The sequence below is a fragment of the Mesorhizobium monacense genome, from assembly GCF_056781675.1.
On record NZ_CM165567.1, the window covers coordinates 5,243,061 to 5,355,530 of the forward strand.

103 protein-coding genes, 1 tRNA gene and 3 pseudogenes (1 of these 107 cut by a window edge) are annotated in these 112,470 nt (G+C 63.8%); 52 read left to right on the forward strand and 55 right to left on the reverse strand.

Going from position 1 to position 112,470, the window contains the following annotated elements; all coding sequences use genetic code 11:
* Nucleotides 1–184: the 5' portion of a CopM family metallochaperone gene (gene copM, locus AC1RUK_RS25100; protein ID WP_481838499.1), read on the reverse strand. The gene continues 209 nt to the left of window position 1, outside the view; 184 of the gene's 393 nt are visible here — the first part of the coding sequence; its start codon is at nt 182–184; its stop codon lies beyond the left edge, outside the window.
* 44 nt (nt 185–228) lie between these two features.
* On the reverse strand, nt 229–2,736 hold the full coding sequence (locus AC1RUK_RS25105; protein ID WP_481838498.1) for a heavy metal translocating P-type ATPase: 2,508 nt from the start codon (nt 2,734–2,736) through the stop codon (nt 229–231).
* Between the two features lie 186 nt (nt 2,737–2,922).
* On the opposite strand from AC1RUK_RS25105, the gene AC1RUK_RS25110 reads away from it, so the two are divergent.
* The 6 genes from AC1RUK_RS25110 (at nt 2,923) to AC1RUK_RS25135 (ending at nt 11,020) form a co-directional block, all read left to right on the forward strand.
* On the forward strand, nt 2,923–3,774 hold the full coding sequence (locus AC1RUK_RS25110) for a glycosyltransferase family 25 protein (protein ID WP_481838497.1): 852 nt from the start codon (nt 2,923–2,925) through the stop codon (nt 3,772–3,774).
* A 34-nt stretch (nt 3,775–3,808) separates the two neighbouring features.
* Nucleotides 3,809–6,610, forward strand: coding sequence for a [protein-PII] uridylyltransferase (locus tag AC1RUK_RS25115; protein ID WP_481838496.1), 2,802 nt, complete (start codon nt 3,809–3,811; stop codon nt 6,608–6,610).
* Between the two features lie 46 nt (nt 6,611–6,656).
* Nucleotides 6,657–8,261 (forward strand): murein biosynthesis integral membrane protein MurJ, encoded by a 1,605-nt coding sequence (gene murJ / locus AC1RUK_RS25120; RefSeq protein WP_481838495.1) that lies wholly within the window; start codon nt 6,657–6,659, stop codon nt 8,259–8,261.
* A gap of 357 nt (nt 8,262–8,618) precedes the next feature.
* Complete coding sequence (gene trpS / locus AC1RUK_RS25125) at nt 8,619–9,686, forward strand: tryptophan--tRNA ligase (protein ID WP_481838494.1); 1,068 nt, start codon at nt 8,619–8,621, stop codon at nt 9,684–9,686.
* A gap of 85 nt (nt 9,687–9,771) precedes the next feature.
* The gene (locus AC1RUK_RS25130) at nt 9,772–10,263 is read left to right on the forward strand and encodes a universal stress protein (RefSeq protein WP_481838493.1); all 492 of its coding nucleotides are present in this window, start codon (nt 9,772–9,774) and stop codon (nt 10,261–10,263) included.
* A 187-nt stretch (nt 10,264–10,450) separates the two neighbouring features.
* Complete coding sequence (locus AC1RUK_RS25135) at nt 10,451–11,020, forward strand: NifU family protein (RefSeq protein WP_481838492.1); 570 nt, start codon at nt 10,451–10,453, stop codon at nt 11,018–11,020.
* A gap of 160 nt (nt 11,021–11,180) precedes the next feature.
* Here the strand turns inward: AC1RUK_RS25135 and AC1RUK_RS25140 are convergent, their stop codons facing one another.
* Entirely contained in the window at nt 11,181–11,798 is a 618-nt protein-coding gene (locus AC1RUK_RS25140) for a L,D-transpeptidase (RefSeq protein WP_481838491.1), read from the reverse strand.
* Nucleotides 11,799–12,024: 226 nt separating this feature from the next.
* Between AC1RUK_RS25140 and cueR the strand changes: the two genes are divergently transcribed.
* Entirely contained in the window at nt 12,025–12,438 is a 414-nt protein-coding gene (gene cueR / locus AC1RUK_RS25145) for a Cu(I)-responsive transcriptional regulator (RefSeq protein WP_481838490.1), read from the forward strand.
* 51 nt (nt 12,439–12,489) lie between these two features.
* On the opposite strand, the gene AC1RUK_RS25150 is transcribed toward cueR, so the two are convergent.
* Entirely contained in the window at nt 12,490–12,684 is a 195-nt protein-coding gene (locus AC1RUK_RS25150) for a hypothetical protein (protein WP_481838489.1), read from the reverse strand.
* Nucleotides 12,685–13,456: 772 nt separating this feature from the next.
* Here AC1RUK_RS25150 and AC1RUK_RS25155 point away from each other — a divergent pair.
* Nucleotides 13,457–13,579, forward strand: a pseudogene (locus tag AC1RUK_RS25155).
* Nucleotides 13,580–14,675: 1,096 nt separating this feature from the next.
* On the opposite strand, the gene AC1RUK_RS25160 reads toward AC1RUK_RS25155, so the two are convergent.
* Both AC1RUK_RS25160 and AC1RUK_RS25165 read right to left on the reverse strand, forming a co-directional pair.
* Nucleotides 14,676–14,852: a hypothetical protein gene (locus AC1RUK_RS25160; protein WP_481838488.1), complete on the reverse strand. Its 177-nt coding sequence runs from the start codon at nt 14,850–14,852 to the stop codon at nt 14,676–14,678.
* Between the two features lie 268 nt (nt 14,853–15,120).
* A complete protein-coding gene (locus tag AC1RUK_RS25165; RefSeq protein WP_481838487.1) occupies nt 15,121–15,834 on the reverse strand; it encodes a hypothetical protein in 714 nt (237 codons plus the stop codon).
* Nucleotides 15,835–15,977: 143 nt separating this feature from the next.
* Here AC1RUK_RS25165 and AC1RUK_RS25170 point away from each other — a divergent pair, with 143 nt between their 5' ends.
* Entirely contained in the window at nt 15,978–16,238 is a 261-nt protein-coding gene (locus AC1RUK_RS25170) for a hypothetical protein (RefSeq protein WP_481838486.1), read from the forward strand.
* Between the two features lie 93 nt (nt 16,239–16,331).
* On the opposite strand, the gene AC1RUK_RS25175 is transcribed toward AC1RUK_RS25170, so the two are convergent.
* Nucleotides 16,332–17,285 carry an IS1595 family transposase gene (locus AC1RUK_RS25175; protein WP_481838485.1) on the reverse strand — a complete coding sequence of 318 codons (954 nt, stop codon included), beginning with the start codon at nt 17,283–17,285 and terminating at the stop codon, nt 16,332–16,334.
* Nucleotides 17,286–17,396: 111 nt separating this feature from the next.
* Between AC1RUK_RS25175 and AC1RUK_RS25180 the strand changes: the two genes are divergently transcribed.
* The 3 genes from AC1RUK_RS25180 (at nt 17,397) to AC1RUK_RS25190 (ending at nt 19,906) form a co-directional block, all read left to right on the forward strand.
* Nucleotides 17,397–17,897, forward strand: coding sequence for an MmcB family DNA repair protein (locus AC1RUK_RS25180; protein WP_481838484.1), 501 nt, complete (start codon nt 17,397–17,399; stop codon nt 17,895–17,897).
* Nucleotides 17,898–18,082: 185 nt separating this feature from the next.
* Entirely contained in the window at nt 18,083–18,829 is a 747-nt protein-coding gene (locus AC1RUK_RS25185; protein ID WP_481838483.1) for an SDR family NAD(P)-dependent oxidoreductase, read from the forward strand.
* Nucleotides 18,830–18,955: 126 nt separating this feature from the next.
* On the forward strand, nt 18,956–19,906 hold the full coding sequence (locus AC1RUK_RS25190; RefSeq protein ID WP_481840130.1) for an RNA polymerase subunit sigma-70: 951 nt from the start codon (nt 18,956–18,958) through the stop codon (nt 19,904–19,906).
* On the opposite strand, the gene nhaA is transcribed toward AC1RUK_RS25190, so the two are convergent.
* The 5 genes from nhaA to AC1RUK_RS25215 all read right to left on the reverse strand — a co-directional run bounded on the left by nhaA (nt 19,903) and on the right by AC1RUK_RS25215 (nt 26,659).
* Nucleotides 19,903–21,096 (reverse strand): Na+/H+ antiporter NhaA, encoded by a 1,194-nt coding sequence (nhaA, locus tag AC1RUK_RS25195; RefSeq protein ID WP_481838481.1) that lies wholly within the window; start codon nt 21,094–21,096, stop codon nt 19,903–19,905. The two genes, AC1RUK_RS25190 and nhaA, sit on opposite strands and share 4 nt — an antisense overlap.
* 97 nt (nt 21,097–21,193) lie before the next feature.
* A complete protein-coding gene (locus AC1RUK_RS25200) occupies nt 21,194–21,757 on the reverse strand; it encodes an ActR/PrrA/RegA family redox response regulator transcription factor (protein WP_436170523.1) in 564 nt (187 codons plus the stop codon).
* Between the two features lie 108 nt (nt 21,758–21,865).
* Nucleotides 21,866–23,188, reverse strand: coding sequence for an ActS/PrrB/RegB family redox-sensitive histidine kinase (locus AC1RUK_RS25205; protein WP_481839400.1), 1,323 nt, complete (start codon nt 23,186–23,188; stop codon nt 21,866–21,868).
* Nucleotides 23,189–23,250: 62 nt separating this feature from the next.
* The gene (gene hrpB, locus AC1RUK_RS25210) at nt 23,251–25,713 is read right to left on the reverse strand and encodes an ATP-dependent helicase HrpB (RefSeq protein ID WP_481838480.1); all 2,463 of its coding nucleotides are present in this window, start codon (nt 25,711–25,713) and stop codon (nt 23,251–23,253) included.
* A 55-nt stretch (nt 25,714–25,768) separates the two neighbouring features.
* A complete protein-coding gene (locus tag AC1RUK_RS25215; protein WP_481838479.1) occupies nt 25,769–26,659 on the reverse strand; it encodes a DMT family transporter in 891 nt (296 codons plus the stop codon).
* 26 nt (nt 26,660–26,685) lie between these two features.
* Here AC1RUK_RS25215 and AC1RUK_RS25220 point away from each other — a divergent pair.
* The 14 genes and pseudogenes from AC1RUK_RS25220 (at nt 26,686) to dhaK (ending at nt 39,442) form a co-directional block, all read left to right on the forward strand.
* Nucleotides 26,686–27,374: pseudogene (locus AC1RUK_RS25220) on the forward strand (PIG-L deacetylase family protein).
* Nucleotides 27,375–27,625: 251 nt separating this feature from the next.
* A complete protein-coding gene (locus AC1RUK_RS25225; RefSeq protein WP_481838478.1) occupies nt 27,626–28,957 on the forward strand; it encodes an ABC transporter substrate-binding protein in 1,332 nt (443 codons plus the stop codon).
* A 108-nt stretch (nt 28,958–29,065) separates the two neighbouring features.
* A complete protein-coding gene (locus AC1RUK_RS25230; RefSeq protein ID WP_481839399.1) occupies nt 29,066–30,013 on the forward strand; it encodes a carbohydrate ABC transporter permease in 948 nt (315 codons plus the stop codon).
* Nucleotides 30,010–30,960, forward strand: a complete 951-nt coding sequence (locus AC1RUK_RS25235) for a carbohydrate ABC transporter permease (RefSeq protein WP_120012003.1) — start codon at nt 30,010–30,012, stop codon at nt 30,958–30,960. Before AC1RUK_RS25230 ends, AC1RUK_RS25235 begins: the two co-directional genes overlap by 4 nt.
* On the forward strand, nt 30,957–31,163 hold the full coding sequence (locus AC1RUK_RS25240) for a hypothetical protein (protein ID WP_436170518.1): 207 nt from the start codon (nt 30,957–30,959) through the stop codon (nt 31,161–31,163). Before AC1RUK_RS25235 ends, AC1RUK_RS25240 begins: the two co-directional genes overlap by 4 nt.
* Before the next feature lie 3 nt (nt 31,164–31,166).
* Nucleotides 31,167–32,279, forward strand: a complete 1,113-nt coding sequence (locus AC1RUK_RS25245) for an ABC transporter ATP-binding protein (RefSeq protein ID WP_481838477.1) — start codon at nt 31,167–31,169, stop codon at nt 32,277–32,279.
* Nucleotides 32,272–33,285: an ABC transporter ATP-binding protein gene (locus tag AC1RUK_RS25250; RefSeq protein ID WP_481838476.1), complete on the forward strand. Its 1,014-nt coding sequence runs from the start codon at nt 32,272–32,274 to the stop codon at nt 33,283–33,285. Before AC1RUK_RS25245 ends, AC1RUK_RS25250 begins: the two co-directional genes overlap by 8 nt.
* A gap of 81 nt (nt 33,286–33,366) precedes the next feature.
* Nucleotides 33,367–35,010, forward strand: coding sequence for a dihydroxyacetone kinase subunit DhaK (locus AC1RUK_RS25255; RefSeq protein WP_481838475.1), 1,644 nt, complete (start codon nt 33,367–33,369; stop codon nt 35,008–35,010).
* 70 nt (nt 35,011–35,080) lie between these two features.
* Entirely contained in the window at nt 35,081–35,692 is a 612-nt protein-coding gene (gene dhaL, locus AC1RUK_RS25260; RefSeq protein WP_481838474.1) for a dihydroxyacetone kinase subunit DhaL, read from the forward strand.
* Nucleotides 35,689–36,078, forward strand: coding sequence for a dihydroxyacetone kinase phosphoryl donor subunit DhaM (dhaM, locus tag AC1RUK_RS25265; protein WP_481838473.1), 390 nt, complete (start codon nt 35,689–35,691; stop codon nt 36,076–36,078). Before dhaL ends, dhaM begins: the two co-directional genes overlap by 4 nt.
* Before the next feature lie 22 nt (nt 36,079–36,100).
* Nucleotides 36,101–36,403 carry an HPr family phosphocarrier protein gene (locus tag AC1RUK_RS25270; RefSeq protein WP_481838472.1) on the forward strand — a complete coding sequence of 101 codons (303 nt, stop codon included), beginning with the start codon at nt 36,101–36,103 and terminating at the stop codon, nt 36,401–36,403.
* A complete protein-coding gene (gene ptsP, locus AC1RUK_RS25275) occupies nt 36,387–37,988 on the forward strand; it encodes a phosphoenolpyruvate--protein phosphotransferase (RefSeq protein ID WP_481838471.1) in 1,602 nt (533 codons plus the stop codon). Before AC1RUK_RS25270 ends, ptsP begins: the two co-directional genes overlap by 17 nt.
* An 8-nt stretch (nt 37,989–37,996) precedes the next feature.
* Nucleotides 37,997–38,422 (forward strand): hypothetical protein, encoded by a 426-nt coding sequence (locus AC1RUK_RS25280; protein WP_436170510.1) that lies wholly within the window; start codon nt 37,997–37,999, stop codon nt 38,420–38,422.
* Between the two features lie 33 nt (nt 38,423–38,455).
* Nucleotides 38,456–39,442 carry a dihydroxyacetone kinase subunit DhaK gene (gene dhaK / locus AC1RUK_RS25285; protein ID WP_481838470.1) on the forward strand — a complete coding sequence of 329 codons (987 nt, stop codon included), beginning with the start codon at nt 38,456–38,458 and terminating at the stop codon, nt 39,440–39,442.
* Between the two features lie 44 nt (nt 39,443–39,486).
* Here the strand turns inward: dhaK and AC1RUK_RS25290 are convergent, their stop codons facing one another.
* Nucleotides 39,487–39,582 (reverse strand): putative RiPP precursor, encoded by a 96-nt coding sequence (locus tag AC1RUK_RS25290; RefSeq protein WP_481838469.1) that lies wholly within the window; start codon nt 39,580–39,582, stop codon nt 39,487–39,489.
* A gap of 157 nt (nt 39,583–39,739) precedes the next feature.
* On the opposite strand from AC1RUK_RS25290, the gene AC1RUK_RS25295 reads away from it, so the two are divergent.
* Complete coding sequence (locus AC1RUK_RS25295; RefSeq protein ID WP_481838468.1) at nt 39,740–40,759, forward strand: nucleotidyltransferase family protein; 1,020 nt, start codon at nt 39,740–39,742, stop codon at nt 40,757–40,759.
* Between the two features lie 31 nt (nt 40,760–40,790).
* On the opposite strand, the gene AC1RUK_RS25300 is transcribed toward AC1RUK_RS25295, so the two are convergent.
* From AC1RUK_RS25300 to AC1RUK_RS25315, 4 genes are all read right to left on the reverse strand, one after another.
* Nucleotides 40,791–41,777 carry a phosphoenolpyruvate carboxykinase (ATP) gene (locus AC1RUK_RS25300; RefSeq protein ID WP_481838467.1) on the reverse strand — a complete coding sequence of 329 codons (987 nt, stop codon included), beginning with the start codon at nt 41,775–41,777 and terminating at the stop codon, nt 40,791–40,793.
* Nucleotides 41,774–42,199, reverse strand: coding sequence for a lasso peptide biosynthesis B2 protein (locus tag AC1RUK_RS25305; protein ID WP_481838466.1), 426 nt, complete (start codon nt 42,197–42,199; stop codon nt 41,774–41,776). Before AC1RUK_RS25305 ends, AC1RUK_RS25300 begins: the two co-directional genes overlap by 4 nt.
* A complete protein-coding gene (locus AC1RUK_RS25310) occupies nt 42,199–42,486 on the reverse strand; it encodes a PqqD family protein (RefSeq protein WP_436170504.1) in 288 nt (95 codons plus the stop codon). The genes AC1RUK_RS25305 and AC1RUK_RS25310 overlap by 1 nt, the downstream gene beginning before the upstream one ends.
* Nucleotides 42,487–43,004: 518 nt before the next feature.
* A complete protein-coding gene (locus AC1RUK_RS25315; protein ID WP_481838465.1) occupies nt 43,005–43,811 on the reverse strand; it encodes a DUF2259 domain-containing protein in 807 nt (268 codons plus the stop codon).
* 197 nt (nt 43,812–44,008) lie between these two features.
* Between AC1RUK_RS25315 and AC1RUK_RS25320 the strand changes: the two genes are divergently transcribed.
* From AC1RUK_RS25320 to AC1RUK_RS25330, 3 genes are all read left to right on the forward strand, one after another.
* A complete protein-coding gene (locus AC1RUK_RS25320) occupies nt 44,009–45,916 on the forward strand; it encodes a propionyl-CoA synthetase (RefSeq protein WP_481838464.1) in 1,908 nt (635 codons plus the stop codon).
* A gap of 130 nt (nt 45,917–46,046) precedes the next feature.
* Entirely contained in the window at nt 46,047–47,126 is a 1,080-nt protein-coding gene (locus AC1RUK_RS25325; protein WP_481838463.1) for an acyltransferase family protein, read from the forward strand.
* 152 nt (nt 47,127–47,278) lie between these two features.
* Nucleotides 47,279–48,043 carry a metallophosphoesterase family protein gene (locus tag AC1RUK_RS25330; protein ID WP_481838462.1) on the forward strand — a complete coding sequence of 255 codons (765 nt, stop codon included), beginning with the start codon at nt 47,279–47,281 and terminating at the stop codon, nt 48,041–48,043.
* A gap of 98 nt (nt 48,044–48,141) precedes the next feature.
* Here the strand turns inward: AC1RUK_RS25330 and AC1RUK_RS25335 are convergent, their stop codons facing one another.
* The 6 genes from AC1RUK_RS25335 to AC1RUK_RS25360 all read right to left on the reverse strand — a co-directional run bounded on the left by AC1RUK_RS25335 (nt 48,142) and on the right by AC1RUK_RS25360 (nt 55,792).
* Nucleotides 48,142–50,526 (reverse strand): polysaccharide biosynthesis tyrosine autokinase, encoded by a 2,385-nt coding sequence (locus AC1RUK_RS25335; RefSeq protein ID WP_481838461.1) that lies wholly within the window; start codon nt 50,524–50,526, stop codon nt 48,142–48,144.
* A 165-nt stretch (nt 50,527–50,691) separates the two neighbouring features.
* A complete protein-coding gene (locus tag AC1RUK_RS25340; protein ID WP_436170498.1) occupies nt 50,692–51,588 on the reverse strand; it encodes a UTP--glucose-1-phosphate uridylyltransferase in 897 nt (298 codons plus the stop codon).
* Between the two features lie 72 nt (nt 51,589–51,660).
* Complete coding sequence (locus AC1RUK_RS25345) at nt 51,661–52,611, reverse strand: glycosyltransferase family 2 protein (RefSeq protein ID WP_481838460.1); 951 nt, start codon at nt 52,609–52,611, stop codon at nt 51,661–51,663.
* The gene (locus tag AC1RUK_RS25350) at nt 52,601–53,551 is read right to left on the reverse strand and encodes a glycosyltransferase family 2 protein (protein ID WP_481838459.1); all 951 of its coding nucleotides are present in this window, start codon (nt 53,549–53,551) and stop codon (nt 52,601–52,603) included. The genes AC1RUK_RS25345 and AC1RUK_RS25350 overlap by 11 nt, the downstream gene beginning before the upstream one ends.
* Nucleotides 53,551–54,582 carry a glycosyltransferase family 2 protein gene (locus AC1RUK_RS25355; protein WP_481838458.1) on the reverse strand — a complete coding sequence of 344 codons (1,032 nt, stop codon included), beginning with the start codon at nt 54,580–54,582 and terminating at the stop codon, nt 53,551–53,553. Before AC1RUK_RS25355 ends, AC1RUK_RS25350 begins: the two co-directional genes overlap by 1 nt.
* Before the next feature lie 37 nt (nt 54,583–54,619).
* Nucleotides 54,620–55,792 (reverse strand): glycosyltransferase, encoded by a 1,173-nt coding sequence (locus AC1RUK_RS25360; RefSeq protein ID WP_481839398.1) that lies wholly within the window; start codon nt 55,790–55,792, stop codon nt 54,620–54,622.
* A gap of 190 nt (nt 55,793–55,982) precedes the next feature.
* Here AC1RUK_RS25360 and AC1RUK_RS25365 point away from each other — a divergent pair, with 190 nt between their 5' ends.
* Both AC1RUK_RS25365 and AC1RUK_RS25370 read left to right on the forward strand, forming a co-directional pair.
* Nucleotides 55,983–57,479 carry a lipopolysaccharide biosynthesis protein gene (locus AC1RUK_RS25365; protein ID WP_481838457.1) on the forward strand — a complete coding sequence of 499 codons (1,497 nt, stop codon included), beginning with the start codon at nt 55,983–55,985 and terminating at the stop codon, nt 57,477–57,479.
* A gap of 31 nt (nt 57,480–57,510) precedes the next feature.
* Entirely contained in the window at nt 57,511–58,533 is a 1,023-nt protein-coding gene (locus tag AC1RUK_RS25370; RefSeq protein ID WP_481839397.1) for a phosphoribosyltransferase, read from the forward strand.
* A 60-nt stretch (nt 58,534–58,593) separates the two neighbouring features.
* Here AC1RUK_RS25370 and AC1RUK_RS25375 read toward each other — a convergent pair whose 3' ends face one another.
* The 8 genes from AC1RUK_RS25375 to AC1RUK_RS25410 form a co-directional block, all read right to left on the reverse strand.
* Nucleotides 58,594–59,676, reverse strand: a complete 1,083-nt coding sequence (locus tag AC1RUK_RS25375; RefSeq protein ID WP_481838456.1) for a glycosyltransferase — start codon at nt 59,674–59,676, stop codon at nt 58,594–58,596.
* A 71-nt stretch (nt 59,677–59,747) separates the two neighbouring features.
* Nucleotides 59,748–60,197 carry a hypothetical protein gene (locus AC1RUK_RS25380; RefSeq protein WP_436170491.1) on the reverse strand — a complete coding sequence of 150 codons (450 nt, stop codon included), beginning with the start codon at nt 60,195–60,197 and terminating at the stop codon, nt 59,748–59,750.
* A 13-nt stretch (nt 60,198–60,210) separates the two neighbouring features.
* Nucleotides 60,211–61,653 (reverse strand): GMC oxidoreductase, encoded by a 1,443-nt coding sequence (locus AC1RUK_RS25385; RefSeq protein WP_481838455.1) that lies wholly within the window; start codon nt 61,651–61,653, stop codon nt 60,211–60,213.
* Nucleotides 61,654–61,734: 81 nt separating this feature from the next.
* Nucleotides 61,735–63,066 carry a UDP-glucose dehydrogenase family protein gene (locus AC1RUK_RS25390; protein WP_481838454.1) on the reverse strand — a complete coding sequence of 444 codons (1,332 nt, stop codon included), beginning with the start codon at nt 63,064–63,066 and terminating at the stop codon, nt 61,735–61,737.
* Between the two features lie 133 nt (nt 63,067–63,199).
* Entirely contained in the window at nt 63,200–64,066 is an 867-nt protein-coding gene (gene exoK / locus AC1RUK_RS25395) for an endo-1,3-1,4-beta-glycanase ExoK (RefSeq protein ID WP_481838453.1), read from the reverse strand.
* 146 nt (nt 64,067–64,212) lie between these two features.
* Nucleotides 64,213–64,605, reverse strand: a complete 393-nt coding sequence (locus AC1RUK_RS25400; RefSeq protein ID WP_481839396.1) for a hypothetical protein — start codon at nt 64,603–64,605, stop codon at nt 64,213–64,215.
* A gap of 249 nt (nt 64,606–64,854) precedes the next feature.
* Nucleotides 64,855–65,874, reverse strand: a complete 1,020-nt coding sequence (locus tag AC1RUK_RS25405; RefSeq protein ID WP_481838452.1) for a glycosyltransferase family 2 protein — start codon at nt 65,872–65,874, stop codon at nt 64,855–64,857.
* Nucleotides 65,875–65,938: 64 nt separating this feature from the next.
* Nucleotides 65,939–67,084 carry a nucleotidyltransferase family protein gene (locus tag AC1RUK_RS25410; protein ID WP_481838451.1) on the reverse strand — a complete coding sequence of 382 codons (1,146 nt, stop codon included), beginning with the start codon at nt 67,082–67,084 and terminating at the stop codon, nt 65,939–65,941.
* A 510-nt stretch (nt 67,085–67,594) separates the two neighbouring features.
* On the opposite strand from AC1RUK_RS25410, the gene AC1RUK_RS25415 reads away from it, so the two are divergent.
* The 6 genes from AC1RUK_RS25415 (at nt 67,595) to AC1RUK_RS25440 (ending at nt 73,393) form a co-directional block, all read left to right on the forward strand.
* Complete coding sequence (locus AC1RUK_RS25415) at nt 67,595–67,747, forward strand: lasso peptide (RefSeq protein ID WP_006205257.1); 153 nt, start codon at nt 67,595–67,597, stop codon at nt 67,745–67,747.
* 137 nt (nt 67,748–67,884) lie between these two features.
* Nucleotides 67,885–68,184, forward strand: a complete 300-nt coding sequence (locus tag AC1RUK_RS25420; RefSeq protein ID WP_120011969.1) for a PqqD family protein — start codon at nt 67,885–67,887, stop codon at nt 68,182–68,184.
* Between the two features lie 10 nt (nt 68,185–68,194).
* The gene (locus tag AC1RUK_RS25425; protein WP_436170485.1) at nt 68,195–68,584 is read left to right on the forward strand and encodes a lasso peptide biosynthesis B2 protein; all 390 of its coding nucleotides are present in this window, start codon (nt 68,195–68,197) and stop codon (nt 68,582–68,584) included.
* 3 nt (nt 68,585–68,587) lie between these two features.
* Nucleotides 68,588–70,507 (forward strand): lasso peptide isopeptide bond-forming cyclase, encoded by a 1,920-nt coding sequence (locus tag AC1RUK_RS25430; RefSeq protein ID WP_481838450.1) that lies wholly within the window; start codon nt 68,588–68,590, stop codon nt 70,505–70,507.
* Complete coding sequence (locus AC1RUK_RS25435; protein ID WP_481838449.1) at nt 70,504–71,496, forward strand: phosphoenolpyruvate carboxykinase (ATP); 993 nt, start codon at nt 70,504–70,506, stop codon at nt 71,494–71,496. Before AC1RUK_RS25430 ends, AC1RUK_RS25435 begins: the two co-directional genes overlap by 4 nt.
* A gap of 7 nt (nt 71,497–71,503) precedes the next feature.
* Nucleotides 71,504–73,393 carry an ABC transporter ATP-binding protein gene (locus AC1RUK_RS25440; RefSeq protein ID WP_481838448.1) on the forward strand — a complete coding sequence of 630 codons (1,890 nt, stop codon included), beginning with the start codon at nt 71,504–71,506 and terminating at the stop codon, nt 73,391–73,393.
* A 33-nt stretch (nt 73,394–73,426) separates the two neighbouring features.
* On the opposite strand, the gene AC1RUK_RS25445 is transcribed toward AC1RUK_RS25440, so the two are convergent.
* Complete coding sequence (locus tag AC1RUK_RS25445; RefSeq protein WP_481838447.1) at nt 73,427–73,699, reverse strand: exopolysaccharide production repressor protein; 273 nt, start codon at nt 73,697–73,699, stop codon at nt 73,427–73,429.
* 610 nt (nt 73,700–74,309) lie between these two features.
* On the opposite strand from AC1RUK_RS25445, the gene AC1RUK_RS25450 reads away from it, so the two are divergent.
* From AC1RUK_RS25450 to AC1RUK_RS25460, 3 genes are all read left to right on the forward strand, one after another.
* The gene (locus tag AC1RUK_RS25450; protein WP_404275008.1) at nt 74,310–74,987 is read left to right on the forward strand and encodes a sugar transferase; all 678 of its coding nucleotides are present in this window, start codon (nt 74,310–74,312) and stop codon (nt 74,985–74,987) included.
* A gap of 194 nt (nt 74,988–75,181) precedes the next feature.
* Nucleotides 75,182–76,345 (forward strand): polysaccharide biosynthesis/export family protein, encoded by a 1,164-nt coding sequence (locus AC1RUK_RS25455; RefSeq protein ID WP_481839395.1) that lies wholly within the window; start codon nt 75,182–75,184, stop codon nt 76,343–76,345.
* Between the two features lie 179 nt (nt 76,346–76,524).
* On the forward strand, nt 76,525–77,628 hold the full coding sequence (locus AC1RUK_RS25460) for an acyltransferase family protein (RefSeq protein ID WP_481838446.1): 1,104 nt from the start codon (nt 76,525–76,527) through the stop codon (nt 77,626–77,628).
* A 17-nt stretch (nt 77,629–77,645) separates the two neighbouring features.
* Here AC1RUK_RS25460 and AC1RUK_RS25465 read toward each other — a convergent pair whose 3' ends face one another.
* The 5 genes from AC1RUK_RS25465 to AC1RUK_RS25485 all read right to left on the reverse strand — a co-directional run bounded on the left by AC1RUK_RS25465 (nt 77,646) and on the right by AC1RUK_RS25485 (nt 84,896).
* A complete protein-coding gene (locus AC1RUK_RS25465; RefSeq protein ID WP_481838445.1) occupies nt 77,646–78,929 on the reverse strand; it encodes an O-antigen ligase family protein in 1,284 nt (427 codons plus the stop codon).
* A gap of 242 nt (nt 78,930–79,171) precedes the next feature.
* Nucleotides 79,172–79,999, reverse strand: a complete 828-nt coding sequence (locus tag AC1RUK_RS25470) for an SDR family NAD(P)-dependent oxidoreductase (protein WP_481838444.1) — start codon at nt 79,997–79,999, stop codon at nt 79,172–79,174.
* Between the two features lie 103 nt (nt 80,000–80,102).
* Nucleotides 80,103–80,594 carry an acetone carboxylase subunit gamma gene (locus tag AC1RUK_RS25475; RefSeq protein ID WP_481838443.1) on the reverse strand — a complete coding sequence of 164 codons (492 nt, stop codon included), beginning with the start codon at nt 80,592–80,594 and terminating at the stop codon, nt 80,103–80,105.
* On the reverse strand, nt 80,591–82,795 hold the full coding sequence (locus AC1RUK_RS25480; RefSeq protein ID WP_481838442.1) for a hydantoinase B/oxoprolinase family protein: 2,205 nt from the start codon (nt 82,793–82,795) through the stop codon (nt 80,591–80,593). The genes AC1RUK_RS25475 and AC1RUK_RS25480 overlap by 4 nt, the downstream gene beginning before the upstream one ends.
* Before the next feature lie 13 nt (nt 82,796–82,808).
* Nucleotides 82,809–84,896, reverse strand: coding sequence for a hydantoinase/oxoprolinase family protein (locus AC1RUK_RS25485; RefSeq protein WP_481839394.1), 2,088 nt, complete (start codon nt 84,894–84,896; stop codon nt 82,809–82,811).
* Nucleotides 84,897–85,099: 203 nt separating this feature from the next.
* Between AC1RUK_RS25485 and AC1RUK_RS25490 the strand changes: the two genes are divergently transcribed.
* The 6 genes and pseudogenes from AC1RUK_RS25490 (at nt 85,100) to AC1RUK_RS25515 (ending at nt 90,933) form a co-directional block, all read left to right on the forward strand.
* The gene (locus tag AC1RUK_RS25490) at nt 85,100–85,882 is read left to right on the forward strand and encodes a helix-turn-helix transcriptional regulator (RefSeq protein ID WP_481838441.1); all 783 of its coding nucleotides are present in this window, start codon (nt 85,100–85,102) and stop codon (nt 85,880–85,882) included.
* A 121-nt stretch (nt 85,883–86,003) separates the two neighbouring features.
* Nucleotides 86,004–86,933, forward strand: a complete 930-nt coding sequence (locus tag AC1RUK_RS25495) for a TIR domain-containing protein (RefSeq protein WP_436170474.1) — start codon at nt 86,004–86,006, stop codon at nt 86,931–86,933.
* A 107-nt stretch (nt 86,934–87,040) separates the two neighbouring features.
* Nucleotides 87,041–87,793, forward strand: coding sequence for an SDR family NAD(P)-dependent oxidoreductase (locus AC1RUK_RS25500; protein ID WP_481838440.1), 753 nt, complete (start codon nt 87,041–87,043; stop codon nt 87,791–87,793).
* 189 nt (nt 87,794–87,982) lie between these two features.
* Nucleotides 87,983–89,224 (forward strand): glycosyltransferase, encoded by a 1,242-nt coding sequence (locus AC1RUK_RS25505; RefSeq protein WP_481838439.1) that lies wholly within the window; start codon nt 87,983–87,985, stop codon nt 89,222–89,224.
* A gap of 246 nt (nt 89,225–89,470) precedes the next feature.
* A pseudogene (locus AC1RUK_RS25510) lies at nt 89,471–89,611 on the forward strand (glycosyltransferase); the annotation flags it as partial.
* Between the two features lie 734 nt (nt 89,612–90,345).
* Nucleotides 90,346–90,933 (forward strand): glycosyltransferase family protein, encoded by a 588-nt coding sequence (locus tag AC1RUK_RS25515; RefSeq protein WP_481838438.1) that lies wholly within the window; start codon nt 90,346–90,348, stop codon nt 90,931–90,933.
* 86 nt (nt 90,934–91,019) lie between these two features.
* Here the strand turns inward: AC1RUK_RS25515 and AC1RUK_RS25520 are convergent, their stop codons facing one another.
* The 5 genes from AC1RUK_RS25520 to AC1RUK_RS25540 form a co-directional block, all read right to left on the reverse strand.
* The gene (locus AC1RUK_RS25520) at nt 91,020–91,601 is read right to left on the reverse strand and encodes a DUF1349 domain-containing protein (protein WP_481838437.1); all 582 of its coding nucleotides are present in this window, start codon (nt 91,599–91,601) and stop codon (nt 91,020–91,022) included.
* 15 nt (nt 91,602–91,616) lie between these two features.
* Complete coding sequence (locus AC1RUK_RS25525) at nt 91,617–93,056, reverse strand: aldehyde dehydrogenase family protein (protein WP_481838436.1); 1,440 nt, start codon at nt 93,054–93,056, stop codon at nt 91,617–91,619.
* A 198-nt stretch (nt 93,057–93,254) separates the two neighbouring features.
* Entirely contained in the window at nt 93,255–93,740 is a 486-nt protein-coding gene (locus tag AC1RUK_RS25530; RefSeq protein WP_481838435.1) for a hypothetical protein, read from the reverse strand.
* Nucleotides 93,741–93,821: 81 nt separating this feature from the next.
* Nucleotides 93,822–95,162 carry an FGGY-family carbohydrate kinase gene (locus tag AC1RUK_RS25535; RefSeq protein WP_481838434.1) on the reverse strand — a complete coding sequence of 447 codons (1,341 nt, stop codon included), beginning with the start codon at nt 95,160–95,162 and terminating at the stop codon, nt 93,822–93,824.
* Nucleotides 95,159–95,941: a DeoR/GlpR family DNA-binding transcription regulator gene (locus AC1RUK_RS25540; RefSeq protein ID WP_481838433.1), complete on the reverse strand. Its 783-nt coding sequence runs from the start codon at nt 95,939–95,941 to the stop codon at nt 95,159–95,161. The genes AC1RUK_RS25535 and AC1RUK_RS25540 overlap by 4 nt, the downstream gene beginning before the upstream one ends.
* A 226-nt stretch (nt 95,942–96,167) precedes the next feature.
* Between AC1RUK_RS25540 and AC1RUK_RS25545 the strand changes: the two genes are divergently transcribed.
* Nucleotides 96,168–97,442, forward strand: a complete 1,275-nt coding sequence (locus tag AC1RUK_RS25545) for an FGGY-family carbohydrate kinase (protein WP_481838432.1) — start codon at nt 96,168–96,170, stop codon at nt 97,440–97,442.
* Entirely contained in the window at nt 97,439–98,290 is an 852-nt protein-coding gene (locus tag AC1RUK_RS25550; protein WP_481838431.1) for a TIGR01459 family HAD-type hydrolase, read from the forward strand. The genes AC1RUK_RS25545 and AC1RUK_RS25550 overlap by 4 nt, the downstream gene beginning before the upstream one ends.
* A gap of 1 nt (nt 98,291) precedes the next feature.
* On the opposite strand, the gene AC1RUK_RS25555 is transcribed toward AC1RUK_RS25550, so the two are convergent.
* From AC1RUK_RS25555 to AC1RUK_RS25585, 7 genes are all read right to left on the reverse strand, one after another.
* Nucleotides 98,292–99,359 carry an ABC transporter ATP-binding protein gene (locus AC1RUK_RS25555; protein WP_481838430.1) on the reverse strand — a complete coding sequence of 356 codons (1,068 nt, stop codon included), beginning with the start codon at nt 99,357–99,359 and terminating at the stop codon, nt 98,292–98,294.
* A gap of 3 nt (nt 99,360–99,362) precedes the next feature.
* Complete coding sequence (locus AC1RUK_RS25560; protein ID WP_481838429.1) at nt 99,363–100,211, reverse strand: carbohydrate ABC transporter permease; 849 nt, start codon at nt 100,209–100,211, stop codon at nt 99,363–99,365.
* Nucleotides 100,211–101,134 carry a carbohydrate ABC transporter permease gene (locus tag AC1RUK_RS25565; protein ID WP_481838428.1) on the reverse strand — a complete coding sequence of 308 codons (924 nt, stop codon included), beginning with the start codon at nt 101,132–101,134 and terminating at the stop codon, nt 100,211–100,213. Before AC1RUK_RS25565 ends, AC1RUK_RS25560 begins: the two co-directional genes overlap by 1 nt.
* A 180-nt stretch (nt 101,135–101,314) precedes the next feature.
* A complete protein-coding gene (locus AC1RUK_RS25570; protein WP_481838427.1) occupies nt 101,315–102,592 on the reverse strand; it encodes an ABC transporter substrate-binding protein in 1,278 nt (425 codons plus the stop codon).
* A 29-nt stretch (nt 102,593–102,621) separates the two neighbouring features.
* The gene (locus AC1RUK_RS25575) at nt 102,622–103,824 is read right to left on the reverse strand and encodes a PLP-dependent transferase (protein WP_481838426.1); all 1,203 of its coding nucleotides are present in this window, start codon (nt 103,822–103,824) and stop codon (nt 102,622–102,624) included.
* The gene (locus AC1RUK_RS25580) at nt 103,821–104,552 is read right to left on the reverse strand and encodes a FadR/GntR family transcriptional regulator (protein WP_481838425.1); all 732 of its coding nucleotides are present in this window, start codon (nt 104,550–104,552) and stop codon (nt 103,821–103,823) included. The genes AC1RUK_RS25575 and AC1RUK_RS25580 overlap by 4 nt, the downstream gene beginning before the upstream one ends.
* 122 nt (nt 104,553–104,674) lie before the next feature.
* Nucleotides 104,675–105,382, reverse strand: coding sequence for a DJ-1/PfpI family protein (locus AC1RUK_RS25585; protein WP_481838424.1), 708 nt, complete (start codon nt 105,380–105,382; stop codon nt 104,675–104,677).
* An 88-nt stretch (nt 105,383–105,470) separates the two neighbouring features.
* On the opposite strand from AC1RUK_RS25585, the gene AC1RUK_RS25590 reads away from it, so the two are divergent.
* Nucleotides 105,471–106,418 (forward strand): GlxA family transcriptional regulator, encoded by a 948-nt coding sequence (locus AC1RUK_RS25590; RefSeq protein ID WP_481838423.1) that lies wholly within the window; start codon nt 105,471–105,473, stop codon nt 106,416–106,418.
* A gap of 60 nt (nt 106,419–106,478) precedes the next feature.
* On the opposite strand, the gene AC1RUK_RS25595 is transcribed toward AC1RUK_RS25590, so the two are convergent.
* The 6 genes from AC1RUK_RS25595 to AC1RUK_RS25620 all read right to left on the reverse strand — a co-directional run bounded on the left by AC1RUK_RS25595 (nt 106,479) and on the right by AC1RUK_RS25620 (nt 109,878).
* On the reverse strand, nt 106,479–107,129 hold the full coding sequence (locus AC1RUK_RS25595) for a DUF2161 family putative PD-(D/E)XK-type phosphodiesterase (protein ID WP_481838422.1): 651 nt from the start codon (nt 107,127–107,129) through the stop codon (nt 106,479–106,481).
* Nucleotides 107,130–107,218: 89 nt separating this feature from the next.
* Nucleotides 107,219–107,593 carry a hypothetical protein gene (locus AC1RUK_RS25600; RefSeq protein WP_481838421.1) on the reverse strand — a complete coding sequence of 125 codons (375 nt, stop codon included), beginning with the start codon at nt 107,591–107,593 and terminating at the stop codon, nt 107,219–107,221.
* A gap of 10 nt (nt 107,594–107,603) precedes the next feature.
* The gene (locus AC1RUK_RS25605) at nt 107,604–108,623 is read right to left on the reverse strand and encodes an LLM class flavin-dependent oxidoreductase (protein ID WP_481838420.1); all 1,020 of its coding nucleotides are present in this window, start codon (nt 108,621–108,623) and stop codon (nt 107,604–107,606) included.
* A 133-nt stretch (nt 108,624–108,756) separates the two neighbouring features.
* Nucleotides 108,757–109,200: a hypothetical protein gene (locus tag AC1RUK_RS25610; protein ID WP_481838419.1), complete on the reverse strand. Its 444-nt coding sequence runs from the start codon at nt 109,198–109,200 to the stop codon at nt 108,757–108,759.
* A 36-nt stretch (nt 109,201–109,236) separates the two neighbouring features.
* Nucleotides 109,237–109,312: transfer RNA gene (locus AC1RUK_RS25615), tRNA-Ala, on the reverse strand.
* A gap of 173 nt (nt 109,313–109,485) precedes the next feature.
* Nucleotides 109,486–109,878: a TIGR02300 family protein gene (locus tag AC1RUK_RS25620; protein WP_436170452.1), complete on the reverse strand. Its 393-nt coding sequence runs from the start codon at nt 109,876–109,878 to the stop codon at nt 109,486–109,488.
* 193 nt (nt 109,879–110,071) lie between these two features.
* On the opposite strand from AC1RUK_RS25620, the gene aroA reads away from it, so the two are divergent.
* Both aroA and cmk read left to right on the forward strand, forming a co-directional pair.
* The gene (gene aroA, locus AC1RUK_RS25625) at nt 110,072–111,430 is read left to right on the forward strand and encodes a 3-phosphoshikimate 1-carboxyvinyltransferase (RefSeq protein ID WP_481838418.1); all 1,359 of its coding nucleotides are present in this window, start codon (nt 110,072–110,074) and stop codon (nt 111,428–111,430) included.
* A gap of 272 nt (nt 111,431–111,702) precedes the next feature.
* The gene (cmk, locus tag AC1RUK_RS25630; RefSeq protein WP_481839393.1) at nt 111,703–112,353 is read left to right on the forward strand and encodes a (d)CMP kinase; all 651 of its coding nucleotides are present in this window, start codon (nt 111,703–111,705) and stop codon (nt 112,351–112,353) included.
* The last annotated feature ends 117 nt before the right edge of the window (nt 112,354–112,470 follow it).

Below are 112,470 nucleotides of genomic sequence, written 5' to 3' on the forward strand. Positions count from 1 at the left end.
TGTCGGCGTGCATCTTGTCCATCGCCGCCTTGTAGCCAGCGGCCGAAGGGCTGTCGGCGCCCATCGCCATGCCGGACATGTCGTGCTTCATCTCCTCCGATTGTGCAGGAACGCTTTCGAGGAACACTGCGAGCAGCATTCCCGCCGCCATCAGCAAAAGCACAGTCTTCTTGGCCAAATTCATCCGTGATCTCCTGTTGAATGGAATTCCGTATTTGGGAGCTTTGCTCAGAGTTTCAACGTTCTCAGCCGCAACGCGTTGCCGATGACCGAGACCGAGGACAGGCTCATCGCCGCCGCCGCCAGCATCGGCGACAAAAGCGTGCCGGTGAGCGGATAGAACACGCCGGCGGCGACCGGTACGCCGAGCACGTTGTAGAGGAAGGCGAAGAAAAGGTTCTGGCGGATGTTGCGGATCGTCGCCTGGGCAAGCGTGCGCGCCCTGACGATGCCGTTGAGGTCGCCCTTGACCAGGGTGATCCCGGCGCTTTCGACCGCGACATCGGCGCCGGTGCCCATGGCGATGCCGACATCGGCGGCAGCAAGTGCCGGCGCATCATTGACGCCGTCGCCGGCCATGGCGACCCCTGCGCCTTTCGAGCGCAATTCCTCGACAAGGGCCGCCTTCTGTTCCGGCAGCATGCCGGCGCGAACCTCGTCGATGCCGAGCTTGCCGGCTATGGCCTTGGCCGTGCGCTCATTGTCGCCGGTCGCCATGATGATCCTCAAGCCCCTGTCATGCAGCGCCTTGATCGCCTCCGCTGTCGTCGCCTTGACCGGATCGGCGACGGCGACGATGCCCGCCAGACTTTTCCCCACGGCAACGAACATCACCGTCTTGCCGTCCGTTTGCAGCGCCGTTGCCTGTCCACCGAGCGGCGCGGTGTCGATGCCGAAATCGGCCATCATCGCTGCGTTGCCGAGCGCAACCTTGCTGCCCGACACCGTGCCGGAGACGCCCTTGCCGGTGACCGCCTCGAAATCGCTGGCGCCGGCGACCTTCAGGCCCCGTTCGCCGGCGCCATCGACGATGGCCTCGGCCAGCGGATGCTCCGAACCCTTTTCGAGGGCGGCAGCGAGTGCCAGCAATTCATTCTCCGCCATGCCTTCGGCGGCGACGACATCGGTCAATCGCGGCCGGCCCTCGGTCAAGGTGCCGGTCTTGTCGACGATCAGCGTATCGACCGAAGCAAAGCGTTCGAGCGCCGCGGCCTCCTTGATCAGCACGCCGGCATGGGCGCCGCGCCCGGTCGCGGTCATGATCGACATCGGCGTCGCCAGGCCGAGCGCGCAGGGACAGGCAATGATCAGAACCGACACCGCCGAAACGATGGCGAAGATCAGGCTGGGCTGGGGACCGAGGATTGCCCAGGCCGCGAAGGCGATGATCGCGACCAGCACGACGGCAGGGACGAAATAGAAGGAGACGCGATCGGCCAGTCCCTGGATCGGCGCGCGCGAACGCTGCGCCTTGGCGACGAGCTCGACGATGCGGGCCAGCGTCGTCTCGGCGCCGATCCGCTCGGCGCGCATGACCAGCGAGCCGTTCTTGTTGAGCGTGCCACCGGTCAGGGCATCGCCTTCGGTCTTTTCGACCGGCAGGGGCTCGCCAGATATCATCGATTCGTCGACCGAGGAGCGGCCTTCGAGCACGGTGCCGTCGACCGGCACGGCATCGCCGGGGCGGATGCGCAGTCGGTCACCGGCCTTGACCGTGTCGAGCGGCACGTCCGTCTCGGAACCGTCCGCGCCGATCAGCCTGGCCGTCTTCGGCGCCAGGTCTAGCAAGGCGCGGATCGCCGAGCCGGTCTTTTCACGGGCGCGCAGTTCGAGAACCTGGCCGAGGAACACCAGCGCGACGATGACGGCGGCGGCCTCGAAATAGACCGGGACAGTGCCGCCGTGGCCGCGGAACTGATGCGGAAATATATCCGGAAACAGCGTGGCGATGACGCTGTAGAGGTAAGCGGCGCCGACGCCCAGCGAAATCAGCGTCCACATGTTGGGGCTGCGGTTGAGGACCGACTGCCAGCCGCGATGGAAGAAGGGGAATGCCGCCCACAGCACCACCGGGCTCGCCAGCGCCAGTTCAAGCCAGGTCTTCGACCGATCGTCGATGAGGCTTTCGAAGCTCAGGCCGAGCATCGGCGCCATGGCGCCGATCAGCAAGGGCAAGGACAGCACCGCGCTGACCCAGAAGCGCCTTGTGAAATCGACCAGTTCCGGGTTCGGACCCTCGTCGCCGGTCGGCACGCCCATCGGCTCCAGCGCCATGCCGCAGATCGGGCAGGCGCCAGGCTTGTCGCGAATGATTTCGGGATGCATCGGGCAGGTGTATTGCGTGCCTTTCGGCATCGCCTGCGACTCAGGCCTATCGCCGAGATATTTTGCGGGTTCCGCCTCGAACTTCGACCTGCACCCGGCGGAACAGAAATAGAGGCCCTGACCCTCGTGACGCAAAAAGTACTTTGCGGTGGCGCGGTCGACGCTCATGCCGCACACGGGATCGGTGGCCGTCAGGTATTTTTCCGGCTCGGCGACGAATTTCGCGCGGCAGCGCTCGCTGCAGAAATGGTGAACCTGACCGCCATGCTCGGCCATCGGCTTGCCGGCGGCCGGATCGACGGTCATACCGCAGACCGGATCGCGGACGACGGCCGCCGCGCTTGGCGCGGCACCTTTCGCGGAGCAGCAGCCTCCGGCGTGCGCGTGGTGATCATGGTCGGAATGGGCCATCCGGAATGCCTCTGATGTCTCGATCTGGTGCGGAGGTAGGGCTTCCAGTAACTGGAAGGTCAAGGGCGAGTTTCAACTTTTCGTGCCGTGGCGCAGTCGAAATCGCATTGGCAAAGAAATACCGCGCGCGGTTGCGCCCATATGCTATGGACGCCCACTTCCCGCAATCGCATCGATCCCGCTCAAATGAAGTGTCTGGTCATCAACCTCGATCGGTCCGCCGACAGACTTGCCCATATCAAGGGCGAGTTCTCGCGCATCGGCGTGGGATTCGAGCGGGTCGCCGCGATCGACGCGCAGGAACGGCCGGATCTGGCCTCGATGCCGCTCAAGGTCAGGCGCATATCGCCATGGCGCCTCGCTGACGCCGAGATCGCCTGCCTGCTCAGCCACAGGGCTTGCTGGACGATCATCGCGGCAGGCGAGGATAGCTGCGGCGCCATCTTCGAGGACGATGTCATCTTTTCCGGGAGAGCCGGCGCATTGCTCGCCGATCCCAGCTGGATTCCCGCCGACGCCGACATCGTCAAGCTTGAGACGTTCCTCAACAGGACCACGATCGCGCGCAAACGCATTGCCGCCGGCCACGGGTTTTCAGTCAGCAGGCTGCACGCAACCCATATCGGTTCGGCCGGCTACATCCTCTCACGACAGGCGGCGAGCGATCTCATCAAGGCTACCGAAGATATCGGCATCCCGGTCGATCAGCTCCTCTTCAATCCGAAATTCGAGACATCGTCGAGCAAGACGATCTACCAGATGGTTCCGGCGCTGTGTGTGCAGGGCCAGTTCCTGGCAGGCGCTGCTGTCCGGCTGCCGAGCCTGCTAAGGCAGGATCGCGACGATCAGCGCGCCACGAGCGGCACGGACAGAAAACGCAAGAAGTCCACCATCACCAGGGTAAGGCTCGAGATCAGGCGCCTGGCACGGCAGTTTGTCGATTTCTGCCGGCTGCGTCAGTGGAAGACCATCCCATTCGAACACCAGGGCAAGCGTGTTCGACCGCCCCATACCCAGCACCGCGAAAACGCGCTATAGACGCCGCCAAAAAGGCGAGACCCAACCTCCGCATATGGCAAAAATATCCCTGAAACTCGACGAGCTGATCGACGGCGACGCCTTGCGCCGCGAGATGACGGCACTGACCGCGGCAACGGCCGGCGACGGCTCCGGCCAGGCCACGCGGGGCCGCGTCCTCCAACTGCTCAAAGGCCGGCTCGCCGACGGCCGCAAGGTCGCCGAGACCATGCTGAAGGACGACGGCGGCGGCACCGCCTGCGCCGCCCGGCTGTCGCATCTCATGGACGAGATCATCCGCGCGCTCTACGATTTCGCGGCGACCCATGTCTACCGCGTCAAGAACCCGTCTTCGGCCGAACGCATGGCCGTGGTCGCGGTCGGCGGCTATGGCCGCGGCACGCTGGCGCCGGGCTCCGACATCGACCTGCTGTTCCTGCTGCCCTACAAGCAGACGCCGTGGGGCGAGCAGATCGTCGAATACATGCTCTACATGCTGTGGGATCTCGGCCTGAAGGTCGGCCACGCCACCCGCAACATCGACGAGTGTCTGAGGCTGTCGCGCACCGACATCACCATCCGCACCTCGATCCTGGAAGCGCGTTTCCTTTGGGGCGAGCTGAAACTCTATGACGAGCTCCTGCTGCGCTTCGACCACGAGGTGGTGCGCACGACAGGGCCCGAATATGTGCAGGCGAAGCTTGCCGAGCGCGATGAGCGCCATGCCAAGGCCGGCGAAAGCCGCTATCTCGTCGAACCCAATGTCAAGGACGGCAAGGGCGGCCTGCGCGACCTGCAGACCCTGTTCTGGATCGCCAAGTATTTCTACCGGGTGCGCACCGGCGGGGAGCTGGTCGACAAGGGCGTTTTCACGGAAGCCGAATACCGCGAGTTCCAGAAAGCCGAGGATTTTCTCTGGGCGGTGCGCTGCCACATGCATTTCCTCACCGGCAAGCCCGAGGAGCGGCTGCATTTCGACATCCAGCGCGAGATCGCCGAGCGGCTGGGCTACACCACCCATCCCGGCCTGTCGGCGGTCGAGCGCTTCATGAAGCACTACTTCCTCGTCGCCAAGGATGTGGGCGACCTGACCCGCATCTTCTGCGCGGCGCTGGAGGAGGAACAGGCCAAGCACGTGCCGGGCTTCAACCGCATCTTCCTCACCTTCTCGCGCCGCAAGCGCAAGCTCGCCGGCACGTCCGATTTCATCGTCGACAACCACCGCATCAACGTCGCCGACGACCTGGTGTTCGAGCGCGATCCGGTCAATCTCTTGCGGCTGTTCTGGTTCGCCGACAAGCACGGGCTGGAGTTCCATCCCGACGCGCTGAAGCTCCTGACCCGTTCGCTCGGCCTGGTCGGCAAGGCGCTCAGGCGCGACGAGGAAGCCAACCGGCTGTTCCTCGACATCTTGACCTCGGATCGCAACGCCGAGCTCAATCTCAGGCGCATGAACGAGGCGGGGCTGCTCGGCAGATTGATCCCCGATTTCGGCAAGATCGTCGCCATGATGCAGTTCTCGATGTACCACCACTATACGGTGGACGAGCACCTGATCCGCTGCATCGGCGTGCTGGCCGAGATCGAGCGCGGCGACGGCGAGAAGGTGCATCCGCTGTCCCACACGCTGATGCCGGGACTGAAGAAGAGCCGCGAGGCGCTCTATGTGGTGGTGCTGCTGCACGATATCGCCAAGGGGCGTCTGGAGGACCATTCGGAGGCCGGCGCGCGCATCGCACGGCGCATCTGCCCGCATATGGGGCTGTCGGCGGCCGACACCGAAACCGTCGCCTGGCTGGTCGAGAACCACTTGGTCATGTCGATGACGGCGCAGACGCGCGACCTCAACGACCGCAAGACGATCGAGGATTTCGCCTCGATCGTGCAGTCGGTCGAGCGGCTGAAGCTGTTGCTGATCCTGACCGTCTGCGACATCAGAGGCGTCGGGCCTGGCGTGTGGAACGGCTGGAAGGGACAGTTGCTGCGCACGCTCTACTACGAGACCGAACTGCTTCTCACCGGCGGCTTCTCGGAAGTGTCGCGCGCCGAGCGCACTGCCGCCGCGCGCGAGCGGCTGGCCGAGGCGCTGGCCGAATGGCCGGCCAAGGACCGCAAGCGCTATGTCGCCCAGCATTACGAGAACTACCTGCTGACCGTGGACCTAGCCGACCAGCTGCGCCACGCCGAATTCATCCGCGAGGCGGACGCGGCAGGCAAGAAGCTCGCCACCATGGTCAAGACCCATCAGTTCGAGGCGGTGACCGAGATCACCGTTCTAGCGCAGGACCATCCGCGCCTGCTGTCGGTGATCGCCGGCGCCTGCGCCGGGGCCGGCGGCAACATCGTCGACGCGCAGATCTTCACCACCTCCGACGGCCGCGCGCTGGACACCATCCTGATCAGCCGGGAATTCGACCTCGACGAAGATGAGCGTCGCCGCGCCGAGCGCGTCGGCCGATTGATCGAGGACGTGCTGTCGGGCAAGAGCTGGCTGCCCGAAATGATTGAGAAGCGCACCAAGCCCCGGCGCGGCGCCAAGGTCTTCCGCATTCAGCCGCGCGCCGAAATCCGGAACTCGCTGTCGAATCGCTTCTCGGTGATCGAGATCGAGGGGCTGGACCGGCCGGGCCTGCTGTCGGAGATCACCGGCGCGCTGTCGGACCTGTCGCTCGACATCGCCTCGGCGCACATCACCACCTTCGGCGAAAAGGTGATCGACACCTTCTATGTCACCGACCTGACGGGGCAGAAGATCGACAGCCCGACTCGCATGGCCACCATTCACAAAAGGCTGATCGAGACCCTCGAAGGCACCGCGCCGGAGCGCAACGGCAAGGCCAAGGCGGCCGCCGAGTGAGGATCACCATCACTTTGTCCCATTCCCACGGTCAGTCTCCCCGCGCATGAGCCTTGTCAAGAAATTCGCCACCGTCGCGTCCGGCACGCTGATGAGCCGCGCCCTCGGCTTCGGCCGCGAGATGCTGATGGCGGCCGCACTCGGCACCGGGCCGGTCGCCGACGCCTTCAACGCCGCCTTCCAGTTTCCCAACACCTTCCGCCGGCTGTTCGCCGAAGGTGCCTTCAACGCCGCCTTCGTGCCGCTGTTCGCCAAGGAGATCGAGACCCACGGCACCGAGGGCGCCAAGCGCTTTTCCGAAGAGGTGTTCGGCGTGCTGTTCACGGCGCTGCTGGCGCTGACCATCGTCATGGAACTGGCGATGCCGCTGATCGTGCGCTACCTGGTGGCGCCGGGCTTTGCCGACACGCCGGGCAAGTTCGAGACGACGGTTCGGCTTGCGACCATCATGTTTCCCTACCTGATCTGCATGTCGCTCGGCGCCATGATGGCCGGCATGCTGAATTCGCTGCGCCGCTATTTCGCCGCCGCGGTGGCGCCGGTGTTCCTCAACATCATCCTGATCGGGGTGCTGGCCTATGCCTGGTACAATGGACTGGACGCCCATGCCGTCGGCTTCGGCCTGTCCTGGGGCGTGCTAGCGGCGGGGCTGGTGCAGCTGGCCATCGTCTGGGTGGCGGTCCGCCATGCCGGCATCTCGATCGGTTTTCGCCGGCCGAAGATGACGCCCAGTGTCAAGCGGCTGTTGATCCTGGCGCTGCCGGCGGCGATCACCGGCGGCATCACCCAGATCAACCAGCTGATCGGCACTGCGATCGCCTCGGCGCAGGACAGCGCCGTCTCCTCGCTCGCCTATGCCGACCGCATCTACCAGCTGCCGCTCGGCGTCGTCGGCGTCGCCGTGGCGATCGTGCTGTTGCCGGAACTGTCGCGGGCGCTGAAGTCGGGCAACCTGATCGAGGCCGCCAACCTCCAGAACCGCTCGGTCGAGTTCACGCTGTTCATGACCTTGCCGGCGGCAGCCGCCCTCTGGGTCATGTCCGAGCCGATCGTGCGGCTGGTCTATGAGCGCGGCGCCTTTGCCGCCAACCACTCGACGCCGACGGTGGCGGCGATCTTGGCGATCTTCGGCCTCGGCCTGCCGGCCTTCGTGCTGATCAAGGCGTTTACCCCCGGCTATTTCGCCCGCGAGGACACGCGCACGCCAATGATGTTTGCCGCTATCTCGGTGGCGGTGAACGTCGCGACCGCACTGACCCTGTTTCCGAAGATGGGCGCGCCGGGCATTGCGGTGGCGTCGGCCGTCGCCGGCTGGGTCAATGCGCTGATGCTGCTTGCCGTGCTGATCCGGCGCGGCCATTGGGGCCGCGACGTGCCGCTGCTGAAACGCATTCCACGGCTGGTGCTGTCGGCGGCGGTGATGGCAGCGGCGCTCTATTTCGCCGAACACTGGTTGGCCGTCAGGCTTGGCCCCGGCTCGCCACTGGTGGTCAAGGCGACAACGCTGCTCAGTCTCGTCGCCGGCGGTGCACTGCTCTATTTCATCACCGCCTTCGCCACCGGCGGCGCCGATTTCGGCATGATCCGGCGCAATGTCAAACGCGGCTCGCCAAAGGCACCGCCGCAGGCAAAAGCCGATTTGGACGAGTAGGTCGTCCTTCGGGGTGTTGGCGCTGCCCCTCATCCGCCTGCCGGCACCTTCTCCCCGTATAATGACGGGGAGAAGATGGCTGGCGGTGACCGCGGCGCTGTTTCTGCAACGCTGGAGATTGGCGAAATCGCCGATGAGAGCGTCCCTCTCCCCGTCACTATACGGGGAGAGGATGCCGGCAGGCAGGTGAGGGGCGGCGCCATCGCCTCGAAACGAGACGGCACATTCAGGCCTGAAGTGATTGTCTTGCCCCGAGACAGCGTCGGTCTTGATCAGAGCGCAAGTCTCGTCCATAAGCGCGCCGTCGCAAGACTTTCGCCGCGCGCGAAACGGCCCTCCACAAGCCATGAGGACATCATGACCGCCTTCAAACCGCTCGTCTTTTCAGGCGTCCAGCCGACCGGCAATCTGCATCTCGGCAACTATCTCGGCGCCATCAAGAAATTCGTCGCCCTGCAGGACACGTCCGACTGCATCTATTGCGTCGTCGACCTGCATTCGCTGACCGCGCAACTCGTTTATGAGGACCTTGCCGACCAGACGCGCTCGATCACCGCGGCCTTCCTCGCCTCGGGCATCGACCCGAAGAAGCACATCGTCTTCAACCAGTCGCGGGTTATGCAGCATGCCGAGCTTGCCTGGATCTTCAACTGCGTGGCGCGCATCGGCTGGATGAACCGCATGACGCAGTTCAAGGACAAGGCCGGCAAGGACCGCGAGAACGCCTCGCTCGGCCTGCTTGCCTATCCGAGCCTGATGGCTGCCGACATCCTGCTCTATCGTGCCACGCACGTGCCAGTGGGCGAGGACCAGAAGCAGCATCTGGAGCTGACCCGCGACATCGCGCAAAAATTCAACAACGACTTTTCGGACCGCATCGCGGCGCTTGGCGTCGGCGTCGAGATGCAGGTCGGCGAGGAGACGGTGAATGGCTATTTCCCGCTGACCGAACCGGTCATCGGCGGGCCGGCGGCGCGCATCATGAGCTTGCGCGACGGCTCCAAGAAGATGTCGAAGTCGGACCCGTCGGATCTGTCGCGCATCAATTTGACCGACGATGCCGACACCATCTCGAAGAAGATCCGCAAGGCCAAGACCGACCCGGAAGCCTTGCCGAGCGAGCTCGACGGCCTTGCCGGCCGGCCCGAGGCGGAAAACCTGGTCGGCATCTATGCCGGCCTCGCCGAACTCTCGAAGTCGGATGTGCTGAAGGAGTTCGGCGGCCAACAGTTTTCGGTGTTCAAGCCGGCGCTGGCCGACCTTGCCGTCGACAGGCTGGCACCGATCGCCGGCGAGATGCGCCGCATCGAAGGCGACCGTGCCTATGTCGACGCGGTGCTGAGGGACGGCGGCGAACGCGCCGGCACTTTGGCGGAATCCACGATGAAGACGGTGCGCGACATCATCGGCCTGCTGCAGAGCTGACCCGTCCAACACCGCGATAGTGGCCGCCCGCTTGCGGCCGGTCTGCGGCGGTGGCAGATTGCGGCCGAACACCGAGTAGATAGACATGGTCTCCAAACGCCTCAGCCGCGAAGTCGGCCACCGCCGCAAGTTCCTGGCGATCATCGACGACACGCCGGAATGCGAGCGTGCCGTCGCCTACGCCTCGAAGCGGGCGCAGAGCACCAGCGGCGTGCTGGTGCTGCTCTATGTCATCGAGCCGGACGATTTCCAGCACTGGCTGGGGGTCGAGAAGATCATGCGCGAGGAGGCCAACGCCACGGCGCGCACCGCGCTCGACAGCTATGCCAATAAGGTGCGCCAGAAGCTCGGCATCGAGCCGGAGCTGGTGGTGCGCGAAGGCAAGCCGACCGAAGAAATCCACAGACTGATCGAGGATGACCAGGATATCGCCATCCTGGTGCTGGCGGCCGGCGCCGGCAAGGAAGGCCCCGGGCCGCTGGTCGGCGCGGTGGCCGGCAAGGGCGCCGCCTTCCCCATTCCCGTCACCGTGGTGCCGCAGAATCTTTCCGACGAGGAGATCGACAGCCTGGCGTGAGGTATGCTGATAATGAGGTGATGCCGGCCTTACCTGCATTTCGACACACCTCAAGGCGCTCGGCAGGAGCTGCAAAAACATTCCGCCAGCCAGCCGTTCAGGCGACGCGTTTCGCTTGAATGTCCAGCCGATAGGGCCTATTTAGAATTATTCCAAACTATTGCCCGATACGGGCATGGAGACAGCTATGTTCATCCAGACCGAATCGACGCCGAACCCGGCGACGCTGAAGTTCCTGCCCGGCAAGGAAGTGCTGCGCGAAGGCACCGCCGATTTCCGCGACGCCGACAGCGCGGCAGGAGCTTCGCCGCTGGCCGGCCGGCTGTTCGAGATCCCGGGCGTCACCGGCGTCTTCTTCGGCTATGATTTTGTCACCGTGACCAAGGACGGTCCCGACTGGCAGCATTTGAAGCCGGCGATCCTCGGCGCCATCATGGAGCACTTCATGTCGGGGGCGCCCGTCATGGTCAGGGCCGGCCCCGCCGCCGAGACCAGCCAGACCGGCGAATTCTACGACAAGGCCGACGAAGAGCTTGTCATCACCATCAAGGAACTGCTCGACACCAGGGTGCGCCCGGCGGTTGCCCAGGATGGCGGCGACATCACCTTCCGCGGCTTCGAGAACGGCACCGTGTTCCTGCACATGAAGGGCGCCTGCGCCGGCTGCCCGTCGTCGACGGCGACGCTGAAGCACGGCATCCAGAACCTGCTCCGGCATTTCGTGCCCGAGGTGCAGCAGGTCGAACAGGTCTCCTGATAATTCTACTCCGCCGGCCGCCTGACGCGGCGGAGCGAATTCTCAGCGGTTTGCCTGAGATCATGTCCCAGTTCAGACAACAAAAAACCGGGCCGAATTGCCCGGTTTTCTGTTTTTGGACGTCCATTTGTTGCCTAGACGGTCCGCGTAATAAGAGGTGTCACAGCACGATGACCTTGGCGCCGACCGAGGCGCGGTCGTAGAGGTCGATAATGTCCTGGTTCATCAGACGGATGCAGCCCGACGACATCGCCGTGCCGATCGAGTTCCATTCCGGGCTGCCATGCAGGCGGTAGCCCATGTCGCCGCCCTTGTTGAACAGATACATGGCGCGCGCGCCGAGCGGGTTTTTCAGGCCGGGGTCCATGCCACCGGCGAACTTGGCCAGCTCGGGCTGGCGCTTGATCATCTGCGAGGGCGGCGTCCAGGTCGGCCATTCGCGCTTGATCGCGATGCGGGCGGTGCCGTGCCACTCGAAGCCTTCACGGCCGACGCCGATGCCGTAGCGTATCGCGCGGCCGTCGCCCTCAACGAAGTAGAGGAACTTGTTCTGGGTATCGACGATGATGGTGCCCGGCTTTTCCTTGGTGTCGTAATCCACCTCTTGCCGGTGATACTTCGCCGGCACCTTCTCGATCGGGATGCGCGGCAATTGATAGCCCGCATCGGTGACCGCGCCGTAGTTGTTGGTGAACAGCCGCGAGCCTATGGTGCTGCAACCGCTAATGGTGGTCGACAGCGCGAGGGCAGCGACAATTGCAAACGACTTCATGCGCATGAATAGGTCCGATGCCCTGCCCAGTTGATCGCGGCACGAGTCGGCCGCTTTTTCCTTAACCATTCATGCTGGCATTTGCGTTGCTTGCCAAGCGCGCGATGCCTATATGCAGGACCTTACGTGCCGGTAAGCTCGCGACTGCGGCATTTCGGCAACAGCCGTCACAGGATTGTGAAGCAATTTCAATGGGGCAGTTCCGAGAGCTGCCGAAACCAGGGAAGACGCCATGAATGTCGGAGATGCCGCGGAGCGTTCCGGCCTGCCGGCCAAGACCATCCGCTACTATGAGGAAATCGGCCTGATCGCGCCGGCGCGCGCCGGCAATGGCTACCGCGACTATTCGGGCGACGACATCCACCGGCTGGCCTTCCTGCGCCGCGCGCGCAACCTCGGCTTTTCCATCGACGACTGCCGCCAGCTGATGGCGCTCTACCAGGACCGCAGCCGCGCCAGCCACGACGTGCGCGAGATCGCCGCCGCCCATGTCAGCGCCATCGAGGAGAAGGTGCGCGAGCTGCAGTCGATGCGCTCGACACTGCAAAAGCTGATCCACGCCTGCCACGGCGACGACCGGCCGGACTGCCCGATTTTGGACGATATGGCTGGGGCGGCTGAAGGCAATCGAGTGCCCGCGGCATAAAGCAACGGTTGCGGCATCAACGGCCGCTACCGGGCCGATGAACCAGACCGCCTAAACGACGCGGTTGATAATCTCTTTGCCAGCTTCGCGCTTGGTTGTCCGCTTGAGGAACAATTTGGCGTGTTCCGCCCAATCGGCTGCTGAGACATCATGCTCACGAACCGACTTGCTGAACACCTCGCGGAGAGCATCGAGATCGAAGGCCGAGAGCCTCTCGCCTTTTGATGCTGCCCTGTCCACCGCCATGCCTACCCCTGAAGCAATCGGAAAAGTATATATTCTTATATGATCCGCGCTCGTGGGCCTTCAAGGCTGAAAAGCGGCCTGGCCTGACTTCTTTTGGGTGTAATTGCCCGTTTGCGTGACCGCCATCCAATCTTGGCCGGGTCCGTCAATACGATCTCCGCCTGCACAAGAGCATCGTCGGCCCGCCGATATCGCCTGGCTGCGATCACCCGCTCCAGGTTTTGCATGAGGCGCTGTTGAAGACGGCGAAGCACATCACGGGGCGCGATGCAGCCTTCATTCGATGGCACGGGACAGGGCCGGTGCAGCAACGTCTTGAACAAAAATAAGCCCCGCCTTCTTTGGATGAAGCTGGCGGGGCGGAGGAAAAGTAGGCTACGCCCTATCAAGTACCCACGAATTGTTACGCTGATGTGACAGGTGGACCGCGGCTCATTCAACGGTCCGGGACACGGCCGGCGAGGCCGCCTGCGGCAAGGTAGCGCCTAGCGCTTCGATGGCCCCTTGTAGAGATACCAGAGCGGCAACGCCACGAGAGAGAGCAGAATTGGAGACGCTAGTCGAAAATCATAGCCTCACGATTCGAAAGGGTCGTGGGGCTTTGTTTTTACCAGGTCCTGTAGCGGCCATGCCCCTACGGCTGGGTAGCGCTGGCTCGCCTTACGTCTTTGTGCCTAGCGACCTTAAGCCTTCGGTCTCATTTTAGAGATTGCTAATCCGCTATAAAATGCGTTTCAGAGCTGGGCTACTAGTCTCGCAGGGCCGGTGCAGTTGGGGTCTTGGCTAGGGCGCTGCACCGGTCTTTTCACACTTGCAAGGACGACTGAAAATCACCACCTAAAGCTTGATAGCGAACAAGTTGGAAACGTCGGTTCAAGTCCGACGGCCCCGACCAATCGGGGTTTCGTCTAGGGATTAGGACGCCACACTTGATAAACGCCGCTCCCTTCCGGTCGAGCGGCGTTTTCGTATTCTTCTATAAGCGAACGAACGCTACCCGCCATTGTTCCTGCGGTCGGCTGGCCTGCCTCTGCGGTCCGATCCTGGCAAGATATTGTCGCCTAGGAGACGGTCTTCGGACGATAGTTTGGGCGGTATGAAAGGACCGGTAGCGCCGATCTCGCCTAGCCAATCCTCGTAGCCAGTGTTCATTTTGGACGTCAGTTCATCGGGCTGATGTATCCCGGACTGGAATAGGCTCATGAGGCGCCGGCCGAAATGTTCCCATGCCGGATGGCCTTCGGGAAATTCCTGCCTCTGTACAATAGTCGTTAAGAACCTTTGCCAGCGTTGCGAGTTGCTCGGAGTCGAGATGATCGTCGAATGACATCGCTTTATCCCTTGTGGGGCGAAAGCGTGATCGACTCTTCCAAGCGCCAGGCGCCCGTTCAAATTGGCCAGCGACGATCCTTTCTGTACGCTTTAGTCAGGGATTAGCGAGTCAAATCGGTCCCGGCCTGCCCTGATTATATTCCTAGTCACTTTGGGTCTGTCAACCGAATAATCGCCCCAAGAGGGCGATTGTATGGTTGACAAACCCAATGTAAAATAGGAATATAATCAGGACAGGCCGGCAGGAAACAAAATGGCCGACGCAGCCGCCGGAGAGACAATCTAAGCCGCGTCGGCCACGTCTAGCGGCCAGACGGTCGGGGGTTTGGGGTGCTTTGGGTTAACCGCCGGACCTAACCGGCAAGGCAAGCCGGCTGGCGAGGTTATAGGGCCGTCAATCAGCGCTGCCACTTGGCAAAACGTGGGTGCTCTTCAGTCATCAAATCGGATGACACTAACGATACCCAAGCCGTAGGCAACGACCGGTGCAGTGGGGGGGTATCACTTCGGGGGTACCGCACCGGCCATTGCGGGTGGTGGCAACCATTCTCCCGCACCGCCTAAGCTATAGGCATATTAGAAATCGCTCAATTGAGACGGAGGGCCTAAATCCATCGGGGCTAAAGACGGCATGACGCTACCCAGCCGTAGGGGAATGGCTAACGCTTGGTCTCCTCGCGCTTCCGGCGCACCAGTTCTTTTATCTGTTCCTGGGTCAGCTTCGGCGCGTGGGCGATCTTGTTGACAACAGCTTCAAAGGCGGCGTCGGACTGATCGGTTTTCAGTTCTCGCGCGGCTTCGCGGAATTTTTCAATCTGAGGCTTCTTGTCGGGCATGGTCGTAACCCTAGACGGAATCGAGCAAAATTGCTATGTAAGGGCACGAGGGCGCCGGTGCTATGGACACACCGTCGCCCTCGCTATCTACCCCTTGTGGAAGGGGGCAGGGTGAACCGCCGCTAGGCGGCTACCGGTATTCTCCGGGTCATGAACCACATGACGCATCCTCCTTTCTCTCCGTTGGGCGCATTGCGCGGTCCCCTGCGAAAGTTCGCGCGCTTTGCATTGAAGCTCTTGAAAGCCGTCTGGCGAGTGTCAGACGGCTTCATTGTTTCTTGGCCATCGCCATGAATTGCTCGAACCCCTTGAACCAATCGGCCTTGATGTTGTCGGGCCATGTCGGGTCGAAGGATGGGAACTTACTCAATAGCTGCTGGCGAAAATCGTCATGCACGACTGGCGGGTCGTTTTGCTCGCGCGTCTTCCCATTCAGATCTGACTTTTCATCGACCTTGGCCGATGCCGGCTTCGCAGTCTTTGGCCTTTTGAGGCCATTACCCGAGCGCGGCTTTTTGTTTTTCATGATGAACATGCTGACGGGGATTTGCGCCTCACGCGCCGCGTTCAAAAAGAACGTCAGGGCCTTTCGCAGCGTATCGCCCTCGCATGGGTATGCCCCACGGAACGTCTCTGTGAACTGATTTGGAGATGCCGTTTGTAGGTTCAACGAAAACACAGGCCCATAGGCCCGCTTGAGTTGTGCTGTCAGTTCGGGAACCCATTCCTCGGTTCCGATGGCGTTGACAGCACGCTCTAGATATTCGGTCGGCTTCCCGGCCGGGTCGATCTGCCCCAGGAATTTCAACGTCGCCAGAAGCTGGGTGCCGACAATACCGGAGAAATTGCCCAACACACTACGGTCAATGCGGCTCGGCAAAACGTGCTCTTTGAAGCCGCTCAACATACCGCGATAGCTCGGCCAACCCACGTAGGGTGGGGTCTGTGGCTTGGTGGTATTCTCGTTTGCCTGCGCTTCCATATCAAAACTCCGTAAACGGAATGCGGGCATAGGTATACTTTTAGACATGCCAAATAGCAAGGCGGGCAAAAATCGCCTCGCCAAGAAAGCTATTTACAGTCCGGCCATCAAGCTGAAACCCTCGCGCAGAAAGGAGTTCAGCCATGGAAAAGAGCCTTGTTATCGTGCGGGATTTTCGAGGCGAACCGCTGCGCCGGGTAGCGTGGCGAACCGAATCGGGACTGATTCTTGTGTCGTCCGAGCGCGCCTTGGCGGCAACCGAATCGAGTGAATTACCCGCAATCGGTTGCCCTGACACCGACGTTTTCGTTTATGAGGCCAAAACTTTTGACCAGATGGAAAAGGAATGGAAGCAGAACAACCGGGTATGCGATGACTTGTGGGCCAGGGTGACGCCCTACTGATGGCGCCGCCGCTTCGCCCTTGTCTGTCCGCGAGCATACCGCCAGAGCGGCAACTCTAGCTGCACCGGCTTTCGGAAGTGCGTCCGCTTCTCGTCAAGCAGGTCTTTGATAGCGAAGGCGCTTGCCGGCTGCACCCTTGAGCGCGATGAAAGCGCGGGTGCCGTCATCGACACCAAGGGCGATGCGGTTGCTGTAACGGAAGTCGAATTCGGCGAGATACCGGTGCAGATGGTGTTCGGCGCAATGCTGATAGACGCCCTTCATGCCACGCTTGAAGATGCTGTAGAAGCCTTCGACGGTGTTGGTGTGGATGGTCTTTTCGCCTTCGTAGCGAACATACTCGTCCTTGGAATGCGTCACGACATCGTGCGAGGCGAATTCCTGGCCCGCGCGGCGATACATGCCAGCCTCGTCCGTCATCAAGGCGCTTTCCTTGGCGATGTTGGCGCGAACGATCGGCATGACGGTGCCAATGCGGGCGGTATCGACATGGAAGGAACGGGCGATGCCGCCGCGCTCGACAAGCGTTACCACGGTGTTCTTGTGCGCGCCGCCGCCCGGCTTAACCGGAGTGCCAGCCAGACGGCCAATATACGTCTCGTCCACTTCGACGGTCTTGCCATTGCCGCCCATCGGGGCAAGCGAGCCAGAGGCCATTGCAAGGCGAATACGATGGCATAGGAACCAAGCGGCCTCATAGGTGCATTCGAGTATGCGGTGCATCTGGTGAGCGCTGATGCCCTTCTTAGGGGCGCACATAAGATGGATGGCCTGTAGCCACTTGGCCAGCGGCAAATGGCTTTCCTCAAAAATGGATCCCATACGGACGGTGAACTGCGAACGGCAGGCGCTGCACTTGTACAGGCCGTGACGCTCGACGCCGTTGGGGTTCTTTTTCGACGGCTTGGTGCGAACGCCCTTCAACGCATAGTGGCGATCAACGGAACCGCACTTCGGGCAAACGGGACCGTTCGGCCACAGGATGGACTCGACATGCTCGAAAGCCTTGGCTTCGTCATGGAATTCGGGGCGGGACAGAACGGACATAGCGATAACTCCTTGGAATCGTTATCGGCTATCCACTTGGGTTTGTCAACCGGATAATCACCCCCAAGAAGCGGGTTCAAACCGTGAACAAAATCTGGCATGGTGCTCGTCATGCCCATCATTTCACCGATTCCCCTCAACCCCCTGATAGACGGTCGCCAGTCGGAGCGCGCCATGCTGGTGCGGCGTGGGGTGCAGCGGTTGTTGATGGACATGGGCGCGCATGTGCTGCCTGAACTGTCCTTGGCCACCGGCCGCCGCGCCGATCTCGTCGCGCTGACCCGCCAGGGCGATATCTGGATCATCGAGATCAAATCCTCGATCGAGGATTTCCGGGTCGACCGCAAATGGCCCGACTACCGGCTGCATTCCGACCGCTTCTTCTTCGCCACCCATCCCGGTGTGCCCCAGGAGATCTTCCCCGAGGAATGCGGGTTCATCCTTTCCGACGGCTACGGCGCCGAGATCCTGCGCGATGCGCCGGAGCACCGTATGGCGGCGGCGACGCGCAAGGCGCTGATGCTTCGGATCGCCCGCGCCGGCGCCTCGCGGCTGCTGGCGGCGGAACTCGCCGGTGTCTCGGTGCCGGCGCTCGAGGGCGAGAGCGAATAGGTTCGCCGCAGGCGCGACAGGTCCAGCGCGCCGCCGTCTGTCGCCCGCGCCCGACCACGGCTTTGCCCGAGCTTACCGATCCCCAAGAAGATCTTTGACCTCGCACCGATGATTTCCGCCTGCCTGCGCTGTCCTGATCAACAGGCACGCTCGGATGGTCCGGCGGCCGGAAAGAGAGGTGATCCATGGGATCGTTGGAAGGTCAGAATGTCGTCGTCATCGGAGGCAGCCGAGGTGTCGGCCGCTCGATCGTGGAAGCAGCACTTGGCGAAGGGGCGATCGTACTTGCCGTTGCCCGCAGCGCGGCCGACCTGAAAGAACTCTCCTGGGAGGCATCAGGCGTGAAGACGCTTGCGGTCGACGCGACGGAGGAGACCGCGCCCGACGCGGTTTTCGGCGCGCTGGCGCCGGATGTGCTGGTGATCTCAGCCGGCGCTCTCGCGCCGTCCGTCCCCATCCAGGAGCAGAGCTGGGAGGTCTTCTCTGCCAACTGGGACATGGACGTCAAGGCGTCGTTCCTGTTCTGCAAGGCAGCGCTCCAGGGCCGGCTCAAGCCGGGGAGCCGGGTGGTGCTGATCTCCAGTGGTGCTGCCTTCAGCGGCGGGCCGCCGAACTCAGGCGGCTATTCCGGCGCAAAACGCATGCAGATGTTCCTGGCCGGTCACAGCCAGAAGGAAGCGGACCGGCTCGGCCTCGGCCTGCGCTTCATGGCACTTGCGCCGGCGCGCATCATGCCGGGCACCGGCGTTGGTGACCGCGGTATCGCCAGCATTTCGGCCTATATGGGCATCCGCCCGGCGGACTTCCTCGCCAGCTTGACCGACATGCAGACGCCGGCCGACGTCGCTCGCGCGGTGGTCGCGCTCGCCACCGGCAAACCGCAAGGCAGCTCCTTCACGGTGAGCGGCAGCGGACTTGCGGCGGCGGCATGAGGCGAGCAGGATGCCGGCCAACTTCAGCACCGCAGGCTCCGTATGACAGACGCTTCTGGCCCTGTTGAGCCCTTGGGCCGACCAGGCCAGCCGATCCTCGATCGGCTGGCCTTCGAGCGCCTGACAGTGGTCCACCGCCGCGAGCTCAAGCTCCACTGCTACCGGATGATGGGCTCACTGCATGAGGCCGATGACCTTGTCCAGGACACCTTCCTCAAGGCTTGGCGCGCACGGTCGCAATTCGACGGCCGAGGCTCGGTTCGCGGCTGGCTCTACACGATCGCCACCAACAGCTGCCTCAACGCCATCAAGGCGAGGTCGAGTGTGCATCGCATTCTGCTTGAACCCGAACGGCCGCCCTCCGATGGGCGGGCAACCGGCGGGCCCGCCGCCGAGCTCACCTGGCTGGAGCCTTATCCGGACGCGGAGCTTCCGGATCTGGTCGACGACAAACCGGGTCCGGACGCGCGCTACGAGGCCCGTGAAGCGGTGCAACTCGCTTTCGTCGCGGCGATCCAGCTTCTGCCGCCCAGGCAGCGGGCCGCCCTTTTGCTTTGCGACGTGCTTGGCTGGTCAGCGGTCGAGACGGCGCACTTGCTGGGCGGTTCGACTGCTTCTATCAACAGCGCCCTGCAGCGGGCCCGCGCAACGCTTGGCCAGCGCTATCCTCGGGGGCGTCCCCTGCAGCGATCGCAACCCAACCCGCAAGAGGGGCTGCTGCTCGAACGCTACATGCAGGCCTGGCAAGCGGACAACCTCGACGGCCTCATCGACTTGCTGCGCGAGGACGCCACCTACCACATGCCGCCATGGCGGGAGTGGTACCGAGGGCGAGAGGCGATCCGGGCTTTTTTGGGGACCGTCTGGGGCAATTTTGCCGGCTATCGCGCGGTGGCCACCGGGGCCAATGGCCAGCCCGCGGTCGCGGTCTACGCGCGCAGCCATCAAGACCTTGCGTGGCTGCCCCATTCTCTGCATGTCATCGAGCCCGCCGACGGGAAGATCGCCTCGTTGACGATCTATGTGCCGCCGCTCGGTCCCTCATTGTTTGCGGGCTTCCGTCTACCGCCAACCTAGTCCTCGTCCGCCCCATCGGCTTCGCCAGCAGGTGCCATCATCAGCACCGCCGCGCCAAGCAGCGCGGCGATCAGCGAGCCGGCGAGGATGCCAACCTTGACCGCATCCTGCAGCGCCACGTCGCTGGCGAAGGCGAGCAGGCCGATGAACAGGCTCATGGTGAAACCGATGCCGCAAAGCAGCGAGATGCCGACCAGGTGCAGCCAGCCGGCATTTACCGGCAGGTCGGCGAAGCCCAGCCGGATGGCCAGCGCCGAGGAGCCGAAGACGCCGACCAGCTTGCCGGCGACGAGGCCGGCGGCCACGCCCAGCGTCAGCGGTTCGACCAACGCGGCGAGGCTGACGCCGGCGAGCGACACGCCGGCATTGGCAAAGCCGAAGATCGGGATGACGAAGAAGGGCACTATTCTGTGCAGGCCGTGCTCAAGCCGGTGCAGCGGCGAATGCTCGAGGTCGTGGCTGATCCCGGGAGAGCGCTCGAGAGGAATGGTCAGCGCCAGCGCCACACCGGCAAGCGTGGCGTGCACCCCCGACTTCAATACCAGCACCCACAAGACGATGCCGAGCACGAGGTAGGGCAGGAGCGTCAGCACCCGCATGCGGTTGAGCACGACGAGCACGGCGATGACCGCGAAGGCAGCACCCAGATAGGCGAATGACAGGCCGCTTGTGTAGAACAGCGCGATGATGATGACGGCGCCGAGATCGTCGATGATGGCCAAAGCTGTGAGGAATATCTTCAGCGAGGCCGGCACGCGGTTGCCGAGCAGCGAGAGCACGCCGAGCGCAAAGGCGATGTCGGTGGCGGTCGGGATGGCCCAGCCCGACAAGGCCGCCGTGTTGTCGCGGTTGATGGCGACATAGACCAGCGCCGGCACCACCATGCCGCCGGCCGCGGCAATGCCGGGCAGCACGCGGCGCGGCCAGGTCGAGAGCTGGCCGTCCAGCATCTCGCGCTTGATCTCCAGGCCGACGAGCAGGAAGAACACCGCCATCAGCCCGTCATTGATCCAGTGCGAGACGCTGAGCGGCCCGAGATAGGCGTGGAGGGTGGAGAAATAGGTTTCGGCCAAGGGCGAGTTGGCGACGATGAGGGCAAGTGCCGCGGCGGCCATCAGGATGATGCCGCCGGCCGCCTCGCCATCGAGGAATTCGCGAAAGATGGAAACCGGCCGCTCGTCGTCCCGCATGTCGCCTCCGTCACGCTGCCTGTCGGCCGGAATCATTTTGGCAGGATGATGCGCAAGCCCCGACCAGGAGGCAAGCAGCCCGCAAGTCAGCCTGTGGTCAGCGCGGGGCGCGCTTGGCCAGGATGCGCTGCAGCGTGCGGCGATGCATGTTGAGCCGGCGCGCGGTCTCCGAAACATTGCGGTCGCACATTTCGTAGACGCGCTGGATGTGCTCCCAGCGCACGCGGTCGGCCGACATCGGATTTTCCGGCGGTGCGGCGCGTTCGCCCGAGGTGCGGGTCAGCGCGGCAAAGATGTCGTCGGCGTCGGCCGGCTTCGACAGATAGTCGATGGCGCCGAGCTTCACCGCCGTCACCGCGGTGGCGATGTTGCCGTAACCGGTGAGGATGACGGCGCGGGCGTCGTCGCGCTTCTCGCGGATGGCGGCGACGACGTCGAGGCCATTGCCGTCGCCGAGCCGCATGTCGACCACCGCATAGGCCGGCGGATGGGCGCGCGCCCTGGCGACAGCCTCCTCGACGCTGTCGGCCGTCTCGACCACGAAGCCCCGGGTTTCCATGGCGCGGGCAAGCCGCGTCAGGAACGGCTTGTCGTCATCGACGATCAGCAGCGAGGTGTCCTCGCCTTCAACCATTGCGCCAGTCGTTTCGTCTCCGCTCATCGCTTCCAGAAATCCTGCTGCCTTGGTTTTACGCAGATACAGTTCCGCAGCACTATTGTCCAATTTTTAGCGCCTGCACCGGGCTTGATAGGGGCCACGATGCAGGTTTCAGGCGGTGTCGAACATGCTCGACGACGATTCGGGATTGAGGAAGACGCTGCGCGGCCATGAAATCTGCACCACGGCGCCCTCGCCCAGCCCGCTCGAATTGCGGAAATCGAGCGTGGCGCCCGAGCGTTCGAGCAAGGTCTTGGCGATGAACAGGCCAAGGCCCAGGCCGCCGCCGGCCTCGGTGCCCTGGCGCGTCGACATGTAGGGCTCGCCGATGCGGTCGATGATCTCAGGCGGGAAGCCCGGCCCGTCGTCGATGATCGAGAAGGAGACATGGTCGTCGTCCCAGTTCCAGCGCACGGTCACCGTCTTGCGGGCGAAGTCGACGGCGTTCTCGACCAGATTGCCGAGGCCGTAGATGACGCCCGGGTTGCGCCGCCCGACCGGTTCGGCGCCGATGCGCTCGCCTGGGCGGAGCTTGATCGAGATGCCGAAATCGCGGTGCGGCGCCGTCACCTCCTCGACCAGCGAGGTCAGCGGCAGGCGCGACAGATGCGCCTCGCCTTCGGAGGACAGGCTGGTGAGCCGTTTCAGGATCTCGCGGCAGCGCTCGCTCTGCGAGCGCAGCAGCGTCACGTCCTCGCGGTATTTCGGGTCGTCGCCAAGCACCTTCTCCATCTCCTTGGCGACAAGCGCGATGGTGGCGAGCGGCGTGCCCAGTTCATGCGCGGCGGCGGCGGCAAGGCCATCCAGGGCGGAAAGGTGCTGCTCGCGCTGCAGCACCAGTTCGGTGGCGGCGAGCGCGTTGGCGAGCAGGCGCGCTTCCTCGGCGACGCGGAAGGCGTAGATGGCGGTGAAGGCGATGGACGAGAACACCGCCATCCAGATGCCGGCGACATAGATGAAAGGCATCTCCAGCGGCGCGTCTTCATGCCAGGGCAGAGGCTGGTGGAAGAAGACCAGCAAGGTGGCCGCCGCCATGACCAGCACGCCGAGCACCGCGGTGAGGCGCAGCGGCAGCGACGCCGCCGAGATGACGACGGGCACGGTCATCAGCACCGAGAACGGGTTGGTGAGGCCGCCGGTCATGTAGAGCAGGCCGGCAAGCTGCAGGCTGTCGAAGGTCAGGATGACAAAGGCCGACAGCGGGGTGAGCCGGTGCGCCGCCGGATACCGGAAGGTCAGCCACAAATTCATCCAGGCCGAGCAGGCAATCAGCGCGAAGCACATGCTGACGGGCAGCGGGAATTTCAGCCCGTAGGCGACGAGAAGCACCGTCAGGCTCTGGCCGACGATGGCCAGCCAGCGCAGCCTGATCAGCGTGTTGAGGCGCAGCCGCTGGCTCTGCTGGAAATCGGGCGCGTTGAGGATCTTTATCATGGCCAAGGATTATAGCCGGGAAAGCAGAAACGGTAGACTGCGACGTCGCAATTTCCAGACCATCACGTCCCGCGCGGCTTGGCGCGGTTGGTGGCGGCGGCGAGCAGCGGGTTCTCCGGCCAGACATGGCGGGGGTAGCGGCCGCGCATGTCGGTGCGCACATCGGCCCAGGAGCCGCGCCAGAAACCGGGCAGGTCGCGCGTCGTCTGGATCGGTCGGTGCGCCGGCGACAGCAGTTCGAGCGTCAGCGGCACGCTGCCGTTGGCGATCGCCGGATGCCGGTCGAGGCCGAACAATTCCTGCACACGGATCGCCAGCACCGGCCATTCGCCGTCATAGCGGATCGGCACGTGGCTGCCCGAGGGCGCATCGAAATGGGTCGGCGCCAGCGCGTCGATCCGGCGCTGCAGATCATGCGGCACCAGCGCCATCAGGCCGGCCGAAAGCGTGCCTGGATCGATCGCGGCGAAGGACGCCTTGCCGCCGAGGAACGGCAGAAGCCAGTCGTCGAGGCGGTCGATCAATGCTGCGTCGGACATGTCGGGCCAGGGCGCGCCGAGGCCGCGATGCAGCCAGCCGAGCCGCTGGCGCAGGGTCTCGGCCTCCTTGCCCCAGTCCAGCAGCGACAGGCCAAGCTCGCGCAAGGCATCGAGGATCGCCTGATCCGCGTCGGCGCCCGATGGCGCCGGCAGCATGCGCTCGGAAAGCGTGATGGCGCCGAGCCTGGCGGTCTCGCGCACGCGCACGGCGCGCCGGTCGCGGTCGAAGCTCGTCTCCCGGCGGGTCTCGATCCCGTCGGCGAGTGCCGCACGGAGATCGGCCTCGTCGACTGGAGCCGCGGCGCTGATGCGGGCGTTCTGCGCCTTGCCCTGCAGATCGGCAACGATCAGCCAGGTCTCGCCCGCCAGCGGGTCAGCGGTGTCGAGCATGGCGCCCGAGCCGTTGGCCAGCACGAAACGGCCGCGCTCGCCGCGTGCCTTGGCGACACGATCCGGCCAGGCGTGGATGAGGAGCGCGCCGGCGGAGGCCAGCTCATTGCTTCTCCTGCCGCCGGCCTGTCTCGCCAGCCGCTCGGCAAGCTGCCGCGCCGCGACGGCGCGCGGCGACTTCTCTGTGCGAAACCGCATCAGCCGGCGCTCGAGGTCGGCGCCGTCGCCGCCAAGGCCGCGCTCGGTGAGCAGCACGGCGAGCATCGCCGCTTCGAAGGCGTGACCGCTCCCTGCCGCTTCGGCGACCATGTGGGCGAGCCGCACCGGCAGTGCCAGCTTGCGCATCGCGACGCCCGCTTCCGTCAGCCGCCCGGCCCCGTCGATGGCGTGCAGCGCGCTGAGCAGCGCCCTCGCCTCGTTGAGCGCCGGCGCCGGCGGCATATCGAGGAAGGAGAGGCTCGTGGGATCGGCGACACCGAAGGCGGCGCAATCGAGCAACAGGCCGGACAGATCCGCCTCGAGGATTTCCGGCGGCGTGAAGGCGGGAAGGGCCGCCGTCTGCTCGGCCCGCCACAGCCGGACGGCGACGCCGGCTTGCGTGCGCCCGGCGCGGCCGGCGCGCTGTTCGGCCGAGGCGCGGCTGACCCGCACCGTCTCCAGCCGCGTCAGGCCGCTGGCCGGTTCGTAGCGCGGCAAGCGCGACAGGCCGGAGTCGATGACGACGCGCACGCCGTCGATGGTAATCGAGGTTTCGGCGATCGATGTCGCCAGCACCACCTTGCGGCGACCCGAGGGCGACGGCTTGATGGCGGCATCCTGCGCCCTGTTGTCGAGCATGCCATAGAGCGGCACGATATCGGTGTCGGCGCCGATCCGGTCGTGCAGCCGCTCGGCGGTCCGCTCGATCTCGCGCTGGCCGGGCAGAAAGGCGAGCACGCTGCCGCTCTCCTCGGCGAGTGCGGCGCGGATCGCCTTGGCCATCGCGTCCTCGATCGGGACACCGGCCGGCCGCTCGTCGTAACGGATGTCGATGGGAAAGGCGCGGCCCTCGCTTTCGATCACCGGAGCTTCGGACAGCAATCTGGCGACGCGCGCGCCGTCGAGCGTCGCCGACATCACCAGCAGGCGCAGGTCCGGCCGCAGCGCGCCCTGCACGTCGAGCGCCAGCGCCAGGCCGAAATCGCCGTCGAGCGAGCGCTCGTGGAACTCGTCGAAGAGAACCGCCGCGACGCCGGGCAATTCCGGATCGTCGAGGATCATGCGCGACAACACGCCTTCAGTGACGACGAGGATTTTCGTCCGGGCCGATGTCCGGTTCTCCATGCGCATGGCGTAGCCGACCGTGCCGCCGGGCTCCTCGCCGATCAGCTCGGCCATGCGGCGGGCGGCGGCGCGGGCGGCGAGCCGGCGCGGCTCGAGCAGGACGATCTTGCCTGCGCCAAGCCATGGCGCGTCGAGCAGCGCCAGGGGCACCAGCGTCGTCTTGCCGGCGCCGGGCGGCGCCACCAGCACGGCGCAGTTGCGCTTTTCGAGCGCCTCGCCGAGCGCCGGCAGCACGGCGGAGACGGGGAGCTCCGGCAGGGGTTTGATGTTCATCGCGCCCGCATATCAGCGGCTGTGGTCAGCGTGCAACCGGGTCATTCCGGCCGGCTCAAAGCCGAGTCCGAGAAAACGGGTTCCAGCGCACCGTCCCCAGCCGCACCTCCTCGCGCACCATGGTCAGCAGGCCGGAGCCACCGACGACGGCGAGGCCGACCAGCGACAGGGCATCCGGGTATTCCCGGAAGAACAATGCGCCGAGGATCACCGCCCAGACGATCTGCGAATAATGCGTCGGCGCGATGCGGTTGGCGGGAGCGTATTTGACCGCGAGCAGCTGCAGCAGCTGTCCGCAGGAGGTGAAGGCACCCGATATGACAAACCATACAAGCTGCCTGGCGTCGGGCAGCGTGAACGAGGTGGCGGCAGCACCCATGCCGTTGAAGACCAGGCCGTAGCCGATCAGCACGCCGAGCATGGTCGTGCGCTTTTCCTGCTGCGCCAGCGAGCGCATCAGGATGACGCTGGCGGCGGCGAGGAAAGCGACGCCAAAGGCAGCAAGGTGGCCGAGATGCAGCTCGCGAAAACCCGGCCGCACGACCAGCATGACGCCGGCAAAACCGGCGACCACGGCAAGCCAGCGCCAGGGGCCGACCTTCTCCTTGAGGATGACGGTGGAAAGGATGGTGACGCAGAGCGGCGCCAGGAAGATCAGCGCATAGGCTTCGGCCAGCGGGATGGTGGTGAAGGCATAGACGCTGAGCACGCCCGACGCGATGCCGGCCCAGGCGCGGGCCTGCACCGCCCAGGGCCGCCTGGTGCGCCAGAAGTCACGCCAGCGTTCGCCGTTCGGCCGGGTGAAGAGCAGGAAACAGCCGGAAAACAGCGTCGAGAAAAAGCCGATCTCGAAGACGGTGAACTGCCCGCCCAGGCTTTTGACAACGGCGTCGTTGCACGAATAGCTTGCATAGGCGATCAGGGCGAGCAGGATACCGTTCGGCACGTTGTTCCATTTCCGGGGAGAGTAGAGTGAGGGTACTGGCGCTCGGCGCGCATCCGGACGACATCGAGATATTCATGTTCGGTACGATGGCCGCCTATGCCACGCAAGGCGCAGAACTGACTTTCGCCATAGCCACGGACGGCGCCAAGGGCGGCCGCGGCGATCCGGCATCGCTTGCCCGCGTGCGCCGGGAGGAGGCGACTGCGGCGGCGGGGTTGCTCGGCGTTGCGCCGCGCTTCCTCGACTTTCCCGACGGGGCGCTCGTCGCCGACGCCGCCCTGATCACGGCGCTTAAGGCGCTGATCGGCGAGGTGAAGCCCGATCTAATCATCACCCATGCGCCGAACGACTATCACGGCGAACACCGCGCGCTTTCGGACGGGGTACGAATCGCCGCGTCTTTCACCGTGCCGGTGCTGCATGCCGACACGCTTGGCGGCACCGGCTTTTCGCCGACGCATTATGTCGACATTTCCGCGCACACCGACATCAAGGCCCAGGCGATCCGGGCGCATCGCTCGCAGGATCCCGAGCGCTTCGTCGATGCGGCGCGCGTGCAGAACGCTTTTCGCGCCGGCCAGTGCAATGGCGCGCCGGGTGCACTGGCCGAAGCGTTCCGCTTCGAGCCGGTGTTCCCCTTCGCCGACATCCGCGCCCTGCTGCCGCCGGGCCGGCGATCCGGCCGGTGACGGTCAGCGCGAAGACGGTCACGTAAGCCGGCTGCCGGCACGCAGAGCGCTCTGACGGCCACGCTCCTCCAAAAATTTCTTAGCCAGCTCAAGGCCTTCGCAAACCATGTTGCAATGCAGCAACGAATTCGCTTGCGTTGTTTAGTAAAAATTGCATCACTAAACAAATTACTAAACATTCGCCGCGCCATCGCGCCGCCATGTTTGGGCCCCGGAGGAGGGGTTAGCGGGCTCTTGAAACCGTCATCCGGACGCGTTTCGCAAATGGGAGGAAGGCATGAAATCGACCTTGAAACTGACGTTGGGTCTGGCCTCGGCGATGCTTGCGTCGACAGCCGTCTCGAATGTCGCGCATGCGGAAGACCTGACGCTTTGCTGGGCAGCCTGGGACCCGGCCAACGCACTCGTGGAACTGTCCAAGGACTTCACCAAGGAAACCGGCATCGGCATGAAGTTCGAGTTCGTGCCGTGGACCAACTACGCCGACCGCTTCCTCAACGAGCTCAATTCGAAGGGCAAGCTGTGCGACCTGATCATCGGCGACAGCCAGTGGATCGGCGGCGCGGCCGAGAACGGCCACTACGTCAAGCTGAACGACTTCTTCGACAAGGAGAAGATCAGCATGGACGACTTCGTGCCGGCGACCGTGGTCGGCTATTCGGAATGGCCGAAGAATTCGCCGAACTACTGGGCGCTGCCGGCCATGGGCGACGTCGTCGGCTGGACCTACCGCAAGGACTGGTTCTCCAAGCCGGAACTGCAGAAGGAGTTCAAGGAAAAGTATGGCTGGGATCTCGCCGCTCCGACGACCTTCGACCAGCTGAAGCAGATCGCCGAGTTCTTCCAGAAGCGTGAAATCGACGGCAAGACGGTGTACGGCGCCTCAATCTATACCGAGCGCGGCTCGGAAGGCATCACCATGGGCGCCATGGATGTGCTCTACAGTTTCGGCTTCAAATACGAGAACCCCGAAAAGCCCTACGAGATGGACGGCTTCGTCAACTCCGAGAAATCGGTGAAGGGGCTGGAGTTCTACAAGGCGCTCTATGACTGCTGCACGCCGCCCGGCGCTTCCAACAGCTACATGGGCGAAGGCGTCGACGCCTTCAAATCCGGGCAGGTGGCGATGCACATGAACTTCGCCTTCACTTGGCCCGGCTTGCAGAAGGACGAGAATGTCGGTGGCGACAAGATCGGCTACTTCGCCAATCCCAAAGGTCCCGACGGCGACCAGTTCGCCCAGCTCGGCGGCCAGGGCATCTCGGTTGTCTCCTATTCCGACAAGCAGGAATCGGCGTTGAAATACATCAAGTGGTTCGCCAACAAGGACGTGCAGGCCAAGTGGTGGTCGCTTGGCGGCTTTTCCTGCCTCAACGCGGTCGTGAAAGACCCGAACTTCCCGGCCAGCCAGCCCTATGCGCAGACCTTCCTCGACTCGATGGCCATCGTGAAGGACTTCTGGGCCGAGCCGAGCTACGCGCCGCTGCTGCAGGCCTCGCAGAAGCGCTTCCACGACTATGTCGTCGCCGGCCAGGGTTCGGCCAAGGACGCGCTTGACGGCCTGGTCAAGGACTGGACGCAGGTCTTCCAGGACGACGGCAAGATGTGAACGGCTCCTCCCGAGCTCGACCCGAGCGTCCCGTGCCGCCCTTGGCACGGGACGCAGTTCAGATAAATTCCATTGTCGAGACTTAAAGTGACCGAAGCAGGACTCACCATGCTCAATCGGACTGCGGACAGCGTTGCCCGGGCCACGCCTGAGCCGTTGGCCCGCCGAGTCCGGGGCATCAGCGACAAAGGCCTCGCCTGGCTGTTCATCTCGCCGACGATCCTGTTGCTGCTCGCCATCAACATCTTCCCGCTGTTCTGGGCGATCTACCTGTCCTTCACCAACTACCGGGCCAACCGCCCGAATGAGGTGGTGAAGAATCTCGGTCTCGCCAATTACAGGCGCATTCTCGGCGACCAGGACATCTGGATCGCCATGCAGACGACGGCGCATTTCGTGTTCTGGACCATCCTTTTGCAGACGCTGATCGGCTTTACACTGGCCTGGCTGATCGACCGCAAATTCCGCGGCCATGCCTTCTGGACGACGATCATCCTGGTGCCGATGATGCTGTCGCCGGCGGTGGTCGGCAATTTCTGGCGCTTCCTCTACGAGCCGCAGATCGGCCTGTTCGCCTACGCCATCTCGTTCGTGTCGGGCATTCCGCCGACGGACATCCAGATGCTGTCCAATGTCTCGCTGGCGCCATGGTCGATCATCATCGTCGACACCTGGATGTGGACGCCCTACGTGATGCTGATCTGCCTCGCCGGCCTGCGTTCGATTCCCGAATACATCTATGAGGCGGCCGAGGTCGACCGCGCCTCCAACTGGCGGCAGTTCTGGTCGATCACGCTGCCGATGGCGCTGCCCTTTATCATGCTGGCGGTGCTGTTTCGCGGCATCGAGAACTTCAAAATGTTCGACATGGTCAATCTCTTGACCGGCGGCGGTCCGGGCTCGACCACCGAGGTCGCTTCGATCACGCTGAAGCGGCAGGCCTTCGAAAGCTGGCGCACCGGCTATTCCTCGGCCTTCGCCATCATCCTGTTCGTCGCCGTGTTCGGGCTGGCCAACATCTACGTCAAGGCGCTGAACAAGGTGAAGCAGAGATGAGCCTGACCACAGCCCATTCCGTCGTCGCACCTTCGGCAAACGCGAAGCTCATCGCCGGCACGATCATCGTCGCCTATGCGCTGATCTCGATCGTGCCGCTGCTGTGGATCTTCGCCACCAGCTTCAAGACGCCGCCGGATTCGATCGCCTATCCGCCGAAGGTCGTGTTCCAGCCGAGCATCGAAGGCTATTGCAACCTGTTCACGACCCGCACCAGGCAGACGCCGGAATACATCAATTCGCTCGGACCGGCGACCGGCTTCTGCGACGAGACTGTGCGCAAGCGCAACATGGTGATCGCCGGCCCGTCGAACTTCCTGCCGCGCTTCGTCAATTCGCTGATCATCGCCTTCGGCTCGACCTTCTGCGCGGTGTTCCTCGGCACGCTGTCGGCCTACGGCTTCTCGCGCTTCAAGGTGCCTTTGGCCGACGACCTTTTGTTCTTCATCCTGTCGACGCGCATGATGCCGCCGATCGCGGTCGCGATCCCGATCTATCTGATGTACCGCGAGCTCGGCCTCTCCGACACCGCACTCGGCATGATCCTGCTCTACACGGCGGTCAACGTGTCGCTCGCGGTGTGGCTGCTGAAAGGCTTCATCGACGAGATCCCGCGCGAATATGAGGAAGCGGCGATGATCGACGGCTATACGCGGCTGCAGGCCTTCTGGCGCACGGTGCTGCCGCAGGCGACAACCGGCATCGCGGCGACCGCCATCTTCTGCCTGATCTTTGCCTGGAACGAGTATGCGTTCGCAGCGCTCTTGACCTCCGGCACGGCGCAGACCGCACCGCCCTTCATCCCGACCATCATCGGCGAAGGGGGCCAGGACTGGCCGGCGGTGGCCGCCGGCACGACGATCTTCCTGGTGCCGATCCTGGTCTTCACCATCCTGCTTCGCAAGCAATTGCTGCGCGGCATCACCTTCGGCGCGGTGCGCAAATGAGCCTGACCCAACCGACGAAACGCAAATCCCGCTGGCCTGCCTGGGCCCGGCGCGGACTGATGGAAAACATCGCCACGGCGATCATCGCCATCGGCTTCCTGATGCTGTTCCAACCCTTCGCGCTGTCGCTCTACACCTATTCCTTCATCACCATGCTTTTCGGCACGGCGATGTTCATAGTCGTCTCGAAGTTCCCGGAGTAGACGATGGCCGAAATCCGCGTCCAGAATTTGAGGAAAGCCTTCGGCGATTTCGTCGCCGTGCAGGATTCCAGCTTCGTCGTCGAGGATGGCGAGTTCTTCGTCATGCTCGGGCCGTCGGGCTGCGGCAAGACGACGACCTTGCGCATGATCGCCGGGCTGGAATTGCCGACCGGCGGCAACATCCTGCTTGGTGGCGAGGACGTCACCATGCGACGCGCCCGCGAGCGCGACATCGCTTTCGTCTTCCAGCTGTTCGCGCTCTATCCGCACATGAATGTGCGCAAGAACATCGGCTTTCCGCTGCTGGCGCAGGGAATGCCTTCCGCTGAAATCCGCACCAGGGTCGAAGAGACGGCGAAGCTGCTGCGCATCGACCATTTGCTCAACAAATCCGTCTCCGGCCTTGCCGGCGGCGACCGCCAGCGCGTCGCGCTCGGCCGCGCCATCGTGCGCCGGCCAAAGTGCTTCCTCATGGACGAGCCGCTGGGGACCCTTGATACTGAATTCCGCGATTTGATGGTCCATGAACTGCGCGAGCTGCACAACCGCATCCATGCCACCACGGTCTATGTCACCCACGACCAGATGGAAGCCATGTCGATGGCCGACAAGATCGCGGTGATGAACCATGGCGTCATCGAGCAGTTCGGCACGCCGCGTGAAATCTACGATCGTCCCGCAACCATGTTCGTCGCCGATTTCATCGGTTCGCCGCCGATGAATTTTTTGGCATTTGACGGCGGACTGGCAAGGGGCGCGAAGGAGATCGTCGTGCAAGGCGCCAAGGTGGCGGTGCCGGAGGTGCGCGAGGATGTCGCGCCCGCCGACATGGCGCTCGGCATCCGTCCCGAACACATCCGCTTCGACGATGGCTCGAAGCTGCGCGGCGCCATCTACGGCACCGAATATCTCGGCACCACGCAGATCGTCGCGGTGGAGACCGCGGACGGCATCATCAAGGCACGGGTGCCGGCCGAAATCCGGCTCGCCGCGGGCGACCATGTCGGCCTTTCGCTGAACAGCGCGCGGCTGTCGCTGTTCGACAAAGGGTCAGGGCGCGCGGTCAGAACCGCGATCCATGACTCGGCCTCCCAGGGGAGAGCGCAGCATGGCTGACGTGCACATCAGAAACGTGAGCAAGAGCTTCGGCGAGCAGCTTGCCGTGAGCGGTCTCGACCTGCACATCGCCGACGGTGAATTCGTCGTGCTGCTCGGGCCGACCGGCGCCGGCAAGACGACGACGCTGCGGCTGATCGCCGGGCTGGAACGGCCGGATGCCGGCACGATCTACATCGGCGGCCATAATGCCACGGCGCTGTCGCCGGCCGAGCGCGACACCGCCTTCGTCTTCCAGCAATATTCGCTCTATCCGCATCTGTCGGTCTACGACAACCTTGCCTTCCCGCTGCGTTCGCCGGCGCGAAAGATGCCGGAGGATCAGATCCGCCGCCGCGTCGAGGACGTGGCCAGGATGGTGCGCATCCACCACAAGCTCTCCAACCGGTCGACGAAACTCTCGGGCGGCGAGATGCAGCGCGTCGCCATCGGCCGGGCGCTGGTGCGCAAGCCGGCAATCTATCTGATGGACGAGCCGCTATCGTCGCTCGACGCCAAGCTGCGCGGCGATCTCCGGCTCGAGCTGAAGCGCATCCAGGCCGAGCTCGGCGCCACCATGCTCTACGTCACCCACGACCAGATCGAGGCTATGACCATGGCCGACCGCATCGGCATCCTCGCCGATGGCGTTCTGGTGCAGATCGGCACGCCGCGCACGATCTATTCGGAGCCGGCAAACCTTCATGTCGCGGCACGGCTTGGCCAGCCGGCGATCAATCTGTTGCCGGCGGGGCTGCTGCCGGATGGCGGCGCCCCGGCCGGAACCAAGACCATCGGTGCTCGCACCGAGCATCTTTCGATCGACAAGGCGGCGAATGGCCATGCCGACGGCGTCGTCGACTGGGTCGAGCATCTGGGCGACCAGAACCATCTGCATGTGACGGTCGGGGCCAAAAGACTGGTGACGTTGACCGACCCCGACACGTCTCTCGAAAAGGGCGACAAGGTCACGATCCGCTACCGGGCGCCGCTTTATTTCGGTGCGGACGGGCAGAGGCTGATGTGAGCGGTTCGAAGTGTTTCCATCCGGAACCTTGCAACGCCGGATTTCTGATTGACTGACGCGGCACGGGACGGGACGAATTCGATGAAGCACTTTTTCAACCGCAGGGACTCGATCGTCACCGAAGCGTTGGACGGTTTGCTCAGGACAATCGGCGCCGGCGATCTGGCGCGTCTCGACGGCTATCCCGAGATAAAGGTCATCCTGCGCGCCGACTGGGACAAGACGAAGGTCAGTGTCGTCTCAGGCGGCGGCGCCGGCCATGAGCCCTCGCATGCCGGCTTTGTCGGCAAGGGCATGCTGACGGCCGCGGTTTCGGGCGAGATCTTCGCCTCGCCGAGCGTGGAAGCGGTGCTGGCGGCCATTCGCGCCGTCACAGGCCCTGCCGGCTGCCTGCTCATCGTCAAGAACTATACCGGCGATCGCCTCAATTTCGGCCTGGCCGCCGAGAAGGCGCGCGCCGAAGGTTTTCGCGTCGAGATGGTCATCGTCGCCGACGACATCGCGCTGCCCGACATCGCCCAGCCGCGCGGTGTCGCCGGCACCTTATTCGTGCACAAGATCGCCGGGCACCTGTCGGAGACCGGCCATGATCTGACGGCGGTCGCGGCGGCGGCGCGCGCTGCGGCCGCCGATATCGTTTCGCTCGGCATCTCGCTCTCGTCCTGCTCGATCCCGGGTCAGCCGCACGAGGAAAGACTGGGGGCCGACGACGGCGAGCTCGGCCTCGGCATTCACGGCGAGCCGGGCGTCGAACGCATTGCCGTGCAGAGTGCAGAGAAACTGGTCGCGATCATGGTGGAGCGCATCGCCGCTCGGCTCGATCCCGCAGCCGATTATGCGTTGCTGATCAACAATCTCGGCTCCGTACCACCGCTCGAGATGGCGCTTGTCGCCAATGCCGTGCTTGCCTCGCCGCTGGCGGCACGGGTGGCGCTTACCGTCGGGCCAGGGCCGTTGATGACGGCGCTCAACATGAACGGCTTTTCGCTGTCGCTGATCCGGCTCGATACGGGACGCGAGGCGGCCCTGCGGGCGCCGGTGGCGCCGCACGCCTGGATGCCGGCGCGAGCCGTTCGTGCGCCGGTGATAGTGCCGGTGGCAAGTGCACCTGTTCGGCACGCCGCCAGGGATGCCAGCAAGGACGCGCACACCGAGCACCTTGTCGTCACCATCTGCGAGCGGCTGATCTCGCTTGAAGCGACATTGAACGCACTGGATGCCAAGGCAGGAGACGGCGACACCGGCTCGACAGTGGCGACCGGCGCGCGCAGTGTGCTCGACCGGCTTGGCACCCTGCCGCTCGCCGACCCTGCCGCGACTCTTGGCGAGGTGGGCGATATTCTGAGCAAGTCCATGGGCGGCTCCAGCGGGGTGCTGCTGTCGATCTTCTTCACCGCCGCGGCACAGGCGCTGCAGGGCGGCGCCGGCGTGAGCAAGGCGCTGCTTTCCGGCCTTGACCGGATGATTTTCTATGGTGGCGCCAGGCCAGGCGACCGCACCATGATCGATGCTCTGGAGCCCGCCCTGAAAGCATTCGACACCGGCGGCCTGGAAGACGCCGCGGCGGCGGCGCAGCGGGGCGCCGAGGCCACTGCCGCCATGCGCAAGGCCAAGGCCGGACGGTCCGCTTATGTCGGCAGCCAGCTCTACGGCGTCGTCGACCCCGGCGCCTGTGCCGTAGCCGAAGTCTTCGCGGCCGCAGCCGCCTTGCTTGCGGCGGCCTGACAGGAAGGCGATGCTGCACATGTCGGGCACGTATCCTTTCCACACTGCCGACAGAGCAGGAACCGGGAGCATGGTGGCATTGGCGGCATCGGATCTTTCCAGGTTGATCGCAGCAGTGGCGGACACGATCGCGGCGCATGCCGACGAGCTGACCGCGCTCGACCAGGCGATCGGCGACGGCGACCATGGGCTGAATATGAAGCGCGGCTTCGAGGCGGTGCGTACCGAGACCGAGGCGTTCGCGGCAAAGCCGTTGCCGGAGGCGCTGAAGGCGATCGGCACCAAGCTGGTGATGACCGTCGGCGGTGCTTCCGGACCGCTGTTCGGCACGCTGTTCATGGCGCTGGGCAAGGAGATTTCGGCCGAGCCGGACCGTGCCATGCTGACCACCGCCTTCGGCAAGGCCATCGAAGCCGTGGCTGCGCGCGGCAAGTCGCAAACCGGACAAAAAACCATGCTCGACGTGCTGCAGCCGGTGTATGAGGCGTTGGCTGAGGGAAAGACAGCGGCTCAGATTGCCGGCGTTGCCGACAAAGCGGCGGAGGCCACGGTGCCGATGAAGGCCTTGCGCGGGCGCGCCTCGTTCCTCGGCGACCGCTCGATCGGCCATATGGACGCCGGGGCGCGCTCCACCGCACTGCTGGTACGGGCGGTGGCCGAGACAATCGAGAGGCACGCATGAGCAATGTCGGCATCGTCATCGTATCGCATTCGCCGCTGGTCGCCCAAGGCACGGCGGACATGGTGCGCCAGATGGTCGGCGACGAAGTGCCGCTTGCATGGTGCGGCGGAAACGGCCATGGCGGGCTGGGAACCAGCGTCGAGGCGATCATGGGTGCCATCGAAAAGGCATGGTCGGAAGCGGGCGTGGCCATTCTCGTCGATCTTGGCGGCGCCGAGACCAACTCGGAGATGGCGGTGGAGATGATCGGCGAGCCGCGCGCGCAGAAGATCATCGTCTGCAACGCACCGATTGTCGAAGGCGCGGTGATGGCCGCGACCGAGGCGTCCGGCGGCGCCTCGCTCAAGGAAGTGGTGGCGACGGCGCACGAATTGTCGCCGTCGTGAACGAACAGGAATTTTAACAAGCATGTCCGCATCCACCGAAGCCACCGTCCTGATCACCCACGAGGTCGGTCTGCACGCGCGCCCTTCGGTGAAGTTCACCAAGCTCGCCAAGACGTTCGCGGCCGAGGTCGAGGTGGCGCTCGCCGCCAACGGGCCGTGGTTCGACGCCAAGAGTATCGTCAAGGTGATGGCGGCCAAGGCGCCGAAAGGCACGCTGCTGCATATCCGGGCCAAAGGGGACGGCGCCGGAGAGGCGGTCGGCGCGCTGGTCGAGCTGGTTCGGCGCGATTTCGACGAGGGCGCGGACCATGCCCGAACCGCTTAGGCTGCAGGGGATTTCCGCCTCGGCCGGCTACGCCGAGGGGCCGCTGTTCAGTTTCGACCGCACCGCCTCGCACTACACCGTCAAGGCGACCGTAGCTGATGAAAAGGCCGCGCTGGAGACAGCAATCGGCATGGCGACAAGGCGGCTTGGCGGCCTGATCGAGACCGCCGACAGCGAGGCCGCCGGGATCCTCGAATTCCAGATCGCCATGCTGGAAGACGACGCGCTGAGCGGCCCGGCTTTTGCGGCGATCGCCTCCGGTCAACCTGCCGATGCGGCATGGCGACAGGCACTGGATACCGAAATCGCCGGCTACGAAACCTCCGACCAGGACTATTTCCGGGCGCGCGCCGCCGACCTGCGCGATATCAGGGACCAGGTGCTGCGCGCCTTGACCGAGGACGACGAGAGCGCGGCACCTGCCGGCGCCATCTTCTACGGCGAGGACATCGCGCCGACACGCTTTCTCGAAACCGACTGGAGTTCTGGCGGCGGCATCGCGCTGAAAGCCGGAAGTGCTGCCAGCCATGTCGCCATGCTGGCGCGCTCGCGCGGCGTGCCGATGGTTGTCGGGCTTGGGGCGGCAGGGCCAGGCGCTTCGCCGGCCAATCCCGTCGGCGTGGCCCTGCTCGACGCCGAGCATGGCGGCATTGTGCTGTCGCCGTCGACGGCCGAGATCGAGGCGTTCCGCCGGTCGTCGTCGTCCTTCGCGGCACGCCGCGACAAGGCGGAAACCTATCTGGCGCGGCCGGCAGTGACGAAGGCCGGCACGGCTGTGCGGGTTCAGGTCAACATCGCCGATCCGTCCGACGTCGACGGCATCGATATCGCCACCTGCGACGGCGTCGGGCTGATGCGCACCGAGTTCCTGTTTGGCAAGACATTGCCGGACGAGGAGACGCAGTACCGTGCCTATCGCAAGGTGCTGGAATGGGCCGGAGAAAAACCGGTGACCATCCGCACCGTCGATGCCGGCGGCGACAAGCCGGTGCCGGGCTTCACGGTCGAGGAAGGCAACCCGTTCCTCGGCTTGCGCGGCATCAGGCTGTCGCTGGCGCGGCCCGAAATCCTCCGCGTGCAGATGCGGGCATTGCTGCGCGCCGCCGTCCACGGCAATCTGAAGGTAATGTTTCCGATGATTGCCGTCACTGACGAATATACGCGCGCCGCAGCCCTGTTCACGGAGGAGCAGGCCGGGCTTGCCGCGCGCGGTGTCGCGCACAAAATGCCGCCGCTCGGCATCATGGTCGAGGTGCCGTCGGTGGCGATCGCGCCCGAGGCGTTCGCCGATGTCGCCTTCTTCTCGATCGGTTCGAACGATTTGACGCAATATGTGATGGCGGCGGCGCGCGACAATGCTTCGGTCGCGCATCTGAATTCGATCAGGCATCCGGCCGTGCTCCGGCTGATCGCCTCGGTCGTGGCCTTCGGCGAGCAGCGAAGAATACCGGTCAGCCTGTGCGGCGATGCCGGCGGCGACCCGGCATCGATCCCGGCGTTGCTCGAAGCCGGCCTGCGCGACCTCTCGGTGGCGCAGGCCCAACTCGCCATGGCCAAGGCGGCCATCGCGGACGTAACCGTCTAGGCGCCGGCATGGTCGACAAGACACCTGAACCCGGTTCGGAAGAAGCGATCCGCGCCTACAAGACGATCCTGTCGCATGTCATCGACCAGCGCCCGTCCGGCATGCGCCAGCGCCTTGCCGATGCGCTCGGCAAGCATCGCAGCTTCGTCACCCAGATCTCCAGCCCGGCCTATTCGATCCCGATTCCGTCAAAACATTTGCCGGCTATCTTTTCCGTCTGCCACTTCAGTCAGGCCGAGCGCGACCAGTTTCTCACCGCTTACCACCAGGCGCATCCAGGCAAGATGTCGGTGGCATCGGGTCTGCGCAAAACTCGGCATGTGTCGCTGATCGTTCCCGATTTCGGCGACGACAAGCAGAACGCGGCGCTCGACCGTGCAATCAACGATTTCATCCAGAAGATCACCAGCATCGCCGGCAAGGGCAGCGGCTGACCGTCCTAAGCAAAAGTGTGTCGGGAGGACACCATGAAGAAATTCCTGAATTCGGTGGACACGATGCTGACCGAAAGCCTCGATGGCTTCGTCGCCGCCCATGCCGACATCCTTGTGCTGGGCGAGGAGCACAAATTCGTCCGCCGCAAGGTGCTGAAGCCGGGCAAGGTGGGGCTGATCTCGGGCGGCGGCTCGGGCCACGAACCGTTGCATGGCGGGCTGGTCGGGCACGGCATGCTGGATGCCGCCTGCCCCGGCCAGGTGTTCACCTCGCCGACGCCGGACCAGATGCTGGCGGCGGCGCAGGCCGTCGACACCGGCGCCGGCTGCCTGTTCATCGTCAAGAACTATGAAGGCGACGTGATGAATTTCGACATGGCGGCCGAAATGTCGGAGGGCGTCATGCAGGTGGTGACCAATGACGACGTCGCGGTCGAGAATTCGTCCTACACGACCGGCAGGCGCGGCGTCGCCGGCACGCTGGTGGTCGAGAAGATCCTCGGTGCGGCGGCAGAGCAAGGCATGGGGCTGGAAGCGCTGAAGGCACTGGGCGAACGTGTCAATGGCGCGACGCGTTCGATGGGCGTGGCCTTGACCAGTTGCACGGTGCCGGCGGCAGGCAAGCCGACCTTCGATATCGGCGATGGCGAGATGGAGTTCGGTGTCGGTATCCATGGCGAGCCCGGCAGGCGACGCGATGCCTTGAAGAGCGCCGATGCCATCGCCGAGGAGATTTTTACCGCGATTTTGGGCGATCTCGGCGACCAGGCGAATGGCTCGGCGCTGTTGTTCGTCAACGGCTTCGGCGGCACGCCGCTGATGGAGCTTTACCTGATGTACAACAGCGCCCGGACTATTTTCGAGAAGCACGGGGTGACAGTGACCCGCTCGCTGGTCGGATCCTATGTCACATCACTCGACATGGCCGGCTGCTCGATCACGCTGACCATGCTCGACGCCGAGACGACCGCATTGTGGGACGCGCCCGTGCATACAGCTGCGCTGCGCCGGGGAATGTAGCCCGCACCGCGACGGTCTGTCAGGCGGCCGTCAAAATCCTTGGATCAGAGTACCGGGCCTGAGCTGCCGTTGCCCGCCGTGACGCTGGACAATCTGCCAGCCATGCACAGCACCGGCGCCACATACTTCTTCTTGGTCATCCGGATAACCTCCGATTCTGCGCCAAGAATGGAGGATGACCCTTGGCAAAGTCAATTCCGGCGCCAGTTTCGGCGCCGCCACGCTGGTTTCCGTGGTGCTTTTCTGCAACCATATTCGCAACATTGTCTTCCAATGCGCAAAACGCCGACAGGGTTGATGCTGCCACCACTTGCGCCCGCCGATGAAAATCTGCTGCTGAACTATGCGGACCCGGAGGCTCGAACGGCCGAGGTTCCGACAGCTAAGACTTTGTTGGCCCTGCTGGCCAATGCCGAATTTCACGGCGTGCTGCCGATCATGCTGCGCAAACTGCGGGAGTGCGGCGACGCGCGTATGCCTCGGGATGCCGGCTTGCTGGAGACGCTATCCGATCTGCGCCAGAAGTCGACGTTGATCACCGGACAATCGATGCTGCTGCAATACCATGGCGACCGCATCATGAAGGCGCTCGCCGCGGACAAGATCCCGGCGCGGATCGTCAAGGGTCCGGTCTTTGCGCGAAAGCTGTACCGCAATGTCGTCGACCGCCCCTTTACCGACATAGACATCCTGGTCGAGCCGGCCCGACTCAGCGACGCCAACCGGGTGATCGCGGCATCCGGTTTCCGGCTGTGCAGCGGCGAAGTCCAGTCGCAAGATCTGCAGGAGTTCAAATGGCTGGAGAAGGAGAATTCCAGCCTGCTGATCGAGCTGCATGGCAATCTGGTGCATGATTCCGGCATGCGGCGTCGGCTGTCGCTGGGATTCAAGGAACTGCACGCGATCGACGGTGATGAAACCGACACGCCGGCCGCCCTGCTCACCATCGCCATCGTCCACGCTTCGGGCGGACACAAGTTCCACCGGCTGCAGCTTTGCGTCGACGTGCTGCAAGGGGTGCGGGCGCTGCAGACGCCTGATGCGGAAGCACGCCTGCTCGAGGCGGCGCGCATGACCGGGATCGAGCTTGAATTGGCGACCGTGCTCGATGTGACCGGCCGGCTGTTCGACGCGCCCCGCGCACTCGAACTCGCCAACCGGATCAGGCCCGATCTCGGCATCCGGCTCGCCAGATGGCTGATCACCAGGGATACGCTGCTCGGCGTCAATTCAAGGGACAGGATGCGTTCGCGCCTGCGACGCGATGCCTTCCGCTGGGTCCAGAGATTGGCGAAGCCAAGGCCATATCGCGCCTGACCCCGAATAAGCCGGTCAGCCGATCCGGCCTTCAGCCGGCTAACGCCGAGCGGATCAAGGATGCCGCGTCGGCAGGTTGTGCGCCCACCTCCAGGGTAAAGGTCGGAACCGTCGAGACCAGCCTGGCGATCGTCGCCAGCCGGCGCTTCTGCAGCGGCAGCAGGCCGGTCATGCCGGTCCTGACATTGTCGGCGGCCAGCGCCACCATGGCGTCGGTCCTGGCCATCGCAACCAGCCGGTTCTGGCCATCGGCCGAGCGTGCAAGATGGAGGAGTGCGGCGACCGGCCGGGCACCGGGGCCTTCGACGCGGATGATCTTGCCGAGGTGCTCGAGCGAAACGGCCTGTTCGCCATTGCGGTCCCAGGAGGGACCGAGGCAGGGCGCGACGAGCGGGACCAGTTCGGCCGTCCTGCGGTGGATCTTCACATGGCGCGGCAGGCCCCAGGCGACGGCCTTGTCTGACGCCACATTCAGGATCATGGCATCGTCGGAGCAAAGGCCGAAGCCCTGCGAAGCCAGAGCGAGCGATGTCGTCGTCTTGCCGGTGCCGCTGGGCGCATGGATGAGAACCAGGGCATCGCTGTCAGGCAGCGTCAGGCCGGCCGTGTGCAGCATATGCTGGCCGCCGGCATCGAGCGCGGCGTCGAGGATCAGCATCCAGAGCGTCCAGGCAATCTTGGCATCCGGGCGGACACGGATTTCGGCCCGACACTCGCCGGCATGGATCGAGACCGTCTGGCGGCCGGGGAAAATCAGATGGACGATGTCGCCGCCGTCGATCATGCGGCAATGGCCGTCCTCGGGCACCTCGCCGTCGAATGCGAGTGTCCCGTCCGGCGTCTCGGGCAGTGAAAGCGTCTCGACGACGCTGACGTGAAAACCCGGCTCTACCGGACCGGTGATGCGCAGGGTGCCGAGCATGCGGTCCAACTCCCGCCACAGTTCGGCGCGTTCGGCCGAGACGGCGATGACCTGTCCGTCAAGGGCGTAGCAGGCATCTGCGGCCGAGCCGCTCAAGCGGTTTTGCCCTCGGCGTGGTGACGATAGATCTCCACCATGCCGGGCAGGCTGTCGCTGACCACCGGCCGGCCGTCGAGGCAGACCCAGCAATGCGCCGACATGCGTGGCGCATGCATCGATTTCGGGTCGACGCCGAAGCGCAGATCCGGGTCGAAGCCGGCAAGGCGCAGGAACCGATGCGCTAGCAGGCCTTCCCTGAGACACCTGCGGTCGCGCATCAGCCAGGGACGCCTGACCGTGCGGTTGACGCTGGCGACGATGTAGGCGGAGGGCAGGCCGAGATAGGGGGTCGGCGCGCTGAGCGGCGCCCATTTCAGCACGGTCTCGAAATCGCGCTGGCCGATCAGCACCGGCATCAGCCGCGCGCTGGCCCATAGATGGGCACGAAACAGCGCGCGCAGGAACGGTCCCTCAGCCATCACGCCCCCGGATCGGCGAGGATACCTTCCGTCACCAGTTCGGCGGCCAGGGCCGCCATGTCCTGGTCGAGCATATCCTTGTCGACCTCGAACTCGTCGGACAGCAGATCGACGATCTGGTCAAGGCTGCGCGCGCCGTCGACCTTGTCGAGAAAAGCTTCGGTGGTGCCGTTGCAGGTATAGAGCTGGCCGCTGCGCGCCAGAAGCACGACGGCGCCGTCGCCGACATGCTGCACCGAGGCGTCGTCCGCCAGCCGCAGAACCATTTCAGACGCGATTTCGACCATGGGCCCTCCCCAGACCATGTACGCTAGCTGGAGAGCAATTAGCGCGGCAGCGCGGTGCTGTCTATCGTCGGGCTGCTTCTATCGCTGAAGCGGGCTTCTTGCGTCAGCTACCTGCTGACAACCGTAGCCGCCACGGTCGACAGTCTCTCGCGCTTGGTCAACACAGGCTTTTCGTAAGTTTTCTTCATTGGAACCCCCGAATTCATCGATCATTGTACGTGCCGATCAATGGCAGGCCTTGTCAAGCCGGCGAAGCAACGCAGCCGAGAGTTGCTTTTGTTCCCCAAGGTAAGCTAAAAGTTGCCGGGGGCCCAGGGGAGTAGTTAGTATGCGTTACAATTGGGAACGGGCGCCGACAGCGTTCGAGCGTCATCGGAAGGCGCTGGCGGCGGCGATATTGATAGCCGGGGGCGTCGGCCTGATGCTGGCGGCATTGCCGCTTTAACCGTTGATACCATCGACCGACACTAACGCCTCCGGGGCGCATGAGAGCTTGCGGACTGCCTGCCCGGGCCGGGTCAGCGTGCCTGGCCGGTCACGGCGATGAAGCGGCGGTCGCGCCCCTCAAAGCCTTGGCTGAAACGCTGCACGAGCACGGCAAGCACGGCCGGCTTGCCGTCGGGGGTGAATTCATAGGCTTCCGACAGGCTGTAGGAGGTCGGGCAGTTCCTTGACTCAGGGACAGTCTTGTCCTCGTGCAGGAGCTTGAACGGCTTGCCGTCCTGGCCCTGCAGCGACAGGCGGAAACCGAGGGCTTTTCCTGCCGTATCCTGCGTCTCATCGAAACTGGCCGAACAATCCGTCGTGCTCGCGGCCAGGATCTGGTCGAGCTGGATGGTCGAGATGCTGAGCTCGTCATAGGCCGGCGACAGCCATTTCTGCGAGACGTGTTCGAGGCGCGCGATGTCGTTGTAGGCAACCATGTCCTCAGGAAAGGTGAACTTGTCGAAGGCCATCCGTTCGCCGCGCGGCGCGATGGCATATTTGGCAAGGATGGGTGCGGTTTTCGCGGCAGCCTGCGCCCGCGCTTGTTCGAGGGTCAGCGTCGCATCCTCCGTTTCGTCAACGATGAGAATGGGCTTGCCGCCGACGAACTGATCGGTGCGGGTGTCGATGATGTCGATCTCCGAATAGCCTGAATCGGAGGCGCCGGCGTCGAGCTGGCCGTACTGCTCGAAGGCGAAGTAGGTGCCGTCGGGCGAGAAGCCGATGATCCGCCTCGCCGCCGCGTCGCCGGCATGGGCGGTTCCGGCGAGGACTACCAGTGCGGTACTGATCGCCGCTGCAAACAGCGGCCGGATGACGAATTGCCAATGGCGTTGCATTTTCTTCCCCTCGTATCACCGTGCAGCAGCCGCGGAGCCAAACGTTGTTTGCCGCAGCATCGTGATCCCCCGAGACCATGGTGCCGGATATCCCTCCCCAAGGCGAGATCGGACATCAATGAAATTCCGGGAAGACATGGTTTCGAAAAACGGCATAGGCTAATGCAAGACGGCAAATTTTCCTGGGAGGAAGTTGGATGGCGTCACGCTACCATGAAGTCTACGAAGGCTGGAAACGCGACCCGGAACAATTCTGGGCCGAGGCGGCCAAGGCGATCGACTGGTATTCGCCCCCTGACAGCGTCTTCGACGCAGGAGCCGGCGTTTACGGCCGCTGGTTCAATGGCGCCACCTGCAACACCTGCTTCAATGCCGTCGACCGTCACGTGGCGGGTGGCCGCGCCGACCAGATCGCGCTGATCCACGACAGCGCGATCACCGGCACGGTCAGGAAATTCACCTATGCCGAACTGAAGCGCGAAGTGGTGGCGCTGACTTCGGTGCTGAAGAATCGCGGCATCCGCAAGGGCGACCGCGTCATCATCTACATGCCGATGGTGCCGGAAGCGGCCTTCGCCATGCTTGCCTGCGCGCGCATCGGCGCCGTGCATTCGGTCGTCTTCGGCGGATTTGCCTCGCACGAACTTGCCACCCGCATCGACGACGCCAGGCCGAAGCTGATTATTTCCGCTTCCTGCGGCCTGGAGCCCGGGCGGACCGTCGCCTACAAGCCGCTGCTCGACACCGCGATCGAGCTTTCCCGGCACAAGCCGGAAGCCTGCCTGATCCTGCAGCGCGAGCAGCTGCCCTGCGAATTGAAGGACCACTACGACATCGACTATGCCGACGCCGTTGCCCGCGAGCGCGCGGCGGGCGCCAATGTCGATTGCGTCCCGGTGCTTGCCACCGACCCGCTCTACATCATCTACACGTCAGGCACGACCGGCCAGCCGAAGGGCATCGTGCGCGACAATGGCGGCCACATGGTCGCGCTGAAATGGACGATGGAAAACGAGTTCGGCGTGAAGCCGGGCGAGGTGTTCTGGGCGGCATCCGATGTCGGCTGGGTGGTTGGCCATTCCTACATCGTCTACGGCCCGCTGCTGCATGGCTGCACCAGCATCCTGTTCGAGGGCAAGCCGGTCGGCACGCCCAATGCCGGCACCTACTGGCGGGTGATCGCCGAGCATGGCGTGGTCGCGCTGTTCACCGCGCCGACCGCCTTCCGCGCCATCAAGGGCCAGGATCCGCGCGGCGAATTCGTGCCGAAATACGATTTGTCGAAATTCCGCACGCTGTTCCTCGCCGGCGAACGCGCCGACCCGGAAACCATCAAATGGGCGGAGCAGAAACTGCAGGTACCGGTGGTCGACCATTGGTGGCAGACCGAGACCGGCTCGCCGATGACCATCAACCCGGCCGGGCTCGGGCTGCTGCCGGTGAAATACGGCTCGCCGGGTGTGCCGATGCCCGGCTATGACATCCGTGTGCTAGACGATGCCGGCCATGAGGTGCCGCGCGGCACGCTGGGCAATGTCGTGGTCAAGCTGCCGCTGCCGGCCGGCTGCCTGCCGACGCTGTGGAATGCCGACGCCCGTTTCCGGCAGGCCTATCTCGAAGAATTCCCCGGCTTCTACAAGACGGCCGACGCCGGCATGATGGACGAGGACGGCTATCTGTTCGTCATGGCCCGCACCGACGACATCATCAACGTCGCCGGCCACCGGCTGTCGACCGGCGCCATGGAAGAGGTGCTTTCAGCGCATCCGGACGTTGCCGAATGCGCCGTCATCGGCATCGCCGATCAGATGAAGGGCCAGGTTCCGCTCGGTTTCGTGGTGCTCAACGCCGGTGTTTGGCGAGACACCGGCACCATCGAAAGCGAGGTGGTCTCGCTGGTGCGCGAACGGATCGGTCCGGTCGCCGCCTTCAAGACGGTGGTGACGATCAAGCGCCTGCCCAAGACGCGTTCCGGCAAGATCCTGCGCGGCACGATGCAGAAGATCGCCGACAAAGAAGAATGGACGATGCCGGCGACCATCGACGACCCCGTCATCCTTGACGAGATCACAGCGGCGCTGAAGGGGCGCGGCATAGGCCTGTAGGCCGCCTTCAGCGCGCTGCAAGCGGGTGATGCAGGGCGAATTCACGAATTTGTCCCGCATTGCAATCGTCTGTTGTGCATTGCAGCAATAGACCTTAAGGTTTGCGTGGGGGGCCACCCGATGACACGGCATGGCTCAGCAAAAGACTACATTTGGCGGCGTCGACATCTTGCGGTTTCTCGCCGCTGTCCTCGTGATGTTCTACCACTACGGCTACTGGGTTTGGGCTTTCCCCGGCGGTGTTTCGGCACGCGCCACTGGCGGCATCCCGGCGCACCCGGAAATGGACTTCCTAGGCTCCGGCTGGGTCGGCGTGCAGGTGTTCTTCGTCATCAGCGGCTTCGTCATCGCTTTCAGCGCCGAGAATTCGACGCCGTTGCGGTTCTTCGAGGCAAGGGTGAAGCGCCTGGCGCCGGCGGTATGGGTATGCGCGCCGATCACCGCGGCGGTGTTGCTTCTGGTCGACCTCAGCTGGCCGACGGATGCTGTGATCCGGCTCGTTCGCACCGGCCTGTTCGTTCCCTTCGATCCGTGGGTCGACAGCGTCTACTGGACGCTCGGCATCGAAATCGCTTTCTATGCCGTGGTCTGGACCTTGCTGCGGCTCGGCCGCTTCGACCGGATGGAAACCGTGGCCATCGCGATCGGGCTGATCAGCACGATCTTCTGGTGCCTCTATTATCCCCTCGATTTGTCCGATCTCGCCGAGACGCGTTGGCTCCAGCTTGCGCTGGTGCATCACGGCTGTTTTTTCGCCGTCGGCGTGATGCTGTGGCTGATGCGGTTCAAGGCGGTGACGGGAACACGCCTCGGTTTCTCCGCGCTGTTCCTGGCCGGCGGCGTGCTGCAGATCGCAAGCTCGGTCGACGTGCACAGCATCAAGGTCGAAGCCGCGATGCCCTATGCGCCGCCGATCCTCATCTTCCTGGTCGCCACGGGACTGATGGCATGGTCGCTGCGGCTTAACCTGTCCTGGCGCGGCTGGCGCCGGATCGGGCTGATGACCTACCCGCTCTACCTCATCCATGACGTCGTCGGCGCCGCCATGCTCGGCGCCCTGGTCCGCGCCGGGGTGCCGTACCTTCTATCGATCGCAGCTGTCGGAGCGACCATGATCGCCGCGAGCTGGCTGGTGGCGATAGAGGCCGAACCGCGCATAAGGCTGCTGCTCGACCATACCGTCTTCCGCTACAGGCCCAGGACGGCATAAACGCCGCTCCCAACACTTATTTACCAAGACAGGGCCTGCTCCTCACCGGTATGGAATTTCCGGCGCCAAGCATGGTATCGAGATTTCATGCGTGCCCCGTGTGTCATGCTCCCTAACGCAGAAAAACCTGTGCGAGCACCGAGCCTCAATCCGTGAGCCTGTTCCAGCGATCGAGAAAGCCGCGCGCCGCGCCGCGCGAGCGGCTGCAGATGGATATGCAGGATACGGTCGTCTATGCGATCGGCGACGTGCATGGGTGCTACAACGAACTCCGTTCGCTGGAGCAAAAGATCCTGCTCGATGCGCTGCCCTTCCGCGGGCGCAAGATCATCATCATGCTTGGCGACTATGTCGATCGCGGGCCGCAGTCCAAACGCGTGCTCGACCATCTCACGGCGCCGCCGCCGAGGGGCTTCCTGCGCGTCTGCCTGGCGGGAAACCACGAGGTGGCGATGCTGAACTATCTCGACGGCTATCTTTCGCGAGAACCCTGGCTGGCGACGGGCGGACTGGAAACCTTGTTTTCCTACGGGGTCGATGCGCAGCATCTGGGCAATCTCTACAGTTCGAGCGAAGCGGTCGACCGGCGCATCCGCGAGGTCATTCCCGCCAGCCATGTCAGCTTCATGCGCGCGCTGCCGGTCATGGTCTGCTCGAGGAAATTCGTCTTCGTCCATGCCGGCATCAGGCCCGGCATCGATCTCGCCGAGCAGGACGAAGACGACCTGCTCAGCATCCGCGCCGACTTCTTCGACAACGTCCATCTGCTCGACCGATGGGTGGTGCACGGGCATACGATCGTGGACGTTCCCACGCTCGACGGGCACCGGCTCGGCATCGACACCGGCGCCTTTCAGAGCGGACGGCTGACCGCGGTCAGGATCGCTAGCAAATATGGCAAGCTGCTATTTTCCTAGAGCGGTTCAGCTTTTCATAAAACCGCTGACCCGCTCTAAGTATTTGTTTTCACGCAATTCCGGACGGAAAACCGCTACGCACTTTTCCTGGAATTGCTCTAAGCGGCCGCCCTGGTGCGCGTTTCCGACTTGTCCAGATAGTAGGTCGAATATTTGTCGAAGAACTTCTCGGAACCGCCGAGCGATCCGTATTTGGCCAGCTTCTTCAGATCGACCTTGTTCAGCACCGCGCCGACGATCTTGTTGGCGACGTATGGCTCGGATTCCAACAGCGAGCGCACCACCGCGCGTGGCGTGCGGCCCCATTCGGTGACCAGCACGAAACCGTCGGCCAGCGGAGCGAAGGCCTTGGCGTCGACCACGGGACCGAGCGGCGGCAGATCGACGACGATGTACTCGAACGTCTCCTTGGCGTTCTCGATGAAGCGCCGCATGCCGGCCGAGGAGAGAAGCTCGCTGGTGTGCGAGAACTGGCCGCGCAGGACGGCCGGGATGATCGCCAGCTTCGTCTGCCGGTCGACCTTGCCGACCGACTGCCAGGTCTGGCCGCTGACGACAGCTTCCATCAGCCCTTGTTCGGTTTCCATGCCGAGGCTGCGGCTGAGACCGGGATTGCGCAAGTCGCCGTCGATGAGCAGCGTCTTGGCGCCATTGGCGGCAAGCAATCCGGCCAGATTGGCCGCGACCGTCGACTTGCCCTCGCCGGGCAGCAGCGAGATCACGCCGATGACCTTGCTGCCTTGCCCTTCCATGACGACGTCGAAGGCGATCTTGGCGTTGCGCAGCGTTTCGGCGAACATCGAGGCCGGAGCGTCGATGCTGACCCGCATGCGCGCCCGTTTCTCGGCGGCCGACAGGCTGGCGATCTTGGCATCGGCCTGGACATCGTCCGGCTTGGCGTCCTTGCCGGGTTTGCCGCCACCGATCGTCGGCAGATAGCCGAGGAATTTGAGGCCGACGCGATCGCGAATGTCCTCGCCGGTTCTGAAGAACCGTTCGTTGAACTCGTTCAAGCCGCCAAATCCAGCCCCCAACAACACGCCAAGCACGAGCGTAAGCGCCAGCACCTTGGATGTGCGCGGGCCCGCCGCCGACAGCGGCATTGTCGCATCGGAGATGATGCGGACCTTGCCGACCGGGAAGGATTGCTGCTGGGAGGCTTCCTCATAGCGGCTGAGGAATGTCTGATAGAGCGTGGTGAGCGCCGTCGCCTGCTGGTCGAGATCGCGCAGCTTGACCTGCGACTGGTTGTCGATGGAGCTCTTGCCGGCGGCGGTGGCGATCTTCTCCTTGAGCGCGGTCTCGCGCGCCTGCGCCACCTGATAATCGTTGCGATAGCTTTCGGTCAGTTGCTTCAGCTGTCCGAAGATCTGCGCCGACACATCGGCCTTTTCCTTGGCAAGGGCTACCGCCTGGGGGTGATCCTTGCCGAAATTGGCCTCGACATCCTGCAGCCGCTTGGAGACGGTCAGATAGCGGGTCTTGAGCGTGGCAATGACCGAGCTGGCCGGCTGGTCGCTCGATATGGCGGAGTCCTGGAACGCATTGTCCGAGCCGCTGTCCACGATGGTCTTGTACTGCTGGTAGCGGGCGCTGGCGCGCGCCGTGTCGGCCTGCGCGACGATGAGCTGGCTGTTCAGGTCGGACAGTTGCTTGTCACTGATCAGCTGGCCGTCGCTGCCCGCGGACAGCCCGTGCTCGGCCCTGAACATCTCGACCGCCAGGGCGGCCTTCTGCGAGCTTTCGCGAAGCTCGGTCAACCGGCCCTGCAGCCAGACCGCCGCGCGTTCGGTGGCGTCGAAGCTCGCATTGAGCTGGTCGGCGAGATAGGCCTCGGAATAGGCCTTGGTGATAGCGGTCGCGAGCGCCGGGTCCGTCGACTGATAGCCAAGGTCGATCACGTAGCTGCGGCCGTTGCGCTGCGCCAGTATCTCGCTCTGCAGCTTGAGGATCGCGTAGTCGCGGCGGGCGGTGGCCATCATGGCCTCGCGCGTCGCGGCGTCGACATTTTCGAGGCCGGGGATGTCCGAGCCCGAACTGCCACGGAAATAGCCAACCAGCCCGCGAACAAAGCCGATGCCCTTCGCCAGGGCAGACGTCGGAGGGTTCATGAACTCTTGGTTCTGGTCAAGCTTCAGCTTGTCGACCACGACCGAGGCCAGCCGCGCGGAGGTCAGGATCTCGATCTGGCTGAGCAGAGAGGCATCGGTCTGCATGGTGGCCGATGCCGCCGAGATGTCGTCGACGACCTTGTTCAGGCCCTCGTCGATCAGCACACTGGCAACCGATATATACTGCTTGGGCGTGGTCTGCAGATAGAGCGCGCCCATGAACAGACCGATGATCGCGCACACGGCCACCACCTTGGCCTGCCGGGCAGCCATGCCGAGCAGGCGCTCGATGTCGATGAAGTCTTCGCCCTTTTCCGCGTCTGTACCGGGCAAAGGCACCCTCTTGTCGAGAGGAAAGTTGGCATAGTTCATCGTCGGTCCAATTCCAGGTTGCAGGCGCTATCGGCCTTCGAAGGTTGGCGTCGTCACCAGAAAAGACCACGCAACATTCATGCCAGAAGGCGCTTGGCCGGATCGGCCAAGCGCGGCAGCGTATGTCGCGCCATCATCGTCGCACATACTCCCAAAAAATGGGCATTATGCGGCTTCTTCCCGGCGCTCATGCGACCGGACGAACTCCTGAAGCATTTCGAAGATCGGTCCCTTCATGTCGTCGCGCGCCAGGGCGAATGCGACATTGGCCTGGATGAATCCCTCCTTCGAACCGCAGTCGAACATGCGGCCGTTGAAAGGCTGGGCAAAGAAGGCCTGTGACTGCGACAGGCGGACCATGGCGTCGGTCAGCTGGATCTCGTTGCCGGCGCCGCGCTGTTGGTTGCCGAGCAGCGCGAAAATCTCGGGCTGCAGTATGTAGCGGCCGTTGATGTAGAAGTTCGACGGCGCATTGGCGGGCGCCGGCTTCTCGACCATGCCGGTCACCTCGAAGCCGCTGCCGACCTCGGCGCCGCGGCCGACGATACCGTATTTGCTGGTTTCGCTGGGATCGCAGCGCTCGACGGCAATGACATTTCCGCCGGTGCGCTGATAGAGGTCGACGGTTTCGGCAAGGCATCCGCGCCCGCCGAAGGACACCATGTCGGGAAGCAGCAGGGCGAAGGGCTCGTCGCCGATGACTTCGCGCGCGCACCACACCGCATGGCCGAGGCCCTGCGGCGACTGCTGGCGGATGAAGCTGGTGGCGCCAGCCACCGGAAGCAGGCTTTCCAGCGACTGGAGCTGCGCCTTCTTGCCGGTCTGTTCCAGGGTTCCGATCAGTTCAGGATGCAGGTCGAAATAGTCTTCGATGACTGCCTTGTTGCGGCCGGTGACGAAGACGATGTGCTCGATGCCGGCCTCGAAGGCCTCGTCCACCGCATATTGCACGACAGGCCTGTCGACCACCGGCAGCATTTCCTTAGGCATCGATTTGGTCGCCGGCAGGAACCGCGTTCCCAACCCCGCCACCGGTATGACTGCCTTCCTGACTTTCTTCATTGCAAATTCCTTCTGAGGAGATCGACTTTCAATACCTGCCGGCCACGAAAGTTCCTTCATGTGCCCGCATCTTCACCTCCCCGCCCCCACGGCAAACTGTGCCGCAACCCGTCGCAGCCGGACAGCTATCGGCATGCCCATATGCCTGACCGCTGCCGGATCGCTGAGCGCCGTCCGTATCGCCTTGAGCGGGGACCGCGCCTTGATGTGTTGAACCAGAGACAGGAACGATGCCGCCCGGCGCAAGCTGCGGCTGCGCCTAGCGAATGCGGCCGCGGCCTCCGGGTCCATCGCATGCGTCTCGGCAAAGATCGCATCGGCCTTGCGCATCGCTTCGACATGATGAAGCTCGAGCACGCGGGAAATCGAGCCGCTGCGGATATGGTAGACGTAGCCGGTCGTCGGTTCGACCACGCATTTGCCGCCCTTGGCCAGGGCGCTGGCCAACAGGATGTAGTCTTCGCCGATGATCAAACCTTCATCGTAGCGAAGGCCGTTTTCGTTGAGAAAGCGGCGCTGGAAGATCGGCTTGAGATAACCGAGGTTGAACCGCGATTCGAAAACTATGTTGCCGGCTATGTAATCGGCCAGCGAGATTTCGCCCAGGCTTTCCAGATAGGCGGACGGGAACATCGTGTCCTCGGCAACGCCGTCCTCGCGCACGACCTGGAGGTTGTCGATCGCGATCTCGGCGCCGGCTTTTTCCGCCCGCGCGATCATGGTGCTGAGCCGGCCGGGATAGACGGCATCGTCGGAATCGAGCACGGCGACCCAGCGGCCGCGGGCAAGTTCGAGGCCGGCATTCCTGGCGCCGCCGGGGCCGCGGTTTTCGGGAAGAGCGACGACGCGCACGATGTCTTGCGGGTAGGACCGCGCCACCTCGAGCGTCCGGTCGCGCGAGGTGTCGTCGACGACGACGACCTCGACGCTGACGTCGCGCTGGGCAATCGCGCTGGCGATCGCCCGGTCGAGGGTCGCCTCGGCGTTGTAGGCGGCGATGACGAAGCTGACGTCAGGCTGCACGCTTGCCCCCTTCCTGTGGCGAGGACAGTCCATATTGGCGGATTTCGCGAACGCCGACGAGGCCGCTTACAACGCCGACATGCATGATGCCGCGCAGCACGCTGCGGTTCCGGCGAACCGGGCTGACCGCCGTCGCGATCGCCATGGCAAAGCAATAGGCCGCCTTTGCCGAGGCGAGGCCGATCTCCTTGGCTCGCCGGACGCCCGTTGCGTTGTTGCCGAGCAGGTGACCATGCGTCTGGCCGAAACGGAAGCGGCGGCGGCGCAGCCAGTCGAATGCGGCCCTGGCGCGCGGCACCACCTCGTCGACAAAGGCCTGCGGCGAAAAGGCGATGCGGCCGCCGGCCTTGACCATGTGATCGAAGAATTCGGTGTCCTCGCCGCCGGTCTGGCCGCGCGCCAGGCTGAAGCGGCGGTCGCGAAGGCTGGCGTCGCTTGTCCTCAGCAGGACGTTGCAAGTGTAGCCGGTGCGGATTTCGCCATGCACCCAGACCGGCAGGGTCGAGTGGAAATCGCCCTTGCGCATCCAGGCCGGCGCATCCGAGCCGTAACGCGCCCGCACCGGGCCGAGCACGGCGGCGGCGCCACTCGCCTCGGCCGTCGCGACCAGCTCGGCGAGCCATTTCGGCGAGGCCGTTTCGTCGTCATCGATGAAGGCGACAAAGTCCGATACGCTGGCGTCGAGACAGGCGTTGCGCGCGACCGAGATGTTGCGCGCGGGAGCATGGCTGTAGCGGACCGGGAGCTTCAATTCCTGCGCCAGCGCCTTGACCAGCGGCTGGGCGCTCGGCGCATCGTCATTGTCGGCGACGACCACGCCGATTTCGAATCCCTCCGGCCGGTCCATGGCGGCGATGGAGCGAAGCGTGTCGGCAAGCTCAGGCCGCCGGAACGTGCAGACGCAGATGTCGACGCTGCGTTTTGTTGCGGCCGCGCCCATCACGCCACCCCGTGCTGCGTCTGCGTTCGCGGCTCGAGAAGCTGCAGCCAGAAGCCCATCGACCAGCCCAGATGCATGACCATCGCCGACACCCCGACAAGCGCAAGCGCCATATCGCGCCGCCTGATGGCGGTCACGACGCCATAGAAGATGCAGACCATCGCCCATACCAGGAACGGCAACGCCACCACCATGTACACGAGACAAAAGGGCGTCAGCAGAACCACGGGAAACACCAGCAGCGGTATCATCTGCCGGACCTTCGGCGTCACGCGGTGCTTGAGAACGTTCTTTGCGCGGCCGCGGCCATAGCCGAGATACTGGAAATACAGGCTCTTCAGCGAGGAGCGCGGATAATAGACCATCTGCGTCCTGCCACTCATCCAGATCCGGTAGCCGGCCTGGCGAAGCCGGTGGTCGAACTCGGCATCCTCATTGTGGCTGAACGTCTCGTCATAGCCGCCCACCGCTCTGAAGGCAGATATGCGCATCAATGCGTGGTGACCGTGGTCGACCCATTCTCCCACCGACAAATGCCGGTGCTTGGAACCGCCAGTGCCGAGCTTCGAGTTCTGTGCCGCGGCAACCGCCTTCTGCACGGCGCCGGTGCCGCTGGTCAGCATCGAGACGACGACCGAATCCGCACCCGTGGCGAGCGCCTCCTCGACCAACTGGTCGCAGTAGTCCTCGGGATAGCCGCCATGCGCATCGATCCGGATCAGATATTCGGCAGCATCACCGAAGGTGGCCACGGCAAGATTGAGCGCGGCGCTCTGGATGCGCATGGGGTTATGGAGCAGGACGACGCGCGGATCCTTTGCCGCAACCGCCTGGACGATCCCCAGTGTTCCATCGGTGCTGCCGCCATCGGCAACGACGATGCGGGCGCCGAGCCGTTCGGCCGCCGGCCGAAGCCGCCCGAGCAGCGCCCCGATATGGGCTGCTTCGTTGAGGCAGGGAATGACGATCAAGTTCGATGCGGGCAGGCTCGATCCGGGCAGGCTCGATCCGGGCATTTCGGTCTGCGTCATCAGGCCTCGTCCATCCTTGTTTCCATTCCCGGTCATCCTATGCCAGCGCCTCGGTGACAAAGGGGCCGGGCGCGGCAGCCAGGCCACTCAGCTTATCGACGAAGGCCAGGCAATCGCTGCGGTCGTAGCTCCAGGTCCGCGGGTTGCGGGCAAGCACCCGCGCCTTCAGCTTGCGGAAGCGATCCTCTTCCATCCTGCCCAGCGCCGTTTCAAGCACCGCGGGCGCGGCCTCAGGCAACAGAACGCCGATGTCCTGCTGGTTGAGGAAGCGCCCGGTTTCGGTGTTGCCCATCGAGATCGGCACGGCGCCGAAGCGGCATCCCTCATAGAGGCGGTTGGGAAGCAGCCATTCGGAGTTCTGGCCTTCCTCGAAGAAATCGATCGCCCAGGAGAAATGCACCTCGCTGTAGATCGCCGCCATGTCCTCCGGGTTGCGGTAGGGGCCACGGAAGGAGAGAAAGGGCTCGGTCTCGACGAAAGCGTGGAAATCGGGAAATTCGGAAAGCGCCGGGCGACCCCGGAGGATGACCTCGAAGCGCCCGTCGAGGCGGCGGGTGAATTCGGCCAGCAGCTCAAGCGAGCGGCGGCATCTGAGCGCACCGAACCAGCCGATTCGCCACGGCGGCGCGGCAGGATTTTCCACCTTCAACCGGGCATCGACCGCCACGGGCGCCATATCGAAGTACTTGTTTTCGATCAGCTCGACCGGTGCGGCGATTTGTCCAAACGGCTTGAAGTAATTGGCGATGAACGCCGGCGAACTGGTCACCAGAAGCTTCACGTCGCGCGCCAGATAGCGTTCCGCGCCGCGCAGCGCCTTGCCCAGCAAATCGTCGCGCAGCACCAGGCGATGGATGTCGAGGCATTCGTAGACGATCGGCACACCCCCCCGGAGCGCGGCCTTGGCGCGCCGGGCGAGTGCCAGCATTTCAAGGTTGCGCGCAATGATGAGGTCGGGCCGCTCTACCGCCGCAAGCTTCGAGCCGATCGACACCGCCGCCTTGGCAACCGCCGCCAGGCGCTGGCCGAATCGGCCGTCGCGCGTCGCGCCAAGGTCGATCGGACGCAGTCCCTCGATCTCCGTGACCGGGCCTGTGGTACGGCGGAAGCCCGCCAGTGTAACCCTGGCGCCGCCTGCTCTGAGCATTATGATCCGTCGTCGCACCGCCGGATCGGAAACGTCATGTACCAGGTACAAGACATGCAGCATGAAACTCGACCGCTGTTGGCCCACCCACAGGGATGCTAGTACAGCTTTTGCTGCATCGCAACATTTTTGGTGCAGCGTAGCAAGAATCCATGTTTTTTGTTGCACTGCAAAAATATTGCCGTAGTTTGTCCAAGGCGGCGGTTTGCCGGTCGTGATCTCACGGCCGGCGCGAAAATCAGGGATCCTGAATTTGGAAGCCAATGCATTCGATCCGCCAGAGGGCTCTCTCCGCAGATCGGTCGGGCGCGGTGCCATCGTCACGGCCATGGCGCAATCCGTGCGCGTCGCGACGCAGATCATCTCCGTCATCGTCCTGTCGCGGCTTTTGTCGCCGCAGGATTTCGGCGTCGTGGCGATGTGTGCGCCAGTGCTTGCCTTTATCGCGCTGTTCCAGGATTTCGGCCTGACCCAGGCGACGATCCAGAAGACCGGCATCCGTCACGACGAGGTCAATTCGCTTTTCTGGATCAATGTCGCGGTCAGTGCCGTCCTTGCCTGCGTGCTGGCCGGTGCCGCACCTTTGGTCGCCGCCTTCTACGGCGAACCGCGCGTTTCGGGCCTGGTGGCGGCACTGGGGCTGCAGATCGTGGCCTATGGCCTCGGCGCCCAGCACCTGGCGCTTTTGACGCGCCGCATGCAGTTCACCCGCCTGGCGATCATCGACGTCGCCAGCGCCGTCACGGGTCTTGCCGTTTCGATCGCCTGGACCTTCATCGACCGTTCCTACTGGGCGCTGTTTGCCGGCACGCTGACCGGAGCGGTGCTGCCGACGCTTTGCTATTGGGTCAGCTCCAGATGGCGGCCGGGCATGCCGCGCAAGGTCGAGGGCATTGGTCAACTGCTCAATTTCGGTGCCGGCATCACCGGCTTCAACTTCGCCAACTTCTTTGCCCGCAACCTCGACAATGTGCTGATCGGCAAATATTGGGGTGAGGCCCAGCTCGGCCTCTATGACCGCGCCTACAAGCTGCTTTTGTTTCCGCTCAGCCAGATCACCAACCCGCTGTCCAAGGTCATGGTGCCGGCCCTTTCCAGGCTGAAGGACGAGCCGGACCGCTACCGCAGTGCCTATCTGCGCGTCATGCCGCTGATCTTGCTGGTGGCGCTGCCAGGCGTCGCCTTCGCCACCGCCATGTCGGACGTGCTGATCCCCTTCGTGCTCGGCGAGCAGTGGCGGCAAAGCTCCGATATCTTCCTGGCGCTCGGCTTTGCCGGGCTGCTGCAGCCGCTCAACAATCCGGCGGGCTGGCTGTTCGTCAGCCAGGGCCGCTCAGGCGATTTCATGCGCTGGGGCATCGTGACGGCGGTGACGTCGGTGCTGGCCTTCCTGGTCGGCCTGCCCTATGGCGCGCTCGGCGTGGCGATCGCCTATGCGGTCAGCGAATATCTCAGAACGCCTTTCCTGTGGCTCTATGTCGGCAAGACCGGGCCGCTGAAGGCGCACCATGTGCTGCGCGCGGCAACCCCCTTGGTGCTTGGCGCGCACCTGGCGCTGGCCGCCGTCTGGTTCGCCAAGCCGTTCCTGCCGCAACAGCATATCGTCGCCATGGCCGGCGCGGTGGTGCTGGCCTATGTCACCACCATCCTGGTCGCGCTCTGCTTCGCCGCCGGCCGCGAAGCCTTGCGCGAGGCGTTGAAGCTGGTGCCGATGCGGGCGCCGGCGGCCGTGCCCAGCGGAGCAAAATAACATGCGCACACTCGAGGATCCGAACCAGACCATGCACTACCGATCGATTTCCGACATGAACGACGCCATCGTCAGCAACCTTCACCGGCTGCCGCGCGACATCGACCTGGTGGTAGGCGTGCCGAGAAGCGGCATTCTTGCCGCCACGCTGGTGAGCCTTGCGGCAAACATCCCGATGACCGACCTCGACAGCTTCATCGCCGGCAGGATCTATTCATCGGGCATCACCAAGCGCCGCGCCGCGCTCGACCGGCAGGCGTCCGACATGCGCAAGATCCTGGTGATCGACGACAGCGTCAGCGGCGGCAACGCCATGCGCGACGCCCGCAACCGGATCGAGGCCGCCGGCATCAAGGCGGACTTCATCTTTGCAGCGGTGTTCGGGCTGTTGTCACAGCACCAGGAAACCGATGTCGTTTTCGAAGTGGTGCCGCATCCCAGGATGTTCCAGTGGAATTTCATGCACCACAAATTCCTCGAGCAAAGCTGTGTCGACATCGACGGCGTGCTCTGCCTCGACCCGACCGAGGCGGAAAACGACGACGGCCCGGCCTATGAGAAATTCCTCGCCGAAGCGCGGCCGCTCTTTGCCCCGACCCGCAAGATCGGCTGGCTGGTCACCAGCCGGCTGGAGAAATACCGCAAGCTCACCGAGGCCTGGCTCGACAAGCACGACGTCAAATACAACGAGCTGATCATGCTCGACCTGCCGAGCAAGGCGGAACGGCAGCGGCTCGGCGTGCATGGCAGTTTCAAGGCCGATTTCTACGCCAAGACCGATGCGATCCTGTTCATCGAAAGCGAGCATCAGCAGGCGCTCAAGATCGCCAAGCTTTCCGGCAAGCCGGTGCTGTGTGTGGAAACCCATCTGGTGACCTATCCCGACGCGCTGTCGCTGCCGGCGCTCAACCAGGCGGCGCGCAACCTGCCGGCCAGGCTGCGCCAGGTCAATTCGCCCGAAGGGCGCAAGACGGTGGTCAAGAAAGTGGCGCGCACGCTGCTTGGCGAACGCGGCTACGAGACGCTGAAGAGCCGGGTCAAGAGACCGGCCTGATCCCGCCAATAACTGCTGGAACCGGGATGCAGCGCCACGACGGGCGCTGCATTGCAGACCTTATGCAGCCTTGCGTGCAGTCCGTTGCGCAGCCGCCTTGTCGAGCAGTTGGAAGAAGGTGGCGAACTGACGCTGCGGGTCCAAGGCGGGGCGCTCCGAGAATGTACGCGCCGCCGCGGAAAGCCGCGCATACTCCTGGGCATCGTTCCACAGAAGCCTGATCGCCGCCACCCAATCGTCGAGCGGACCGTTATAGTCCAGCACCACGCCGCCCGAGCCGATGGCTTCGGGCAGGCCGCCGCGCCGCGAGCCGACGACGGGAATGCCGCTGCAATGGGCTTCCGACGCGACCCGGCCCCAGGCCTCCTCCCACTTGCTGGGAGCGAGCAGGATCTTGGTGCGGCCATAGACCGTCTTCATGTCGCTGGTGCGGCTCTCCAGCTTGACATTGGGGTATGGCGCGATCGTCTGTTCGATCCGGGCGCGATGATCGTCGTCGAGCTTCCAGCTTTCGACGAACAGGAACGGGATTTCGGGGCAGGCGGCGGCGATGCGCACCGCAAGGTCGAAGCCCTTTTCCTCGTAGGGGTTGATCAGCGTGACGAACTCGCCTGTCGTCGGCGTGCTGTAGAAGCCGGGATTGATGGTCGGCGGAATGACCGTCGAATCGATGTCGAATTTCTGCCTGTAGGTGCGGGCCGTGAATTCGGAATTGGCGATGTAGAGGGCCGAACGCAACTCGCGCAGGTCGCCACCCAGTTCATGGAATTCGACATTCCTGAGATAGACGACCAGCGGCACGCCTTCCGCCTCCAGCGCCTTGCCGATCGGAACCGACTTGTGGCACTGGACCACGGCGACATCCGGCCTCAGCTTCTTGACGGCAAAGCCGGCAGCCTCCCAGGGAAACCAGGCCCTCACCACCGGATAACCCGGATAGGAGTCGATGACGGCCCGTTGCCGCAAAAGCTTCATCTTGGCGCGCGCCTTGTAGCCGAAAACGCCCTGGCCGAAGAGCGCGGCAAGCACCGACGCCTCATGGCCATGCTCGATCAACTGCTCGGCCAGATGATGGGTGCTGGACTGGACGCCGCCGCTGAACTGCGGCGTGTAACCGTTGCCACCTGCAAAAAGGACTTTCATGGGATCGGGCTCCTTGTCGCATTCTCGTGTTTCGTTCGGACGCTGGCCAGGACCAGCGTCTTGCCTTCGCCTCAAGCGACTTTCGGCGGCTCCAGATTTGCGAACGGATTGGTACAGGACTGCCAGCCGGTAAACCGGATCGCGTCGTTCGGCGAGCTGCGCCATGCGTAGTCGGTCAGCACATGGAATTCGGCGATGACCCAGCGGTCGAAATGCACCAGGTCTTCCCGCTTTTCATGCGGCAGCAGTCGGCGTGCGGCGCCCAATTTGAGCTCCTCGACCAGAGTGACCGCATCGCTCAGTTTTTCGTTCGGAAATATCCAGGGATTCCGATTGCGGAATTCCAGCACGAACTGCTGCAGGTGCTCGATGCGCATGTTCAGCGGACCGAGATATCTTTCCAGCGTGACGCGGACCAGGTCCTCGTCCGAGAACGAGGACACGGCGGCGTAAGCAATGCCGGTGGAAGCAAGCCCGCCGGCGACCAGGGCCAATGCGGAGCGTCGCGTGATCTTCATCATTGCAGAGCTCCCTTCATGCGATCCGGCTCGCCGCCCTCAGCGACAGAGCCGCCGCCGTCAGGCTTGGATTGACGCAGGAGCAACTGGGATAGGTGCTCGTGCCGACAACGACGAGGTTCCTCAGCTGGTGGTGGATCATGTCGCGGTCGACGACCGAATCCGCGGGGCCAGTGCCCATCCGCAATGTGCCCTGCACATGCGATTCGGTCGGCCGGATGCCTCGATCGAACAGCTTCTCGACCGGCAGCGGCTTAAGCAGCGCCGGCAGCCTTTCCAGCGCCTTGGCCATGCCGTTGACGGCATAGTCCGACGCTCCCTTGAAGCTGACGAAGGCGTTCTCATCCTTGTCTAGGATGACGCGGTTTTCCGGATCGAGTAGGTTTTCGGTGACTATGACCAGCGGCAGCGTCTGCCGCAACCGTCCCTTCTCGGCCCGCATGCCGTGCTGCCAGCGGTTCTCGAAATAGACCAGCGCGGCCGCGTGCTCGGCGCGGTGGGGACCGTCATAGAGCCCGAAATTCAGACCGGTGGTGATGGTGCTGCCGTCGAAATTGTCGACGCCGTCAAGATAGACCTCGAAGTTCCAGCCATAGGATTCGTGCAGGCCGAGGCCGACGAATTCGCCGCCGAGCCCGGACCGCAGCATGATCGCCGGGCTCTGGATCGCGTTGGCGCCGAGCACGAAAAGGTCGCCACTGGCGGAATATTCCTTGCCGCCATGGGTGAACACCACTGAGCGAACGGAGCCGCCGACATGGTCGAGCCGCCGCACCTCCGAGCTGAGGCAGACCGAAACATCCGGATGCTCGAAGACGTGCATCAGGCCGTTGTTGACCGTGAACTTGGCATCGGCCGGGCACAGCCAGCAGCGCAGATTGGCACAGCACGAGGTTCGCTGCGAAGTTGGCACCCGGGCCCGCGCGGTCGGCATGACGAAGTGCTGGTCGGGCTGCGCTGCCTTCATCATCCGATCGGGCGTCGACATGCGATGCGGCGGCTGCGGAAACGGTCTCGAGCGCGGCAGCATCTGAGCCATGTCGGGATCGCCCGAGATCGACATGACCTCCTCGGCGTCGCAGTAGAACGGCTCGAGCTCGTCATAGCTGATCGGCCAGTCATTGCCGACGCCATAGGTGCTTTTCAACCGGAAGTCGTTGGGATGGAAGCGCGGTGTCTGCGCGAACCAGCAATTCGTGCCGCCGCCCAGGCCGATGGTGTAGTTCCACGGCTTGTCGGAGTTGGTCTTGTAGGTCGACTCGTCGTCGATGTCGGTATTGGCGTTCTGGCCGAGCTGCCACTCATGCGTGTTGTGCCGGCCCCATTCCAGAACCAGGACACGCGCTTTACGGCGCTTGGCGAATGCGTGCAGGAAAAAGGCCGAACCAAAACCGGAGCCGATGGCAATGATATCGAAATGCTCGTTGGCGATTTGCTCGGGCCTGATATCCAGCACCATCAGATCCTATCCTTTCCCGATAGCAGCGCGTTCACCGACGGCCTCGTTGTCGTTCGTCGAGGCCGCCTTCGGAGCGGGCCTTCACGCAGCCACCCTGCCGATCGAATGATATTCGATGCCGTGGCGGGCGATGACCTTCGGGTCGTAGAGGTTGCGGCCGTCGAAGATGACCGGCGTGGTCAGCGCATCCTTCAGTGCGTCGAAGGAGGGCGCGCGGAAGCTCTTCCACTCGGTGGCGATCATCAGCGCCTCGGCGCCGCGCAGAGCCGCCTCCTTGGTGCCGCAGAGCAGCAGATCGTCGCGCAGCCCATAGATGGCCTGGCATTCCTGCATCGCCTCGGGATCATAGGCCTGCACCTTCGCGCCCGCCTTCCACAGCGCTTCCATGAGGTTGCGGGCCGGCGCCTCGCGCATGTCGTCGGTGTTCGGCTTGAAGGCCAGGCCCCACAGCGCGAAGGTCTTGCCTTTGAGGTTGCCCTTGAAGTAGCGGTTCACCTTGTCGAACAGGACGGACTTCTGCTCGTTGTTGCGCTCCTCGACGGCGCGCAGCAGCTTGGCGTCGAACTTGACACCCTCGGCGGTCTTGATCAGGGCGCGCACGTCCTTGGGGAAGCACGAGCCGCCATAGCCCAGACCCGGATAGATGAAGTGGTAGCCGATGCGCGGATCGCTGCCGATGCCCTTGCGCACCTCCTCGATGTCGGCGCCGAGCTGTTCGGCCAGATTGGCCATTTCATTCATGAAGCTGATCTTGGTGGCCAGCATGCAATTGGCCGCGTATTTGGTGAACTCGGCGCTGCGCACGTCCATCACGATCATCTTCTCGTGGTTGCGGTTGAACGGCGCGTAGAGCTCGCGCATCACCGCCTCGGTGCCTTCGCTCGATGTGCCGACGATGATGCGGTCCGGCTTCATGCAGTCGGCCACCGCGGAGCCCTCCTTGAGGAACTCGGGATTGGAGGCGACGTCGAAAGTCAGGTCCTCGCGGCCTCTTTTCTTCAGCGTCTCGGCGATCCTGGCCTTGATCTTTTCGCAGGTGCCGACCGGCACGGTCGACTTGCCGACGACGATCTTAGGCGCCTCCATCTCGCGGCCGATGGACTCGGCGACGGCCAGCACGTATTTAAGGTCGGCCGAACCGTCCTCGCCGGGCGGCGTGCCGACGGCGATCATCTGGATCTCGCCATGCTTGATCGCAGCCTTGGCATCGGTGGTGAATTTGATGCGGCCGGCGGCGTGGTTTTCCTTGACGAGGCTTTCGAGCCCGGGTTCGAAGATCGGGATAAGGCCCTGGTTGAGCCGTTCGACCTTCTTCTCGTCGATGTCGACGCAGACCACCTGATGCCCGACTTCCGCGAGCACGGCGGCCTGCACGAGACCAACATAGCCTATTCCAAAGACCGTCAAGTTCATTCGGTGTGCTTCCTGTTCAGGGCCGTCTTCGGTCCGGCCGGTTCAAATGGCAGGCCGTCCATGGCCAGTTTCCTATTGGAGCACGATCCGAAGCCGGTTCCCACTTTCTGCTGCATTCGGTTCGGGATCATGCCTAGTTGCTGTTGCTTATGCTGCATGCCAGCGATTCCGGGAACTGGCAGGGCTGGCCAAGCGCGGTGAATGCGACGCGCTCAACCTGCATCGTGACCTTGCGGCCTGGATCCGAGAAGGGGCCCATCCAGCTGGTCAGCTTCTCGCTGCCCCAGAGGCTGAAGAATATCTTCTGCGAGTGGGTCGGCAACTCCGCCGGGTTCGTCACTTCCTGGACGAGCTTGCCGTTCACGTAGAAGCGCAGCCGGTCCTTCTCCCAGACGAAGCCATAGTCGTTGAAACCCTTGTCGGTGCCGCCTTCGACATCGGCGAGCTTTTCATTCTTCGGCTTGCCGGAAATGTAAGTGTTGACCTGCACCTTGGAGGTGTCCTTGGTCAGGACCTCGAAGTCAATCTCGTCCCATGGCTGCTTGTCCTGGGGACCGATGTAGGAGAAGAACGCGGCGTTGAGGCCGGACCCGGTGTCCGTCTTCATGCGCGCCTCATAGGTTCCGTAGCCGTAACGCTTTTTGGTCTGGATCTCGCCGCAGGCGAAAGCGCGGTCCTTGGTCTGGCGCTTCTCGAAGCCGAGCGTGAGTGCGCCGTCGGACAGGCTGACCAGGCTCTTCGACCATGTGCAGTTCTGGTGCGGGCCGTTCGACCAGCCGTCGGAGACGTACCAGCGCGAATGATCGAACTTGGTGAAATCATCGACGAATGAGGGCTCGCTCGGCAAGTCCTGGGCGTGGGCCGGGTGCGCCGTTGCGGCAACGGCCAGGAGAAGCGCGCCCGCCGTGTACCGTTGCCACCGGCTGCCTAGCCGATTCGACCGCACCGACGGCATGGCATCGGCCACGACGATGGAAATAGTCTTGGGATCTGCGTTCATACCAACTTACCTTTGTGCTGTCCGCCCAACCCAAAGTCACCAATTGGCCCGCCGCATGACGAGCCGCTCCTGATTCTCCGCCCTTATATCTTCCTCGTTACCTGCCTCGTGCCGCCAGACCGGCGGCCGGAACCGAAACCGCGCCGTCAGGCCCTGCTTGCCGGCTTGACGAACCCAGCCTGCGTATTGGGAGACTCGCCATTCTCTTCGACGATCGCGTCGAGTGAATGACGCAGCTCCTTCATCAGGCTGTTCTGGCGGGCAAGCGCTGCGATGCGCCGCTCGCAATTCAGGATCGATGTCGTCAGTTCGCTGACTTCGGACACCTTGCTCGTCGATGCCGAGCCGTTCTCCATCGCCTCGACCAGGAAGGCAGCGTTCGTCGCCTTTGACCGATAGCGATCCTCAAGCCCGGTCTTTTCCGCCTCGATCTCGGTCGCGATCTGATCCAGCAACCTTGCAAGACGATCGAAACGCTGAAGATCGGTCTGCCGGTCCCGGGATGGATCCCTGGATCTGAAGCCGAATATCGAAGCCATCCGGTTGGCCTTCCACAATTGCTGCACCGCAACATACACTGCCATTCCCAGGCCAACTAGGCAACCTCGGAGTTTGGCAAAGGCGATTTTTTCGAATTTCCGACCGCCGCCGCGGCGGCCCGAAACCTAGAGCCTGCTTCCATCCCGATGGTATCGGGATGGGGCTCTATCATTTTGTTTGAGCATGATCTTTTCCGAAAACCGGGTTCCCACTTTTTGCTACGCTGACCTCCGGTTCGGGATCATGCTCTAGTTCTCCGCGGCGGCGTTGGCCGCCATGAGGAAGCGCATCGGCGGCACCTGCTGGCGTTTCGAGGCAAGGCCGGTATGGCGAAACAGCGCCTCCAGCTTGTCGGCGGCGACGCCGCGAACGATGGGAATGAGGTTCGACTGGCTGGCCAGGGCATAGGCGGCGGCCGATGCCAGGCCCCGCTCGGCCTTCACGTCGAGGAAGTTGCGCAGCCGGTATTTGTCGCGCACATGGCGTTCGTGCTTGCGCAGCACTGCCTTGGAGGTTTCCGGCAGGCTGTCGATCTTGAGCAGCGCCAGGTCGGCGTCGGCCAGACGCTTCAGATCCAGCGTCCTGTGGCGGCCGCTCAGCGAATCGGCACGAACGATCGCGCCGTAGCCGCAGGACCGTATGACCTTGAAGCGCGCCCCGCGGGCGACGGCGCGCGCATAGAGCTCGTAGTCCTCGCCCAGGCGCAGGCTTTCGTCGTAGCGCAGCCCGTGGCGCTCGAGAAAGGCCCGGCTGATCACCGGCTTGAGGAAGCCAAGCTCGCCGCGCTGCACGCGGCGCCTGGAAATGTTGCCTTCGACGAACCGTTCGAGATCGAGGAATTCCGGATCGGCGGAGAATGGCGGAGCGACGACCTTCGAGACATCGGTCGCCGCATCGTCCCTGATCAGCATGATGTTGTCGGCGGCGAAGTCCCAGTCGGCGCTGGCGAACAGCCTGCGAAACCGGCCCTCGAGGAAGAAATCGTCGGCGTCGAGAATGCTGATGAACGGCGACGTGGAGCCGGCGATCGCGGCGTTGCGGGCGAAAGAGGGGCCCTTGTTGATGTCGAGGCGCATGACCGAGAGCCTGCCGCTGCCATCGTCGGCGGCGCGCGCCACGGCGGCGGTGTCATCGGTGGAGGCATCGTCGACGACGACGACTTCCGCCACTTCGGGCTCCCGCAGCGCCGAGGCGATGGCGGCGGGGATGGTGCGGGCTGCGTTGCGGGCTGCGATGATCACGCAGACCCGGGATCCTGTGCTGGACATCAATTCACCTCTCGATCGCACGAGTTCTTCCGAATGTTCTGCCCCTTGATGCCCAAAACGATCTTCACCGGCTGTCCGCCTGGCTGACTGTCGGCCTTTCGAAAATGCGCCGGCTGAGATCGGCGGATGCCGCCCAGCCGGCCTCGGCCAGATAGCGGACCGGCTCGCGGCCGCACAATTCCCACAACACCGTGCGCCGCTGCGGCCAGCGCAAGGACGACAGCCAGGGCGCGATCACCATGTGGAACAGGTCGGCATTTTCGATGCGCGACAGAATACGGGTAGCGCGCTCCGACAGGAGCGTGTCCGAGCCGCCAACAAGCACATCGGCAGCCCTGAGGCCGAGCAGCAGCGTGTCCGCCAGCCCCTGCCCGGCCGCGTAGTCGAGCACGTTCTGCTGTTCGGCTTCGCTCAGCCGGCTGGCGCTGGCCCTGATATCGCAGACATAGCCGGCGCAGGGCTCGCGATTGAAGAAGGCCTTGGCGACGCTGATGCAGGACAAGAGCAGCGTGTCGGAGGCCGAGGTGAACGGCACCCTGGCGCCGGCGATCTCGACCTCGCGCTTGCGGCGCAGGAACCCATCCGTATCGCGCGGGCTCGGCGATCCCGGCTGCTGCAGCCGGTAGTGGAGATCGACCGTGGACTGTTTCAGCCCACCGCCGCGGACCATGTGCTGCTCGCCAAGGAAGCGCAGCCACCAGACCGAGCGGGACTTGCCGGCAACTTCGTAACCGATCGAGCGCAGCGCCTCGCGCGCTTCGAAAAAGCCGCCCGGCGAGACCAGTATGTCGACGTCTCCCGAAGGCTTCATGAAATGATCGCCATAGAGCAGTTGTTGCTGGAACGGCCCCTTCAGGAAGACGAAATCGATCCGCCTGTCGCGCAGTACCTGGTGGATGGCCATCGAGTCCATCATGCAGGACGAGTTCATCGAAACCGTCCGCCTGCGGTAGGTGTCGAGCCATGCAAGCAGTTCGGGCGGCGCTTGTGTTGCCGGCGCGCGCGACAGGGCCTTAAGCACGAAGGTGGCAACCTTGTTCAGCCTGACGATGTCGGCGACGCTGGCAAGCGAGATGGCCGGCGCTGGCGCCTCGCCCGCCGCGGCCGGTCCGGAAGCGAAGAACAGCCTCAGGCAGGCCTGCACATAGGCAACCTCATCGGCGCAGTCGGCGGCGCGCAGCCTTTCGTAAGAACCTTCCTGCACGGCCATTCCTGACAAATGTCTCCGCAAAAATTCCGGTCGGCGCCTTATATTGCAGTTGCGAAGCAAAGCATCGCCAAAATCGCTTCCGCCGTCCAGTTTTTCCTTCAGTGCCCCGTTCTGATACAACCACAACGTTCAAATGCGGTATGCGGACATGGCCAGCCGAAACTCCAATCAAGGGCTTAACCAGGGCCGCTATAAACGCCAAATTGAGCGATTTGGGGATAAATTTCTTCCTGCTTATTTAGCGGGCATTTGAGTCAAAAAATTTATCACAATCAAATCAGATGCTTAATTCGACGTCATTGGCGCGTCGTTGAATTCCGCTATCAAGCGTGACTAGGATGCGATTGCCGAAGGTTTGATCACAGGCAGAGCCAAGCGCAACCGACAATTGATTAACAGTTGGTAAATCAGGCTTGACTCACATATGACGCCATGCAGCTATTGCATTGCAGCATTGTTATGTGCTGACGGCACTCGACAGGCCGTTTCCAGTCCTTATCGGAGAGTAAAATGGAACAGAATGTTGAAAAGCATGAGTACGAAACGCCTAGCCTGACGGTTCACGGTTCGATCGAGACCATCACGCAAGGTGGCGGCGGCTCGACGGCGCTCGACGCGTCGTTTCCCGCCCACACGCCGATCGGCGAACTCACGTTCTCCTGAGCTTGATTTCGTCCCGGAGTACAAAGTTGGGGCTCCGGGCGTAAATGATAAGGGAGGCCGGGGGGCGCAGAACCCCCCGGCTTTCCAACCGGTCCTGAACATGACGAAGCGTAGCGTATTGTAAACGAGGTTTTAGCATGAACTGGAACCCATCGGACCGCGATAGCGTAAGTGCGACCAATGACGCCGTGGCCTGCGAGTTCGGCAACGGGCTGGCGCTGCTCAATTTGAAATCCAACATCTATTACAGCCTGAACAGCGTCGGCGCCTATATCTGGGAACTGATCCAGGAGCCGCGGCCGATCGCGGATATCCGCAGCGCGGTGCTCACGCGCTACGACGTCGATCCGGAGCGTTGCAAGGCCGACGTCGACGGATTGTTGAAAGGCCTGGCCGAGGCAGGGCTTGCGAGGCTCCACCATGAGGAACTTGTCTAGGGTTCTCTCCTTGAGTGGCTCGGAGATGCTGTTTCTGGCGCACTGCCTGCTGGTGGTCGCGGTGGTGCGGCTGGGATTGACGCTGTTTTCGTACAACCGCCTTCGCCGCATGGTGACGCAGCTCGATGCGCCTCACGAGGCCGGCATCGGCGACCTCAGGCGAGTCGCCTGGGGCGTTGCCGCGGCGGCGCGGCGCGTTCCCTATGCAAGCTGCCTTACCCAGGCGCTCGCCGGCCAATATATTCTCGCCCGCCAGGGCAACGCCTCGAAGATCCGCATAGGCATCGAGCGGGATACGGGCACGCAATTGAAGGCCCATGCCTGGCTGATGAGCGGCAACCACATTGTCCTTGGCGGTTCCATCAATGGTTTCGCCCATCTCGTCGATCACGGCCAGTAGCCAATGAGCGGCATCGCCGGAATTCTGCCCAGGCAGCAAGGCAGGCCGACCGCCGCGGCCGACATCCAGCAAATGCTCGCTCGCATGCAGCATCGCGCCCGCGACGGCAGTTCGTGGTGGATGGACAGGACTGCGGCGCTTGGCCATGCCTGGCTGAACACCACGGATGAAGCCGACCCCGGCCCGCTGACAATGGCCGGCGGCAAGCTTGCCGTCACCGCGGACTGCCGGCTGGACAATCGCGAGGAATTGCTGGCCAGGCTCGGCATCAGGGACTCTTCGCTTGCCGACGGCTCGCTGCTGATGCGGGCCTATCTGCGCTGGGGCGAGGCCTGCCCGACCTATCTGCAAGGCGACTTCGCCTTCGCCATCTGGGACAGCGAGCGCCAGATCCTGTTTTGTGCGCGCGACCATTTCGGGGTGAAACCCTTCTACTATCATGCGGATGACCGAATTTTCCTCTTCGCCTCGGAGATCGGACCCATCCTCAGCATCGGCGGTGCCGGCGCGCGTCTCAGCGAGCATCAGATTTCCGGATTTCTGGCCGGGCTGCCCGACGATCCGCAGTCGACTCCTTACACCGACATCTTCCGCCTGCCGGCCCGCCACAGCCTGACGGTGAGCGACAGCCAAGTGGTGCTGCGCCGCTATTGGCAGATCGAGCCGTCGTCGACGCCAATGCGGTCCGATGCCGCGGAGGAATTCCGCCACCTGTTCTCGCAGTCGGTGCGTAACCGCATGCGGGGCACACCGGCGGTCGGCGCGATGCTCAGCGGCGGCCTCGATTCATCCGCGATCGCCTGCGTGGCAAGCCTGCAAAACGACATGGCCCGAAAGCCCAGATTGCCGACCTTTTCGCTGATCTTCGAACGGGGTTCCTCGATGGACGAGAGGCCTTTCATCGACGCGGTGATCGGCCAGCAGAAGGTCGACGGCACGCTGATTGCCGTCGGCAACTACGCCCCGTTCGCCGAGTTCGAACGTATCCTCGAAGAACAGGAGGGGACGTTCCTGGCTCCCGGCCTGTCGCTGACGCGCGGCATCTACAGGGAAGCCGGCGCTAAAGGCATGAAGGTGCTGCTGGACGGCCATGGCGGCGACGAAGTCGTCTCGCAAGGTCATGGTCATCTGCACGAGCTTGCCAATGCCGGCAAATGGATCGAGCTGTGGCGGGAAATCCGCAGTGCCTCGAACACCTATGGCGACAGCATGGTGGGCCTGTACTACCAGTTCCTGACGCTCTACGGGCCGGCCTGGCGCATCGCAAAACTCAGGCACACCACACGCCGTATCCTGGACAGGGTTCGCAACAGTCCGGCGGCACCGCGCGGCCCGAGCTGGCGCCATCTGGTCAATCCGGACCTAGCCAGGCGGACCGACCTCGTCGACCGCTTCCACCGGGCCGGACACATGCCGTCCACGGTGAGTGCCAGCGAAGCGCTTAGCCATCGCTGGATCCTGTCGAACGGGGTCGTGCCGCACGCCTTCGAGGTTCTCGACAAGGCCGCCGCCAATTTCGGCGTGGAGCCGCGCTATCCGTTCTGGGACAAGCCGCTGGTCGAGTTCTGCCTGGCGCTGCCGGGCGAGCAGAAATTGCACAATGGCTTCGGCCGCCATGTGCTGCGACGGGCCATGGAAGGGATCCTGCCGCCGTCCGTCCAGTGGCGGCGCGACAAGATCGATTTCAAGTCCAACCTCGTCCACGGCATGCTCGGCAACCACCGCGACCTCGTCGACAAGGTGCTGGTCTCGGATGCGGACCGCATCGCGCCCTATGTCAACCTGCCTGAGGTCAGCGCGGCCTATGCGCGGATCCTGCGGCAGCCGGATGAGGCGACCCTGCCCGATGTCCAATGTGTCTGGCGCTCAATCGCGCTTTCTCTCTGGTTACGGCAAGTTCAACTGCGTGGGAGCCAAGCATGACGAGATCGAACACGTCGCTCGCGGCCGACCCGGGGCATGCTCGGCTGCGTATCGAAGGCAGTCCGGCGAGAGAGCGCCGCTTCTACAAGGCCTATGGCCTGACGATCAGCTCGGAACTGGCCTTGCCCGAACTCGAGCCCACGGCGCCGGCCGCGGCCGACATCGTGATCGCTGTCGGTCCGATCGACTATCCAAAACCTTCGCTCGAGGCCGGAACCGCTTTCAGCTTCGAACCAAGGCAACAGTATCTGGCATGGCAGGCGGTCGGCGCCTTCCTGATCAGCGACGCCTGCCGGATCGTTGTCGATCCGGCGCCCGGGATAGACGACCAGCTGATCGCCTTTCCGCTGCTCGGGCCGGTCATGGCGCTGCTTTTGCACCAGCGCGGCCTGCTCATCCTGCATGCCAGCGCGATTGCCGTCGGCGGCAGGAGCGCGATCTTCATGGGCGACAAGGGCGCCGGCAAATCGACGACGGCCGGCGCGATGATCAGCGCCGGGCATGGCTTGCTCACCGACGATGTCGTGGCGCTCGACCTGTCCAACCCGAACCAGCCGATGATCGTCCCAGGCTTTCCACAGTTGAAGCTGGCTGCCGACGCCGCGGCCGCCATCCCGATTCGGCAAGCGGAGGTGCGCCCACAGGTGCATCCGGCGATCGACAAGGCACAGCATCGCCTGCATGGCGGATTTTCGCCGGACAAGGTTCCGGTGACGAGGCTCTACATTCTCGAGCGCGGTGAAAAGGCGGCGATATCGCCGCTGCCCGAGGTCGAGGCGCTGTCGGCCGTCATCAAATTCTCCTACGTGACACGCTTCGGCCGCCCGGCCCTGGTCGGCGATTTCGCCACCCGGCACCTTCGCCACTGTGCCGGGCTGGCGGGCCATATCGGCGTGTGCCGCCTCGAGGTGCCTACGGGCCTTGGCCGGATCGGCGAGGCCGTGGCCCTGATCGAGCAGGACCTGGCGTCCGACGAACGTGCGCGGTGAGCCGAGCATGCCGGGATCATCCGTCCTTCGCTTGTCGCTCTTTCGGGAAATCGCCGGATTTGCCGGCGTCATTGCCAGGATCGGCGGGCGGCGGACCTGGACGGCTTTGCTGTTCCTGGTCCTGGGAAGCCTGACCGAAGGCATCTCGATCCTGCTTCTCATCCCCTTGCTGCAATTGGTGGGGCGTTCCGAGCAGAATTTCGCGGTCAGACTGCCGGATAACGACCTCGTGCGCTGGCTGGTGCCTGACGGAACATTGCAACTGACGACGGTGCTTTGCGCGCTGGTCGGGCTTGTCGCGCTGCAGGCGGCCTTCAACCGCTTCAAGTCCGTCTACATGGCCAGGCTTCTGTTCGATTTTATCAACCGCCTGCGCATGAATCTGTTCGAGAGCATCGGCAAGGCGCGCTGGGGCATCTTCTCGCGCATGCGCAGTTCCGATCTCGACCACGCGCTCACCGGCGACATAGACCGCGTGCAGGCCGCGGCATTCTCGTTGCTTATGCTGGCGCAGATCGGCGTGCTTTTGGCAGGCTACCTCGTCATATCGCTGTTCATCTCGCCGGTGATGACAGGCTTCGCCATCGTGATCGGCGTGCTGATGTTCGTCGCGCTGCGGCCATTTCGCACCCGGGCCACGGCGTTCGGCCGGGTGGTGACGACCAATCGCCAGGATCAGTACCGCACGGTCTCGGAATTCCTCGGCGGCATCAAGGTGGCCAAGAGCCTGAATGTCGAGGCGAGCTATTTCGCGCAGCTGCAGGCGACCCTCGAAAAGATGAAGGCCGACAACATCAACTATGTGCGCAACTCAACGATCGGCACCGCCTTGTTCCAGGTGGCGAGCGTCGTCGGGCTCAGCCTGTTCATCTATATCGCACTGGTTCGCTTCCAGCTTTCGCTGGCCGAGATCGTCGTGCTGCTGCTGGTTTTCATGCGCATCGCGCCGCGCTTCATGGACATGCAGACCCAGGCGCAGCAGGTGCTGATCAATCTGCCTGCCTATGCCTCGATGCGCGACCTGCAGACGCGCTTCGACGCGGAGCGCGAATTCGACGCGGAGCGCGAACCGGCAAGCAGCGAAGCGACAGGAGGCGCCAGGCTGGCGCTCGATGTCGGGCTCAACATACGCGATGCTTCGTTCGCCTATGGTGGCGTTTCCCCAGCACCCGGGGATGGCGAAGGGGGCGGCAGACCGGTGGTGAGCGGCATCACCTTCGGCCTTCCCGCCGGCAAGGTCACCGCCCTCATCGGCCCTTCGGGATCGGGCAAGAGCACGATCGCCGACATGCTGCTTGGCCTGCTCGAACCGACGCAAGGCAAGATCCTCGCCGACGGCGTCGAGATCGGGGCGGAGAACCGCCGGCGCTGGCGCGACCAGGTGGCCTATGTGCCGCAGGACGTGTTCCTGCTGCACGATACGATCGCCGCGAATTTGCGCCTTGCCGCGCCCCAGGCCAGCGACGACGAACTGTGGACGGCGCTGCGGTCGGCGCATGCAGCCGACTTCGTCGAACGGCTCGAAAATCGGCTGGGTACGGTGGTCGGCGATCGGGGCGTCCGGCTCTCGGGCGGCGAACGCCAACGCATTGCGCTGGCGCGCGCGCTGTTGCGCAGCCCTTCCCTGCTCATCCTCGATGAGGCGACCAGCGCGCTCGACTGGCAAAACCAGTCGCTGATTGCCAAGTCGATCGACGGGTTGCGCGGCCGCATGACCATCCTGACCATTGCGCACCGGCCGTCGATGATCGCCTTCGCCGACTGGGTCGTAGCGATCGAGAATGGCCGGATCGTGGAGGTCGGCCAATATCAGCGGCTGAAGCAGAAATCCGGCAGCCGGTTGTCCCGAATGCTGTCAGGCGAGCAGGCCGAGAGACAGACCGCCGACGTTCGCTGAGGACGATTTGGCCACCGCGCAGCGAAGCAAAAATCAGTGAATGCTTCGCCTGGCGCTGAACTTCTCGTTCTTGGCCGTCTGGTCCAGGCCCAGATTTCGTTCGGCTTCGCGTGCTTTGTCGGCTGGCGTCGGGGCGCTCCTGGCGACCATGACGAAGACCAGCAGAAAGTAGCCAAGCTGAATGATGACGGCGCAAGCGATGGCACGCAGCAGCGTCATGCCCAGCGAAGCGCCATCGAAATAGGACCACGCGACCACGATCGCGATGGCGAAAACCATTCCTATGATGAATTTTGGTAGTGACATGCCCGTCGTCCCGTCAACCGACGCGAGCATGCAAAAGCGACGACTTACCCACCCGAGTATCTCCCCATGCGCCACGTGAGCTTATTCTGATGCCCACTTTCGACCGGTTGCTTCCGGCCTTTCCAAACCTATCCAAACTCTAGCAGGAACAATTTGCGACTTCTATTAAGGCGTGAAACTGTCGGCAAGGCCAACCGCAAATAATTTTGAGCGGGCCGACGGGATCGACTCTGTCATGCTGCGACGCACACACAGGTACCATAGCGATTAGCAGGAAATGGATTCTGCCGCAGTAAAAGCTACAATGTTAATTAGTATTTTATGCACATAACCCAGGTCATTCGGCGAATCTTAAGCAATTTAGTGCTCTGCGCTTTGCCGCGAAGAACGATTTGCCCAAAATCGGCCCCAAAAAAGCACTACATTTTCGGCACTTGCTCATAAATTGTCACAAACGTGCCACAAAGGCGAATTTTTGGGCAGAGCGCGTTTATTATTTAGTCAATTCATGACGTGACTATTTCACCGTGATGGGAAATTGTGTGTTGCGCTGCAGCATTTTTTTGATATCGTGCCGTAAACCATTCGTTCAACGTATGGAGCTTTAAGCATGAGGGACGTCGCCAAGTCGGCCAATGCGGGGTTTTCGCAGGTCGGCATTGATTTTCCGCCACCCATCGGCGGCCTGCTCAAACGCAGTTTCGATATTGTCGGCTCACTGGTCGGCCTGGTACTACTCAGCCCGCTGTTCGTGATGGTGGCCCTTCTGGTCAAGCTGTCGGACGGCGGCACGATCTTCTATGGCCACAAACGTATCGGCCGCGGCGGCCGGGTATTCCCCTGCCTCAAGTTCCGCACCATGGTCCCGGACGGCGAGCGCGTGCTTGCTGCTTACCTTGCCGCCAATCCGGAAGCGAATGCCGAATGGATTGCGACGCGCAAGCTGAAGAACGACCCGCGTGTCACCCGCGTCGGCGCGGTGCTGAGGAAGCTCAGCCTCGATGAGCTGCCGCAGATCATCAACATCCTGCAGGGCGACATGAGCCTCGTCGGACCTCGTCCCGTCGTGCGCGACGAACTGGAGATCTACGGCAGCGCCGCCGTCTACTATCTGAAGTCGCGCCCCGGCCTGACCGGGCTGTGGCAGGTCAGCGGCCGCAACGACGTCTCCTATGACACCCGCGTGGCGTTCGATCGCCACTATGTCGAGAACTGGTCGTTGTTCGAGGACGTTCGCATCATCGTCAAGACCGTGCCTGCGGTGTGGATGTCGCGCGGCTCCTACTAGAGTCAGTCTCGCACGGCCGGTCTTGCACCGAGGCGGCCGCCTTCGGCCAGCAGCGAACTCATCGGGCGGTGGGGGCAAAGCGGATCGGAAACGTTCAGTTGAAAACAGACATCGTCGGACTTCTTCGCAGCAGATCCACGGCGCCGGTACGGCTCATCGCAGCCTGCCTGGCGCTCTCGCTTTCGGTCCCGGCCATGGCCGGCGACTACCAGCTTGGACCGCAGGACAAGCTCAACATCCGCATCGCGGAATGGCAGACCGTCGAAGGCACGTTCCGTGACTGGTCGGCGGTCAACGGAGACTATTCGGTCGGCCCCGGCGGAACACTCTCTGTGCCTTTCGCAGGCGAATTGCCCGCCGCCGGCAAGACCACCGCCGAGATCGCGGCGACGATCAGCGAAGCCCTGCAGCGTAAGCTGGCGCTTGCGGACAAGCCGGAAGCATCCGTGGAAATGGTGCAGTTCCGGCCGTTCTACATTTCGGGCGAAGTGCAGTCGCCTGGTCAGTTTCCTTACGTCCCAGAGCTGACAGTGCTCAAGGCGATCAGCGTTGCCGGCGGCATCCGCCGCAATAGCGATCTCGGCTCCCAGCTCGGTAAGGACCTGGTCACCGCCAAGGGCAACTTTGACATTTACGACGACCAGCGGGTTCGGCTGGTGGTCAAACGCGCCCGCATCGATGCCGATCTGGCCGGCAAGACGACTTTCGACGCGCCGAAGGAGGTCGAGGGCGATCCGCGGTTGCAGGCCATCGTCGCCGACGAGATGACGATCCTCACCTCCGACCAGAAGGCTCTGAAGCTGAAGCTGCAGGCGCTCGACGAGCTGAAGAGCGTTTTGCAGTCTGAAATCGAATCGCTGCAGCAGAAGATCGTGAACCAGCAGAAGCAGGTCGATCTGGCGCAGAAACAGCTCAGCAACATTGGTCCGCTGGCTCAAAAGGGTCTGGTCAACAATTCGCGACTGCTGGATTCGCAGCAATCCGTCGCCGACCTGCAGGGCAAGATCCTGGACTACGAAACGGCCATCCTCACCGCCAAGCAGTCGATCAGCAAGGCGGCGCAGGATGCCATCGATGCCCAAAACACCTTGAGTTCGAAGCTCGCCGCCGACCGGCAGCAGACCGAAGCCGATCTGAACGAGGCTGCGCTCAGGGTGGGCATGCAAAAAGGCTTGATGGCCCAGGCAACGGATCCGGCAACGACGGCTGCTATCACAAGCGGCGAAGAACCGACCCTCCTCTATTCGCTGGTGCGCGTTGTCGACGGCAAGACAAGCGAGATCGCCGCCAAGGAGGACACGCCGGTGCTGCCGGGGGACGTGATCAAGGTCAAGCTGGCGCCGATGGCCAGCCAGTAGGCGTGACAATCGTCAGCCAGTAGGCATGACATAGTCAGCCACTAGGCATGACAATGGTCAGCCGGTAGGCAACGGCCCGGCGTCATCGATGCCGGCCGGCAGGAGTTGAGAAGGCAGCATCGAGTGCCGCCCAGCCGGGCGCAGGAGAGCCGCTGTAGACGTCGCGCAGCGATCCGCTGATGAAGGCCCCCATAATGCAGCCGGCACCCCGTCACGTGTACCTCAATCTCGACGCGATGCGCGGCGTGGCGGCGATCAGCGTGATGCTCTACCACTTCTCGCCATTCATCTCCGACGGCAAGGTGCTGCCGTCGAGCTACCTTGCGGTCGACCTGTTCTTCCTGCTCAGCGGCTTCGTCATCGCGCACGCCTATGACAGGAAGATCGAAACCGGAATGAGCATCGGCAGCTTCCTGCTGATCCGGCTGATCCGCCTCTATCCGCTCTACCTTGCCGGCACGCTGCTCGGCTTTTTCTATCTGGTGATCAAGAACAGGCTGATACCGGCCGAATATCTGCCGGTCTCCGACATTGCCGTCATGCTGACGACGGGCATGCTGTTCATTCCGCTGGTCGGCGATGCCTATCACACCATCTTTCCGCTCAATCCCGCCTCCTGGTCGCTGTTTTTCGAGCTGCTGGTGAACATTGCCTATGTGCTGCTGTTCTTCGTGCTGTCGAAAAGGCTGCTGGCGGTGCTGATCGCCGGCAGCCTGGCGTTGCTCATCCTTGCCGCGGTGCTGGCCGGCACGCTCGATTTCGGCATGACCGGACAGACCATCGCCAGCGGCCTGCCGCGCGTCACCTTCTCGTTCTTTCTGGGCGTGCTGCTTTGCCGGTCGATGGGGAGCATCCAGGGGAGTCTCGGGTTCCTGCAGAAAGGCTACTGGGTCGAGATGGCGATGGTCCTGACACTGGTGGTCTTTGCCATCGCGCCGACAGGCGCCGGCCGCGCGCCCTACGATCTCATCTGCGTCGTGCTGTTGTTTCCGCTCTTGGTCACGATTGGCGCCGTAGCGCCGACCCGTCCAGGCCTTGCCAGGGTCTACGGCTGGCTCGGGCGGATCTCCTACCCGATCTACATCATCCACACGCCGATGCTGATGATCATCGCGGGGGCGGGCAAGGCCGTCTCCATAGATCCGTTCGCCAACCATCCCTGGTTCGGCATCGTCATGGCGCTTGCGGTGATCGTCATCGCCGATATCGCAACCCGCCTCTATGACGAGCCGGTGCGGCGGTTCCTGCAACGGCAGATGCAGCGTTCGCGCGCCATCGCCTGAGCGTCGCGGCTGGCCCCTTAACCTATTGCGTGGATTCCGCCGCTTGCGGTTTTCGCTTCCTGGATGGCAATAGGCGACCGTTGCGGCCGCACCACCGGCACTTCGCGCAGCTTGAACAGGCTGTAATAGACGACGAACGAGGCCGCGAAATAAGGCCCGAGGATTTCGACCTCGAAGAAGGAGCGGAGCAGCATGAGGCCGACCGCGCCGGCAAGGACGACCGAATCGGCGCGCCAGTCGCGGAAGATCACGGACGATACGTGTCCATAGAAGGCGCGCAGGATGACCAACGCAATCAGCGTCACCCCGACAAAGCCGAGTTCGACCAAGGTCTCGATATAGGTGTTGTGGAAGTGGAAGCCGGTGCGGGTCGTGATGTAGAACTCGGCCCACAGCCGTTCGGCCTCGGCGAAGCCCTGCACCCAATAGGCGGCATAGCCATAGCCGAGAACCGGAAATTGCTGGGCGGCCTCCCAGCCCTGTTCCCAGAGATAGGTTCGCCCGGTGAGCGTCGAATCCTTGCCGAAGATGCCGAGCACGAAATCCACAAGGCCAAGATTGAGCGCCGCCATGATCGCCCCGACCAGCGTGAAGGCGCCGACCGCGAACAGCACCCGCCTGTAGCGGCGTGACAGCACCTTGCTCATGCCAAGCAGGATAACGACCGCCAGCCCCGCCGGCAGCGACGCCACCGAGGTGGCGGAATGGGCGATGGCCAGCATGTAAAGCGACAGCAGGCCGATCGGCGCCGTCCAGACCAGGCTTGGCCAGCCGCGCCGGTAGAAGACGACAAAGACGAAGCAGAGATAGATGCCAAGCGAAGCGAAGAAGCCGACTTGGTTCTTGGAGCCGAAGGCACCAACGAAATTGGTGGTCCCATCGATGGTGTCGAGCGCATAGGCGCCGACATGCAGCGAATAGAGCAGGACGAAGAAGATCCCGATCAAGGAACCCACCACCAATGTGCGCACATTGACCGTGCGCGCGGCGACGTAGGCGCAGAGCACATGCGAGAAATACTGGAGCGACGCTCTCGCGGTCGTGCCGGGCGCATGCGACCAGAAGACCGAGAAGCAGACATAGGCGACAAACAGCAGCGGCAGCCAGGCGTCGGAGAGATGCCGCAAAAACCGCCGGTAATCGACAAGGATGAGCGGAAGCCAGACCGCGTAGTAGGCGAGGATGAGAACCTTGCCGAAATTGGTCGAGTAGGCGAAGGCAAAGATCGAAACGGCGACGGCGAAGGTGCCGTAGACGACACTCTTCTCCGGATCGATCAACAAGGATTTTGGAATCTTCATATCCCTACCGGATCTCTCATCCACTGAGCCTTGACGGCTGGGCCTGTCAAAGGCTGGTCCGGACCCCGATCTGGGCGCCCATTGTGCAGTGCAACATAACCTACCGTTCTATCGCCCCTCACTCAATGACAAATGTTGTCGCGGGCAAAACGGGAAGAACCTGCGCGCCATCCTGCAACAGGGGAATGGCGTTAATGCGGCGCGCTTGCCCCATAGGGCCGGAACCGACCCTGGGGCGGGCATTACCACAAAGCGCCGCCGGTGACCTGGATGTTTTCCATGGTGATGCCCCTGGCCGCGTCCGAGCATAGGAAGACGGCAAGTGCCGCAATCTCTTCCGGCTGCAGCATGCGCTGCTGCGGGTTGCCGCGCGCGATTTCGGCCATGGCTTCCTCTGGCGTGCGGCCCTTGCCTTCCCGCTCGACGACTTGCGCGACGTTGCGGCGCATCAGTTCGGTCTCCACCCAGGTCGGGCTGATCATGACGCAAGTGACGCCGTGCGGCGCGCCTTCCAGAGCCACGCAGCGGGTCAGGCCGAGCAGGCCGGCCTTCGAGGCGCAATAGGCCGGATTGTCCTTCCAGCCGACGGAGGCCGCGGTCGAGCCGATGTTGACGATGCGGCCCCAGCCGCGCCCGATCATGCCCGGCAGCACGGCGCGGGTGACGCGAAAGGCGCCGGTGAGGTTGGTGTCGACGATCTTGTCCCAGAGTTCGTCGGAATGACCGCAGACCGGCTGCTCGGCGGTGGTGCCGGCGGCATTGACGAGAATGTCGGCCGGCCCGATCGCGGCCTCCGCCTCGGCCACGAAGCGATTGCTGAGACCGCTGTCGCGCACGTCGAGATGCGCGGCGTGGACCCTTGTGCCATGCGCCGCCAGAGCCGAGCGCACCCGTTCGATCTCCTCGGCGCCAGGATAATAGGCGGCGTCGGTCCTGCCCGAGCCCGGCGCGGCGACGTAGGAGCCGACGGCGACATTGGCCCCGGCCCTGGCAAGCGCGGTGGCGATAGCGAAGCCCATGCCGGAGAAACCGCCCGTGATGATGGCGCCGCGGCCCGAGAGATTGGTCATCGAACTGGTCCTCCGCAATCACACCGCAAGGCAGCCCGCCATCGACAATCATATGGAGCCGGTGACGACCTGCGATCCATCCAAGGCCCGGCAACCGGCCTGGTCAAGGCTGCAGCGGCTGGCCAAGCCAATCGCGGTAGAAGCCCTCCAGATCCGGCTCGAAATCATGCACGATCGGATAGCCGGGTGCCGCGGCCTCGACCTCGTGCAGCGTGCCGCATTCAGGGCAGATGAACTCGCGGATCTCCATCCATTCTGGATCCGGCAGATCGCTGTTGGGGTAGATCTCGCGCAGCGTCTCTTCGGTGTTGCGAACATGGATCGCTGCTTTCAGCTTCCAGTTCTGGCGGTAGTCGCCGAAGGAATGGCCGCATTCGCATCGCGTTATCCGCTCATCGCCGCTCTGGCAGATGAACAGATGATCGCTGACCGGCAACAGGATCGGATCCTTCCAGGCGACACGATCCTGATGGACGGCGACCATCTTGAAGAAACGGTCCTCGTCCTTGTAGGCGCTCATGATGCGCCGTGTCTGCGGCCAAGGCAGTTGACCGCTAGCCAGATCGCGGATGATTTCCTTGCTGTATGAGGTCATGGCTTTGTTCCCGGCGTGAAGATCGATCTGGCGTCGACGTTCCAGAAGTCGCTGAAATCCCTGGTGAAGCGCGGCGATAGTTTGATCGCGCTGGCATACATTTTCTTCACCTCCAGGGCGAAGTCGGCCTTTTCGACGCGGCTGCGCTCGGCGGCGATCCAGTCCGCCACCGGTATGGCCTTGGCCAAACGCTCCTTGCGCATGGCGGCGCGGCGTTTGACGGTCGCGCCGATATCGGCGACCGGATAGCCCTCCCCATCGTCCTTCAGCACGATGCCGAAAACCTGGTCCGCCGCGTCGCGGGTGAGAAAGCCGTTCTCGACATCCCATGCCGTCTTGATCGGGTCGCGCTCCAGCACGTCGCCATAGCCACCGCCGCCATTGTAGGAATGGCTGAAAATGTCGCCTTCCTTGTGCGGGGCGCTGATGTAGGGGCCCTCGACCACGACATGGTCGCCGCCGATGTTCCTCTCATAGTCCGAGACATGCGGATCGGTGCCCGGCGCATGCGCCAGCGGTTCACCCCTGGCAGCCAGTTCATGGATGTTGGAATTGCGCACGGCGCGATGCTTCTGGCAGGTCGGCGCCGGATAGCCACCGCACATGCCGCCATTGTCGAGCACGCGCGAGGAGTGCTCCGACGTGTGCAACCTGAGATGCGAGGTCTTGTTGATCAGCCAGGTCGAGATGAACGAGCAGCCGCCGCGATATTTGCCGGCGCCGCCCGAGTTGGGGACGATCGAGCGGCCGATATAGACCATCGGCATCGACTGTTCCCAGACCTCGATGTTGCCCATGTCGGATTCCGGGTTCCAGCCGACATAGGCGGTGTCGAGCCCGTCCTTGATGGCGAGCGCGCCGGAGCCGGCGGCGGCGCATTCGAAATGCGCCATGCCGAACGGCGTGCCGTACTGGCTTTCGCCCCCCATCTCGATCATCGGGCTGTTGACCTGGCCGACAAAAGCTTCCTCGACATAGCCGCGCGCGACGAAGCTGCGCGACAGCAGCCGCTGGAACACGCCATAGGCCGGCAGCAGCAGCGCCCATGACGTTGCCGTCGCCACCATCTCGTTGTCGGGGTTCGTCCAGGTGCCATGCGGCAGTTTGAGTTCGGTCGCCATCCAGGCGCCGTCATTGACCAGGCCCTCAAAGTTCATGTGCTGCGTCAGCGTCACGAACATGCCGCCATCCATGCCGGCCGGCGTGCAGTTCATCGAATGGTAGCCCCATGGCTGGGTGCCCTCGAAGTCCATGGTGATCTTGCCGTCGGTGCCGATCTCCATCTCGATCGGGATGTTGTAGAGCCAGTCGGGATCGCCGAGCGGCTGGAAGCCCGGCTTGCCGGCGGTGACGTGGCCATAAAAAGTGTGGCCGCGATAGATGCCGGGCACGGTGAGTTGGCGCGTGCGGGCGAGTTGGGCGCGACGGCCTTCCTCGATGAACTCCTTCGACACTTTCATCCAGTAGTCGAGGCCGATTTCCGATATCAGCTGCTTGACGCTCTCGCGCATGTCGATGCAGGAGGCGACCTTGGCCTTCTCGTCCAGCACCCAGTAGATCGGCATGCGCAGATTGCGCTCGCAACGGATGACGTAGTCGCGGCGAATCTCGTCATTCTCACCGATCTTCTCGGCGCAGACGAACAGGCCTTCGGTGAAGCGCTCCTGCGCCAGGCAGACATCGCCGCCGGGCGTGATGCCACCGGCTTCCAGTTCGTGGCAGACCGCGCCGGCCCAGCCGACCAAAATGCCTTCATGGAAGATCGGCACCACGTCCATCACATCGGGCACCTGCACGGTGCCGATGAAGGCGTCGTTGTTGGCGAAGATGTCGCCTTCGCGGATGCGCGGGTTGTCCTCGTAGTTGTTCCTGATCATCCATTTGATGAAGCGGCTCATCGTGTGGATATGCACCATGATGCCGTTGGAGAGCGCGATGGCGTCGCCTTCGGGAGTATAGATCGCCACCACCATCTCGCCGACCTCGCGCACGCCGGGCGAGGCCGAGATGCGGCGCGCCATTTCGCGCGCCGAGACGCAATAGGCGCGCAGCTTGGTGTGCAGCGTCTCGAATTTCAGCGGATCCTGATTGCGCAGCGAGAGTTCGGTGATACCATCATAGCAGCCGGTCTCTTCCATCAATCGCTCGGAATCGAGCAGCCTTTCGCGAAGGCGCAGGGCAGAGGCAGGTTTGTCCAACATGGCGGTTGCCCTCTCAAGCATGGGAATAGTGAAGCAGCGTCCATTCATCGACGAAGACGCAGTCTCGCGGATGAACGACGAGCGTGGTGGCGGGGTGTTCGATGATGGCCGGGCCGATCACTTCATGGCCGGGCTGCAGCAGGTCCATCTCGTAGAGATTGGCCTTGTGCCAGCGCCCGGCGATATAAGCCTCGCGCACGCCCTTGTGGGCGGAGGCGGGATTTGAATTTCCCAGCGGACGTTTGAGCAGCACCGGCTTGACCTTGTCGGCAGTGGCGATCAACCCGAGTTCGGTGATGGTGAAGCCCGCCTCGCCATAGCGCGAAACGCGATGGTTGACCTTGGCGTAGACGGCCTCGAACTCGTCGAGAACCTTGCGCATGTCCTCGGCCGAGTTGACCTCGGCGAGCGGTGCCATGACTTCGACATCCTCGAGCTGGCCGGTGTAGCGCATCATCAGGAACGGCACGGTTTTGATCTTCTCGCGGGCATGGCCGTCGGCGATCATCTCGTCGACTGCCGCCCTGGTCAGGTCGTTCCAGACCGCCGTGACCTTCGACCCATAGCCCGCAAGCGTCGCTTCGTCGGCGCGCGAGGGGATGTCGTGCTGCGTCGACACCGAATGGCGGCGCATGAAATCGGCCGTCGTGCAGCCGAAAGCGGAGAAGGCGGCGGCAAACTGGAAGGTGATGATGTCCTTGAAGCCGATGCCGCGCGAGCAGCCGGCAAGGTGCAGCGGGCCCGAACCGCCATACGACAGCAGCGTGAACTCCGACGGGTGGATGCCTTGCCCGGAGATGACGCGCCGCAGCGCATTGTTGGCGTCGGCCTCGAGCATATCGATCATGCCTTCGGCCGCCTCCTCGACACCGACGCCGAGCACGCGGGCGCATTTCTCCTCAAAGGCTTGCCGAGCCTTCTCGACCTGCAGCACGACCTTGCCGCCGAGGAAGTAATGCGGGTTCAGCCGGCCGAGAATGGCGTCGCAATCGGCGATGGTCGGTTCGGTTCCGCCCCTGGCGAAGCAGATCGGGCCGGGATCGGAGCCGGCGCTTTCCGGTCCGAGCGAGACCTTTTTCGTCAGCGGATCGACCTTCAGGATCATGCCAGCGCCGGCGCCGATCGTGTCGAGATGCAGCGTCGGCACGTTGAGCTTGAAACGGTCCATCAGCGGCTCGTTCTCGATACGCGTCTGGCCACGGGTGATGACGCCCATGTCGAAGGAGGTGCCGCCCATGTCCGAGCAGATCAGCGAATCATTGCCGATCAGCTTGCCGACATAGGCAGCACCGAGGATGCCGCCGATCGGGCCGGAGATCATGGTTTCGTGCAGGCGCGGATGGTTGATCGAGGTCAGGCCGCCGAAGGAAAGCAGCGTCTGCACGCCATATTTGAAGCCGTATTTCTTGGAGACGTCCTCGATGCCCTTGAGCTGCTTGCGGCCGCGCGAGGTGGCGTAGGCCTCGATCAGCACCGAGTTCAGGCGCGATTGCTCGCGGATGACCGGCCGCACCTCGTGGCTGGTGTAGACGAGGATGTCGGCGCCGGCGGCGGCGATCTCGTCGCGGCAGATCTCGGCGATGCGCCTCTCGTGCGCCGGATTGACGTGCGAGAAGATGGTCATGATGCAGATCGCCTCGACCTTGTCTGCGATCAACTTTCTCGCGGCAGCGGAAACCTCGTGCTCATAGAGCGGCAGGACGATGTCGCCGAACTGGTCGATGCGTTCGGTGACGCCATGGGTGCGGCGGCGCGGCACCAGCGGATCGGGATGGTGATGCGTCACCGCGTGCAGCCGGTCGGCATAGGAATAGTCGGCCCAGGCCTGCAGGCCGCGACCCATGAGGATCATGTCCTCGAGGCCCTTGGTGGTGATCAGGCCGAGCCGGCGCCCGGTGCGCGACAACAGCGTGTTGAGCATGCCAGTGCCTGAATAGAGCACGACGTTGACACCCGAGAAGAGCGCCTCAAGCGAGATGCCCCAGGCGTCTGCCGCGTCCTCGGCCGAAGCAAGAAAGCCTTCGGCCTCGTTCTTCGGCGTGGTCGCCGACTTGCCGATCTTGAAGTGGCCGTCCTGATCGACAAGGATCGTGTCGGTCATGGTGCCGCCGGCGTCGATACCGATGACGATAGGATTGCCAACGATGGGCGGATTGCCAACGATGGGGCCGGCGGGATTTGGCTGGGTCACGGTCGCCTCGGGGTCTGGTCTAGGATGACGCAAGGCTAGATGCGATGGGCGGCCTTGCGCCATATGCCAAAAGACACAATGACGGCCGGGCTGATTATGGCCGAGAAGAGGGCATGCGCATGGGCAATATCTGGGCGCCGCTGGCCAGGGCGATCGCCGCCACCGGTACGGACCGGCATGTCGACTGCCTGATCGACCTGATCGGCACCGACATCGCGCATGATCTCGTCACCGTCACCCGCTATTCGGCGACGAAGACGCCCGAATTCGTCAAGCACCGGCGGTTTTCGGACGAGATGGTCCGGCGCTATCTCGCCAGCTACTACGTGTTCGACCCCTTCTACGCCTCATGGCGGCAGGAGCGGCGGCTTGGCATCATGCCTTTGAAGCGGTTCGCCGACGACCGGGCCAAGCGCGGCCAATACATAGCCGGCTTCCTAGCGCAGTCGGAAATCTGCGACGAGGTCGGCATATTGCTTGCCGATGGCGGCGACTGGTGCCTCGGCATCTTCCTCGACCGCTCGACGACGTCGTTCAGGGACAGTGAAATCGCTCAATTGCAGCAACGGCTGCCGGTGTTCGAGGTGCTACATGCGCTCGACATCAGGGCGCGTGGCGCCGACTTCTCCCGCACATCGGCGCCGACCGGCCCCGGTGCCTCGCCGCAACAGAAGCCAAGCATTCCGGCGAGCCTGTGGCCGGAGCTGTCGCTGCGCGAGCGGGAACTCGTCCAGCTGATCCTGGCCGGCCACCCCACCGCGAACATCGCGGAGCGTCTCGGCATCACCGTCGGCACGGTCAAGAACCATCGCCGCCGCATCTATGAGAAGCTCGACATCACCACCGAGCGGGAGCTGTTCCTGCAGTTCTTCCAACACCGGACAGAGAACGCGTAGCCGGGATATCGCGCCTGTCGTCGCGCCGTTGCTGCCTCCCGTGAGATGAATACAATGGGCGAAACGTTGCCCGCGCAGGCTATGTTGGCAGCAAAGGCGGATACGCAGCTGGAGAGAACGGATGGGCAAACCGCGAATCTTCCTGGGCTCGTCGGGAAAGCAGAAGAAACTGCTGGACGCTCTGACACGTGGTCTTGAAGAGATCGCGCAAGTCGAGCCCTGGACGACCTCCTTCAGCCCTGGCACGACCACACTGGGGCGCCTCATCGAGCTTACCCGCGAGGTCGACTTCGCCGCTTTTGTGTTCGCACAGGACGACTGGACGAGCGCGAGCCAGCCGGAATCGTCCCCTTCGGTATCGGCTCAAGCTTCTCCCCGAGACAATGTGGTTTTCGAAGCCGGCCTTTTCGGCGGAGTCCTCGGGATGCGCCGAACGTTTATCCTCCATGCGAACGGCGCCAAGCTTCCCAGCGATCTGCTCGGCCTGACCTCGGTACGGTACGGCGAGGCAGCCACCGCTGCCGAGATGAGAGCGATCAATCAAAAATTGCGGAACGCAATCGAAAATGAGGGCCACGTCGCCCGCATAGAGGGGCTTTGGTGGCAGTTTTCCCTGTCGGAGCGCACCGCGAAGGAGCCGTCCGCCGTGAGCCTGCTGCGCATCTCGCGAAACCGCGACGGTGCGCTGGAGCTGACGGGTCGCTCATGGCAGGAGAATGGCAGCCTGTCGGCCAGGTACTGGAGCGAAGCGCTGAAAGAGAAGAGGGAGCCTTCCGGCATCTTCTACTATTGGAACGGAGAACGGCCCCTGGATGCGAACGCGCCGCAGCTGCATGGGACAGGCGAGATCCGGCTGGAAACCGCCGATCGCGCGTCGGGCTATTTCACGACGCGCGCGGACACGCAGCCAGAACTGAATGCACGCACCTCCGGCGTCTATTTGCGCGCCGATGCCGAGGACTTGGCGATCCTGGACGGGCGCGACAATCAGCGGCGGGTGGAGTTGATCGCAGAGCAGCTGAGCCATTGGCAATCGATCAAGAACGGCTGACAGCGTGCAACTCCTGGCCTACCAAGATCCCCACCGGCGGCTCCAATCCCGCCTTGAACTTGGCGGACGTTGACTTCACATTCGCCGCCGATCGGGAGGAGTGCCGCATGTCGATGCGTTTCGCAGGACGGTTTGCCGGACGATCAGCCGTGATCACCGGCGGCGCCTCAGGCATCGGCCTGGAGGTGGCGCAAAGGATCGTCGCCGAAGGCGGGCGCGTCTCGGTCTGGGACCGCGAACCGGGCCAGATCGAAAAGGCCATGGCCGCGACCCCGGGCCTGGATGGGGTAATCCTCGACGTCGCCGATGCCGAGGCTGTCGGGCGTGCCGCGCAAGAGACGATCAACGCCCTCGGCGCCGTCGACATCCTAGTCACAAGTGCCGCCATCACCGGTCCGAACATGACGGCCTGGGACTATTCGGTTGAGGACTGGCGCCGGGTCATCGACATCAACCTCAACGGTGTCTTCTACTGCAACAAGGCACTGGTGCCGCATATGCTCGAGCGCGACTATGGCAGGATCGTCAACATCGCTTCGATCGCCGGCAAGGAGGGCAATCCCAACGCCTCGGCCTACAGCACATCCAAGGCGGGAGTGATCGGGCTGACCAAGTCGCTGGGCAAGGAACTGGCCAAGACCAAGGTGACGGTGAATTGCGTCACGCCGGCGGCGGTGCGCACGGCGATCTTCAACCAGATGAGCCAGCAGCATATCGACTTCATGCTGTCGAAGATCCCGATGTCGCGATTCGGCGAGGTCGAGGAGGTGGCGGCGCTGATCACCTGGATCGCTTCCGAGGAATGCTCCTTTACCACCGGCGGTGTTTTCGACGTTTCCGGCGGCCGCGCCACCTATTGAGGCGAGCCGGAGCCGCATATGGGTTGCATGCCCGCATTTTCCCGTGGCTATATCGCAATCTGTTTGCCGATGCGGCGATTATGACGCGCGTCGTTACTTGTTTTTGCGCGATTCCGGACGGAAAACCGTGCACACTTTTCCTGGAATTGCTCTCACGCAGACAAGGCGTTGGGTCGGAGTTGGAAGACCTTGCAGTATCATCCCCACACCCGCTTCGGACGACCGGCTCGGGCGGATGCGCAGGCCGCATCGGCATCCGCTCCCGGACAGGAGCAGCGAACCCTGGTGGTCTGCATCGATCCGGCCTTTCCGCCTATATCGGGGAGCGATCTCAGGAATTTCCGCAACGCCATGGTGGCAGCCGAACTCGGGCCGGTCTGTCTTGTCTCGGTCAAGCCGCAGGCCGATCCGCAGCAACCACTAGCCGCCGATATCCGCATAGCCGCATTGGCCGTCGACGGAGACGCGCGCACGCGGTCGCTGGGATGGTGGAGGGTCAAAGGCGAGACCCGGATTCCGCGCCTGGCGCTGGCGCGGCTCGAGGCGCTGGTTCGCGAATTTCGCCCCGACACGATCCTGGTCGAGGGTATTCCGCTGTTCAGGCTTCTCAGGCCGTTGAGGCCGTTGGCCGGACAGCTCATCCTCGATATGCACAATGTCGAATCGGACCTCGCTGGGCAGTTTCACCCAGCCCAGCGCTCCGGCGCACCCGATGTCAGGCGCCTCGAAAGAAAGGCGGCCGCGATCGTCGACAGGATCTGGGTCTGCTCGCGCCTCGACCGCGAGAAATTCAAGGCGCTCGTCTCGAGCACAGTGCCGGTGGATATCGTTGCGAACGGTATCCCAAGGGCCGAGGACATACCCAAGGCGCTGAGGGGAGCCCCTTCCGGCGGCTTTCCGTCCATTCTGCTCGTCGGCCATCTTGGATACGAACCGAACATCGATGCCGCCCAACGGCTGGCCCGCGACATCCTGCCACGCATCCGGCGGGAGCTGCCGACGGCGAGGCTTACCCTTGCCGGCCGCTCGCCCACCCCGTCCGTGCAGGCCCTGGCAAGGCTGGACGGCGTCACGCTGCTCGAGAACCCTGACGATGTGAGGCCGCTGCTGTCGGCCGCGCATCTCAGCATCGTTCCGCTGTCCATGGGCGGCGGCACACGCATCAAGATCCTCGAGGCGATGGCCTGGGGCGTGCCCGTCATTGCCACGCCGCTGGCGGCCGAAGGGCTGGATCTGGTCGAAAACGAAGAGGTGCTGCTGGCAGGTTCGGATGAAGAACTGGCGGCGATGGCGATCGCTCTCTGCGCGGATCCCGCTCGCATGGCCCGGCAGCGCGCCCACGCCCATGAAGCGGTTTGGTCGAGGTTCGGGCCGCAAGCCATACGCGATGCCGTCCGCAGCGGCCTCGGACTGGCCGATCAAGATGCGTGACGCGTTTAGAGCGGTCATCGTTTCACGGAAACGCCGAACCGCTCTATGTCTTTGTTTTGACGCAATTCCGGACGGAAAACCGTTTCACACTTTTCCTGGAATTGCTCAAGCTGTGCCCAGTCAGCGATTGATGAGCCGCCGATGATCCCGCGGATCCTGCACCAGACGTGGAAGACCGACGCCGTCCCTGCCCGTTTCCAAGCCTATGTCGAGAGCTGGAAGCGGCATCATCCCGACTGGACGATGATGTTCTGGAGCGATCGGATGCTGCTCGAATTCGTCGCCGAGCACTATCCGGATTTCCTGCCGACCTTTTGCAGCTACTCGCACGGCGTGCTGCGCGCCGATGCGGGGCGCTATCTGCTGCTCTACCATTTCGGCGGCGTCTATGCCGACATCGACTGCGAATGCGTGGCGCCTTTCGATCCCGTGATGAGCGAAGACCGGATCGTGCTTTGCAAGGAGCCGGACACGCACGCGCTGGTGCAGGCGGACTTTCGCGGGCTGCCCTATCTTTTGTTCAATGGAACGATGGCCAGCCCGCCCCGGCATCCATTCTGGCTCGAGATCCTGTCGATGCTGCCCGGACTGGCCCATGCCAAACAGGCGATCGATGCGACCGGCCCTTGCCTGCTGACCTCGGCGCAGCTCGGCTATCGCGACCAGACGGCGTTCGCCGTCCATTCGCCCGCCTTGTTCACGCCCCTCGACTCGTCAGGGCGCAAGGACAGCGGCGGCGGGCAGACGCTGTCGATCCATCACTGGGCCGGCACATGGTGGACGCCCGAACCTCCGCCGCGTTTGCTGGATCGGATCCGCACCCTCGCCTACCGGTCCTGGCGCCAGCTGACGCGCGGCGAACATCTGGATGAAGCAACAGCCAAGCGCTGCGTCAGCCATGCGGCCCTTTCGGCGCCGCCGCCAACTGGCCCAAACATCGCCATCCTAGTGCCGCTTCGCGACGCTGCCGATCATATCCAGCCGTTCCTCGACGTCTTGAAGCAGCTCGACTACCCAAAGAACAGGATCAAGCTCGTCTTCTGCGAGGGCGACAGCTCGGATGGAAGCTGGGACCGGCTGCAGGCGGCGGTGGCGCCGCTGGCTGGGCATATCGCGGCATCGTGCTGCTGCAAAAACAGCTCGGTGGTGCCAGCTTTGACCGCGCCAAGCGAGCGATGCCGCGGCTGCAGCGGAGCCGACGCGGCAATATCGCCAAGGTCCGCAATCACCTCATCGATCACGGGTTGGACACCGCCGACGACTGGGCGCTGTGGATCGACATCGACGTCTGGCAATTCCCACCCGACATTGTAAGCCGGCTTATCAGAGCCGGGCATCGCATCGCGGTGCCCAATTGCGTGAAGATCACCGGCGGCGACAGTTTCGACCACAACAGCTTCGTCACAACCCGCCATACGAAGGACTATCGCTATTACCGCGCCATCCGCGACGGCCTTTACCAGCCTGCCACCGGTGCGCCAGGGCGGCTGCTTCTCAGCGACGTCCGGCACCTCGAGAAGATCGGCCTGGACGGCGTCGGCGGAACCGTGCTGCTGGTCGATGCCGCACTGCATCGCGGCGGTCTTCGGTTTCCGGAAATTCCCTACCGGGACCTGATCGAAACCGAAGGCTTTGGCGCCCTTGCCAACGATCTGGGCATCAGGCCGCTCGGCCTTCCCAAGCTCGAGATCCTGCATGTGCCGTGGTGAGCCAGCGGTGCCGTCTCCGCCCGACTCTTTGTTTTGCGCAATTCCGGACGGAAAACCGCTACGCTTTTCCTCGAATTGCTCTTGCCTCAGTCGTGCAGCTCCCGCGAGATCGGCGGGCCAATCGAGAAATCAACGAAGGTGACCGCAAAACCTTCGCGCTGCGGCGAACAGCACATCATGCCGACATCGACCGACTTCGAGGGCGGGAAATAGGCTATTCGTACCGGCTTCCATTGGCCATCTGAAGCGTCCAGATACTGGACGCGGATGGCTTCGGCGTGGCGGGTCAGGCGGATCCTGACACCGTTCAGGTCGGCCGGGATGCTGACCAGCGACCAGTCGGAGGTGTCGTTGGTGACGACGACGGAGAAATAGCCCAGCCCGTCGGTGTATTCGATGCCGGCCTTGATCCAGTGCGTTTCGCTGAGCCGGACCATCAGTCCGGCCTGGTCGTAGAGCACCTGGTAGTCACCCTTGACCGTGACCTCGGCGCTGAAATCGCCCGCAACCGGGCGATACAGAAAATGGCCGTTATCGCGCCGGAAGCCGTAGAAGGTCTCGCGCCAAAAATCGGTTTCCTTGCCGGTGCGCACATGCACGGCATTGTCGTCGAATTCATGATGCGGCGGCGGGTTGAGCCAGGTCAGGTCCGCATTGCCGGATGTCATTGGCTCACCCGTTGATTAGCCGGCAAAGGTATAGGCGGTCTTCACCGTGGTGTAGAATTCCATGGCGTAGCGGCCCTGTTCGCGCGGGCCGTAGCTCGACCCCTTGCGGCCGCCGAAGGGAACGTGGAAGTCGACGCCCGCCGTTGGCAAATTGACCATCACCATGCCAGCCTCGGAATTGCGCTTGAAATGCGTGGCGTGCTTGAGGCTCGACGTGCAAATGCCCGAGGTCAGGCCGAAAGGTGTGTCGTTGGCCACCGCAAGCGCCTCGTCATAGTCCTTGACGCGGATGACGTTGGCGACCGGCCCGAAAATCTCCTCGCGCGAAATGCGCATGGCATTGGTGGCACCGGTAAACAGCGCCGGCCTCAGATAGAAGCCGGGCGTTGCAGCATCGAGCCGCTCGCCGCCGAAGGCGAGTTCGGCGCCTTCCTTGCGTCCGATGGCTATGTAGTCCTCGTCCTGCTTCAGCTGGGTCGCGTCGACGACCGGGCCGATCTGGGTCTTGGCATCCAGCGCATCGCCGACGACCAGCTTTTCCATACGCTCCTTGAGTGCCGCGACGAAGCGATCGTGGATGCCGTCGGTCACCACGAGACGCGAAGAGGCCGTGCAGCGCTGGCCGGTGGAGAAATAGGCGCCGTTGACGGCGCAATCGACGGCGACGGCCAGATCGGCGTCATCGAGCACGACGAGCGGGTTCTTGCCGCCCATTTCGAGCTGGAACTTGCGCATGTGCTCGACGCTTGCCGCGGCCACGCGCTTGCCGGTGCCGACCGAGCCGGTGAAGGTGATGGCATTGACGTCGGGGCTGTCGAGCATGGCCTGGCCGACCACCGAGCCCTTGCCCATGACCAGATTGAGCACGCCCTTCGGCAGGCCGGCGCGATGCAGGATGTCGACGATGGTCCAGGCGCTCTCGGGGACCAGTTCGGCCGGCTTGAAGACGATGGTGTTGCCGTAGGCCAGCGCCGGCGCGATCTTCCAGGCTGGAATGGCGATCGGGAAATTCCACGGCGTGATGATGCCGACGACGCCGACCGCTTCGCGCGTGATCTCGACGCCGACGCCCGGTCGAACGCTCGGCACCAGCTCGCCCGACAGGCGCAGCGTTTCTCCGGCGAAGAAATCGAAAAGCTGGGCGGCGCGTATCGTCTCGCCGATGCCCTCGGCCAGCGTCTTGCCTTCCTCGCGCGCCAGGTTGCGGCCGATCTCGTCCTTGCGGGCCATGATCTCGTCCGACGCCTTCTTCAGCACCGCATGGCGGGCCAGCGGCGCCGAGCGCGACCAGGCCGGAAAGGCCACCTTAGCCGCGGCAATCGCCTGCTTGGCCTGTTCCGGACCGGCGGACGCATACTCACCGACCACATCGCCCGTATTCGAGGGGTTGATGTTGCGGGAGCCGGCCTCGCCCACCCACTCGCCGTCGATAAGGTTTTTGCGGAACAGGGTCATGGGTCTTTCCTTGTGGTGGTTCGCTGGTGGGCTGTCTGCCGGGTCATTTATCACCCAGTCATCAATCGCCCAAGTCATTTATCAGACAAATAGCGACAGTGTGAGGACGTTTCAAATCGAGCCCTCGATAACCGATGAGGCGCGCCGGTGAAAGCCCACGCGCATCGCCCTGGCGGGTAGGAACGAGATCGTTTCCGGTCAGACCGCGAAGGACCAGAACAGGCAGGCCAGCGTCGCCGCGGCAAAGACGACGAAGAACAGGCTTCTCAACAGGACGTTGCGGCGAAGCTCATTCATGGTGAGATGGGCGACAACGATGGCCGCGACAAACAGGAACCGCCAGTTGACCAAAGCCCACAGCACGCCACCCTGGCCGAAGGCCCATCGGGCGACGAGGCAGCCGACAATGGTCGCAAACAGCGCGATCGTTGCCCAGAACAGGGCATCGGCAGCATTGGTCAGCACAATGCTGGCGGCGCGGATGGGGAGGATCATCATCAAGAGCGCGCTGAAGAAATAGACAGCGGCCAAAGGCAGAAACAAACCGGCATCGGCAATGCCGTCGAGGCGCTTCACGCCGATCGCGCCATAGGGATAGCCGTGTCTGGCAACCGCAAGACTGAGCGCCATGAGCAAGGCGCTGAGCACCGCGACCAATGCGAATGTGGTGAGGGCCTTGCTCATGCCGTTCCTTGTTCAAGAGCCCGATCTGGGCGAATCAACAAGGACGATTTTAGCGCACGGTTTTGAAATTGGCCGCAAGCTTCAGGTCACTCGACCGCGCCAATCGTCCCGATAACCCGCCAGCCCGGCGAAATGCAAGGCGCGCACCGGCTCCGGCGCTTCCGCGGCAAAGTCGCGGCCGACGCTCTCGAAGGCGAGCGCCGCGGCACCGGTGGCGCTGCCTTCGAGCGTGGCGCCTTGCAGGAAGGCCTGACCGGGACGCAAATCGGCCAGCAGACTGGCGAGCAGGCCGCCAGTGTTCAGCCCGCCATCGACGATGACGGTGTTTTGCGAATGGATCAGGTCGAGGCAGAGGTCGACCATCAGCGCCACATAGAGCAGCGCCACAGCCGCGCGCTGTTCGGCATTGGGTGTGTCGCCGACAATTTCGCCGCGACGGCCGGGCATCGGCCCGCCCGGCGCGAAGCTCGGCAGCGCCATCATGCCGGCGTCGATCGCATGCTGTATTGCGAACGGCGTGATAGCGCCTTGCCAGCCGCCGCTGATGGTTGCGAATTCGCGCCCGCCCATGAAACGGATGGTCGGCACTGCGCCGCCATCGACGTCGACATTGACCAGCATGTCGCGGTCGCGGTCGAGAACCTCGAGCGGGCAGTCCGGATTGAGCGCAACGACCCAGGTGCCGGTCGACACCACGGTGAGCGGTCCGAGCTGCTGCCGGCGATAGGCATGAAGCGCGGCATTCGAGTCATGGACGCCATTGTGGATGGCGATCGGCCGCGCGGCTTCACCGAACCGCTGCTCGCCGATGACGGTGCCGGCGCGTGCGAAAGCCGGCATCTGGCCGCGCCAGCCTTCGGCGTCGACCAGCGATGAGAAGTCGTGCTGGCGCGGCGCCCACAGATGCGAATGGCAGCCGAGATAGGACACTTCCGAGACCGCGCGACCGCCGAAACGCCAGCTCCAATATTGCGGATAGCCGAGGATCGATGTCGCCGCCGTGGAGGCGGCCGGCTCGACCGCCTTCAGCCACAGCATGTGGCGGCCATAATTGAAACCGAGCGGCAGGCGCGGCGAGAAGGTCTCGGCGAAATCCGGGATGCTGCGATCGATTTGCGCGGCGATTTCGGCCGGCGGCTCCTGTTCATAGTCGAGAATCGGATGGGTCAGAGCCGCCTCATCGACAAGGGCGAATGTGCAGCCATGGCCCGACACCATCAACCCCTCGACGCCGTGGATGTCGACCGCATCGGCGACGGCGCCGAGCGCCCAGTCATGCAAAACCGCCTCGTCGAGCACACTGAAGCCGCCCTTGCGCGTCCAGGCGGGCTTGGTCCGGCGCTCGCCGAGGATGCGGCCGTCCTGATCGAAGACGAACAGCTTCGAATTGGTCTTGCCGAAATCGAGCACCGCCACCTTCACTGGAAGGGCCCCGAGGCCGAGGCGATCCGCACCATGACGCCGGCATCCTCCAGCCTGCGCGCATCGGTGTCGGAGAGGCCGTCATCGGTCACCAGCGTGCCGATGCGCGACAGCGGCAGCGCGACGTTGCGCGCGTGGATCGACAGCTTGCGACTGTCGGCCAGCACCACGATCTGGTCGGCGCAGGGGCTAAGGTCGATGATGGAGCGCACCAGCAGTGGATGTGATTCCAGCACGCCATCCTGGCTGAGGCCTTGCGCGCCGATGAAGAATTGAGAGGCATAGAAGGGCACGGCCTGGGTGAGCGAATGGATGATGCCAGGCTCGCGATGCAGCTCGCCGCCGGCGACCGTCAAGCTGCAATGGCCGTGGTCGCTGAGATAGGCCGCTAAAGGCATCGAGTTGGTGTAGAGGCGGATGTTGCGGTCGGCGAGCCTGACGCCGAGATGGAAGCAGGTCGAGCCGCCATGGACGATGACCGCATCGCCATCGCGCACCATGGTTGCCGCAAGGGCGGCGATCCGCCGCTTGGCCTCGACCGCGAGGTCGCGGTTTTCATCGTAAGGCCTGGCATAGGCGACGCTGGCCTGCGCAGCGCCATCGAGCGCCGAGATGCCGCCATAGACCTTTCGCGCCGCGCCGGCCTCGTCGATCTTGTCGATGTCGCGCCTGACCGTCGCGGCGGAAACGCCAAGCCGTTCCTGCAAGTCGCGCACCGAGGCGAACGGGCGATCCCTCAGCAGTTCGACAATCTGACGTTGGCGGCCGGAGTCGCTCAATTTTTGCTCCTGGGATGCCATTTCGGCATGGATTTTGGTTTAACTTACTCAAAATCAGCCAAACAGCCAACCGGTTTTGATGATTATAGATCACTATTGACGCAGATCGCTCGGGTCTGCGATATCCATACCGACATCGGTCCCGGTGACGGGATTTCGAGCGAGACCCCGGCCGGGTCGTTCGAGGAAAGCTCAACACGGCCGCCAGTAGCAAGGGACGGATGACATGATGCCACTTGCCATCGGCATCGACATCGGCACCTCTGGTGCGCGCGCCATCGCCATGCGTCCGGATTTTTCCATCGCCGCGCATTCCGCCCTGTCTCTCGAGCGGTCTGGCGACAACGGCCGCGACCCCGCCGTGTGGTGGGAAGCGGTTGCAGCAACGCTGGCGGAGCTGCTCCAATGCATCGATCGCGCGGCGGTGCGTTCGATCGCCGTGGACGGCACGTCGGGCACGCTGCTGCCGGTCGACAGTGCCGGGCGGCCGCTGGCCGAGCCGCTGATGTACAACGACAAGGTTTCGGACGACGCCATCCTCGCCGCGATTGCCCGCGTGGCGCCGGAAGCAAGTGCCGCGCACGGCGCAACCTCCGGCCTCGTCAAGGCGCTGTGGTTCCAGCGCCTGCCCGGCGTCGCTCGAATGCTGCACCAGGCCGACTGGATCGCCGGACAGTTTTCCGGCCGCTTCGACGCCAGCGACGAGAACAATGCGTTGAAAACCGGCTACGACGCCAAGGCCCGCCGCTGGCCGGACTGGATCGCGGCCACCGGCATGCGGATGGATTTGCTGCCCGATGTCGTCGCACCCGGCACTGTCTCCGGCAGGCTCACGCCAAGCGCCGCCGATCTGTTCGGCCTGTCGCGTGACGTGGCAGTGGTTGCCGGAACGACGGATGGCTGCGCCTCGTTCCTGGCGACGGGTGCCGCGGCTGCCGGTGACGGCGTCACCGCGCTCGGATCGTCGCTGACCATCAAGATCCTGTCCGACAGGCCGATCTCGGCGCCGCGCTACGGCATCTACAGCCATCGCCTCGGCGATGCCTGGCTGGCCGGCGGCGCCTCGAATTCCGGCGGCAAGGTGCTCGCCCAGCATTTTTCGCTCGCGCGCATCATCGAATTGAGTGCAGCGATCGACCCGGAGACGCACACCGGCCTCGACTACTACCCACTCGGCACGGCCGGCGAACGCTTCCCCATCGCAGACCCGACACTGCCGCCGCGCTTCGAGCCGCGACCCGCGTCCGAGGCCGACTATCTCAAGGCGATGCTGGAAGGCATCGCCGCCATCGAGGCGCTCGGCTATCAGAGGCTTGCCGAGCTCGGCGCGCCTAGGCTGACATCGGTCCGAAGCGTCGGCGGCGGTGCCGCCAATGCCGCCTGGACCGCGATCCGCCGGCGCAAACTTGGGGTCGATTTCCTGCCGGCGCTTTCCGACGAGGCCGCCGCCGGGACGGCGCGGCTGGCGCTGATGGGCGCAAGCGAGGCGGGACTGCTGTGAGCGCGAAACGGGCAAAACATCTCGACGGGGTTGGAGCGCTGGCCGAGTGCTACGAAGTGTTCCTGCTCGACCAGTTCGGTGTGCTGCATGATGGCCAGCAGCCCTATCCGGGGGCTGTGGAAGCGCTGTCGGCGCTGAAGCGCGCCGGCAAGACGGTGGTCCTGATCTCAAATTCCGGCAAGCGTGCGGAGCCCAACGAACGCCGCCTGCTGAAGCTCGGCTTCGAAGCCGGGAGCTGGGATCATTTTGTTTCTTCCGGCGAGGTGGCGTGGCGCGCCTTTCACGCCATGGCGCAATCCGCAGAGTTGCGTCACGGCACGAAATGCCTGCTGATCAGCCGCGACGGCGACCGCTCGGCGATCGAGGGCCTGCCCTTGACCCTGACCGACCGCGGCGACGATGCCGAGCTGGTGCTGATCTCGGCCAGCGAAGGCGATCGTTTCGACCTCGACCACTATCGCCGGCTGCTTGGCCCGGCGGCGGCGCGGCAAGTGCCGTGCTTCTGCACCAATCCCGACAGGATCATGCTGACGGCGGTCGGGCCGCGCTTCGGCGCCGGCGAGCTCGCCGATCTCTATGAAAGCCTCGGCGGCAGCGTCACCCGCATCGGCAAGCCCTATCCCGCGATCTACAACGCGGTGTTGGCGCTGGCCGGCAACCCGGACCGGGCCAGCGTGGTCTGCATCGGCGACAGCGTCGAGCACGACATCGCCGGTGGTGCCGGCGTGGGTGTCGACACCGCGCTGGTGTTGTCGGGCATACTGGCCGATGTCACCGACCTCACCGGCGTTTTCGACCGGGAGGGCGCGTATCCGGATTACACGCTGGGCGCGTTCCGCTGGGGCTGATCTATCCTATGCGATTGCCGCTCGCCGGATCGAACAGATGCAGCGCCGCCGGATCGGCGGCGAGCCGCACCGTATCACCCGGCCTGACATTGCTACGCCCCATGACGAAGACGCAGACCTGCTGTCCGGCAAGCTTGACATAAAACTGCGTCGACAGGCCGAGTGGCTCGACCACTTCGACCTCGGCTTCGAGCGCCCCATCCTCGGAGAGCTGGATGTGCTCCGGCCGCAGCCCGACGGTCAGCGCATCGCCATCCTTCAAGGGCAGCCCGTCCGGCAATCGCAACTTCTGACCGTCGGCCAGCACCGCGTCGACCTTGCCGCCCTTGGCGACAGATGCCGGCAAAAAATTCATGCCGGGGGAGCCGATGAAGCCGGCGACGAACGTATTTATCGGCCGGTCGTAGAGTTCGAGCGGATGACCGACCTGCTGAACAAAGCCGTCATGCATGACGACGATGCGGTCGGCCATGGTCATCGCCTCGATCTGGTCGTGCGTGACATAGACCGAAGTGGTCTTCAATTGCTGGTGCAGCGCCTTGATCTCGGCCCGCATATGAACGCGCAATTTGGCGTCAAGATTGCTGAGCGGCTCATCGAAGAGAAAGACCTTGGGATCGCGCACGATGGCGCGGCCCATGGCGACACGCTGGCGCTGGCCGCCTGACAGCTGGCGCGGCAGGCGCCCGAGGAAACTGTCGAGGCCGAGCCGCTTGGCGGCCGCGCCCACCCTGGTGTCGATCGTCGTCTTCTCGGCCTTCTTCAGGAGCAGGCTGAAGCCCATGTTCGACGACACGTCCATATGCGGGTAGAGCGCATAGGACTGGAACACCATGGCGATGTCGCGGTCCTTCGGCGCGACATCGTTGACCAGCCGCTCGCCGATGCGGATCTCGCCGCCCGACACCTCCTCCAGTCCGGCGATCATGCGCAAAAGGGTCGACTTGCCGCAGCCGGACGGGCCGACCAGCACGACGAACTCGCCGTCGGCGATCTCGAGATCGACGCCGTGCAGGATGCGCAGCGAGCCGTAGTCCTTCTCGACATGTTGCAGCGTGACGGAAGCCATCGATTATCCTTTGACCGCGCCGGCGGTGAGGCCGGTGACGAGATAGCGTTGCAGGAAGGCGAAGAAGATGCAGACCGGGATCAGCGCCAGGATGGAAGCAGCCATCATTTGCCCCCAGTCGACGGCGAATTTGCCGATGTAGGTGAGCAGGCCGACGGCAAAAGTCTTCTGGTCGTCGCTGGAGATCAGCATAAGCGCGAACAAGAGCTCGCTCCAGGCGGCTGTGAAGACGAAGCCGAGCGTGGCGCCCATGCCGGGCAGCGTCAGCGGCACGATCACCTTGCGCATGGCCTGGGCCCGCGTGCAGCCGTCGATCATCGCCGCTTCTTCGAGGTCCTTGGGGATGCCGTCGAAGAAGGACTGCATCAGGAAGGTGGCGAAAGCGGTGTTGAAGGCGGTGTAGATGATGATCAGGCCGACCAGGCTGTTGGTGAGGCCGAGCTCTCCCATCACGCGATAGATCGGCGGAATGACCATCACCAGCGGGAAGGTCTGGGTGAGCAGGAGCAGGATCGCCAGCGTCGCCTTGCCACGGAAGGAGAAGCGCGACATGGCATAGCCGGCAAGCGTGGCGATGACCGTGACGAACGCTGCCGTCGACACCGAGACGATGACGCTGTTCATGAAATAGCGCGGGAAGTCGGAGGCTTCGAGCACGGTGACGAAATTCCGGAACGTCGTCTGCGACGGCCACAGTGTGATGCCTTCGGAATAGAGCAGGCGCTCGGGCGTCACCGAGATCTTCAGCGTCCAGAAGATCGGGAACAGCGCGAAGATCATGTAGGCAGCAATGGCACCGTAGAGGCCGGTGCCGCCGACGATGCGCGAGGAGGTGGAGCGTCCGGCGATCATCAGACGTGCCTCACCAGCATGCGACGGATGGCGATCAGAGCCACCGCATAGGCGATCAGCAGCACCAGAAGCAGCACAGCCACCGCCGAGGCATAGCCCTTGTCCAGCGACTTGAAGGCGCTGACATAGATGTAGACCGGCACGGTGCTGGTCGAACCCGCCGGCCCGCCCTCGGTCATGACGAAGATCAGGTCGGCGAAGGTGGCGATCCAGATCGTGCGCAGCATGACGGTGATGACGATGGTCTGCGCCAGGAAAGGCAGCGTCACCTTGGTGAAGCGCTGCCAGGGCGAAGCGCCGTCTATTGCCGCGGCCTCATGCAATTCCGAGGGGATCGACTTCAGTGCCGCCAGCAGCGTGATGGCGAAGAACGGGATGCCGAACCAGATGTTGGCGATGATCGGACCCCACATGGCGGTGGCCGGATCGGACAGGATGTTGGTCGGCTCGGCCTTGAGCCCGAGTGCAAAGAGCCAGTGCGGCAGCGGCCCGATGATCGGGTTGAACAGCCAGGCCCAGGTCAGGCCGGACAGGAAGGACGGCACCGCCCAGGGCAGGAAAACCACCGCCTGCACCAGTTTGCGGCCGATGAACGGCTTGTCGAGCAGCAGCGCCAGACCAAGCCCGAGGAAGAACTGGAAGAACAGGCTGGCGACCGTCCACCACAGCGTGTTGACCAGCGCCTGCCCCAGCACCTGGTCGGACAGCATCGTCTCGTACTGGCCGAGGCCGACATATTCCGACCTGAAGGCGGAGAATTTGCGGAACGAGTAGCTGATGCCGATGATCAGCGGCACGAGAAGCACGACGACCAGCAGAACGATAGCCGGCGAAAGATAGAGCCAGGGCTCGATGGCGGCATGGGATAGCCGCTTCCTTCGCGGCTTGCCTGCGGGTCGTATTGCGGACACGGCATAGGTCATCGGCTTCTGGATCGTCTCCTGGAGCAGCGTCGGGGACAGCGTCCTTCTCCCCGTTCACGGGGAGAAGATGCCGGCAGGCAGATGAGGGGCCGAGCCAGGTTGGCAGAACTCGGCGCTGCCCCTCATCCGGCCCTATCGGGCCACCTTCTCCCCGCGAACGGGGAAAAGGGAAAAGGGCGCTTACTTCTTGTTCTTGGCCATCCAGTCCTGCTGCTCCTTGGTCAGGAACGCGGCCCATTGGTCGGCGACCTCCTTGGCCGTCTTCTGGCCGAGCAGCACTTCCTGGAAGTTCTTGATCGCCACCTGGTCGACGAAGTTGCCGAGGTTTTCCAGATGCGTCGGCGGCGTCACCATTTCATATTTGGAACTGTCGCTCAGCTCCGTGAACCAGCCCTTGAACTGCTCGGTCTTGAAATGGGCATCCTGGTCGGCGCCGTTGTGGATCGGGACGACGCCGACTTCCTTGGCCCATTCCAGATTGCCCTTGGGCGACAGCAGCGTCGCCATCAGCTTCCAGGCATCGTCCTTGTGCTGGGATTTGGCGAACATCGCCCAGCCGGCATAACCGAGCGTCGGATAGGACTTGCCGCTCGGCCCGACCGGCAATGGCGCCACGGCGAAGTCGTCGGCGCTCATCTTGTCGGCGATGCCGAGCAGCGCGTCGGGATCCTGGTTGAGCATGGCGCAGGTGCCCGAATAGAAGCCGGTGACGGTCTCGTTGAAGCCCCAGCTCACCGCATCCTTCGGCGCCAGGCCGTTCTTGTACATGTCGGCCAGCATCTGCAGGCCCTTGACCGAGCCCTCGTCATTGATGGTCGAGGTGCCGTCTTCGTTGAAGTAGCCGCCCTTGCCGGCGGCGATGTTCATGAACATGTGCATGCCATTGAAGGCGCCCGGACCGCCGCGTAGGCAGTAGCCATATTTGCCGGGAATGGCCGAGATCTTCTTGGAATCCTCGACGAATTCATCGAGCGTCGCCGGCGGGCCGTCGAGGCCTGCCTCCTTGAACAGTTTCTTGTTCCAGAACAGCGCGTTCACATAGTAGCCGTAAGGGATCATGAACTGGGTGTTGTTGACCGTCGAGCCGAACTGCTTGGCGCGGTCGCCCAAGGTCTTGGCGTCGTCCCACTTGGCCATATAGGGCCCGAGATCCTCGAGCTGGCCGTTGGTGGCGTAGAGGCCCATCCAGCGCTCCGGCATCTCGACGATGTCGGGGGTGTCGCCGGCCTGCACCATGGTAAGGAATTTTTCGAACGCCTGGCCCCAGGGCAGCGAGACGAGCTCGACCTTGACGCCCGGATTGGCCGCCTCGAACTCGGCGATCTGCTTCTTGAGGAATTCCGTGCGTGGCGGGCTGGTGATGACCTCGACCATCTTGAGCGTCGATTCGGCCATGGCGCTGCCGGCGGAGATCGCCAGTCCGGCGACGGCGGCAAGCATGAATGTCAGTCTTTTCATGTTCGGTACTCCCATTTTGAACTGCCTCGTTATTTTTTTGCTTTGTCGAAGGCCTGGGCGATGTCGGCCCAGAGATCCTCGACGCTTTCCAATCCGACGTTGAAGCGGATGGTTCGGGGGCTGACGCCGAAGCGTGCCATCGAATTCAGGCCCGGCGTCTGCTCGAGCGAGGCCTTTGCCGGAACGACCAGGCTCTCGTGGCCGCCCCAGCTGACGCCGATGCGGAAGAATTTCAGCGCATCGACGAAAGCCGGAATGTCGACATCCTCCGTCACCTCGAAGGAGAACAGCCCGGCATAGCCGGCAAGCGTCGCCTTGCCGGGATGGTTGGAATAGGCAGGGTGGTTGACGCGCTCGACCTGGCCATGCGCCTTCAGCCGTTCAGCGAGAACAAGCCCGCTCTTCATGTGGTGCGGCAGCCGCAGCGGCAGCGTACGCAGGCCGCGCAGCAGCAGCCACGCCTCGAAAGGCGACAGCTTGCCGCCGAGCGAGGAATAGGTCTGCTCGTTGATGCGACCGATATGGGCAGCCGAACCCGCCACCACGCCGGCGACCGTGTCGCTGTGGCCGCCGAGATATTTCGAGGCCGAATGCAGGACGAGGTCGACGCCGTGCGAGATCGGCTTCTGGAACACCGGGGTGGCCCAGGAATTGTCGATGCTGGTGACGATGCCCTGCTCCTTGGCCAGCCGCGTCAGGTGCGCGATGTCCTGCAACTCGAACATCATCGAGGTCGGGCTTTCCAGATAGAGCAGCTTGGCGCCGGGCAGTGCGGCCGCGACGGCATCCGGATCGGAGCCGTCGACATAGTCGACCTTGATGTTGAGGCGCGGGAACAGCCGCTCGAACAGCCGGTAGGCATCGCCATAACAGTTGCGCACGGCAACGATGCGCTCGCCGGCGCCGACGAAGGCGAGCACCGTGGCACTGATCGCCGCCATGCCGCTGGAGAATCCTCTGGCCGCTTCCGCGCCCTCAAGCGCGGCCACGCGGGCCTCGAATTCCATCACCGTCGGATTGTCGCCGCGCGAATAGATCGGCTGGCGGCGCCGGCCGGCAAAAGTATCGGCCATCTCGGCATAGTTGGCGAAGGTGAACAGCGAGGTCTGGTAGATCGGCGGCACCACCGCTCCGCCGGGGAACGGATCGTCATGCGCCAGAAGCGTTGCCGCCTCGGCGAGGTAGTCGCTGCCAAAAGTGCCTGAGTCGAAGCCGATGGGGTGCTCGTTCATTTTCGGTCCGAAAGTTTGAGATTGGCGGCGCCGCGCTTCAGATCGTTCTCGACGGTGGCGATGAGCTTCAGCGCCTCAGCGCGGGCTCCTTCCGGGTCGTGCGCGGCGATGCAATTGAAGATGGTGCGGTGGTAGGGGAAGCTGGCGTGGCCAAAATCGCGCACGCCGAGCGGATGTTCCCAGAAGCGGTGGAACAGCTCGTGCATGGCGGCAATGATCTGTTCGAACAGGGGATTGCCGGACGCGCGATAAACCGCCTGGTGGAACTCCCAGTCCTCCTCCGACGACATGCCGGCGCGGGTCTGGAAGGCCTCTTCCATTATGTCGAGCTTGCGCTCGATCTCGGCGAGGTCGGCCTTGCCGGCGCGCACGGCGCAAAGGGCGGCGGCTTCGGCCTCCAGCGCGCGGCGGATTTCCAGCGTGCGCATCAGGCCGGTGAAGTCATTGCCGCCGGCCAATGTCAGCGGCATGTGCAGCATGTCGAGCGAGACGGCCGCCTTGAGATAGGTGCCGCTGCCCTGGCGGCGCTCGACCAGGCCAAGCCCCTCCCAGCGCGTCAGCGCCTCGCGCACCGTGTTGCGGCTGACCTTGAGGCGCTCGGCGAGGATGCGCTCGGTCGGCAGCTTCTCGCCGGGCTCCAGCTTTTCCTGCATGACGAAGCCGGCCAACGCCTTCAGCACCGCATCGTCGCGGGCCGTCGTCTGGATCGGCGGAAGGAAATCGGTCACGCAAGCTGAGCCCAAAATGGTTCAATGGTCCAACCAATTTCTGCACGAACCGAAGGGCGAGTCAACCGCCGAAACAAAGCGGGGCCGAATAGCGCGGAGATGCGCCATTCGACCGGGCCGGTTCAGCCGTGAGCGCGCGACAGCGCTGGATCCGCACCGGCGCTGCGCCAGCGGGAAAACATCTCCTCTCGAGCCCGCCTCGAACCCGCAAGCCGCTCCTTTGCCTGCGCCAGCACAACAGGCGAAGCCTGCGCGGGCGTGCCGGATCGGAAGGGAGGAGCCGGGGCATATTCGAGTGTGAGCTGCACCGTTTCGGCCTCGGCCTGGCCGAGAAGCCTGGCGACCAAGGCGAGACCGAAATCGATGCCTGAGGTGACGCCGCCTGCGGTGATCAGGTTTCCGTCCTCGACAATGCGCTCATCGACGGGAATGGCGCCGAACTCGGCAAGGAAGTCATGCGCATACCAATGCGTCGTCGCCCGCTTGCCCTTGAGCAGCCCGGCTGCGCCAAGCACCAGGGCGCCGCTGCACACGGACGTGACGTAACGGGCCTGCGCTGCGCGCTCCCGCACGAAATCGAGGACCGCCTGATCCTCCAGCAGCGCGTTGACGCCCCCACCGCCTGGAACGCACAGCACATCGAGAGGCGGGCAATCGTCGAAGGTCGCCGTCGGGCTGAGGGACAGTCGGGTCGACGACATTACGGAATTGCGGTCCTTCCAGATCAGTTCCACCTCGGCACCCTTTGCCGAGGCCAGGACTTCGTAAGGACCGGTGAGGTCGAGCTGCTGGACATTGGGGAAGACAAGGATGCCGAAACGAAGGGCCATGGAAATCTCCGCAGGTTGACTCCCGCCAATCTAAGGCATCATGCTTTGGCACGATCGCCAATCGCCCCTCGTTTCGAGCCAAATCGCTATGCGTCGCATCGAAATCCTTGCCTATCCGGACGTCCAGCTCCTCGATGTCAGCGGGCCGCTTCAGGTTTTCTCCAGCGCCAATGACTTCCTCGTGCAGGCCGGCGAGCCGGCTGCCTATGAGGTCGTGGTCGTCGCCGCCTCGCCACGGACCAGGACATCGGAGGGCCTCGTGCTCGAGACCGCGGCGCTGCCGCCGCATGAGCTCGAGATCGACACGCTGATCGTGCCTGGTGGATGGGGTGTCAACGCAGCCTGCGAGGATCCGAGCCTGATCGATTGGGTGATCGGCCGCTCGCGTAGCGCCACGCGAATGGCTTCGGTCTGCAGCGGCGCCTTCCTGCTGGCGACGGCAGGTCTCCTCGACAGCCTTCGCGCCGTTACCCATTGGGGACGCTGCGCCGAGTTCGCCCAGCGCTTTCCGGCGGTCCGGCTCGAACCCGACCCGATCTTCATTCGCGACGGCAATATCTGGACGTCCGCGGGCGTGACAGCGGGAATCGACCTCGCGCTCTCCTTCGTCGAGGCCGACCTTGGCCGGCGCATGGCTCTTGCCGTGGCTCGCCAACTGGTTGTTTTCCTGAAACGCCCCGGCGGCCAAGCGCAGTTCAGCCAGACCCTCAAGCTGCAGGAAGGCGACGAGCGCTTCGACCGGCTGCATGGCTGGATCCTGGACAATCTGGACGGCGACCTGTCGTTGCCGAACTTGGCCGACCGCGCCAATATGAGCCCGCGCAGCTTCTCGCGGCACTATCGGGACGCAACGGGCCGGACACCCGCCCGTGCGATCGAAGAGATCCGGATCGAGGCGGCGCGACGGATGCTGGAACGGGGCCTAGCCGTCAACCAGACGGCCCGGCGCTGCGGCTTCGGCTCGGAAGAGACGATGCGGCGCGGCTTTCTGCGCATCCTCGGCACGAACCCGCGCGATTATCGCGAGCGTTTCTGAGCTGTTGGAAGAGATGCGAATGCATTGCCGGGCGCGACAGCGCTCACCGATACCAAGGAGTCAGACGTCAGACGATTGCATGGCGGCGTGACCGAGGTCGGTCAGCGCATAGACGCCGCGCTCGGCCCTCGCAAACCAGCCGTAGTAATTGTGCAGCAGGATGCTGGCCGCGCGTGGTGAAACGGCTTTCAAATCTCGCGGCCGCTTCGGGCCATCGGCCATGGCGGCGGCGCAGGCCAGCGCGTCCTGCCGGTAGGCGGTCATGATCGGCACGCGCGTGCTGCCGCCGGGTGCGGGATCGCCGCGCCGGCGCCGATGCTCTTCCATCAATCGCGACCGTCTCCTCGGGTCGCGCCTTGGTGGCAGCGCGGCGGGGCTGAGCAGCAGTTCGACCTCGCCCTTGCCGCCAACGCCCAGCAGGCCGAAGCCGAGCCGCCGGCACAACGCCCTGAACCGGCGATCGTGCTCGCGGCCCTTGCCGCGTGCCGACATGCGCGCGGCAAGCCAGACTTCGTCGCAGGCCGCGGCGCGATCGACTGCCTGGAGCACGAGTTCGAGGTTGAACTGCAGTTTCAGTTCGCAAATGACGACCACGGGCGGCTCGCCATCGCGCACGCCGACGATATCGCAACCGCCAATCTCGCCTTTGACGGTGAAGTCCAAGCTCTCAAGGAACCGCTTCACCGGCGTGTAGAGGGACGTTTCCTGCATGCGCAAGGCTTAGCCGATTCGGGCCAAGCTGGCACCGTGGGGACCGCGCAATGCACGCTACGGTCCTGCGGTGCCTGGCGCGGCAGACTTCACCAGAAACCGATGAGCGACCTCAGCATCGCTGCAGGGCCGGCCGCTTCCCGGCACATCTTGCGAAATCCGGTTCGTCCGGTTGCGCTCATGACATCATCGTCGATGTCGCGAAGAATGGTCCGCGCATTGAGCCATCCGATGCGGGCAAGAGCAGATGCCAGTTCCGCGCGTGCGGGATCAAACTGCGTTTGATCGACTGTCGAGCTCGCGCTCTGCTCAATGTCATTGCTCGCACTGAGCGCCTGCCGCGGAATTTCCACGGCACTGCGGACGTCGAATGGCTCGGCCGAAAGCCGAAGTAAGTTGCGCCGCAGGGCGGCGTAGGCGGTTTGCGCGAGCGCATAAGCGCCGCGCCCGCCCGCGCCGAACAAGGTCGGAGCATCAGCGCCAGCCGAGGGCCGGCGCGACGTGCTTCAGTATCGCCCCGATGACATGCGCGTTGTAATCCACGCCGAGCTGGTTGGGGACGGTCAGCAGCAGCGTATCGGCCTCGGCGATCGCTTCGTCCTCTCTCAGTTGTTCGACGAGGACATCCGGCTCGGCGGCGTAGGTACGGCCAAACACGGCAAGCTTGTCGGGCTCGATGTAGCCGAAATGATCCTCGCTCCCGTTGCCGCCAAAATAGGCGCGGTCGCGGTCATTCACCAGCGCGAAGATGCTGCGGCTGACGGACACTCGCGGCTCGCGCACATGTCCTGCTTCCTTCCACGCCGCGCGAAAAGCCCGGATCTGCTCGGCCTGCTGGATGTGGAGCGGCTGTCCGCCCTCGTCGAATTTGAGCGTCGAGCTTTGCAGGTTCATGCCAAGCTTTGCCGCCCATTGCGCGGTGGCGTTGGTGGCGGCGCCCCACCAGATCCTGTCGCGCAAACCGGCCGAGAACGGCTCCAGGCGCAGCATTCCAGGCGGATTGGGAAACATCGGCCGCGGGTTGGGTTGCGCGAAGCCTTCGCCGCGCAGCACTTCCAGGAAAACCTCGGCGTGGCTGCGTGCCATGTCGGCATCGCTCTGGCCTTCCTGCGGCACGTAGCCGAAATAGCGCCAGCCATCGATCACCTGCTCCGGCGATCCCCGGCTGATACCAAGCTGCAGGCGACCGCCAGCGATCAGGTCGGCCGCGCCTGCGTCCTCGGCCATATACAGCGGGTTTTCGTAACGCATGTCGATGACGGCGGTGCCGATCTCGATGCGGCTGGTTTTGGCGCCAACGGCAGCCAGAAGCGGAAAGGGCGAACCAAGCTGGCGGGCAAAATGATGCACGCGGAAATAGGCGCCGTCCGCGCCCAGCTCCTCGGCGGCCACCGCCAGTTCGATCGACTGCAGAAGCGCATCGGACGCCGACCGCGTCTGCGACTGGGACGAGGGCGACCAATGGCCAAAGGAAAGGAAGCCGATCTTCTTCATGCGACAAGCCCGTTCATTCTACATTCTCGTCGGCGCGACAGGATTACGTCGGGTCCGTGGGTAGCGCGTCCACACACCCATCGTCCATGACACAGACTGTCAAGGTTCCGAGAACGGCGTTTGTCTGCCTCGACTATTGCCTGGCGAACGCGCCCGTGTAGGTCTGCCCGGCAAGCGTATAGGTGGCGGCCAGCGTTCCGTCCGGCTGCATCGCAAAGCTGGCATCCGCGCCATTAGGAAGGCGCCCGAGCTTCAATGTGCTCCCGACAATCTTCCCGGCGCCGTCGGCCACTCCCGGCCTGTTGTCGGCCAGATCGCCCCACGCATAGGTGACCGTCACCTGCCCGCGCGGAGAAATCGTCAGCACGGCCAGCTTGCCTTCATACAGCCCATCCAGCCGCCCGGCCCATATGCCGGAAAAGGCGGCGTATTTGGGCGGAACGCCCTTGGCGGGCGGAATGACGGCAACGGAGGGATCCAGAACCGCCGAACCCTCTGGAGCAGGCGCCGCAACAGCGGGAAGAGCGGGCTGGGGAGCAGGCGGTGTTTCAGGAGCCGACTGGCAGGCGGCGAGCATGAATGCCGCCAAACCAAGCGTCGGAAGAGGACTGTTTGGTGGAGCCAATCGGAATCGAACCGACGACCTCTTGAATGCCATTCAAGCGCTCTCCCAACTGAGCTATGGCCCCACTCCCGGCAGTCAGCCGGCGCCGTTTCCGGCGAAGAGATCGACGCGGGTTGTGAAGTCCGCGCCGCTAGTGCAGGCGGCTTCTAACCCCGCCTTCCGTCAATATCAAGCCTTCCAGAGCCGCTTTTTCGTCACAACCCAAGAAAGCCTGCGGGCGCTTGCGCCCGCGGCCGATCAGACTTCGTCGTCGTCGTCGCCAACACCGATCATGTCGGCAACATCGTCGTCTTCTTCCTCTTCGTCGGCGAGGAAGGTGTCGTCCTCCTCGTCGCCGAGGTCCACATCGTCTTCGTCGTCACCGAGATCGGGAAGATCGTCGCCGCCCTTCGCCTCGTCGTCAGCCTCTTCGAGCGAGACGACCTCGGCGCCCTCTTCCTCCTCGGCGTCGACTTCCTTCTCCGCGACTTCCTCGTCCTCCTCGATCGCGGTGATCTTGCCTTCGTCGAAATAGGAACGCGGATAGCTCTTGCCGGTATAGGGCGAGACGATCGGGTCCTTGTTCAAGTCATAGAATTTGCGACCCGTTTCCGGGTCTATGCGTTTGGTGCCAAGTTCGGGTTTTGCCACGGCAAGCCTCGTAGATAAAAGGTTGGTCCCCTTAACCACTGTTTACGGCGCTGTCAAAGCCAAAAGCCGGCGTTGCAAAAGCCGGCCGTCGAGGGCCCGGCACAAGGGGATGACCATTTCCGTCCGCCGTGATACGAGACCGCCGCAACAAAAGAAAATGGCCGGTCCGCCGGCATTCCATCCAGGGAAAACCATGTCTCACGCTGCCGCCCCGAAACCGGCCACGGCCCGCAAATCCCCAGCTCTTTCCGGCGCCGCGCGCGTGCCCGGCGACAAGTCGATCTCGCATCGCTCCTTCATGTTCGGCGGCCTGGCCTCCGGCGAGACCCGCATCACCGGCTTGCTGGAGGGCGAGGACGTGATGCGCACGGGTGCCGCCATGAAGGCGATGGGCGCGCATATCGAGAAGCATGGCGACGAGTGGGTGATCCGCGGCACCGGCAACGGGGCTTTGCTGCAGCCGGAAGGGCCGCTCGATTTCGGCAATGCCGGCACCGGCTCGCGCCTCACCATGGGCCTGGTCGGCACCTATGACATGGAAACCACCTTCATCGGCGATGCTTCGCTGTCCGGCCGGCCGATGGGCCGCGTGCTCGAACCCTTGCGCCAGATGGGCGTACAGGTGCTGAAGGCAACGCCCGGCGACCGCATGCCGATCACGCTGCGCGGGCCCAAGCAGGCCGCCCCCATCACTTACCGCGTGCCGATGGCGTCGGCGCAGGTGAAGTCGGCGGTGCTGCTCGCCGGGTTGAACACGCCCGGCATCACCACCGTGATCGAGCCGGTGATGACGCGCGACCACACCGAAAAGATGCTGAAGGGGTTCGGCGCCAATTTGTCGGTCGAGACCGACGAGCGCGGCGTGCGCCATATCTTCATCGAAGGCCAGGGCAAGCTTACGGGGCAGACCATCGCCGTGCCTGGCGATCCGTCCTCGGCTGGCTTCCCGCTGGTGGCGGCATTGATCGTGCTGGGTTCCGACATTGTCATCGAAAACGTGCTGATGAACCCTACCCGCACCGGGCTGCTGCTGACCTTGCAGGAAATGGGCGGACGGATCGACATCCTCAACCCGCGCAATGCCGGCGGCGAAGATGTCGCCGATTTGCGCGTGCGCTCCTCCGAGCTGAAGGGCGTCACCGTGCCGCCCGAGCGGGGACCGTCGATGATCGACGAGTACCCGGTGCTGGCGGTGGCGGCGAGCTTCGCCGAAGGCGAGACGCTGATGCAGGGGCTTGAAGAATTGCGCGTCAAGGAATCCGACCGGCTCTCGGCGGTGGCCAACGGGTTGAAGCTCAACGGCGTCGACTGCACCGAAGGCGAAGCGACGCTGGCCGTGCGCGGCAGGCCCGGCGGCAAGGGACTGGGCCAGCACCCCAATGGCCAGGGCACCATCGTCCAGACCCATCTCGACCACCGCATCGCCATGAGTTTTCTGGTGATGGGGCTAGCGACGGAGAAGCCGGTGACCATCGACGATCAGGCGATGATCGCGACGAGTTTTCCTGAGTTCATGGGATTGATGAAGGGTCTTGGAGCGGAGATCGGATAGCGGTCGATGGCAATGGCAACCCTGGGAAATTGGCGCCTGACATCTCTCCCTTCGTCATCCTGGGGCGGAGCAAGGAGCGAAGCGACGCGGCGCAGACCCCAGGATCCATGCCGTTGCATCGGAGCGCCGCAACGGTGCAGGATTCTGGTCCGCAACAGTCTTCGGCTGATGTCACGGCATGGATCCCAGGGTCTTCGCTCCGCTGCGCGTTCGCTGCGCCCTGGGATGACGAAGGCGCGAGTTGCCAAGCGAACAAGGGCGTTGACCTACCAATGACCCCAACCTTCACCATCGCCATCGACGGCCCGGCAGGCGCCGGCAAAGGCACGCTCGCCCGGCGGCTCGCCGACCATTACCGGCTCAACCTGCTCGACACCGGCCTCACCTATCGCGCGGTGGCGCATGCATTGCTTCAACTCGGCCTGCCGCTGGAGAATGTTTCTGCGGCCGAGACCGCGGCGCGCCAGGTCGACCTGGCCAAGCTCGACCGGGCCGTGCTGTCGGCGCATGCGGTCGGCGAGGCGGCCTCGAAGGTGGCGGTGTATCCGACCGTGCGGCGCATCCTTGTCGAGAAGCAGCGCGACTTCGCTAAAACGCCGCCGGGTGCGGTGCTCGACGGGCGCGACATCGGCACCGTGGTGTGCCCCGACGCCGACATCAAGCTCTATGTCACCGCCAGCGCCGAGGTGCGGGCGCGGCGGCGGCTGGCCGAGATCGAAAGCATCGGCGGCAGCGCCAATTTCAACGAGATCCTCGCCGACATCATGCGTCGCGACGAGCGCGACATGGGCCGCGCCGACTCGCCGCTGAAGCCGGCGACCGACGCGCACTTGCTTGATACCAGCGAAATGGCTATAGAAGCCGCGTTTCTTGCAGCCATGGCGATCATCGACGACGTGCTGGCCAAGAGAAACAAGGCCTGATCCAGGTTTTTCCTCACGCTGCCGATTGCCGGCGGCGAAGAAAATACCCATATCAGGCACGAACCAGCCTGCCTGCATTCTTCATGCGCCGGAATTGCCGCTTAAAGCGGCCCAGGG

Excerpts from the sequence above, each read along its gene's own strand:
- AC1RUK_RS25105 (WP_481838498.1), bottom strand. The coding sequence starts at position 2,736 with ATGGCCCATTCCGACCATGATCACCACGCGCACGCCGGAGGCTGCTGC.
- AC1RUK_RS25110 (WP_481838497.1), top strand. The coding sequence starts at position 2,923 with ATGAAGTGTCTGGTCATCAACCTCGATCGGTCCGCCGACAGACTTGCC.
- AC1RUK_RS25115 (WP_481838496.1), top strand. The coding sequence starts at position 3,809 with ATGGCAAAAATATCCCTGAAACTCGACGAGCTGATCGACGGCGACGCC.
- murJ (WP_481838495.1), top strand. The coding sequence starts at position 6,657 with ATGAGCCTTGTCAAGAAATTCGCCACCGTCGCGTCCGGCACGCTGATG.
- trpS (WP_481838494.1), top strand. The coding sequence starts at position 8,619 with ATGACCGCCTTCAAACCGCTCGTCTTTTCAGGCGTCCAGCCGACCGGC.
- AC1RUK_RS25130 (WP_481838493.1), top strand. The coding sequence starts at position 9,772 with ATGGTCTCCAAACGCCTCAGCCGCGAAGTCGGCCACCGCCGCAAGTTC.
- AC1RUK_RS25135 (WP_481838492.1), top strand. The coding sequence starts at position 10,451 with ATGTTCATCCAGACCGAATCGACGCCGAACCCGGCGACGCTGAAGTTC.
- AC1RUK_RS25140 (WP_481838491.1), bottom strand. The coding sequence starts at position 11,798 with ATGCGCATGAAGTCGTTTGCAATTGTCGCTGCCCTCGCGCTGTCGACC.
- cueR (WP_481838490.1), top strand. The coding sequence starts at position 12,025 with ATGAATGTCGGAGATGCCGCGGAGCGTTCCGGCCTGCCGGCCAAGACC.
- AC1RUK_RS25150 (WP_481838489.1), bottom strand. The coding sequence starts at position 12,684 with ATGGCGGTGGACAGGGCAGCATCAAAAGGCGAGAGGCTCTCGGCCTTC.
- AC1RUK_RS25160 (WP_481838488.1), bottom strand. The coding sequence starts at position 14,852 with ATGCCCGACAAGAAGCCTCAGATTGAAAAATTCCGCGAAGCCGCGCGA.
- AC1RUK_RS25165 (WP_481838487.1), bottom strand. The coding sequence starts at position 15,834 with ATGGAAGCGCAGGCAAACGAGAATACCACCAAGCCACAGACCCCACCC.
- AC1RUK_RS25170 (WP_481838486.1), top strand. The coding sequence starts at position 15,978 with ATGGAAAAGAGCCTTGTTATCGTGCGGGATTTTCGAGGCGAACCGCTG.
- AC1RUK_RS25175 (WP_481838485.1), bottom strand. The coding sequence starts at position 17,285 with ATGTCCGTTCTGTCCCGCCCCGAATTCCATGACGAAGCCAAGGCTTTC.
- AC1RUK_RS25180 (WP_481838484.1), top strand. The coding sequence starts at position 17,397 with ATGCCCATCATTTCACCGATTCCCCTCAACCCCCTGATAGACGGTCGC.
- AC1RUK_RS25185 (WP_481838483.1), top strand. The coding sequence starts at position 18,083 with ATGGGATCGTTGGAAGGTCAGAATGTCGTCGTCATCGGAGGCAGCCGA.
- nhaA (WP_481838481.1), bottom strand. The coding sequence starts at position 21,096 with ATGCGGGACGACGAGCGGCCGGTTTCCATCTTTCGCGAATTCCTCGAT.
- AC1RUK_RS25200 (WP_436170523.1), bottom strand. The coding sequence starts at position 21,757 with ATGAGCGGAGACGAAACGACTGGCGCAATGGTTGAAGGCGAGGACACC.
- AC1RUK_RS25205 (WP_481839400.1), bottom strand. The coding sequence starts at position 23,188 with ATGATAAAGATCCTCAACGCGCCCGATTTCCAGCAGAGCCAGCGGCTG.
- hrpB (WP_481838480.1), bottom strand. The coding sequence starts at position 25,713 with ATGAACATCAAACCCCTGCCGGAGCTCCCCGTCTCCGCCGTGCTGCCG.
- AC1RUK_RS25225 (WP_481838478.1), top strand. The coding sequence starts at position 27,626 with ATGAAATCGACCTTGAAACTGACGTTGGGTCTGGCCTCGGCGATGCTT.
- AC1RUK_RS25230 (WP_481839399.1), top strand. The coding sequence starts at position 29,066 with ATGCTCAATCGGACTGCGGACAGCGTTGCCCGGGCCACGCCTGAGCCG.
- AC1RUK_RS25235 (WP_120012003.1), top strand. The coding sequence starts at position 30,010 with ATGAGCCTGACCACAGCCCATTCCGTCGTCGCACCTTCGGCAAACGCG.
- AC1RUK_RS25240 (WP_436170518.1), top strand. The coding sequence starts at position 30,957 with ATGAGCCTGACCCAACCGACGAAACGCAAATCCCGCTGGCCTGCCTGG.
- AC1RUK_RS25245 (WP_481838477.1), top strand. The coding sequence starts at position 31,167 with ATGGCCGAAATCCGCGTCCAGAATTTGAGGAAAGCCTTCGGCGATTTC.
- AC1RUK_RS25250 (WP_481838476.1), top strand. The coding sequence starts at position 32,272 with ATGGCTGACGTGCACATCAGAAACGTGAGCAAGAGCTTCGGCGAGCAG.
- AC1RUK_RS25255 (WP_481838475.1), top strand. The coding sequence starts at position 33,367 with ATGAAGCACTTTTTCAACCGCAGGGACTCGATCGTCACCGAAGCGTTG.
- dhaL (WP_481838474.1), top strand. The coding sequence starts at position 35,081 with ATGGTGGCATTGGCGGCATCGGATCTTTCCAGGTTGATCGCAGCAGTG.
- dhaM (WP_481838473.1), top strand. The coding sequence starts at position 35,689 with ATGAGCAATGTCGGCATCGTCATCGTATCGCATTCGCCGCTGGTCGCC.
- AC1RUK_RS25270 (WP_481838472.1), top strand. The coding sequence starts at position 36,101 with ATGTCCGCATCCACCGAAGCCACCGTCCTGATCACCCACGAGGTCGGT.
- ptsP (WP_481838471.1), top strand. The coding sequence starts at position 36,387 with ATGCCCGAACCGCTTAGGCTGCAGGGGATTTCCGCCTCGGCCGGCTAC.
- AC1RUK_RS25280 (WP_436170510.1), top strand. The coding sequence starts at position 37,997 with ATGGTCGACAAGACACCTGAACCCGGTTCGGAAGAAGCGATCCGCGCC.
- dhaK (WP_481838470.1), top strand. The coding sequence starts at position 38,456 with ATGAAGAAATTCCTGAATTCGGTGGACACGATGCTGACCGAAAGCCTC.
- AC1RUK_RS25290 (WP_481838469.1), bottom strand. The coding sequence starts at position 39,582 with ATGACCAAGAAGAAGTATGTGGCGCCGGTGCTGTGCATGGCTGGCAGA.
- AC1RUK_RS25295 (WP_481838468.1), top strand. The coding sequence starts at position 39,740 with ATGCTGCCACCACTTGCGCCCGCCGATGAAAATCTGCTGCTGAACTAT.
- AC1RUK_RS25305 (WP_481838466.1), bottom strand. The coding sequence starts at position 42,199 with ATGGCTGAGGGACCGTTCCTGCGCGCGCTGTTTCGTGCCCATCTATGG.
- AC1RUK_RS25310 (WP_436170504.1), bottom strand. The coding sequence starts at position 42,486 with ATGGTCGAAATCGCGTCTGAAATGGTTCTGCGGCTGGCGGACGACGCC.
- AC1RUK_RS25315 (WP_481838465.1), bottom strand. The coding sequence starts at position 43,811 with ATGCAACGCCATTGGCAATTCGTCATCCGGCCGCTGTTTGCAGCGGCG.
- AC1RUK_RS25320 (WP_481838464.1), top strand. The coding sequence starts at position 44,009 with ATGGCGTCACGCTACCATGAAGTCTACGAAGGCTGGAAACGCGACCCG.
- AC1RUK_RS25325 (WP_481838463.1), top strand. The coding sequence starts at position 46,047 with ATGGCTCAGCAAAAGACTACATTTGGCGGCGTCGACATCTTGCGGTTT.
- AC1RUK_RS25335 (WP_481838461.1), bottom strand. The coding sequence starts at position 50,526 with ATGAACTATGCCAACTTTCCTCTCGACAAGAGGGTGCCTTTGCCCGGT.
- AC1RUK_RS25340 (WP_436170498.1), bottom strand. The coding sequence starts at position 51,588 with ATGAAGAAAGTCAGGAAGGCAGTCATACCGGTGGCGGGGTTGGGAACG.
- AC1RUK_RS25350 (WP_481838459.1), bottom strand. The coding sequence starts at position 53,551 with ATGGGCGCGGCCGCAACAAAACGCAGCGTCGACATCTGCGTCTGCACG.
- AC1RUK_RS25355 (WP_481838458.1), bottom strand. The coding sequence starts at position 54,582 with ATGACGCAGACCGAAATGCCCGGATCGAGCCTGCCCGGATCGAGCCTG.
- AC1RUK_RS25360 (WP_481839398.1), bottom strand. The coding sequence starts at position 55,792 with ATGCTGCATGTCTTGTACCTGGTACATGACGTTTCCGATCCGGCGGTG.
- AC1RUK_RS25370 (WP_481839397.1), top strand. The coding sequence starts at position 57,511 with ATGCACTACCGATCGATTTCCGACATGAACGACGCCATCGTCAGCAAC.
- AC1RUK_RS25375 (WP_481838456.1), bottom strand. The coding sequence starts at position 59,676 with ATGAAAGTCCTTTTTGCAGGTGGCAACGGTTACACGCCGCAGTTCAGC.
- AC1RUK_RS25380 (WP_436170491.1), bottom strand. The coding sequence starts at position 60,197 with ATGATGAAGATCACGCGACGCTCCGCATTGGCCCTGGTCGCCGGCGGG.
- AC1RUK_RS25385 (WP_481838455.1), bottom strand. The coding sequence starts at position 61,653 with ATGGTGCTGGATATCAGGCCCGAGCAAATCGCCAACGAGCATTTCGAT.
- AC1RUK_RS25390 (WP_481838454.1), bottom strand. The coding sequence starts at position 63,066 with ATGAACTTGACGGTCTTTGGAATAGGCTATGTTGGTCTCGTGCAGGCC.
- exoK (WP_481838453.1), bottom strand. The coding sequence starts at position 64,066 with ATGAACGCAGATCCCAAGACTATTTCCATCGTCGTGGCCGATGCCATG.
- AC1RUK_RS25400 (WP_481839396.1), bottom strand. The coding sequence starts at position 64,605 with ATGGCTTCGATATTCGGCTTCAGATCCAGGGATCCATCCCGGGACCGG.
- AC1RUK_RS25405 (WP_481838452.1), bottom strand. The coding sequence starts at position 65,874 with ATGTCCAGCACAGGATCCCGGGTCTGCGTGATCATCGCAGCCCGCAAC.
- AC1RUK_RS25410 (WP_481838451.1), bottom strand. The coding sequence starts at position 67,084 with ATGGCCGTGCAGGAAGGTTCTTACGAAAGGCTGCGCGCCGCCGACTGC.
- AC1RUK_RS25415 (WP_006205257.1), top strand. The coding sequence starts at position 67,595 with ATGGAACAGAATGTTGAAAAGCATGAGTACGAAACGCCTAGCCTGACG.
- AC1RUK_RS25420 (WP_120011969.1), top strand. The coding sequence starts at position 67,885 with ATGAACTGGAACCCATCGGACCGCGATAGCGTAAGTGCGACCAATGAC.
- AC1RUK_RS25430 (WP_481838450.1), top strand. The coding sequence starts at position 68,588 with ATGAGCGGCATCGCCGGAATTCTGCCCAGGCAGCAAGGCAGGCCGACC.
- AC1RUK_RS25435 (WP_481838449.1), top strand. The coding sequence starts at position 70,504 with ATGACGAGATCGAACACGTCGCTCGCGGCCGACCCGGGGCATGCTCGG.
- AC1RUK_RS25440 (WP_481838448.1), top strand. The coding sequence starts at position 71,504 with ATGCCGGGATCATCCGTCCTTCGCTTGTCGCTCTTTCGGGAAATCGCC.
- AC1RUK_RS25445 (WP_481838447.1), bottom strand. The coding sequence starts at position 73,699 with ATGTCACTACCAAAATTCATCATAGGAATGGTTTTCGCCATCGCGATC.
- AC1RUK_RS25450 (WP_404275008.1), top strand. The coding sequence starts at position 74,310 with ATGAGGGACGTCGCCAAGTCGGCCAATGCGGGGTTTTCGCAGGTCGGC.
- AC1RUK_RS25455 (WP_481839395.1), top strand. The coding sequence starts at position 75,182 with ATGGCCGGCGACTACCAGCTTGGACCGCAGGACAAGCTCAACATCCGC.
- AC1RUK_RS25460 (WP_481838446.1), top strand. The coding sequence starts at position 76,525 with ATGAAGGCCCCCATAATGCAGCCGGCACCCCGTCACGTGTACCTCAAT.
- AC1RUK_RS25465 (WP_481838445.1), bottom strand. The coding sequence starts at position 78,929 with ATGAAGATTCCAAAATCCTTGTTGATCGATCCGGAGAAGAGTGTCGTC.
- AC1RUK_RS25470 (WP_481838444.1), bottom strand. The coding sequence starts at position 79,999 with ATGACCAATCTCTCGGGCCGCGGCGCCATCATCACGGGCGGTTTCTCC.
- AC1RUK_RS25475 (WP_481838443.1), bottom strand. The coding sequence starts at position 80,594 with ATGACCTCATACAGCAAGGAAATCATCCGCGATCTGGCTAGCGGTCAA.
- AC1RUK_RS25480 (WP_481838442.1), bottom strand. The coding sequence starts at position 82,795 with ATGTTGGACAAACCTGCCTCTGCCCTGCGCCTTCGCGAAAGGCTGCTC.
- AC1RUK_RS25485 (WP_481839394.1), bottom strand. The coding sequence starts at position 84,896 with ATGACCGACACGATCCTTGTCGATCAGGACGGCCACTTCAAGATCGGC.
- AC1RUK_RS25490 (WP_481838441.1), top strand. The coding sequence starts at position 85,100 with ATGCGCATGGGCAATATCTGGGCGCCGCTGGCCAGGGCGATCGCCGCC.
- AC1RUK_RS25495 (WP_436170474.1), top strand. The coding sequence starts at position 86,004 with ATGGGCAAACCGCGAATCTTCCTGGGCTCGTCGGGAAAGCAGAAGAAA.
- AC1RUK_RS25500 (WP_481838440.1), top strand. The coding sequence starts at position 87,041 with ATGTCGATGCGTTTCGCAGGACGGTTTGCCGGACGATCAGCCGTGATC.
- AC1RUK_RS25520 (WP_481838437.1), bottom strand. The coding sequence starts at position 91,601 with ATGACATCCGGCAATGCGGACCTGACCTGGCTCAACCCGCCGCCGCAT.
- AC1RUK_RS25525 (WP_481838436.1), bottom strand. The coding sequence starts at position 93,056 with ATGACCCTGTTCCGCAAAAACCTTATCGACGGCGAGTGGGTGGGCGAG.
- AC1RUK_RS25530 (WP_481838435.1), bottom strand. The coding sequence starts at position 93,740 with ATGAGCAAGGCCCTCACCACATTCGCATTGGTCGCGGTGCTCAGCGCC.
- AC1RUK_RS25545 (WP_481838432.1), top strand. The coding sequence starts at position 96,168 with ATGATGCCACTTGCCATCGGCATCGACATCGGCACCTCTGGTGCGCGC.
- AC1RUK_RS25555 (WP_481838430.1), bottom strand. The coding sequence starts at position 99,359 with ATGGCTTCCGTCACGCTGCAACATGTCGAGAAGGACTACGGCTCGCTG.
- AC1RUK_RS25560 (WP_481838429.1), bottom strand. The coding sequence starts at position 100,211 with ATGATCGCCGGACGCTCCACCTCCTCGCGCATCGTCGGCGGCACCGGC.
- AC1RUK_RS25565 (WP_481838428.1), bottom strand. The coding sequence starts at position 101,134 with ATGACCTATGCCGTGTCCGCAATACGACCCGCAGGCAAGCCGCGAAGG.
- AC1RUK_RS25570 (WP_481838427.1), bottom strand. The coding sequence starts at position 102,592 with ATGAAAAGACTGACATTCATGCTTGCCGCCGTCGCCGGACTGGCGATC.
- AC1RUK_RS25575 (WP_481838426.1), bottom strand. The coding sequence starts at position 103,824 with ATGAACGAGCACCCCATCGGCTTCGACTCAGGCACTTTTGGCAGCGAC.
- AC1RUK_RS25585 (WP_481838424.1), bottom strand. The coding sequence starts at position 105,382 with ATGGCCCTTCGTTTCGGCATCCTTGTCTTCCCCAATGTCCAGCAGCTC.
- AC1RUK_RS25590 (WP_481838423.1), top strand. The coding sequence starts at position 105,471 with ATGCGTCGCATCGAAATCCTTGCCTATCCGGACGTCCAGCTCCTCGAT.
- AC1RUK_RS25595 (WP_481838422.1), bottom strand. The coding sequence starts at position 107,129 with ATGCAGGAAACGTCCCTCTACACGCCGGTGAAGCGGTTCCTTGAGAGC.
- AC1RUK_RS25605 (WP_481838420.1), bottom strand. The coding sequence starts at position 108,623 with ATGAAGAAGATCGGCTTCCTTTCCTTTGGCCATTGGTCGCCCTCGTCC.
- AC1RUK_RS25610 (WP_481838419.1), bottom strand. The coding sequence starts at position 109,200 with ATGCTCGCCGCCTGCCAGTCGGCTCCTGAAACACCGCCTGCTCCCCAG.
- aroA (WP_481838418.1), top strand. The coding sequence starts at position 110,072 with ATGTCTCACGCTGCCGCCCCGAAACCGGCCACGGCCCGCAAATCCCCA.
- cmk (WP_481839393.1), top strand. The coding sequence starts at position 111,703 with ATGACCCCAACCTTCACCATCGCCATCGACGGCCCGGCAGGCGCCGGC.